The 115,343-nt window shown below is 32.0% G+C and carries 101 protein-coding genes, 1 rRNA gene, 3 pseudogenes and 2 riboswitches (1 of these 107 running past the window's edge); of the genes and pseudogenes, 90 read left to right on the top strand and 15 right to left on the bottom strand.

Annotated features, from left to right (window positions below; all coding sequences use genetic code 11):
• The 4 genes from JOC70_RS15920 to JOC70_RS15905 all read left to right on the top strand — a co-directional run.
• Positions 1-739 carry the 3' portion of an MFS transporter gene (locus tag JOC70_RS15920; protein ID WP_204599888.1) on the top strand. It extends 524 nt beyond the left edge of the window, so the window shows 739 of its 1,263 coding nt (coding positions 525-1,263); the start codon falls outside the window, past its left edge; the stop codon is at positions 737-739.
• Positions 740-1,093: 354 nt separating this feature from the next.
• Positions 1,094-2,518, top strand: coding sequence for an efflux RND transporter periplasmic adaptor subunit (locus tag JOC70_RS15915; protein ID WP_204599887.1), 1,425 nt, complete (start codon positions 1,094-1,096; stop codon positions 2,516-2,518).
• Positions 2,518-3,225, top strand: coding sequence for an ABC transporter ATP-binding protein (locus tag JOC70_RS15910; RefSeq protein WP_204599886.1), 708 nt, complete (start codon positions 2,518-2,520; stop codon positions 3,223-3,225). The genes JOC70_RS15915 and JOC70_RS15910 overlap by 1 nt, the downstream gene beginning before the upstream one ends.
• Positions 3,226-4,431, top strand: a complete 1,206-nt coding sequence (locus JOC70_RS15905) for an ABC transporter permease (protein ID WP_204599885.1) — start codon at positions 3,226-3,228, stop codon at positions 4,429-4,431.
• 87 nt (positions 4,432-4,518) lie between these two features.
• Here JOC70_RS15905 and JOC70_RS15900 read toward each other — a convergent pair whose 3' ends face one another.
• The 3 genes from JOC70_RS15900 to JOC70_RS15890 all read right to left on the bottom strand — a co-directional run bounded on the left by JOC70_RS15900 (position 4,519) and on the right by JOC70_RS15890 (position 6,467).
• Positions 4,519-4,917: an NUDIX domain-containing protein gene (locus JOC70_RS15900; RefSeq protein WP_204599884.1), complete on the bottom strand. Its 399-nt coding sequence runs from the start codon at positions 4,915-4,917 to the stop codon at positions 4,519-4,521.
• A gap of 118 nt (positions 4,918-5,035) precedes the next feature.
• Positions 5,036-5,986 carry a hypothetical protein gene (locus JOC70_RS15895; RefSeq protein ID WP_204599883.1) on the bottom strand — a complete coding sequence of 317 codons (951 nt, stop codon included), beginning with the start codon at positions 5,984-5,986 and terminating at the stop codon, positions 5,036-5,038.
• Positions 5,979-6,467: a sigma-70 family RNA polymerase sigma factor gene (locus JOC70_RS15890; protein WP_204599882.1), complete on the bottom strand. Its 489-nt coding sequence runs from the start codon at positions 6,465-6,467 to the stop codon at positions 5,979-5,981. The genes JOC70_RS15895 and JOC70_RS15890 overlap by 8 nt, the downstream gene beginning before the upstream one ends.
• A gap of 242 nt (positions 6,468-6,709) precedes the next feature.
• Between JOC70_RS15890 and JOC70_RS15885 the strand changes: the two genes are divergently transcribed.
• The 26 genes from JOC70_RS15885 to JOC70_RS15760 all read left to right on the top strand — a co-directional run bounded on the left by JOC70_RS15885 (position 6,710) and on the right by JOC70_RS15760 (position 32,563).
• Entirely contained in the window at positions 6,710-8,896 is a 2,187-nt protein-coding gene (locus JOC70_RS15885) for an EAL domain-containing protein (protein WP_204599881.1), read from the top strand.
• 287 nt (positions 8,897-9,183) lie between these two features.
• Positions 9,184-10,032, top strand: a complete 849-nt coding sequence (locus JOC70_RS15880) for a Rossmann-like and DUF2520 domain-containing protein (protein ID WP_204599880.1) — start codon at positions 9,184-9,186, stop codon at positions 10,030-10,032.
• The gene (gene panB, locus JOC70_RS15875; RefSeq protein WP_204599879.1) at positions 10,029-10,856 is read left to right on the top strand and encodes a 3-methyl-2-oxobutanoate hydroxymethyltransferase; all 828 of its coding nucleotides are present in this window, start codon (positions 10,029-10,031) and stop codon (positions 10,854-10,856) included. The genes JOC70_RS15880 and panB overlap by 4 nt, the downstream gene beginning before the upstream one ends.
• Before the next feature lie 38 nt (positions 10,857-10,894).
• Positions 10,895-11,749 carry a pantoate--beta-alanine ligase gene (gene panC, locus JOC70_RS15870; protein ID WP_204599878.1) on the top strand — a complete coding sequence of 285 codons (855 nt, stop codon included), beginning with the start codon at positions 10,895-10,897 and terminating at the stop codon, positions 11,747-11,749.
• Position 11,750: 1 nt separating this feature from the next.
• Positions 11,751-12,125, top strand: a complete 375-nt coding sequence (gene panD / locus JOC70_RS15865; protein ID WP_204599877.1) for an aspartate 1-decarboxylase — start codon at positions 11,751-11,753, stop codon at positions 12,123-12,125.
• A gap of 337 nt (positions 12,126-12,462) precedes the next feature.
• A complete protein-coding gene (locus JOC70_RS15860; protein WP_204599876.1) occupies positions 12,463-13,464 on the top strand; it encodes a 2-hydroxyacyl-CoA dehydratase family protein in 1,002 nt (333 codons plus the stop codon).
• Entirely contained in the window at positions 13,461-14,222 is a 762-nt protein-coding gene (locus JOC70_RS15855) for an acyl-CoA dehydratase activase (RefSeq protein WP_204599875.1), read from the top strand. The genes JOC70_RS15860 and JOC70_RS15855 overlap by 4 nt, the downstream gene beginning before the upstream one ends.
• A 17-nt stretch (positions 14,223-14,239) precedes the next feature.
• Positions 14,240-14,671 (top strand): 6-carboxytetrahydropterin synthase QueD, encoded by a 432-nt coding sequence (gene queD, locus JOC70_RS15850; protein WP_204599874.1) that lies wholly within the window; start codon positions 14,240-14,242, stop codon positions 14,669-14,671.
• A 1-nt stretch (position 14,672) separates the two neighbouring features.
• Entirely contained in the window at positions 14,673-15,338 is a 666-nt protein-coding gene (gene queE, locus JOC70_RS15845) for a putative 7-carboxy-7-deazaguanine synthase QueE (protein WP_204599873.1), read from the top strand.
• A 4-nt stretch (positions 15,339-15,342) separates the two neighbouring features.
• The gene (folE, locus tag JOC70_RS15840) at positions 15,343-15,933 is read left to right on the top strand and encodes a GTP cyclohydrolase I FolE (protein ID WP_204599872.1); all 591 of its coding nucleotides are present in this window, start codon (positions 15,343-15,345) and stop codon (positions 15,931-15,933) included.
• Positions 15,934-15,955: 22 nt separating this feature from the next.
• Positions 15,956-16,612: a 7-cyano-7-deazaguanine synthase QueC gene (gene queC / locus JOC70_RS15835; RefSeq protein ID WP_204599871.1), complete on the top strand. Its 657-nt coding sequence runs from the start codon at positions 15,956-15,958 to the stop codon at positions 16,610-16,612.
• 205 nt (positions 16,613-16,817) lie between these two features.
• A complete protein-coding gene (locus JOC70_RS15830) occupies positions 16,818-17,363 on the top strand; it encodes a carbonic anhydrase (RefSeq protein WP_204599870.1) in 546 nt (181 codons plus the stop codon).
• Between the two features lie 256 nt (positions 17,364-17,619).
• Positions 17,620-18,315, top strand: a complete 696-nt coding sequence (locus JOC70_RS15825; protein WP_204599869.1) for a response regulator transcription factor — start codon at positions 17,620-17,622, stop codon at positions 18,313-18,315.
• A gap of 3 nt (positions 18,316-18,318) precedes the next feature.
• The gene (locus JOC70_RS15820; protein WP_204599868.1) at positions 18,319-19,560 is read left to right on the top strand and encodes a sensor histidine kinase; all 1,242 of its coding nucleotides are present in this window, start codon (positions 18,319-18,321) and stop codon (positions 19,558-19,560) included.
• Positions 19,561-19,747: 187 nt separating this feature from the next.
• Positions 19,748-20,428, top strand: coding sequence for an ABC transporter ATP-binding protein (locus JOC70_RS15815; protein ID WP_204599867.1), 681 nt, complete (start codon positions 19,748-19,750; stop codon positions 20,426-20,428).
• 16 nt (positions 20,429-20,444) lie between these two features.
• Positions 20,445-22,928 (top strand): ABC transporter permease, encoded by a 2,484-nt coding sequence (locus JOC70_RS15810; RefSeq protein WP_204599866.1) that lies wholly within the window; start codon positions 20,445-20,447, stop codon positions 22,926-22,928.
• A 184-nt stretch (positions 22,929-23,112) separates the two neighbouring features.
• Entirely contained in the window at positions 23,113-23,889 is a 777-nt protein-coding gene (locus JOC70_RS15805; RefSeq protein ID WP_204599865.1) for an FMN-binding protein, read from the top strand.
• 418 nt (positions 23,890-24,307) lie between these two features.
• Complete coding sequence (locus JOC70_RS15800) at positions 24,308-25,495, top strand: YgeY family selenium metabolism-linked hydrolase (protein WP_204599864.1); 1,188 nt, start codon at positions 24,308-24,310, stop codon at positions 25,493-25,495.
• A 324-nt stretch (positions 25,496-25,819) separates the two neighbouring features.
• Positions 25,820-27,070: a Y-family DNA polymerase gene (locus JOC70_RS15795; protein ID WP_204599863.1), complete on the top strand. Its 1,251-nt coding sequence runs from the start codon at positions 25,820-25,822 to the stop codon at positions 27,068-27,070.
• Positions 27,071-27,085: 15 nt separating this feature from the next.
• On the top strand, positions 27,086-27,349 hold the full coding sequence (locus JOC70_RS15790) for a hypothetical protein (RefSeq protein ID WP_204599862.1): 264 nt from the start codon (positions 27,086-27,088) through the stop codon (positions 27,347-27,349).
• A gap of 125 nt (positions 27,350-27,474) precedes the next feature.
• Positions 27,475-28,011, top strand: coding sequence for a toll/interleukin-1 receptor domain-containing protein (locus tag JOC70_RS15785; RefSeq protein ID WP_204599861.1), 537 nt, complete (start codon positions 27,475-27,477; stop codon positions 28,009-28,011).
• Between the two features lie 36 nt (positions 28,012-28,047).
• Entirely contained in the window at positions 28,048-28,839 is a 792-nt protein-coding gene (locus JOC70_RS15780) for an EFR1 family ferrodoxin (RefSeq protein WP_204599860.1), read from the top strand.
• 12 nt (positions 28,840-28,851) lie between these two features.
• Positions 28,852-29,085, top strand: a complete 234-nt coding sequence (locus JOC70_RS15775) for a hypothetical protein (protein ID WP_204599859.1) — start codon at positions 28,852-28,854, stop codon at positions 29,083-29,085.
• Positions 29,086-29,234: 149 nt separating this feature from the next.
• Positions 29,235-29,672, top strand: a complete 438-nt coding sequence (locus JOC70_RS15770; RefSeq protein WP_204599858.1) for a MarR family winged helix-turn-helix transcriptional regulator — start codon at positions 29,235-29,237, stop codon at positions 29,670-29,672.
• Between the two features lie 88 nt (positions 29,673-29,760).
• Positions 29,761-31,152 (top strand): MATE family efflux transporter, encoded by a 1,392-nt coding sequence (locus JOC70_RS15765; RefSeq protein WP_204599857.1) that lies wholly within the window; start codon positions 29,761-29,763, stop codon positions 31,150-31,152.
• Positions 31,153-31,474: 322 nt separating this feature from the next.
• Positions 31,475-32,563, top strand: a complete 1,089-nt coding sequence (locus tag JOC70_RS15760; protein WP_204599856.1) for a tetratricopeptide repeat protein — start codon at positions 31,475-31,477, stop codon at positions 32,561-32,563.
• Between the two features lie 87 nt (positions 32,564-32,650).
• On the opposite strand, the gene JOC70_RS15755 is transcribed toward JOC70_RS15760, so the two are convergent.
• Positions 32,651-34,030: a cache domain-containing protein gene (locus tag JOC70_RS15755; RefSeq protein ID WP_204599855.1), complete on the bottom strand. Its 1,380-nt coding sequence runs from the start codon at positions 34,028-34,030 to the stop codon at positions 32,651-32,653.
• Between the two features lie 210 nt (positions 34,031-34,240).
• Between JOC70_RS15755 and JOC70_RS15750 the strand changes: the two genes are divergently transcribed.
• From JOC70_RS15750 to JOC70_RS15725, 6 genes are all read left to right on the top strand, one after another.
• Positions 34,241-35,968: a sensor histidine kinase gene (locus JOC70_RS15750; protein WP_204599854.1), complete on the top strand. Its 1,728-nt coding sequence runs from the start codon at positions 34,241-34,243 to the stop codon at positions 35,966-35,968.
• The gene (locus JOC70_RS15745) at positions 35,958-37,349 is read left to right on the top strand and encodes a sigma-54-dependent transcriptional regulator (RefSeq protein WP_204599853.1); all 1,392 of its coding nucleotides are present in this window, start codon (positions 35,958-35,960) and stop codon (positions 37,347-37,349) included. The genes JOC70_RS15750 and JOC70_RS15745 overlap by 11 nt, the downstream gene beginning before the upstream one ends.
• Positions 37,350-37,576: 227 nt before the next feature.
• Positions 37,577-38,494, top strand: coding sequence for a glutaminase A (gene glsA / locus JOC70_RS15740; RefSeq protein ID WP_204599852.1), 918 nt, complete (start codon positions 37,577-37,579; stop codon positions 38,492-38,494).
• 83 nt (positions 38,495-38,577) lie between these two features.
• A complete protein-coding gene (locus JOC70_RS15735; protein ID WP_204599851.1) occupies positions 38,578-39,999 on the top strand; it encodes an alanine/glycine:cation symporter family protein in 1,422 nt (473 codons plus the stop codon).
• Between the two features lie 495 nt (positions 40,000-40,494).
• Positions 40,495-41,412, top strand: a complete 918-nt coding sequence (gene glsA / locus JOC70_RS15730; RefSeq protein WP_204599850.1) for a glutaminase A — start codon at positions 40,495-40,497, stop codon at positions 41,410-41,412.
• An 88-nt stretch (positions 41,413-41,500) separates the two neighbouring features.
• The gene (locus tag JOC70_RS15725; protein WP_204599849.1) at positions 41,501-42,970 is read left to right on the top strand and encodes an alanine/glycine:cation symporter family protein; all 1,470 of its coding nucleotides are present in this window, start codon (positions 41,501-41,503) and stop codon (positions 42,968-42,970) included.
• Positions 42,971-43,155: 185 nt separating this feature from the next.
• Here JOC70_RS15725 and JOC70_RS15720 read toward each other — a convergent pair whose 3' ends face one another.
• A complete protein-coding gene (locus JOC70_RS15720; protein WP_204599848.1) occupies positions 43,156-44,265 on the bottom strand; it encodes a DEAD/DEAH box helicase in 1,110 nt (369 codons plus the stop codon).
• 379 nt (positions 44,266-44,644) lie between these two features.
• A riboswitch (cyclic di-GMP riboswitch) is annotated at positions 44,645-44,741 on the top strand.
• A 495-nt stretch (positions 44,742-45,236) separates the two neighbouring features.
• Here JOC70_RS15720 and JOC70_RS15715 point away from each other — a divergent pair.
• Positions 45,237-49,442 (top strand): OmpL47-type beta-barrel domain-containing protein, encoded by a 4,206-nt coding sequence (locus JOC70_RS15715; protein ID WP_243429161.1) that lies wholly within the window; start codon positions 45,237-45,239, stop codon positions 49,440-49,442.
• A 263-nt stretch (positions 49,443-49,705) separates the two neighbouring features.
• Here the strand turns inward: JOC70_RS15715 and JOC70_RS15710 are convergent, their stop codons facing one another.
• The 3 genes and pseudogenes from JOC70_RS15710 to JOC70_RS19630 all read right to left on the bottom strand — a co-directional run.
• Positions 49,706-50,344, bottom strand: coding sequence for a transmembrane-type terpene cyclase (locus tag JOC70_RS15710; protein ID WP_204599847.1), 639 nt, complete (start codon positions 50,342-50,344; stop codon positions 49,706-49,708).
• A 208-nt stretch (positions 50,345-50,552) separates the two neighbouring features.
• Entirely contained in the window at positions 50,553-51,104 is a 552-nt protein-coding gene (locus JOC70_RS15705) for an IclR family transcriptional regulator (RefSeq protein WP_243429160.1), read from the bottom strand.
• A 45-nt stretch (positions 51,105-51,149) separates the two neighbouring features.
• A pseudogene (locus JOC70_RS19630) lies at positions 51,150-51,308 on the bottom strand (helix-turn-helix domain-containing protein); the annotation flags it as partial.
• Here JOC70_RS19630 and JOC70_RS15700 point away from each other — a divergent pair.
• The 4 genes from JOC70_RS15700 to JOC70_RS15685 all read left to right on the top strand — a co-directional run bounded on the left by JOC70_RS15700 (position 51,262) and on the right by JOC70_RS15685 (position 54,274).
• Positions 51,262-51,747 carry an arginase family protein gene (locus tag JOC70_RS15700; RefSeq protein WP_341534917.1) on the top strand — a complete coding sequence of 162 codons (486 nt, stop codon included), beginning with the start codon at positions 51,262-51,264 and terminating at the stop codon, positions 51,745-51,747. The pseudogene JOC70_RS19630 and the gene JOC70_RS15700 sit on opposite strands and share 47 nt — an antisense overlap.
• Positions 51,748-51,833: 86 nt before the next feature.
• Entirely contained in the window at positions 51,834-52,751 is a 918-nt protein-coding gene (glsA, locus tag JOC70_RS15695) for a glutaminase A (protein WP_204599940.1), read from the top strand.
• A gap of 153 nt (positions 52,752-52,904) precedes the next feature.
• A complete protein-coding gene (locus tag JOC70_RS15690) occupies positions 52,905-53,138 on the top strand; it encodes a hypothetical protein (RefSeq protein WP_204599844.1) in 234 nt (77 codons plus the stop codon).
• A gap of 242 nt (positions 53,139-53,380) precedes the next feature.
• Positions 53,381-54,274, top strand: coding sequence for a chemotaxis protein (locus tag JOC70_RS15685; protein ID WP_204599843.1), 894 nt, complete (start codon positions 53,381-53,383; stop codon positions 54,272-54,274).
• A 50-nt stretch (positions 54,275-54,324) separates the two neighbouring features.
• Here JOC70_RS15685 and JOC70_RS15680 read toward each other — a convergent pair whose 3' ends face one another.
• The gene (locus JOC70_RS15680) at positions 54,325-56,265 is read right to left on the bottom strand and encodes a Cache 3/Cache 2 fusion domain-containing protein (RefSeq protein ID WP_204599842.1); all 1,941 of its coding nucleotides are present in this window, start codon (positions 56,263-56,265) and stop codon (positions 54,325-54,327) included.
• Positions 56,266-56,600: 335 nt separating this feature from the next.
• Between JOC70_RS15680 and JOC70_RS15675 the strand changes: the two genes are divergently transcribed.
• The 3 genes from JOC70_RS15675 to JOC70_RS15665 are packed head-to-tail and all read left to right on the top strand — an operon-like array spanning position 56,601 to position 58,701.
• Positions 56,601-57,281 (top strand): pseudouridine synthase, encoded by a 681-nt coding sequence (locus JOC70_RS15675; RefSeq protein ID WP_204599841.1) that lies wholly within the window; start codon positions 56,601-56,603, stop codon positions 57,279-57,281.
• A gap of 3 nt (positions 57,282-57,284) precedes the next feature.
• Positions 57,285-57,956 carry a chloramphenicol acetyltransferase gene (locus JOC70_RS15670; RefSeq protein ID WP_204599840.1) on the top strand — a complete coding sequence of 224 codons (672 nt, stop codon included), beginning with the start codon at positions 57,285-57,287 and terminating at the stop codon, positions 57,954-57,956.
• A gap of 19 nt (positions 57,957-57,975) precedes the next feature.
• Positions 57,976-58,701, top strand: coding sequence for an MBL fold metallo-hydrolase (locus JOC70_RS15665; RefSeq protein WP_204599839.1), 726 nt, complete (start codon positions 57,976-57,978; stop codon positions 58,699-58,701).
• Between the two features lie 53 nt (positions 58,702-58,754).
• Here the strand turns inward: JOC70_RS15665 and JOC70_RS15660 are convergent, their stop codons facing one another.
• On the bottom strand, positions 58,755-59,933 hold the full coding sequence (locus tag JOC70_RS15660) for an iron-containing alcohol dehydrogenase (RefSeq protein ID WP_204599838.1): 1,179 nt from the start codon (positions 59,931-59,933) through the stop codon (positions 58,755-58,757).
• A 145-nt stretch (positions 59,934-60,078) separates the two neighbouring features.
• Between JOC70_RS15660 and JOC70_RS15655 the strand changes: the two genes are divergently transcribed.
• A complete protein-coding gene (locus tag JOC70_RS15655) occupies positions 60,079-60,447 on the top strand; it encodes a winged helix-turn-helix transcriptional regulator (RefSeq protein ID WP_204599837.1) in 369 nt (122 codons plus the stop codon).
• 270 nt (positions 60,448-60,717) lie between these two features.
• Here the strand turns inward: JOC70_RS15655 and JOC70_RS15650 are convergent, their stop codons facing one another.
• The gene (locus JOC70_RS15650) at positions 60,718-61,341 is read right to left on the bottom strand and encodes a flavodoxin family protein (protein ID WP_204599836.1); all 624 of its coding nucleotides are present in this window, start codon (positions 61,339-61,341) and stop codon (positions 60,718-60,720) included.
• A gap of 251 nt (positions 61,342-61,592) precedes the next feature.
• Here JOC70_RS15650 and JOC70_RS15645 point away from each other — a divergent pair, with 251 nt between their 5' ends.
• The 6 genes from JOC70_RS15645 to JOC70_RS15620 all read left to right on the top strand — a co-directional run bounded on the left by JOC70_RS15645 (position 61,593) and on the right by JOC70_RS15620 (position 69,804).
• Positions 61,593-63,260: a GH3 family acyl-acid amido synthetase gene (locus JOC70_RS15645; RefSeq protein WP_204599939.1), complete on the top strand. Its 1,668-nt coding sequence runs from the start codon at positions 61,593-61,595 to the stop codon at positions 63,258-63,260.
• 193 nt (positions 63,261-63,453) lie between these two features.
• A complete protein-coding gene (locus JOC70_RS15640; protein WP_204599835.1) occupies positions 63,454-64,299 on the top strand; it encodes an ABC transporter ATP-binding protein in 846 nt (281 codons plus the stop codon).
• Positions 64,250-65,176: an iron-hydroxamate ABC transporter substrate-binding protein gene (locus JOC70_RS15635; protein ID WP_204599834.1), complete on the top strand. Its 927-nt coding sequence runs from the start codon at positions 64,250-64,252 to the stop codon at positions 65,174-65,176. The genes JOC70_RS15640 and JOC70_RS15635 overlap by 50 nt, the downstream gene beginning before the upstream one ends.
• 74 nt (positions 65,177-65,250) lie before the next feature.
• Positions 65,251-66,258 (top strand): FecCD family ABC transporter permease, encoded by a 1,008-nt coding sequence (locus JOC70_RS15630; RefSeq protein ID WP_204599833.1) that lies wholly within the window; start codon positions 65,251-65,253, stop codon positions 66,256-66,258.
• On the top strand, positions 66,255-67,262 hold the full coding sequence (locus JOC70_RS15625) for a FecCD family ABC transporter permease (protein ID WP_204599832.1): 1,008 nt from the start codon (positions 66,255-66,257) through the stop codon (positions 67,260-67,262). The genes JOC70_RS15630 and JOC70_RS15625 overlap by 4 nt, the downstream gene beginning before the upstream one ends.
• 232 nt (positions 67,263-67,494) lie before the next feature.
• Positions 67,495-69,804: an Ig-like domain-containing protein gene (locus JOC70_RS15620; RefSeq protein WP_204599831.1), complete on the top strand. Its 2,310-nt coding sequence runs from the start codon at positions 67,495-67,497 to the stop codon at positions 69,802-69,804.
• Positions 69,805-70,077: 273 nt separating this feature from the next.
• On the opposite strand, the gene JOC70_RS15615 is transcribed toward JOC70_RS15620, so the two are convergent.
• A complete protein-coding gene (locus JOC70_RS15615; protein WP_035311500.1) occupies positions 70,078-70,179 on the bottom strand; it encodes a putative holin-like toxin in 102 nt (33 codons plus the stop codon).
• Positions 70,180-70,484: 305 nt separating this feature from the next.
• Between JOC70_RS15615 and JOC70_RS15610 the strand changes: the two genes are divergently transcribed.
• From JOC70_RS15610 to JOC70_RS15565, 10 genes are all read left to right on the top strand, one after another.
• Entirely contained in the window at positions 70,485-70,844 is a 360-nt protein-coding gene (locus JOC70_RS15610; protein ID WP_204599830.1) for a hypothetical protein, read from the top strand.
• Positions 70,845-71,116: 272 nt separating this feature from the next.
• Entirely contained in the window at positions 71,117-71,647 is a 531-nt protein-coding gene (locus tag JOC70_RS15605; protein WP_204599829.1) for a CDP-alcohol phosphatidyltransferase family protein, read from the top strand.
• A gap of 27 nt (positions 71,648-71,674) precedes the next feature.
• On the top strand, positions 71,675-72,565 hold the full coding sequence (locus JOC70_RS15600) for a radical SAM protein (RefSeq protein ID WP_204599828.1): 891 nt from the start codon (positions 71,675-71,677) through the stop codon (positions 72,563-72,565).
• Positions 72,566-72,592: 27 nt separating this feature from the next.
• A complete protein-coding gene (locus tag JOC70_RS15595) occupies positions 72,593-73,756 on the top strand; it encodes a PQQ-dependent sugar dehydrogenase (protein ID WP_341534915.1) in 1,164 nt (387 codons plus the stop codon).
• Positions 73,757-74,039: 283 nt separating this feature from the next.
• Positions 74,040-74,249: a hypothetical protein gene (locus tag JOC70_RS15590; RefSeq protein WP_204599826.1), complete on the top strand. Its 210-nt coding sequence runs from the start codon at positions 74,040-74,042 to the stop codon at positions 74,247-74,249.
• Between the two features lie 524 nt (positions 74,250-74,773).
• Entirely contained in the window at positions 74,774-75,304 is a 531-nt protein-coding gene (locus JOC70_RS15585; RefSeq protein WP_204599825.1) for a hypothetical protein, read from the top strand.
• 1 nt (position 75,305) lies between these two features.
• On the top strand, positions 75,306-76,145 hold the full coding sequence (locus JOC70_RS15580) for a hypothetical protein (RefSeq protein WP_204599824.1): 840 nt from the start codon (positions 75,306-75,308) through the stop codon (positions 76,143-76,145).
• 315 nt (positions 76,146-76,460) lie between these two features.
• Entirely contained in the window at positions 76,461-76,916 is a 456-nt protein-coding gene (locus JOC70_RS15575; RefSeq protein WP_204599823.1) for an AraC family transcriptional regulator, read from the top strand.
• Between the two features lie 198 nt (positions 76,917-77,114).
• Entirely contained in the window at positions 77,115-77,657 is a 543-nt protein-coding gene (locus tag JOC70_RS15570) for a phosphoglycerate mutase family protein (protein WP_204599822.1), read from the top strand.
• Positions 77,658-78,315: 658 nt separating this feature from the next.
• Positions 78,316-79,119: an MBL fold metallo-hydrolase gene (locus tag JOC70_RS15565; protein WP_204599821.1), complete on the top strand. Its 804-nt coding sequence runs from the start codon at positions 78,316-78,318 to the stop codon at positions 79,117-79,119.
• Between the two features lie 218 nt (positions 79,120-79,337).
• On the opposite strand, the gene JOC70_RS15560 is transcribed toward JOC70_RS15565, so the two are convergent.
• On the bottom strand, positions 79,338-80,252 hold the full coding sequence (locus tag JOC70_RS15560; RefSeq protein WP_204599820.1) for a branched-chain amino acid transaminase: 915 nt from the start codon (positions 80,250-80,252) through the stop codon (positions 79,338-79,340).
• A gap of 439 nt (positions 80,253-80,691) precedes the next feature.
• Between JOC70_RS15560 and ilvN the strand changes: the two genes are divergently transcribed.
• The 12 genes and pseudogenes from ilvN to JOC70_RS15500 all read left to right on the top strand — a co-directional run.
• Positions 80,692-81,195, top strand: coding sequence for an acetolactate synthase small subunit (gene ilvN, locus JOC70_RS15555; protein WP_207755333.1), 504 nt, complete (start codon positions 80,692-80,694; stop codon positions 81,193-81,195).
• 33 nt (positions 81,196-81,228) lie between these two features.
• The gene (ilvC, locus tag JOC70_RS15550; RefSeq protein WP_204599819.1) at positions 81,229-82,221 is read left to right on the top strand and encodes a ketol-acid reductoisomerase; all 993 of its coding nucleotides are present in this window, start codon (positions 81,229-81,231) and stop codon (positions 82,219-82,221) included.
• Positions 82,222-82,299: 78 nt separating this feature from the next.
• Positions 82,300-83,811 (top strand): 2-isopropylmalate synthase, encoded by a 1,512-nt coding sequence (locus tag JOC70_RS15545; protein WP_204599818.1) that lies wholly within the window; start codon positions 82,300-82,302, stop codon positions 83,809-83,811.
• Positions 83,812-83,820: 9 nt separating this feature from the next.
• Positions 83,821-85,383 (top strand): citramalate synthase, encoded by a 1,563-nt coding sequence (gene cimA / locus JOC70_RS15540; RefSeq protein ID WP_204599817.1) that lies wholly within the window; start codon positions 83,821-83,823, stop codon positions 85,381-85,383.
• 17 nt (positions 85,384-85,400) lie between these two features.
• Positions 85,401-86,669 carry a 3-isopropylmalate dehydratase large subunit gene (leuC, locus tag JOC70_RS15535; protein ID WP_204599816.1) on the top strand — a complete coding sequence of 423 codons (1,269 nt, stop codon included), beginning with the start codon at positions 85,401-85,403 and terminating at the stop codon, positions 86,667-86,669.
• Positions 86,670-87,161, top strand: a complete 492-nt coding sequence (gene leuD, locus JOC70_RS15530) for a 3-isopropylmalate dehydratase small subunit (RefSeq protein WP_204599815.1) — start codon at positions 86,670-86,672, stop codon at positions 87,159-87,161. It begins immediately after the preceding gene.
• 17 nt (positions 87,162-87,178) lie between these two features.
• Entirely contained in the window at positions 87,179-88,252 is a 1,074-nt protein-coding gene (leuB, locus tag JOC70_RS15525) for a 3-isopropylmalate dehydrogenase (protein WP_204599814.1), read from the top strand.
• Positions 88,253-88,264: 12 nt separating this feature from the next.
• Positions 88,265-89,926: a dihydroxy-acid dehydratase gene (gene ilvD / locus JOC70_RS15520; RefSeq protein ID WP_204599813.1), complete on the top strand. Its 1,662-nt coding sequence runs from the start codon at positions 88,265-88,267 to the stop codon at positions 89,924-89,926.
• A 5-nt stretch (positions 89,927-89,931) separates the two neighbouring features.
• A complete protein-coding gene (gene ilvB / locus JOC70_RS15515; RefSeq protein WP_204599812.1) occupies positions 89,932-91,599 on the top strand; it encodes a biosynthetic-type acetolactate synthase large subunit in 1,668 nt (555 codons plus the stop codon).
• A gap of 207 nt (positions 91,600-91,806) precedes the next feature.
• Positions 91,807-93,471 (top strand): sensor histidine kinase, encoded by a 1,665-nt coding sequence (locus JOC70_RS15510; RefSeq protein WP_204599811.1) that lies wholly within the window; start codon positions 91,807-91,809, stop codon positions 93,469-93,471.
• A 124-nt stretch (positions 93,472-93,595) separates the two neighbouring features.
• Complete coding sequence (locus JOC70_RS15505; protein WP_204599810.1) at positions 93,596-93,763, top strand: hypothetical protein; 168 nt, start codon at positions 93,596-93,598, stop codon at positions 93,761-93,763.
• A 49-nt stretch (positions 93,764-93,812) separates the two neighbouring features.
• Positions 93,813-94,378: pseudogene (locus JOC70_RS15500) on the top strand (class I SAM-dependent methyltransferase); the annotation flags it as partial.
• Between the two features lie 629 nt (positions 94,379-95,007).
• On the opposite strand, the gene JOC70_RS15495 reads toward JOC70_RS15500, so the two are convergent.
• Together JOC70_RS15495 and JOC70_RS15490 are read right to left on the bottom strand one after the other, a co-directional pair.
• Entirely contained in the window at positions 95,008-96,807 is a 1,800-nt protein-coding gene (locus JOC70_RS15495) for an oleate hydratase (RefSeq protein WP_204599809.1), read from the bottom strand.
• Between the two features lie 161 nt (positions 96,808-96,968).
• Positions 96,969-97,523 carry a TetR/AcrR family transcriptional regulator gene (locus JOC70_RS15490; protein WP_204599808.1) on the bottom strand — a complete coding sequence of 185 codons (555 nt, stop codon included), beginning with the start codon at positions 97,521-97,523 and terminating at the stop codon, positions 96,969-96,971.
• Between the two features lie 399 nt (positions 97,524-97,922).
• Between JOC70_RS15490 and JOC70_RS19625 the strand changes: the two genes are divergently transcribed.
• From JOC70_RS19625 to JOC70_RS15410, 17 genes and pseudogenes are all read left to right on the top strand, one after another.
• Complete coding sequence (locus JOC70_RS19625) at positions 97,923-98,096, top strand: family 1 glycosylhydrolase (protein WP_204599937.1); 174 nt, start codon at positions 97,923-97,925, stop codon at positions 98,094-98,096.
• Positions 98,095-98,187: pseudogene (locus tag JOC70_RS19250) on the top strand (SAM-dependent methyltransferase); the annotation flags it as partial. The gene JOC70_RS19625 and the pseudogene JOC70_RS19250, both read left to right, overlap by 2 nt.
• A 26-nt stretch (positions 98,188-98,213) precedes the next feature.
• Positions 98,214-99,134 carry a 4Fe-4S binding protein gene (locus JOC70_RS15480; RefSeq protein WP_423880685.1) on the top strand — a complete coding sequence of 307 codons (921 nt, stop codon included), beginning with the start codon at positions 98,214-98,216 and terminating at the stop codon, positions 99,132-99,134.
• Between the two features lie 402 nt (positions 99,135-99,536).
• The gene (locus JOC70_RS15475) at positions 99,537-100,340 is read left to right on the top strand and encodes an enoyl-CoA hydratase-related protein (protein ID WP_204599806.1); all 804 of its coding nucleotides are present in this window, start codon (positions 99,537-99,539) and stop codon (positions 100,338-100,340) included.
• Between the two features lie 80 nt (positions 100,341-100,420).
• Positions 100,421-101,740, top strand: a complete 1,320-nt coding sequence (locus JOC70_RS15470) for a GntP family permease (RefSeq protein WP_204599805.1) — start codon at positions 100,421-100,423, stop codon at positions 101,738-101,740.
• Positions 101,741-101,832: 92 nt separating this feature from the next.
• Positions 101,833-103,392, top strand: a complete 1,560-nt coding sequence (locus JOC70_RS15465; protein WP_204599804.1) for an acyl CoA:acetate/3-ketoacid CoA transferase — start codon at positions 101,833-101,835, stop codon at positions 103,390-103,392.
• Positions 103,393-103,416: 24 nt separating this feature from the next.
• Positions 103,417-104,553, top strand: a complete 1,137-nt coding sequence (gene acrC, locus JOC70_RS15460; RefSeq protein ID WP_035311475.1) for an acryloyl-CoA reductase — start codon at positions 103,417-103,419, stop codon at positions 104,551-104,553.
• 10 nt (positions 104,554-104,563) lie between these two features.
• The gene (locus JOC70_RS15455) at positions 104,564-105,358 is read left to right on the top strand and encodes an electron transfer flavoprotein subunit beta/FixA family protein (protein ID WP_204599803.1); all 795 of its coding nucleotides are present in this window, start codon (positions 104,564-104,566) and stop codon (positions 105,356-105,358) included.
• Between the two features lie 15 nt (positions 105,359-105,373).
• Positions 105,374-106,414, top strand: coding sequence for an electron transfer flavoprotein subunit alpha/FixB family protein (locus tag JOC70_RS15450; RefSeq protein WP_204599802.1), 1,041 nt, complete (start codon positions 105,374-105,376; stop codon positions 106,412-106,414).
• Positions 106,415-106,451: 37 nt separating this feature from the next.
• On the top strand, positions 106,452-106,895 hold the full coding sequence (locus JOC70_RS15445) for a MaoC/PaaZ C-terminal domain-containing protein (protein ID WP_186429075.1): 444 nt from the start codon (positions 106,452-106,454) through the stop codon (positions 106,893-106,895).
• A 244-nt stretch (positions 106,896-107,139) separates the two neighbouring features.
• Positions 107,140-108,453 carry a GntP family permease gene (locus JOC70_RS15440; RefSeq protein ID WP_204599800.1) on the top strand — a complete coding sequence of 438 codons (1,314 nt, stop codon included), beginning with the start codon at positions 107,140-107,142 and terminating at the stop codon, positions 108,451-108,453.
• Positions 108,454-108,718: 265 nt separating this feature from the next.
• The gene (locus JOC70_RS15435) at positions 108,719-110,134 is read left to right on the top strand and encodes a sigma-54 interaction domain-containing protein (RefSeq protein ID WP_204599799.1); all 1,416 of its coding nucleotides are present in this window, start codon (positions 108,719-108,721) and stop codon (positions 110,132-110,134) included.
• A gap of 119 nt (positions 110,135-110,253) precedes the next feature.
• Positions 110,254-110,366, top strand: a riboswitch (SAM riboswitch).
• A 197-nt stretch (positions 110,367-110,563) separates the two neighbouring features.
• Complete coding sequence (locus JOC70_RS15430) at positions 110,564-111,409, top strand: MetQ/NlpA family ABC transporter substrate-binding protein (RefSeq protein WP_204599798.1); 846 nt, start codon at positions 110,564-110,566, stop codon at positions 111,407-111,409.
• 70 nt (positions 111,410-111,479) lie between these two features.
• The gene (locus JOC70_RS15425) at positions 111,480-112,496 is read left to right on the top strand and encodes a methionine ABC transporter ATP-binding protein (protein WP_204599797.1); all 1,017 of its coding nucleotides are present in this window, start codon (positions 111,480-111,482) and stop codon (positions 112,494-112,496) included.
• Entirely contained in the window at positions 112,483-113,145 is a 663-nt protein-coding gene (locus tag JOC70_RS15420) for a methionine ABC transporter permease (RefSeq protein WP_204599796.1), read from the top strand. The genes JOC70_RS15425 and JOC70_RS15420 overlap by 14 nt, the downstream gene beginning before the upstream one ends.
• A 170-nt stretch (positions 113,146-113,315) precedes the next feature.
• Positions 113,316-114,791: an amino acid permease gene (locus tag JOC70_RS15415; RefSeq protein ID WP_204599795.1), complete on the top strand. Its 1,476-nt coding sequence runs from the start codon at positions 113,316-113,318 to the stop codon at positions 114,789-114,791.
• A 483-nt stretch (positions 114,792-115,274) separates the two neighbouring features.
• Positions 115,275-115,343: ribosomal RNA gene (locus JOC70_RS15410) — 16S ribosomal RNA — on the top strand; the annotation flags it as partial.

The raw sequence follows: 115,343 nt of genomic DNA, 5'->3' as shown, positions 1-115,343 counted from the left end.
TGCAATAACAGCTTTAATTTCTCTTGCATTGATTACGTTATTTATTAAAGAAACTATTCATAAAACAGAGGAAGAAATTACTGATGAAAATCGTATTATGGAGAGGCGCGAAGAAGGTTCCATCTTTCAGGTACTTATAAAAAGACCAATATTAATTTACTTTGCTATAATTGTATGTGGATTTAATTTTGTGTATTCTCAATGGTCATACTTAATGCCGCTTCATCTTATATCTATTCATCCAGAAAATAAAGCTGAAATTTTTGGACGGATATCAGGACTCAATGGAATAGTAGTAATATTATTTACTCCTTTAATTACTTTTATGTCTAAAAATGTTAAGAGTATTAGAAGAGTGGTTTATGGGGGATTACTATATGCCTTAGGGTTTGGAATGCTAGGCTTTTATAATGGGTTAGTATACTTCTTCGTAAGTACATTTATATTTACTTTAGGAGAAATATCACTTGCAATTAGCACATCGCCATTTATTGCAAATCATACACCAGCATCCCATAGGGGAAGGATGAGTGCTATTATTCCTATGATATATGGATTAGGTTATACACTAGGACCTGTAGGAATGGGGCAAATATTAAGATTTGCAACAATAAATGGTGCTTGGAAGATAGTTGGAGTTATAAGCATTACTGCATCTTGCTTTATGCTTATGCTTGAATCTTATGAGGAAAGAAATAAAATTCAAATTAGTACTGAAGAATTGGTAAGCGCTAAATAGTACAAAAGAGCATCGGTTGTTAATTTTTATAATTAATAATTTTTCCGAAGGAAAGAAGTTACATTGTAGTTATTAAGAAATAATTAATATATTAAATTTGCTATGAAGCAGCTCAAAATATTGAACTATAGCTTTGTGTATGATATCATAAATGGCATAAAAGCCAATTATTTCAACAATATAACTTAATTGGAGTTTATTTATAGTAAATATGAAATTAAATTACCCTGATAATTTATATAAATACATTTTTTCAAAATGTATTTGCTTAATTATTAGGGCATTTTAATGAAAAATAAAAGAGATCACTAATCTAAGAGTGAAGTGATTTATAAGTATAAAAGGGGGATAATTATGGATAATGAAAATTCACAAAATCAGTCAAGTATAGAAGATGATACACAACTAAATGCAAAGCCAATTGCAGAATCTACTTCAGGTATAGGCTTCGATAATACTAAATCACCTAAATCTAAAAAGTTTAGATTTAGATTTAAAAAATCAATGATAATTGTTTTACTTATAATCATTATTGGAGGAGTTTTTGGAATTAGGTCTTATTCTAAGTCTCAAAAGGCGAAAATTAAAGAAATTAGCACTGCAGCAATTAAAAAAGGCTCATTAACTCAATCGGCAACACTTACAGGCAGTATTGAATCAAGCGGCAGAAACGAAATAGCATTATCTTCTTCTCTAAAAGTTATAGAGATTTTTGTAAAAGAAGGACAAACTGTCAAAAAGGGTGATATCTTGGCTAAGTTAGATGACTCAGATTTTAGAAGTCAGTTAGAAAAGCAAAAACTTAATTTATCTAATGCAGAATATAATTTAAATTACATAGTAGAAAGCAGTTCATCAAATGACAAACTAACTTCTGAAAATGCGTTAAAACAGGCGCAGATATCACTTGAAAATGCGAAAATTAATCTGGACGATATAAATAAAAAATTTGGACAAAGTAAAAATTTATTTGAAGGCGGATTGATATCAGCTAATGAATTTGAAGCAGCAAAAAAAGCAGTTAAGGATAACCAAAATGCTTTAAAAAGTGCTGAAATTGCTTTGACCAATGCGCAAAGTACTTATTCTAGCATGGATTCAACTATAAACAATAAGATTATAAATCAAAAAAATCAAATTGAATTAATTCAGTCAGAGATTCAGAGTCTTAACAAGAAGATTGAGGATTGTAATTTAAGAGCAAACGTAGATGGAATAGTTACAAAAATAGATGCTAAGGTAAATCAATATCCAGAAGCAGGGGAGAAGATTATAATAGATGATATTTCATTATACAAGGCTTCTATGGATGTAAGTCAGTATGATGCCATAAAGATGAAAAAGGGGCAAAAGGCAATAATTAATGTAAATGGAGGATATGAAAAATATACAGGAGCTATCACAGATATTGGACAGCGGGCAGAAAAAAAATTAAACTCAACAGATCAGGATTCAAAGGTTAATGTTAAAGTATCTATAAACAAGCCAGATGCAAATGTAAAAATAGGATATGAAGTAGATACAGAAATTATTTTGAATGAAAAGAAAGATGTACTACAAATAGGTTTTGAAGCAATAAAAGAAGATGCGGGTAAAAAATATGTTTTTGTTATAGACAGTAATAATACAATAGCTAGAAGATATATCACTACAGGATTGGAAACTGATTATAATATTGAGGTTTTAAGCGGATTAAAAGAAGGGGAAAAATACGTATTGAGTCCAGAAAAAACTTTAAAAGAAGGAGACAAAGTTTCTGAGTCTGGGGGAAATAAATAATGGTTATTGAAATTCAAGATCTTGTAAAGATATATGATACGGGAGCTATTACGCTCATGGCTTTGAAGGGTGTTAATTTTCAGGTTAAAGAAAATGAATATGTTGCAATTATGGGGGCATCTGGCTCAGGTAAGTCTACACTTATGAATATTTTGGGCTGTCTAGACAGAGCTTCTTCTGGTAAATATATTTTAGATGGTAAAGATATATCTACTCTAGATGATGATAGTCTTGCTGAAATTAGGAACAAGAAAATTGGATTTGTGTTTCAGTCATTTAACTTACTACCAAAGCTTAGTTCTCTTGAAAATGTTGAGCTGCCTATGATGTATAATAGGATACCTTTATCAGAGAGACGGAAAAGAGCAAAGGTAGCCTTGGCGAAGGTAGGGCTTGAAAGTAGAATGCATCATAAACCAAATGAGTTATCTGGAGGTCAAAGACAAAGAGTTGCAATTGCAAGGGCTCTAGTAAATAATCCATCGATACTTTTGGCAGATGAACCTACAGGAAATTTGGACAGCGCATCTAGTGAAGAAATAATGGGTATTTTTAAAGAATTAAATGATGAAGGTGTAACAATAGTAATGGTAACTCATGAGCCAGATATAGCAGCATATACAAAGAGAAATATTCTTTTTAGAGATGGGAATATAATATCCGATAAACCTGTTTTAAATAGAACATTAAGTAGGGGGCAGGTATAAATGTATGTTCTTGAAAGCTTAAAATCTGCTGTTCAAAGTATAAAGGCAAACAAAATGAGATCTTTTTTAACTATGCTTGGAATAATAATAGGTATATCATCTGTCATCACGATAGTATCAATTGGAGAAGGAGCAAAGCAGTTTATTACAGGTGAATTTGAGGGTATGGGAACCAATGTGATAAATTTGCAGATAAGTTCCTCAACAGACGATGTAGCAAAAAGGGATTATTTTACCTTAGAAGATGTAGATTTGTTAACAGCTAAGGTACCAGAAGTTACTGCAGTTGTTCCTATAGTTAGCGGCTTTAGCTCCATTAAAGTAAACAATAAGTCTAACAGGGCATATGTAAGTGCAATAAATCATAATTATCCAGAGATTGAAGATATAAAGCTTTCTTATGGAAGATTTTTAAATGAGCATGATGTTGATACTAAAAAAAATGTTGCAGTAATAGATGAGAGAACAGCAGTAAAATTATTTAATGATGTAGAAAATGTAGTTGGAAAAAAGGCAAAAATCAATATAGGTGAAAAGTACTTAGATGTATCAATTATAGGTGTTTTAAAGGAGAAAGAAGGGCTAGCTTCTTTTGAGGATAGCAGGCCAGGTCAAATATATATACCTATAACAATACGTGAACAAATAATGAAATCTAGTGATATAAGTTATATGTCTGTTATTGTATCAGATATGTCAAAAGCGGATGAGATAAGTTCTAAAATAATAAGAATTATTGAAAATAAACATAGTAACTCAGGTAAATACACAGCAAACAAGGGATTTGAAGATCTGGATAGCGTTAACAAGATATTAGACATGCTTATACTTGGATTAGGTGCAATTGCAGCTATATCACTATTAGTTGGCGGCATAGGAGTAATGAACATAATGCTTGTATCTGTAACGGAAAGGACAAGAGAAATAGGTATAAGGAAAGCAATTGGTGCTAAGACAAGTGATATAAAACTTCAGTTTTTATCAGAATCAGTTATTTTATGTCTAATAGGAGGAATAGTTGGAACTATGCTAGGTATTTCAGCAGGAAAAGCAGCAAGTAAGCTAATGAAGGTGGATATTCCAGTATCAGTAAAAGTTATACTTATTGCTTTTATTTTCTCATCATCAGTAGGTATTTTTTTTGGACTATATCCTGCTAAAAAAGCAGCAAAGCTTGATCCAATTGATGCCTTGAGATATGAATAAAGGGGTCAGACCCACGGGATAAAATGTAAAATTGTGATTTTTCATCGGTAAAAATGCAAGGAGGGATAAGTCATCTAACTTTCCCTCCTAATCCATTTTTGATGCCAATAATTTAACAGCAGGAAGATCTGCAGGTGCCCAGTTTAAGGAAAGCAAGTTTTCTTTAGGTAACCAAATAAGTTTTGCATGCTCATCTGCAATAGGGTGTCCACCTACAATTTTGCACTTTGCTGTAATTAAATTTACTATACAATTATCATATTCGTGAGTGTTGATATTGAATATATTAATAAATTCAATATCACAACTAAGCTCTTCTCTAATTTCCCGTATTATTGCATCAGCAATTGATTCACCATGCTCAATTTTTCCACCAGGAAATTCCCAAAGATTTGGGAGTGTCATCTTTGTAGAACGAAGAGCACAAAGCACTTGATTCTGTTCATTTTGAATAATTGCCCCAACTACTTTTACTATTTTTTTCACTTTAAACACCTCTTTATATAGTGTAGCATAGATGTCAAGTGCCAGGCACGTGGCAAGTTGCAAATTACTAATTTTATAGCCCCCTAAATTTAGGGGGCGGCATATTGGAAATAGCTGTTTATTTTGTAGGTTGTGAAATGATTAGTTCATTCCATAGTTTCTCAAAAATCTTATCATTAATTTTAAAGTATACAGTCGAATAGCCATAATTTACATATCCACTCTTTAAAATTGTAAAACTTACTTCACAGCCATCCTTTAATTTTAAGATAATTTCTTTATATTCGTCATCATTTCTGTAATCACCTAAGGAAGTTTCTATTTCCTCTTGAGAGTAAGGAGTAGACTTATTTACCTTATCAAGAAAGCGATTTAATAGGCTTATATCATTTATTTGGCTAAAAGCTTCTACACCATTATTCCAATTATTATAACTTCTAAATTTAGCTTCCATAACATTACCTTTAAGATTTAGCCTTCCAAATACATCTGCTCCGGTATTAATTGTTATTCCATTCAAACAGTCATAAAACTCAGGATAAGATGCTCCTTCAGGAGTTTTAATATTAGTCATTATTCTAAAAGCTTTATCATAGCCTTTTACTGCATATACGTCCTGTTCTCCTATATTAGAGGCAAACTCCTTTGAATACTCTGTTTGTTTACTCCATTCATTTATATTAGCTTTTGTTCTGCCTAACTTCTCGCCTAAAAGGTTTTCTGCATTTTTAGAATCAATAGTTGTATGGGACGCAGTATATATTTTACCATTATACACAATAAGGGGAATCATTTTAACATAAACACCATTGTTATTTGGTAATTCCATTTTAGGGATAGTTACTATATTAGCTGGATTTTTAGTTTTATTTGCTATAGTTTTAAAGCTCATGAGTCCTATACAGATTAATAAAATAGCGGCTACTGCTGCAAAGGAATTATTATACAGATTCTTCTTTGTCCTCTTCGTCTCTATAGAAGCAGAATTTAGATTGTTGGTTAGTTTATTTTTAAATTCTTCACTTGCTTTTATATTAGAAAAGGCATCTTTGATTTTGTTTTTATTCATCTTCAAAATCCTCCATCAGTTTAGATTTAAGTAATTTCCTTCCTCTACTAAGTTGTGAACCAACTGTTGATTCTTTTAAATTTAAAATGTTAGCAATCTCGGAAATACTATAATCTTCATAGTAAAATAGGAAAATAACACTTCTATATTTCAAAGGCAAACTTAAAACAGTTGCAATTATTTCATTATCTTCCTGACAAGTAGCAATAAACTCTCCCTCTAATGGAGCTGTCTTTTTAAACCATGAGGACTTTAACTTATCCTTACTTAAATTAATTGCAACCTTAATTAACCAGGCCCTTTCTTGTTCGCTGCTTTGAAATGTTGGCTGCTTCTCAAGAAGCTTAATAAAAGTCTCTTGTGTTATATCTTCAGCATCATTAAAGTTTTTCATGTAAGAGTAGGAAATTCTTAGTATCATATCAGAATATTTTTCAATAATATTTTGAATATAATTTTCGGTACCATAAAATTTATTCATGAGTTTTTACTCCCCTTTCATTACTAATACGATTTATAAAGCCAAAATTTTGCACTAAGCAATATTTTTATTAAGTAAATCTTTATGTTGCATTATGCTATCTTTGGTAATATAATATCATTGGTATGTCTTGGTAAATTTACGAAGGATAAGGAAGCATAAGTTTTCTAAGATTACCAAATTGCATTTTGAGAATTGGACAGGCGGATTATGCCTGTTTTTTTTGTTAATAGAGGTGAATTATGACTAAGCATATAAAAAATCATTTACTAATATCTTCAATTATTGGCTTTATTTTTATTGGAATAATTACAATGTTTATAGTTAAAGAAAATAGTAATATAAAAGCTAAGTATGAATTAAATTTAAGTAATAACAATAAGGATTATATTTACTTTATTAAGCAACAAATTTCCCACGAAAAGTTATCTATACAATCTAAGGGGGATGTAGTAGCAGAACTTCTAGATAATTCTTTAGAGGAAACTCATACAGATCATACTAATATAATATCAAGTATATTTAAAGATAAAAATATATTATCCGACATATCACATAATATATATTTTGTTGATGCTGTATCTGGTAATAAGATTAATTCAAAAGGAATAGTTAAATTAACTGATATGGAATATGATCTAAGAGGAAGAGAGTGGTATAAGCATGCTGAAAAATCACAAATTCCTATTGTAAGTGATGTTTACACTGATATGATAACTAAAAAGCCATGCATAACAATAAGTTATTCAATCTACAAGAATCATAAATTTATTGGCGTCATCAGTGATGATATACTGCTGGAGGATATATATAATTTACTTGTAAAAAAGGTATATAACTATGATATATATTTGGTATTTAATGATTATAATGTAATAATTTCATCATCTGAAGAGTCCGTAGATAATAACATTAACGAAATTAAAGATAAATGGATTGGAATAAATAAAGATATTTCGGGTTATATGAATTATAAGAATATTAATGACAATGAGATATATGGATATTACAATAGCATAGAAAATTTGAAGTGTACAATATTTACTTTTACTAAACCTACTGTAATAAGCAAGGAAAAGAATATATCAAATTTTCGTATTGCATCTATAGGAAGTATTATTTGTTTATTAATTCTTATACTGGGAAATTATTTTATAAATAGGTTTTATAATTTTAGTGATCTAACGGGTTTTAAAACCAAAAATAAATTATATGCTGACATCATAAGAAGCTCTAAATATTATGACAATGTTGGCTTACTAGTAATTAGTATTAAAAAATTAAGCAATATTAAATTTGCATATGGAAGAAATCTATATGAAATGGCTATAAATAAATATGCAAAATTAATAAAAGAACTCTTTGATGATAAGGCAACTTTATATAGTTATAGTGATAAATCCTTTATTTTGCTGTTTAAAGATGAAAATAAAGAGGAACTTTTAGATTTGATTGACAAGAATTTGGCTAAATTAGAGCGCAGAGAATTTAATATAAAAAATAAAAGTATTGAAATAGAATCATTTTTGGCACTTATAAATATAAACAAAATAGAAATGCAAAAGGCTAATGATAGCTTATTCAAGATAGAGAAAATAGTAGATGACCTAAAGTATGGTAAAGATAAGTATATATGCTCTAGTTTAGAAGCGTTAGCAAAAGATATAGAACTAGATAATAATAAATTAATGTTATTAAAAGAAGCAATAAAGGAAGATAGATTAGTACCATTTTTCCAACCAATAATTAACATAAAAACAAAAGAAGTAGAAAAGTATGAAGTGCTTATGAGAATAAAGGAGGGAGAAAATTATTTATCTCCGTATCCTTTTATTATAACTGCAGAAAAAAATGATTTAATAGAAACTGTTGATTTAACAATACTTGAAAAATCATTATGTTATAAAAGTAAGATAGACAAAGAAAATAAATTGGTATTTGCATTTAATTTATCTGTAAAAGAGATAGATAATATTGATTATTTAAATAAAGTAAATTCAATTATAGATAAGTATAATGTTAAACATGAAAATATAATATTTGAAATTACAGAGACAGAGAACATAAAAGACTTTAAGAAATTTACTTCAATAATTAACGAATGTAAAAAGAATAATTATAGATTTTCTATTGACGATTTTGGTACAGGCTTTTCATCTATGGACTATTTTAAAAAGCTAGATGTAAATTATTTAAAAATTGATGGTTCATTTATTAAGGATATAAATAGTAAACGCGAAAATCTATATATTGTTCAGGCAATTGTAAATATGGCAAAAGCATTTAATGTAAAGACTGTTGCAGAATTCGTAGAAGATAAGGAAACGCTGAATACTGTTGAAGAATTAGGTGTGGACTTGTCTCAGGGATATTATACAGGTAGACCCGATATTAATATTGACTTTATCCCAAGGATATCAAATCTATAAAAAAAGCTTCTATAGAGCAAAAATGAGCCGGTCAATGTTTGTAAAATGACATTGACCGGCGTTTTATATTTTTCTTGCCTAGTATTTTTTTCTGTGATAAACTCATTTTAATGGGTAGTATCCTTAAGGAACTGCACTATTTGGTTATATTCAACAAGGTTAATTTTAACTTTATATCAATATCTGCTCATATCACAATGAATGAGACTACTATACAGGAGAAGTATACCTCAGTATAGCTGAGGATTTTTTTGTATCACTTCAAAAAATTAAAGAGGTGATGCTTATTGAATATAGGTTTTATCGGTGCCGGTAAAGTTGGCTTTTCTCTTGGAAAATATTTATCTTGTAATAAAGTAAAAGTTGAGGGGTATTATAGCAGAACCTTTCGGTCTGCATATGAAGCGGCAATTTTTACAAATTCAAAAGCTTATAATAATCTAGAAGAACTTGTAAATAACAGTGATACAATTTTTATTACAACTTCTGATGATAGTATATGTGATATTTGGCAGAATATAAAAAACTTTAATATAAAGGGTAAAATTATTTGCCACACAAGTGGCGCAGAGTCTTCTAAAATATTCTTGGATATAAACAATTCAGGTGCATTCGGATATTCTATCCATCCTATGTTTCCATTTTCAGATAAGTTTAAAACATATATGTATTTAAAAGATGCCTATTTTTCAATAGAAGGAAGTAGTGAATATCTAAACTATTTATGCTCTTTTTTTGAAGAAATGGGTAATAAGGTTGTAAAGATTGATGGCAGCAAAAAGTCACTTTATCATTTAGCTAATGTTGCTGTGTCTAATTTTGTGTTATCACTTATAAGTTTAGGGTGTAATTACTTAGAAGAATGTGGAGTAGATTCTAAAGAATCTATTAGTGCCTTAATGCCGCTCATTAGTAGTAACATAAAAAACATAGGGAAAAAAGGATTTGTTAATTCACTTACAGGTTCTGTTGAAAGAGCTGATCTAGGGACAATAAAAAAACACATAGAGTGTATTCCATCAAAGGATGTGCACTTATATAAAATTCTATCAATGAGGCTCTTAGAATTATCTAAAGTGAAAAATACAGGAAGAAATTATGACCATATAAAAGCTTTTTTGGAGGGAATAGAATGAAGAATACATCAGTTAGTTTTAAGAAGGCTAAAACAGAAGGAGTCAAGCTTACAATGCTTACAGCCTATGATTATTCTACAGCAAAAATGATAGACGAGTGTGAAATTAATGGAATATTAGTGGGAGATTCTTTAGGTATGGTTTGCCTTGGATATAAGGATACTTTAAGTGTTACCATGGAAGATATGATTCATCATATTAAGGCTGTATCCAGAGGAAGTAAGAATGCACTTATAGTAGGAGATATGCCATTTATGTCCTATCAAACTTCAGTTTATGATGCTTTGTTTAATGCTGGAAGACTAATTAAAGAAGGAGGAGCTGAAGCTGTAAAACTAGAAGGTGGAGCTGCAGTATGTAAGCAAATTGAAGCTATAGTTAATGCTCAAATACCAGTTATGGGGCACATTGGTCTTACTCCACAATCTATAAATGTTTTTGGTGGATTTAAAGTACAAGGTAAAGATGAATCAGTTGCTAAGCAGCTTATTGAAGATGCGAAAAAAATTGAAGCTGCTGGAGCTTTTGCTATAGTACTTGAATGTGTACCAGCTAAGCTAGCAGAAATTATAACTAAATCTATATCTATTCCAACTATAGGAATAGGAGCAGGAGCAGGTTGTGATGGACAAATACTTGTATATCAAGATATGCTAGGCATGTTTTCAAATATTAGTCCTAAGTTTGTAAAGAAGTTTGCAGAGGTTGGAGAAAGTATGAAGAATGGTTTTAAGAGATATATAGAAGAAGTTAATAATGGAGCTTTTCCATCACAAGAACATACTTTTTCAATAGATGATAAGATAATAGATAAATTATACTAAGGGTTTCATTTAATCGGAAGGGAAGAAGTGGATTAAATATGATAACTGTATCTACAATAAAAGAACTAAGAGAATATACAAAACAGTGGAGAAGAGAAGGATTAAGTATAGGACTTGTTCCTACTATGGGATATCTACATGAGGGCCATAGAAGTTTAATTGATAAAGCAGTAAAGGAAAATGATAAGGTTGTTGTAAGTATATTTGTAAATCCTACTCAATTTGGACCTAATGAGGATTTAAGTACTTATCCAAGAGATATTGATAGAGATAAAGAACTATGTGAAAAGGCAGGTGCAGCCATAGTATTTAATCCTGAAGCATCAGAGATGTATTTTAATAATGCTAACACTTACGCTGATGTAGAAAAGTTAACAGATGGACTTTGCGGCTTAAAACGGCCAGGTCATTTTAGAGGGGTATGTACTATAGTATCTAAATTATTCAATATAGTTAATCCAGATAGAGCATATTTCGGAGAAAAGGATGCTCAACAGTTAGCGGTAATAAGAAGAATGGTTAGAGATTTAAATTTTGATATAGAGATAATAGGATGTCCTATAATAAGAGAAGAAGATGGACTTGCTAAAAGCTCAAGAAATAAATATCTTTCACTGGAAGAAAGAGCAGCGGCTACAATTCTTAATAAAAGTTTAATGAAAAGTAAAGAATTTTTAGAAAATGGAGAGATCAGTGCAGAAGTCATTAAATCTAAAATAAAAGCAGAAATTGATAGTGAACTTCTTGCAAAGATAGATTATATAGAAATTGTAGATAAATATACACTTGAGCCTGTAAGGGATATAAAAAGTTCTATTCTTATTGCAATAGCTGTATTTATTGGGAACACTAGACTTATAGATAATTTTACTTTTGAATTGGAGGAGAAATAATATGCAATTACACATGTTAAAATCTAAGATACACAGAGTTACTGTAACTCAAGCTGAACTTAATTATGTAGGAAGTATAACTATTGATAGAACTTTAATGGAAGCTGCTAATATTTTAGAATGTGAAAAGGTACAAATAGTAGATATTAATAATGGAAGCAGATTTGAAACTTATGTTATACCAGGAGAGCCAGGAAGTGGAACTATATGTTTAAATGGTGCAGCAGCAAGATGTGTTCAAACTGGTGATAAAGTAATAATAATGGCTTATTGTCAAATGGATGAAGAAGAGGCTAGAGAGTACAGGCCTATTGTAGTAATAGCTAATGAAGATAATACAATAGATAAAATAACAAATTATGAAAGAAATGAATAAAGTATAATACATAGAAATACTAAATAATAATAAAAGTATCCACGAAATTATTAATTAAGTGGATACTTTTATTTTGGCATGTGGAAGTTTATGGGTCATCATAATGCTTTATCCTGATCAGCTATTTTTATAAACTTGACTTAGTAAATATTTTATAGTAAACTGTAGCCACATAAAAAATAATAGAGACAGTTCGTAACCATCCTGTCTATAAACAAAACTAGGACGTAACTACTGAATTAGGTAGTTTTTTGTTTATGGAGGGCGTATGCCCTTTTTTGTTTGGAAAAAATAGAAAATTATAGATATATAGTTCCTAAGGTAAGGAGAAGTTATAATGAAAAAAATAGGTTTAACCACAACAGTACCAGTAGAAGTTATAATTGCTGCAGGATATACACCGGTAGATTTAAATAATATCTTTATAACCTCAGAGAATTATTTGAAATATATAGATATAGCTGAAAGAGATGGATTTCCTAAAAGCTTATGTGCTTGGATAAAGGGAATTTATGGAGTATGTTTAGAAAATAATATTAAAGAAATAGTTGGAGTTATGGGGGGAGATTGTTCTAATACTAAAGCCCTTATTGAAGTGCTTGAGTTAAGAGGAATAAAGGTTTATCCATTTTCCTTTCCCAATAGTCATAATCTTAAGGATGTAGAAAATGAAATAAAAAGATTTATTGATATTTTTAATGTAACTCTAGAAGAAGTTGAAGCAGTTCGAAAAAGATTGAATGAAATTAGACAATTAGGTAAAGAAATTGATGAATTAACTTATAAGGAAAATAAGGCCACTGGTTTTGAAAATCATCTATATCAGGTAAGTTTAAGTGACTTTAATGGAGATATAAACTCATATAAAGATGATCTTGAGAAAACTATCGATAATATTAAAAAAAGAAAACCAATAAATAAAAAATTAAGATTAGGATATATAGGGGTTCCTCCAATGACTGGAGATATATATGACTTTGTTGAAAATTTTAATGCTCATTTTGTTTATAACGAAGTTCAAAGAGAGTTTGCTTTCCCTAGGGGAGATAAGGCTTTAAATGTATTTCATCAGTATTATGACTACACTTATCCTTATGATACTGAATTTAGAATTAAAGAATTAAGAAAACAAATTGAAGATAGGAAATTGGATGGTATAATTCACTACACTCAAGCCTTTTGTCATAGGGCAGTTGAAGATATAGTGTTAAAGAATCAATTAGATATTCCAATCCTGAACATTGAAGGAGATAAGTTAAATTCATTAGATGCAAGAACAAAACTTAGGCTAGAAGCTTTTCTTGATATGCTTCTTGATTTAAAGGAGGCTGAAAGATGAGAATATTAGGAATAGATCTTGGAAGTAGAGAAGTTAAGATTGTGTTAATGGAAAATAATAATATAGTTCAAAAGAAAAAAGTAAGTACAATGAGTTTTTACAGAGATTATTGCAGTTTTGATGGCAAGATAATTGTAGATTTAGAAAAACTTCATATAGGTGAGGTTGATAGGGCAGTATCTACAGGTTACGGAAAAAATAATACTGATTTAAAGCTCTTTACACCAATAAATGAGATAAAGGCTCATACTTATGGGGCTATTTACCAAACCCATTTAAAAGATTTTATACTTTTAGATGTTGGAGGACAGGATGTTAAGGTAGTTAAAATAGAAAAAGGCATTACTACAGATTTAGAGCTTAATGAAAAATGTGCTGCTTCCTGTGGTAGATATCTAGAGAATATGGCAAATGTACTTGAAATATCCCTTGATGAAATGAGTAAATACTCAGAAAATCCTGTGGATTTAAATTCAACTTGCGCGGTATTTTCTGAGTCAGAGCTAATTGGTAAAATAGCTGAAGGCGTAGGAATTGAAAGATTATGTGCAGGGGTTAATTATTCTCTGTATAAAAGATTACAGCATCTTTTAACTAAATTTAGAGGTAAAAAACTAGTTTTAACTGGTGGTGTGGCTAGTAATATTGCAATAAGAAACTATCTTAAGAATGATTATGAAGAAATAGTATCTGTAGAAGAACCTCAATTTAATGGAGCAATTGGTTGCTGCTATTATGGAAGCAAGATTTTAAGATGAACTCAGGAGGAGTAATTATGTATATTTTAAAGGCAGAGCACAGCTTTGATAGTGCTCATTTCCTTGCTAATTATGAAGGCAAGTGTGGAAATATTCACGGACATAGATGGAAAGTTGAAATAGAAGTACAGTCAGAAACATTAGAAACGGGCGGTCAGCTTGATGGAATGGTAATTGACTTTGGAGATTTAAAAAGAGATATTAAAGCTATGGTAGATTATTATGATCATGCATTAATAATTCAAGAAGGAACTATGAGAGAAGAAACATTACATTGTATATGCCAAGACGGATTTAAAGTACTACAGGTAAATTTTAGACCAACAGCAGAAAGTTTTGCAGCATTTTTCTTTAAAACAATGAAGGAAAAGGGATATAGCGTAAAACGAGCTACGGTTTATGAAACTCCTACTAATAGTGCTATATATGAGGAAAGTGAGGCTAGATAAGGTGAATTTTAAGGTAGTTGAAAAATTTGTTAGTATTAATGGAGAAGGACGACGTTGTGGACAATTAGCAGTATTTATAAGATTTGCAGGATGTAATTTAAACTGCAGCTATTGTGATACTACTTGGGCTAATGAAAAAGATGTATTTTATGAGCTAATGTCAGATTATGATATATATGAGTATATTAAATCCACAGGTGTTAAAAATGCAACCTTAACAGGGGGAGAGCCTCTTCTTCAAGAAGGAATAATAGAACTTTTAGAGGTTCTATCTAAAGATAAAGAACTTAACGTCGAAATAGAAACCAATGGAAGTGTGCTTTTAAATAAGTTTGCCGACATAGAAAATTCACCAAGCTTTACCATGGACTATAAGCTCCCATCAAGTAATATGGAAGAAAAAATGTCAGTGGAAAATTTCAACTATTTAAATCAGAAAGATACAGTTAAATTCGTATCTGGCAGCACCAAAGATTTAGAGAAAGCTAAATATATAATAGATAAGTATAATCTCGTGGATAAAGCCAGCGTATATATTAGTCCTGTATTTGGAGAAATTCAAATGGAAGATATAGTAGAATTTATGAAAGATAATAAAATGAATGGAGTTAATTTACAGGTACAGCTTCACAAAATTATATGGGAACCAAGTAAAAAGGGGGTATAATATCATGGCTATTGATGTAAAAGCAATTGAAGAGCATATAAGGGGAATCCTAGCAGCTTTAGGTGATGATCCTAATAGAGAAGGGCTGAAGGACACGCCTAAACGTGTAGCTAAAATGTATGAAGAAGTATTTAAGGGAATGTGCTTTACTAACGATGAAATTGCAGAAATGTTTAATACCACTTTCGAGGATGATTTATCTATAAACGAAAATTCTAGTGATATAGTTTTTATGAAAGATATAGAAATATTTAGCCATTGCGAGCATCATTTAGCATTGATGTATAATATGAAGGTGGCAGTAGCATATGTGCCTAATGGAAAAGTTATTGGATTAAGTAAAATAGCAAGAATAGCGGACATGGTAGGCCGTAGACTTCAGCTTCAAGAGAGAATTGGAAGCGATATAGCAGAAATCATGCAAAAGATAACTGGCTCAGAAGATGTAGCGGTTATTATAGAAGGTGAACATGGCTGTATGAGTACTAGAGGAATAAAAAAGCCGGGAACCAAAACAATATCAACTACTTTAAGAGGTAGATTTAATACAGATACAATTTTAAATAATAAGTTGCTGATGCTTTATACTAAATAAAAACTTAAAGGCGGTGTAATAAATGAATAAGAAAAAAGCCATAGTAGTATTTAGTGGTGGACAAGATAGTACAACGTGCTTATTTTGGGCAAAAGAAAAGTTTGAAGAGGTTATAGCACTATCCTTCGATTATAATCAAAAACACAAACTAGAATTAGAATGTGCAAAGGACATATGTAAAAAATATAATGTAGAACATCACATTTTAGACTTAAATTTATTAAATCAATTAGCACCAAATTCATTAACTAGACAGGATATAACTGTTGATAAAAATGCACCATCCGAGGGAGTGCCTAATTCATTTGTAGATGGAAGAAATATGTTGTTTTTAACCTTTGTTGCAGTATTTGCAAAACAAAGAGGAATAAATACTATTATAACAGGTGTATCTCAAAGTGATTTCAGTGGATACCCAGATTGTAGAGATGTATTTATAAAATCCTTAAATGTTACACTAAATTTAGCTATGGATTATGAATTTGAAATTCTCACTCCTTTAATGTGGATAAATAAAGCAGAAACTTGGAAAATGGCCAGTGATTTAGGAGTTCTTAATATAGTAAAAGAAGAAACCTTGACTTGCTATAATGGAATAAAAGGAAATGGCTGTGGAGAGTGTCCAGCTTGTAAGTTAAGAAAAAATGGATATTTAGAGTTTAAAAGAGAATATTTATAATGAAAATGGGGATGGTGAATAACTAATTGTGATTTTATCAAATAGTTATTAATCGTCCTTAATTTATCCAACGAGGTCTTGAAAGATTTAACAAAAAACACTTGGCTAAATCTATCAAATATACTATAGTAAACTATATACTTGTAAAGGGTAATAAATGCAGTTCGTGACTACTTCTATTTACATAAAATAAGGAGGGCTATTTATGAATAGATTAATAAAGGTATTGGATAAAAAGGATATATTACCACAATATATAAATACTCCAATTGAAAAGTTGTTACAATATCATAACTTAGGATACGATTTTGAAAAATATGCTAAGGCTGACCTTTTAGTAGGAATGTGTATGGATAATCGTAAACAACTTAGAATTCCAAATAATTTTGCATATATCTTACGAACAGGTGGGGGAAATTTGAGATATAGTGAATTTAAGGTATCCTATGCTGTTGCTATTGGAAGTGTTAAGACAATAGCTTTAATAGGTCACAATAATTGTGGAATGGTAAATTTAATATCTAAAAAGGATAATTTTATAAAAGGATTAATTGAGAATGCTGGATGGGATGAAAAACATGCAGAAGAACATTTTACAAGTTTTGCTCCAATGTTTGAAATTGAAAATGAAATAGATTTTTTATTAAGTGAAACAAAAAGGTTAAATGAAAAATATCCAAAGATATCAGTTGTACCGTTATTTTATAATGTAGATGATAATCTCTTGTATTTAATTGAGGAAAGTAAATAAAATTACAGTGTTATCAAGAAAACAAGTGATATAATATAAATTTAAGCTAAAGGCATCTGCAAATTGCAGGTGCTTTTTCGTGTGCGCCCGGCATACGCGTAATCTTGTCAGTGAAAGTCCGATACGCAACTTGCCAAGTGCCACCCACATGGCAAGTTGTTATGTACATGATAAGTATGTTAATAATTACAATATAGATGTATAATCTAATTGAAATAAAGATATGAATCGTAGTTTTAAAGTGATGGAGGAATGTATGAATAGATTACTGTTAGTTGAAGATGATGAGGCATTATCAATGGGAATAGAATTTACGCTTAAAGATGAAGGCTACGAGGTTTTGAGCGCTTCTACTTTAGAAGGAGGAAAAGTACTTTTTGAAAGAGAAAATTTTGATTTAGTAATATTAGATGTAAATTTACCAGATGGAAATGGATATGATTTTTGTAAGTACATTAGAAGTAAAAGGGATACACCTGTAATATTTTTAACTGCTTTAGATGAAGAAGTAAATGTAGTGCTTGGTTTTCAAATGGGTGGGGATGATTATATAACTAAACCCTTTAGAGTAAAAGAACTGCTTCTAAGAATAAAAGCAATTTTGAGAAGAAATTCTAATACAGTGACAACTGGAAATAAATTGGTAAGTGGGGATATTGTTATAGATACATCCATGGCATTGGCTAAAAAGAATGGTAGCGAGGTGGCTCTTACAGCTCAAGAATATAGATTGCTTTTAATATTTATGTCAAATGCAAATGCATTAATGAAAAGAGAAGAAATATTAAGAGGGTTAATGGATGGAGCGGAAGCTTTCTTTGATGAAAATACCCTTTCTGTGTACATAAAAAGAATTAGAGAGAAGATAGAAGAAAACCCTAAAGAGCCAAGGTATATAGTAACTGTAAGAGGGCAAGGGTATAAGTGGAACAAGGAAGTAATTAAGGAGTAGTATATGAAAAGATATTTTAATAATCCAGAAATAAAAAAGAGTTCTATTATATTTCTTTTAATAATGGTTATATTCTTAACCTGCAATTATTTTGTGATAAAGAATTATAATGAAAAATTAAAAAGCGATTATATAAAGGCTTTAGGGACTATTACAGCTAAAATAGTTGAAGCTGATCCTAAGCTTGAAAAAGAAATAATACCACTTTTGACAAGGGAAGTAAGTAAGGAACAGGAGAGAAAAGGCAGAGAAATTTTAAGACAATATGGTTTAAGTGAAAAGTTAGATATAGGTTTATTTCCTTATATAAAGGGCAATTTTAAGAGTATGGAAATAAGTATACTTAGCTCAGGAATTATTCTTACAATGCTGCTTTTTATTCTTAACTATTTTCAGCATGGATATTTTTATCAAAATATGAGAAACTTTAGCTCAGCAGCAAAAAAAATTGTGGAGGGAGATTACAACTTAAAACTTAGTGAAGAAAAGGAAGGAGATTTATCAAAGCTCACAAAATCTTTTAATTCCATGGGGGAGGTTATTAGGGGAAACCTATTTGCCCTTACTAAGGAAAAGAGGTTTTTAGTAGATTTGCTTTCAGATATTTCTCATCAGTTAAAGACTCCTCTCTCCACAATGATTTTGTATAATGATATTCTTTTAAATAAGGATTTAACAAAAGAGCAGCAAACTACTTTCTTGAAGAATAATGAAAATCAGCTTAATCGTATGAGTTGGCTTATTTTAAATTTACTAAAGCTTGCTAAAATAGATGCTAACGCCATAGAACTTGAGATGGAAGATCAAAGCTTAAATGAAACTATAGAAGAAACTATAGAAATACTAGAAAGCAAAGCTGTAGAGGCTAAGGTAGAGGTGGAACTTATGCCAAAGGATACTGTAATCTTAAAGCATGATAGGCTATGGCTACAGGAAGCACTAAGTAATGTAGTTAAAAATGGGATAGAGCATGCCTGCGATGGCGGAAGGGTAACCATCAATATAGAAGATAACCCTATATATACAAGAATAATCATAAAAAACACTGGAGAAGCTATTTCAGAAGAAGATTTACCTCATGTGTTTAAGAGATTTTTCAAGAGCAAAAAATCACAAAAAAGTGATTCTATAGGTATCGGACTATCATTAGCAAAGTCAGTAATTGAAAGGCATGGGGGATATATTGAAGTTACAAGTAAAGAGCAAGAAGGAACAAGTTTTATAATTACATTTTTAAAATATTAAGGTTATCTTACTAAACTGTAAGATAACTTTTTTCTTTGTAAGCAGGCTGTCATGGAGTCTTTGTTTAAATAAGATTATAATAATGTCATTGATAGAAGTTGGCTTAGAAGTCAGCGTTAAGAGACATTTCTAATTTTAATTAATGGAGATTGATTTGTGTATAGAAAATAATATTAGGAGGTACAAAATGGAGATATTAAAGGTTCAAGGTTTAAAAAAGATTTATGGAAAAGAAGGAAATAAAGTAGAAGCATTAAAAGGTGTGGATTTAAGCATAAATAAAGGTGAGTTTGTGGCTATAGTAGGGGCTTCGGGTTCCGGCAAAAGTACTTTACTTCATCTCTTGGGAGGATTGGATAGACCGACTGAAGGAAAGGTTATTATTGACGGGGAGGATATTTATAAATATAAGGAAGAAAAGCTTGCTATATTTAGAAGAAGGAAGATAGGTTTCATTTTTCAATTTTTTAACCTACTGCCAATACTTGATGTAGAAGAAAACATTGCATTACCAGCCTTACTTGATAACGATAAGGTGGATAAGGAGTACTTAGATGAGATAATAAAACTTTTGGGCTTGGAAGATAGGAAAAACCATTTGCCATCAGAACTTTCAGGAGGTCAGCAGCAGAGAGTATCTATAGGAAGGGCGCTTCTTAATAAGCCTTCTATAATACTTGCAGATGAGCCTACTGGAAACCTTGACAGCAGCAATTCTAAGGAAGTTATTGAGCTTTTGAAGTTTTCTGCAAAAAAATATAACCAAACTTTGATTTTGATTACTCATGATGTTAACATAGCTTCTAGTGCAGATAGAGTAATAACAATTATGGATGGAAGAATAGTTTCAGATAAATATTTGAAATAGATTAGAGGTGAAAAATATGATTAAGAGTTATAAGGAGATAACAGGGAAATATCTAAGAGGAAATAAAAAAAGAACAATACTAACTTTAATAGGAATTATATTGTCAGTTGCTTTAGTATCATCCATAGGATTTTTTCTAAAGAGTATGCAGGAAGCACAAATACAAGATATGAAAAATACCTATGGTTCATGGCATATTATGTATTCTAAAGTTGATAATAATCTTATTACTAAAATAAAGAGCAACCCAAATGTTTTAAGAAGTGGTACTTATGCAAAGGGAAAAGAAATAAATATAGGCAATAATCTTAAGGGACAAGAAATATTTGTAACAGATGAGGGGGTAAAACTACTACCTTACACTCTTAAAGAAGGGGGATTCCCGGAAAGGGATACAGAAGTAGTTTTAGAAAAGTGGTTTCTTGGCAAAATAAGAAAAGATGCAAAGCTAGGAGACACTATAAAGATATTAGATAAAGAGTACACTTTGGTTGGAATATTAAGTGATACTTTTAGAAGCCAAAGCTTAGGCATAGGGGAAATAATCACAAATAGTTCTGATGTAAATCAAAATGAGAAAATTTTACTAGCAGAACTACATGTTAATAAAAATCTGGGAACAAACCTTGATGAGCTTAAAAAGTTATCAGATGAGAAATCAGTTGTAAAAAATTCTGACTTATTAGCAATGCAAGGTGAAGGATTTCCTAAGGAATTATTAAGTGTTTTAATTGTGGTAATTGGAATTGTAATAATTGCAACAATTGCTGTTATATATAATGCTTTCCAGATAAGTGTAGTGGAAAGAGTTAAACAATTTGGCCTTCTAAGAGCTGTAGGAACCACTCCAAAACAAATAAGAAAAATTATATTAAGAGAAGCTACATTCCTTGCAGCCATAGGGATTCCTATAGGACTGGTTGGAGGCATAATTGCATTATATGGAATAGATTTAGCGTTTAAAATTATAGGTAAGGGTGAATTGGTTTTTATTAAACCAACCATTACTATAGACGTATTAATTATCAGTACAATTGTTGGATTACTTTCAATTTATGCATCAGCAATGCTTCCAGCAGTATTTGCAGGTAGAATTTCACCGTTAGTTGCAATAAGCAGTAGAAATTCTATAGCAAAAGAAAAAATAAAGAAAAGAAAGAGTTTAATTATAGGCAGACTTTTTGGATTTGAAGGAGCTTTAGCCTCAAAGAATATAAAAAGAAACAGAAAAAGGTATAGAACAACTGTATTTTCAATAATAATTAGTGTAACTTTATTTATAACCTTTAAAGCTTTTATGGATATGTCATTAAATGTTTACAGTGAAATGAACGAGTCAAATAATATACATTTTTCAGTAAGAACTTCTGGAGATGATAATACTAAGAGTATAGAAGATAAAGTTTTAAGTAATGTAGAAAAACTACCTGAAATAGGAACTTTGTATAAGGAATATGGAACACAGCATTTTCAGGCAGTTATAGATAAAACTAAGGAGATAAATCCTATAAAAACTATAGGTGGAATATACAAAGATATAACATATCAAGGTAAAGATAAAACTTTGATAGATGCTTCTTTAGTTGTTTATGACGAAGCTTCTTTAGAAGTTGCAAAGAAGTATTTAAAGGAAGGAAGTATAAGTGTTGATAACTTAAATAATGAAAATGGAGTAATTATAATAGGGAAAAATAGAGTATATAATGGAAAAACCAAGAATAGTTACTACGGACCCGTAACAGATTTAAAAGTAGGAGATGAAATACTTCTCCAAGGGGATGAAAATAGATTTAATCAAGATGGAAATGCTTTAGAGTTTGGAAAAGGAGACGTAAATAAAATTAAAGTTCTAGCTGTTCTCCAAAGCAATCCTTTTGATTTTCTAGGATCTGAAACAGATGTTAAGATAATAACTACAGAAAAGGTTGCTGAAAAATTAATAGGTAGGGATATACAACCTTCAGCATTAAACATAAAACTCAAGGATGCAAAAGCAGAAGATACAGCCCAAAAAGATATTGAATCTATAATAAATGGAGAAGGAAATTTAAAGCTTATAAATATTATAGATCAAAATAGAAAAACAAAGGCTTCTATATTGATGGTTAAAATCTTATTATTTGGATTTGTTGTGGTGGTATCATTAATAGGCAGCGTTAATATTATAAATACATTAACTACAAACTTAATACTAAGAAGAAGAGAATTTGCAGCACTAAAATGTATAGGACTTACTCAAAAAGGACTTAAGAAGATGATAACTCTTGAGGGAATGCTTTATGGAATTGTAGGAAGTTTATATGGTTCAATAATAGGAACTTCACTATCTTATGCTATGTATAGAAGTATGAATGAGGTAAGAGAACAAAGTTATAAACTACCCATAGACTCAGTAATTATTGCAATGGCAGGTGCTATGATAATTGGATATATCTCTGTGCAGGCACCTCTTAGAAGAATGAAAAAGGAAAATTTAATAGATGTGGTGAGAGAAGAATAGTGCCATCCACATGGCAAGTGGCAAGTTAAAAGCATCTGCAATTTGTAGGTGCTTTTTTCATAGAAGTAGGAGAAGTTAATAATAAAAGTCTAAGAAAATAATGTGAGTTGTTTCAGTATAATTAACAATACTCCGTAATATAGTTATATTGAGATAATATAAACAAATTTGGGGGGAGTAACACATGGCGAAAAGAAAGATAATGCCAATGATTTTAGCTTTGACACTATCTATTGGACTTTTAGCAGGATGTAGTTCAAGTCAGCCAACTGCACAGCAGGCTAATCAAACACAGTCAACACAAATGAAAATTTATAGGGGAGTAGGACAAATTCCAACTTTCCGTGTAGGACCTGGAAAGGATAGTAAGGGAACTCAAGTGTATACCTTTACTTATGTAACTGCTAGTGCTATGTTTGATAAGGATGGAAAAATACTTGATGTTTATTTGGATTCCTTAGAAGTAAGTACCCCTAACTATGATGGTGCAAGTATGCCTCATTTTTCTGGATGGCCAGGCACACAAGGATATAATGTAACTGATCATAAAACCATGGAGGTAAGTGAAGTATCTAAGAATACTGATGAAACGATTGCAGCTGAGGTTAATGCTTGGAAAACTAAACGTCAACGTGGAAATGAATATGGCATGGACTATGCTAGAGATTGGTATAAACAAGCTGACTTCTACCAGAAGGTTTTTAAAGGTAAAACTGTATCAGAAATTGAACAATGGTATGAAAAGAATTGTTCTGACGTTAATGGACGTCCATTAAAGGCTGATTCCAAAAATGAAAAAGATAAAGAAAAATATGCTAAGCTTACTGATCAAGAAAAAAAAGATCTTGCTGATATAGTATCTGGAGCAACTATGAGTGTTAAGGATGCACATGGTGATATAATAGGTGCGATTAAAAAAGCTTATGAAAATCGTGCTGAAATAACTATTAAAACTAAGTAATAGCTTATTAACATAAATTTTCACTTGGTTCTCACATAAAAAGAAGGAAGTTAGGGGATGGTTAATGACTAAAATAGTTGTTAACCATCTCTATATTTATTGCATTCTTAATCATTTTAGTACGTTTATATAGTAAATTATTGAATTGTTGCATTATGTTAATATATCTAGAACTAAGTATTATCATTTTAATAATTATTATCACTATGATACTAATAATACGTAAGTTTTATTATGGAATTAGTAATTTTATCAATTTGATAATAGATTAATAGATGAGTAACCCTAGCTGTAGTGAAGTTTATCAAATTTGGAAAATATATTTATGAGTTTATCAATTTGCGAAATGTAAATTAATATTATTGGCATAAACATTGCTTGATATATTTTTAGCAGATTACTAAAGGGGGGATCATTAATGTTGTTAAAGGAAAATGAACAAAGGGTTGTTAATGTATGTCAAGAGCTTGTTAAAGTTAAAAGCTATTCAGGTGAAGAGGAGCAAGTGGTAGAAAGGTTAAAAGACATATTTAATGATTTAGGATTTGATAACTTTCATGTTGATGAATATGGGAATATAGTGGGATGCATAAAGGGAAATAAACCAGGGAAAAAGATATTATTTGATGCTCACATAGATACCGTTGAGGTATCAGATAATTCAAAATGGGCAGTAGATCCTTTTGGCGGCGAAATTATTGATGGAAAGATATATGGAAGAGGAACCTCAGATATGAAGGGTGCTTTATCAGCTATGCTTTGTGGAGTATCAAATTTTGCAAAGAGAGCTAATAAGGAGTTTGAAGGTGAACTCTATGTAGCAGGAGTAGTTCATGAGGAGTGCTTTGAAGGAGTTGCTTCGAGAAAGATAAATGAAAGAGTAAAACCTGATTATGTAGTAATTGGAGAAGCATCAGAATGTAACTTAAAAATAGGACAAAGAGGTAGAGCAGAAATAGTTATTGAAACTTATGGGAAGGCTGCTCATTCAGCAAATCCTCAAAAGGGAATAAACGCAGTATATAAGGCATCAAAATTAATTGATAAGATAAGAAACATGGAAATGAATTACGATGAAGAATTGGGACAGGGAATACTTGAATTAGTCGATATAAAATCATCCCCATATCCAGGCGCTTCTGTGGTTCCAGATTATTGCAGAATAACTTATGATAGAAGACTTTTGGTTAGTGAAACAAAGGAAGAAGTTTTAAAACCAGTATTAGATTTAATTGAAGAAATGAAAAACGAAGATCCAGAATTTAATGCTAGAGCTTTTTATGCAAGAGGAGAAGAAAAATGCTATACAGGTGAGGAGATTTCTGATGAAAGATTTTTCCCAGCATGGAAGTATTCAAGAGAAGATGATTTTGTTAAGAAGTGTTATAGTTCTCTAGAGGAGATAGGCTTGAATCCAATAATAACATACTACTCTTTCTGTACAAATGGAAGTCATTATGCAGGAGAAGCTGGAATCAAAACAATAGGTTTTGGACCATCTCGTGAAAATTTAGCTCATACAATTGATGAATACATAGAAATTAATGAGCTTATAAAAGCTGCAAAAGGATATGAAGGTATTTGCAAGGCTTTATTAAAATATTAAATACCTATATTAGTGCAGCTTAGATTGTTATGTTCTTTAGATGTGATATTAGCCCTAAAAAGTTGATAACTTTATGAAAGCTAATATTATAAAATGAGTATGAATGTATTACTCATAAAAACCAGAAATTCCGATACTTTAGAAAATAAAGTATCGGAATTTTTTTGTTTTTATGATAATACCCTAATTATAGCTTTAACTTATCGTTTTTACTTAAGTCATAATTTTTTTAAAAACCTCTTATAAAAAGTATAAAAATGGTATATAATATATACGAACGTATGTTCTAAGAAGAACTAAAATTTATTAAGAGGTTGAGAATTTATGAGTACATTAATTTTTCATATTGACGTAAATAGTGCATACCTTTCTTGGGAGGCGACCTATAGGCTTCAGCAAGGAGAGGAGTTGGACCTTAGAACAATCCCATCGGTGGTAGGTGGGGATGAGTCGAGTAGACATGGAATTGTTCTGACAAAGTCAATTCCTGCGAAGGAGTATAATATTCAAACTGGTGAAACTTTGTATAGTGCTAGAATAAAGTGCCCTGAATTAGTAGTGGTACCACCAAGATATTGGTTGTATATTCAATGTAGTTCAGCTATGCATGAAATATTACAAGAGTATACATCTAACATACAAAGATTTTCTGTAGATGAAAGTTTTTTAGATTTTTCTGATATGGAGAATTTATATCCAGATTATATGAAGCTTGCTGAAACCATAAAGGAAAGAATAAAGAATGAATTAGGATTTACAGTAAATATAGGAATATCGAATAGCAAGCTACTTGCAAAAGTTGCTTCAGATTTAAAGAAACCAGATAAAATTCAAACTTTATTTCCACAGGAGATAAAGAAGAAAATGTGGTCTCTTCCAGTTGAAGATTTATTTATGGTAGGTAGAGCTACAACTCCTAAATTACACAAATTAAATATCAATACAATAGGAGATTTAGCCAATTATGATGTAAATATACTGAAAAGTATTTTTAAAAGTCATGGTGAATTAATATGGAATTATGCTAATGGCATAGATAATTCAAAGGTAAGAAAGGGTAACTATATTGATATGAAAGGTATAGGGAATTCTACAACAATTCCCTTTGATGTAGAAGATAAAGAAACAGCCCATAAGGTACTTTTATCTTTATGTGAAACAGTAAGCATGAGGCTTAGAAATTCAGGTAACTGTTGTAAGGTAGTTTCAGTATCAATAAGAGGCAGTGATTTAATATCTTATTCACGTCAAAATAAGTTAATTACAGCTACAGATTCCACTAGAAAAATATATGAAGTTGCATGCTTGTTATTTGATAATGCATGGAAAGGAAATAAGATAAGACATCTAGGGGTGCATATAACAGATTTTTGTAATAACGATTTTTATCAATATAGTATACTTGATTCTTTCAATTATGATAAGGATAGGGAGCTAAATAAGACAGTTGATGAAATTAGATTCAAGTATGGAAATAAAGCTATTATGAGATCATGCTTTCTACATTCAGGGTTAAGATCAATGTGCGGAGGTATAGGAGAAGAAGACTATCCGTTAATTAGTTCTATGCTATAGTGAGAGGTGAGAATTATGAGAATCATAGCTAAACCAATTGAAGTAGTTTCCTACACCAACGATAAGGGTGATGTAAGGCCTTTAAGATTTAGGATGCAGATGGAGGACGAAACTATAAAGGTAATAAAAGTTGATAAGGTTATTGTAAAAGAAACTGAGAAGCTTGCTGGCAATATCATGCTTGTATTTAAATGCCAAAGCTTAATTAATGATGTGCTAAAACTATTTGAAATCAAATATGATTTAAAAACCTGCAGATGGATGCTGTATAAAATTTAGTGCCACCCACGTGACAAGTGGCAAACTAGGTATAGGATTATACTGGCGCATAAAGATTTAAATAAGTTAAAAGACTTAAGATTACAGAATATAATTTATTATTAGGTACAGGGAGATGAGGTTACATGAATAACAATATTTTTCTATCCTATTGTTGGAAGGATGAGGACGTTGTAAATGAAATAGATAATTATTTTAAAAGTAGACAGGTTATATTTCAAAGGGACAAAAGAGATATTGAAAGTTGGGAAAGTATAAAAGTTTTTATGAAGAGAATAAGGAAAAGCAGCCATGCAATATTAGTAATTAGTGACAATTATTTAAAATCTGTAAACTGTATGTATGAAGTACTAGAGGTAATGAAAGATGAAAATTATATAGAGAGAATACTTACTGTAGTTTTAAATGATGCTCTTATATATGATGCATTAAGTAAAGCTAAATATATAAAGTATTGGAAAGAGAAATACAGTGAATTATATGATACAATAAAAGAAATTGATGATAATCAAAGTACTATAAAATTATTAGAAGAACTTAAGAAAACTAAAGAGATAATGAACAATATTGGTGAATTTATGACAATAGTATCCGACATGAACAATCCTTCCATAAATGACGTGTGCGAAGAAATAAGAATTAAGCTAAAAAATAATAGCTGAGGATAATCAAATTACTATAAGGAGAGAGGTTTTATTATGATATTTTATTTTTCAGGTACTGGCAACTCTTTAGAGGCAGCTAAAAGTATTGGAAATTATAACGATGAGAGATTAATCTCTATATCAAAAGAAATGAACAGCGAGAATAGAAGTTTTGAGTATACGTTAAAAGATAACGAAGTTATAGGCTTTGTATTTCCAGTGTATGCATGGGCGCCGCCTAAGATGGTGTTACAGTTTATTGAAAAATTAAAGATTAATAATTATAATGATAATTATATTTTTTCTGTAGCAACTTGTGGAGAAAATATAGGAGACACCATGAAAGTTCTTGATAATTGTTTAAATAAAAAGGGCATGAAATTAAGCAGCGGATTTTCAATTGTAATGCCTAATAATTATATTATTATGGGTAATATTGATTCAAAAGAGGTTGAAAATAAGAAACTGCAGTTTGCACAGGAAATCTTGAAAAATATTAATATAATTATTAAAGAAAGAAGAGTAGATATATTTCAAGTTGAAAAGGGATTCTTGCCAGGAATACTAACATCAGTCATAAATCCGTTATTCAATAAATATGCCATGAATACAAAAAAGTTCAATGTAAATAATAAGTGTACTGGGTGCAGAATATGTGAAAAAGTATGCAATTCTAAGATCATTAGGGTTAAAGAAAAACCAGAATGGGGAAATGCGTGTACACAATGTCTAGCATGTATTCATTTTTGTCCAGTAAAAGCTATTGAATATGGTAAGAATACGCAAAATAAGGGAAGATATAAAAACCCAAATATAAGTATAAGTGAGATGCAAATAACAATTTAAGGAGAAAGAACTATGAGAGTAGTATTTGAATTTAAAGACTCAAGCGGGAAAGTTCTTGCAGAAAATAATGTAGAGAAGCAACTAACTAATGAGGAAATTCTTGTGATATTAAATAGTAAGGAAGTAGCTTATCCAGTACATGATGGATTTTTATTTACAGTTAAGCATTGTATAATTGAAAACTCTATATATGATATGTTTTCAGAACCTTATAAACTAAGAATAAGTCTTAGAGAAAGGCTATAGAACAAAATGTTCTATAGCCTTTAGTACATATTGAATATAGCTATAGATGATTAGGATATAGTGCAACTTTATTTTTCATTAAATTACTTGCAGTAAAGCTTAATATTTGCTATGCTTATATAAGAAACATTTAGGAGGCTAACTAATTTATGAGGGAAAAACCTGAGGATTGGATTGGATATTGGATTAATAAGATTGATAGAGCTATGAAAAATGTTCATGATAAAAGGTTTCAGGAGTATGATTTAACCACGTCCCAAAAGTCAATTTTGTATCAGCTTTGGAATAAGGATGGACTTACTCAAAAAGAAATTCAAGAAAATCTATGTTTGAAAGCAGCTTCTGTATCTGGACTTGTAGAAATGTTACTAAAAAAAGGGTTTATATATAGGAAACAGGATGATGAAGATGCAAGATTCAAAAGACTTTATCTAACGGAAAAGGGAAGACAGATGAAGGAGATATCTATAACAATTTTAAAAGAAATTGAAGATGAAGTATCTCAAGGCTTTTCTGATGATGAAAGAAGAATTTTTATATCATGGATGAGAAAGTTATATAATAATCTTAATGCTATAGAAAAATAAGTATATAGCATGTTTTAATGCGTTTAATTATATTAATACGCTTAGGAAGCTAAATATAATAGTTAAAATAAAGGAGGCAGTATAAAATATGGATGAATCGAAAGAATTGGAAACGCAAAGTGTAGGGAAACTTCTTCTTAAATTTTCTATTCCAGCTGTTATAGGCATGCTTGTTAATGCTTTATATAGTATTGTGGACAGAATATTTGTTGGTAGAGGAGTTGGATCACTTGCGCTTTCAGGAGTGGCGGTTACATTTCCTATTACTAACATAATTATGGCAGTAGGAATGCTTGTTGGGACAGGTGCCGCAGCGGTAGTTTCTATAAAATTAGGACAAAAGAAGAAAGATGAGGCGGAAAAGATTTTAGGTACTTCTTATGTTCTTACAATCATAATGTCGATAATTGTAACTATTTTAGGACTTATATTTTTACAACCTCTTTTAAAGGTATTAGGTGCAAGTGCAGAAACAATGCCTTATGCAAAGCAATTTGGGGGAATAGTGCTCTTAGGTACTGTACTTCAAAATGTTGGATTTGGATTAAATCCTATAATTCGTTCACAAGGTGATCCTAAAACAGCTATGATTACTATGCTTATAGGTGCTGTACTTAATTTGATTATAAATCCTATATTGATATTTGGTTTTAAGTTAGGTGTAGTAGGATCAGCACTGGCAACTATCACCTCACAGGCTGTTTGCTCCATATGGATATATAAATATTTCACAGGTAGCAAAAGTGCGTTAAAGCTAAAGAAAGAGAATATGAAGTTGGAAAAGTCTGTTATTAAAGAAATAATAGCAATAGGAATGTCTCCTTTTGCGATGCAGATTGCAGCTAGTTTAGTTACTATTACTATAAATACAAATTTAGCAAAGTATGGTGGAGATCTTGCCATAGGAGCTTATTCCCTTATAATGAGCATCGCTATTTTAATATTAATGCCAGTACTTGGTGTGAATCAAGGAGCACAGCCTATAATTGGATATAATTATGGTGCTAAAAATATGGGCAGAGTTAAAAAAGCATTGTTATATGCAGTCATTGTAAACACATGTATATCAACAGTTGGATTTATTTTAGTTCAATTATTCCCAACTGAAATTATTAAAATTTTTAATAAAACAGATCTTAAGCTTATAGCTCTAGGAGCAAATGGACTTTCTATTTATCTTATGGCATTTGCCTTTGTGGGACCACAAGCAACTTGCACTAATTATTTCCAAGCTGTTGGAAAAGCAAAATATTCAATGTTTTTAAGTTTATTAAGACAAATTACATTGCTTATACCTCTTATACTCATACTTCCACACTTTTATGGATTGAATGGGGTATGGAGATCAGGACCAATTGCGGATTTTGTTTCATCAGTGATAACATTCATTTGTATAGGATATGAAATGAGAATTTTAAATGGACTTGGAAATGATGCAGCAGTTAACTCTTGTGAAGAAAGAGCTAAATTGTCAGTTTAATGAAATGTTATTTAGGCATAAATAATTAGATGAAATACCATATTAATTTTTTTAAACATGAAATCCTAAAGCATCTGCAATTTGCAGGTGCTTTTTTAAGTGATAAAATAATAATGGTTTTTCCATATATTGAATGTATAGTTATATTCATAAGTACTTGGTTAAAAAATTATTTGTTGGAATCTATTGAAAGAAAATGTCTAAATATGTATAATTATCATGTACAATTTAGAATTAATTTAAATATATATAAATTTAGTATTGTATTGGTGAAATGTTAATCAAAACAATACTGCGTTTAAAATAAAGGTGGGATGGGCTTATGAATTTTGACTACGAAATACAAAAAATAAATCCTATTAGCATTAGCTCTGAAGAATTTAATTCGCATGAAATTCCTAGCAGTGTTCGCAAATCTATAGCTTTATATAACAAATCTATTATAAATTTAAGACTAAAGCATGTAAACTTAGCTATAACAGACTTAAAAAAATCTTTATCACTTAATTCGGATTTTTGTGAAGCAATAAAACTTTTAGGTTTATGTTATGTCTATATAAAGGACTTTAATAAGGCCGAAAATACTTTTAAAAAATTAGCTAGATACAGCATATATGCTAAACTTGCAAATGAGTATTTACAGGAGTTGAAGGCTGAGAGGACTGTTTTAAAAGCACTTGACACTATAAAAGATGCTAGCTCAAATTCGGATAATACAAAGAAAATAAAAAATACTACTAACTTTACAAAAAAGTGCAGTATATCATTTTTAGTAGCAATTACAATAATCACTATTTCAGGATTAGCTTATTGGAATCGTTCTAACATTCAAGGGATGTTTAGTAAGCCTAAAAATACTGAGACTAATAAAAACGAGGAGATTGAACAAAAGCAAGCAATAAATGAACAGTATAATAAGATAGAAGAAGAAAATAAAAAACTCCAAAAAGATTTGGAAACTGCAAAACTAGAACTTGATAATTATAAAAGTAAAAACAATATTATTTCAATGCTGAGTGATGCTGAAAAGTATTATGCAGAAGGAAATTATGAAAAAGTATTAGATAATTTGACATCACTAAGATCTTTAAAACTTGATGACACAGAAAAATTAAGATTTAATAAGATATGGAATAATATGAAAACAAATAATATATGGACTATATACAATGAGGCGAATAAATTATACAAGCAAGGAAAGTATCAAGAGGCATTACCAAAACTAATAATGGTTGAAAAAATTGATCCGGAGTTAGATATCATGCCATGGGTACTTTATCAAATAGGAAACTGTTATAAACAAGCTAGTGATAATAAAAACGCTCTTGTATTCTTTGAAAAAGTTAGGAAGGATTACCCTAATACGGAATATGCGGGCTATTCTGAAGGCATGATTAATGAAATGAAATAAATTTAAAATTCATTACGGTGAACTGTAAATAGGTAAGTATGAGTAAGGCAGCCATATAAGTCATAGATTATATGGCTGTTAGTTTACTTAAGAGTTAATAATAGAACTAATAAGTTCATCTAATTGTACAAGTTCAGTTTTTAGTTCAATGGCAATAGAAGTTTTACATAGAGAATTTATGTAATCTTGGATCTCGAAAAAGTAATTATTTATGTTTGTAATTTGGATTTCATGAGATTTTATGGAAGAATTGAGCTTGCATTTATAGCTATTTAGCCTTGTTATTAAAGTTTTTAACTCTTTAGAATTTGAGTAACTAAAATCGTTGGCATTTTTTATTAGCTTATTTATTCTTTCTTTTTCAGTCTCGATTTCAAATAATATATTAATATGTGAAGTTGCTTTCTCAAATAGAAGTTCATCACTTTCAATCTGAAATAAATCTAATTTTATTGATTTAGGAAGTGTTTGCTCTTCGGTAGATTTAATAGAAACACTTAGTGATTGTATAGTACTCCCCATTTGTTTTGTAATGTATAATATACTAATAATGCTTATAAATATTATGGCAACAACTCCTATAAATATATTAGTTATTATAGTCTTTGTTTCTTTTGTTAATTGATTTTGTTCTATTACACCTACCACTTTCCATCCAGTAACTGTATTTGTCGTATATGAAATATAATAGTTTCCTGATATATTATCAGAATTTAAGCTTCCTGATTTTTGGCTATATAGACTATTGATAAGCTTGTTATTAAAAATAGCTTTAGATTTGATATTTTCAATATTATCAACTATAAAAAAATTTTCATTATCAGTTCTTGAGATAATAAAAATATCTCCTTGATTAAATTCTTTAAAGTAGTTTATTTTTTTAGATAAATCATCAAGATAAATGTCTATAGCCATAACGCCTTTAAACTTATTTTCCTTATCGGTAACAGTTTTAGAAACAGTAATTATATTTTTTTTTGTTGTACTATCAATATAGGGCTTAGTCCAAGTGATTTTACTCGCTGAATTTATTGTGTTTATATACCAAGGCCTTTCTGTTGGTTCCCAATAATTATTCGAGAGTTCTTCTGAAGTGTCTGGCCATGACACAAGTTTCTTAGTGCCAAAGATTTTTTTTTCTGGTGTAAAATAAGCAAACGCAGTTGAGGAATAAGCCTGTTGAAAGGTTTTTAGAAGCTCAAGAGTAGAATCATAATATTTATCAGGATTATCTGATACAGATTGAATCATTTCATTTTTAGATAACATTTCAACAGCACTTTCCAAGGTAGATAAAAATTCAGTTATTGAAAGATTATACTGCTCCACAGAAATATTAAAAGATTTAGTATACTTATTTTGAGACATTATACGATTAGCGTTTATATAAATGTTTGTAAATATAAGAATGATAGCTATAATAAATAAAATAATTTTTATTTTTAGACCATTTAATATTTTAAACACAAGGCACCTCCTAAGTATGGTTACATAATTATTCTAGCATATACATAAGTGTGAGTGTTAAAATTTTTTATTCAAAACCAGAAAATAATAAGTTATAATAAAAGAAATTGTTGATAAGTATCGTAAAATAGTAGTTAAAAGAGTAACTAATTTTATATTAAAATTTAAATTTGTAAACTTATATTTTTAAGGAAGAGTAAGGTGTAGAATATGAAGCTTAAATTTAAAAGAAGAATAGTATTACCAATATTATTTTTGATGATAATGCCTACACTAATACTGAGTGTCTCTTTTTTTAGTAGAATGCAAAAGATTTACTATGAGAATGTTGTTCAGAATACAGAAGGCTTTTTAAACTTAATTTCAGAAAGAACTTATAAAATGGAAGATGGTTTTTATTCTAAACAGATGCTATCTAGTGAACTTTCTTCATTGAAAAAGTTGAGAGTTATAGCCTATGATGGGGATGATATATTTTATAGCAGTTTAGCTGGTATTAACTTGGATACTGATAAAATAAAACTTGGATACACAGAGAATAAAAGATATGAAATTAAGAAGAGAACATATGAAAATTTAAATGCTTCTGTATATGTAGTAATTGATAAGTATGAAATCTTCTTTAATGTTTTAAATGCATATAAGCCATATTTAATATTAATAGTTATTTCAATATTTATTTCACTGCAAGCAATTCTTTTTTTGATAGATAGTTTTTCAAAGCCTATATCCATACTTTTAGAAGGATATAACGATGTAATAACAGGAAAACCTAAAAATAATACAGATATTAAGATGGAAGATGAATTAGGACTTTTGGGTGAAGCATTTAATGAAATGAAGCAACAGATAGCTATTGGAAGTAATAAATTTTTACAAATGAAAAGGTTCAATGAAGATATATTACGTAGTATTTCAACAGGAATAATAACTGCAGATATGTGTGGGAAAATAAAGAATTATAACGATGCTGCATCAGATATTATTGAAAAACTAATGTGCCTTAATGAAAAAAAGCCTAAGATAATTAAAACACTTATGATGCAGATAAACGCAACTATAGAAAGAATGGATTACATAAATAGAATAGAGTGTTTTAATGAATATGATACGAAGGAGTCAGTTTACCTGGATATAACCACGTCTTTAATGAAAAATTCTTCTGGAGAATGTATTGGTGTTATATGCAGTTTTAATGATATTACAAACAGGAAAAAAATTGAGGAAAGTGTAGAAAGGATAGACAGGCTTACTTCGTTAGGAGAGCTAACAGCGGCTTTAGCACATGAAATAAGGAATCCTCTTTCAGGAATTAAAATGAGTGCACAAATATTAAATAAAAGGCTTATTAGTAATCTTAAAGCATCTGAACAAAATTTATTTGAAGCTATAATTAAAGAAACAGACAGGCTTGACTTATTAATTACAGATCTTTTAAACTTTTCAAAGCCTAGAATACCAAAGTTTCAAATTATAGATGTATCTGAGATTTTGGATAGAGCACTTCTTTTCTCAGATAAGAAAATAAGAGAAAAGGAAGCACGGGTTAGCGTAAATTATGATACAAAGGGGGCACAAGTATATTTTGATAAGGGACAGCTTTTGCAAATTTTTCTAAACATCATATCTAATGCATTAGATGCTATTGATGTAAAGGGTGATTTAAAGATAAGTGTAGAAAACCCAATAGAAAGAGATGACAAGTGTATACTTGTATCATTTGAGGATAATGGGCTTGGAATAAGTAAGGAGAATATAAATAAAATTTATGATCCATTTTTTACAACTAAAGAAAGTGGAACTGGTTTAGGACTTTCTGTAGTACATAAATTAGCTACAGCAAACAATGGAAATATTGAAATAGAAAGTATAGAATTAGTTGGAACTATTGTAAAGGTATATTTGCCAAAGTATAGAGGAGAGATTAATGGATACTAAAATTCTAGTAATTGATGACGAAGAAATAATGAGATTAACCCTTGGAGAGGGACTATGTGATTTTGGATATAATGTAGAAACAGCAGCAGACGGGTTGGAGGGAATAAAAAAATTAAAGGAATTTAGGCCTGATGTTATATTACTTGATATGAGGTTAGGATCAGAAAATGGTCTAGATGTTGCAAGAAAAATAAAGCAAATAGATGAATACGTAGAAATAGTTATTATGACAGCATATGGAGACATCAAAACTGCCGTTGAGGCAATAAGAATAGGGGCAATAGATTATATAAAGAAACCTCTAGACATCGAAGAAATTGAAGTCACTATATCAAAGGCAATTGCTAGTCAGAGTATGAAGAAAAAGTTAAAGCTTTATGAAGAAAGAGAACTAAAATCAGGAGATACATTTATAAGCAAAGATCCTATAATGGAAGATACCATTAAAAAAATGAATGTATTATCTCAAAATGATTCTGTGACGGTGTTGATAAGAGGAGAAACTGGAACAGGCAAAGAGGTTATTGCTAACTTTATACATAAGAACAGTAATAGAAAAGATTCATTAATGCTTAGTGTTAATTGTGCTGCAATACCTAGGCAGCTTCTTGAGAGTGAACTTTTTGGCTTTGAAAAAAATGCATTTAGTGGTGCTAATTCCAGAAAGAGGGGACTTTTGGAGCTAGCTCATGGTGGAACTGTATTCCTTGATGAATTAGGGGAGATGCCGCTTGACATACAGTCTAAATTGCTTAGATTTCTTGAAACAAGAAAGTTTAATAGAATAGGTGGACTTGAGGAAATAGAAGTCGATATAAGGGTAATTGCAGCTACTAATAAAAACCTTGAAGAAGCAATAGCTAAAAAGGAATTTAGAGAAGATCTATATTACAGATTGAATGTGGTACCTATTTTTATTCCGGCATTGAGAGAGAGAAAGCTTGATATTGTAGAACTCTCTAAATATTTCTTGCATATGTTCAATACTAAATTTAAGAAGAATTTTAAAGGCTTCACAAATGAAGCTATTGATAAAATGACATCTTATCAATGGCCAGGAAATATAAGAGAACTTAAAAATATTATAGAGAGGATTGTAATTTTAAATAATGCAAGTTTTATAGATGTAGAAAATCTCCCTGGTGAGATACAAGAACAAGTAACTGATAAAAAAAATATAGAATTTGCAGAAGAAGATGAAGAAATACTTCAATGTGGGTTTTCATTAGAGGAAAAGGTTGCAGACTTAGAAAAGTATTATATAACAAAAGCTTTAGACAAATCAAAGGGAAATTTTAGTGCTGCTTCAAAACTCCTAGGAATATCAAGACATGCACTTAATAGAAGGATGGAAAAATACTTTAATGATATAATAGAATAAAAATAAATTGCTAAAAGGTTTAGCTTTATATTAAAAAAATGCTCGATATTAAACATGATGTTTGATATCGAGCATTTTTATGTGCATTTTCGAGCGTGTTCAACATAAATATGCAGAAAAATTATCGGGGTTTTAATTTTACCTATGCTTTTTGTTTGGCATGAATCTTGCTTGGTATATTTAGTGTTGAGATTAATGTCCATAAATTAAGCAGGAGGTAATTACTAGTGAAATCGATTTTGAAAAGAGTAATTGAAGACAGCAGGGATATTACAAAACTTGGACAAGTGGCAGCGTATATTCCTGAACTTGCAAAGGGGGACAGAGATGCCCTTGGAGTATGTGTTTTCGACGTGAATTGTAATTCTATTTTAGAAGGTGACTATAAGACAAAGTTTACTATTCAAAGTGTATCAAAGGTAGTAATTCTTATATGTGCTCTTATAGATAATGGAAAGGATGAAGTTTTCTCTAAGGTAGGTAGTGAACCGTCTTCAGACCCATTTAATTCATTACTGAAGTTGGAAATAAATGACGACCACAAACCTTTAAATCCATTTATAAATGCAGGAGCAATAGTTTGCACATCTCTTGTATCAGGAGATAACGGCATAGAAAAGTTTAGCAGAATCCACAATATGATGAAAAAATTGGCCAATAATGATGAAATTGATGTAAACTATTCAGTTTATAATTCAGAAAAATTAACTGGAAATACAAATAGAGCAATAGCTTACTATCTTAAGGGCGCTAACATAATTGAAAAGGATGTAGAGGATATATTAGATGCATACTTCAAATGCTGTTCAATAGAGGTGCTTGTTGAAGATGTAGCAAAGATAGCTTCTGTAGTTGCAAATAATGGTGTAGCACCATGGTCAAATGAAAGATTAATTCCAGAGGAAATTAACAAAATAGTGAAAGCTATTATGACAACTTGTGGATTATATGATAGATCTGGAACGTTTTCTGTTAATATTGGTGTTCCTGCTAAAAGTGGAGTAGGTGGATGTATCATGGCTGTTGCTCCAAACCGTATGGGAATAGCAGTTGTAGGACCAGCACTTGATAAGCATGGAAACAGCATTGGTGGAGTGAAGGTCATAGAAGGTCTTTCTAAAGAACTAAATCTAAGTATTTTCTAATTTTTATAAAAGTATTTAGCTATATGTCAAAAAAATAAAATTATTAAATTTAAAAATTAAATTGTTAAGGAGAGAGTATAATAATGTTAAAACTTTTAAATTCTTTTATATCAGCAAGTAATACTATACTTTGGTCTTATGTGCTTATAGTTTTACTTATAGCAGTGGGGATTTATTTCACTGTTTATCTTAAGGGAGCGCAATTCAAATTTTTCGGTCAAACATTTAAGCTTCTAGGTGGTGGGAAACCTAAGGATGGTAAAGGAGTTTCTTCATTCCAGGCATTTTGTATAAGTGTTGCTTCTAGCGTTGGTACTGGAAATCTTGCAGGGGTTGCCATTGCAGTTTCAGTTGGAGGTCCAGGGGCCGTTTTCTGGATGTGGCTTATAACTCTTTTAGGAGCAGGTTCAAGTTTTGTTGAAAACACATTAGCACAGGTATATAAAGTAAAGGACAAAAATGGCTATAGAGGTGGTCCTGCATATTATATGGAGAAGGCTCTTGGCAAGAGAAAGTTAGGAATTATATTCTCAGTACTTATAACTATATCCTTTGGACTTGTATTTAATTCAGTTCAGGCAAATACTATAACTTTTGCGTTTGAAGAAGCTTTTGGTCTTAGCAGGCTTTATGGAGCTATAATTATTATAGCACTTACTTCTACGGTTATATTTGGTGGAGTTAAGAGAATAGCACAGGTAGCAGAAGTTATAGTGCCAGTTATGGCTGTAGCTTATGTATTAGTTGCATTATTTGTAGTTTTTAAAAATATAAGTCAGCTTCCACACGTATTTACAATGATTTTTGAAGGTGCTTTTGGATTAAAGCAATTTACAGGCGGTGGAATTGGTGCAGCTATTATGATGGGAATTAAAAGGGGATTATTTGCAAATGAAGCAGGTATGGGAAGTGCACCAAATGCAGCAGCTGCAGCAGAGGTAACTCATCCAGTTAACCAAGCAATTATGCAAGTATTTGGAGTTTTTCTTAATACGATAGTAATATGCAGTGCAACGGCATTTATTATATTAGTTTCTGGTGCAAATCAACAAGAAGGATTAACAGGAATTCAATTAACACAAACAGCTTTAAGTTCAGAGGTAGGTGCTTGGGGAAACATATTTATAGCAGCATGTACTTTTATGTTTGCATTTAGTTCCATAATTGGAAACTATTATTATGGTGAATCAAATATAGAATTTATGAATGGAAGTAAAACAGTACTTAGTATATTTAGATTTGCCGTAATTGGTATGGTATTTATAGGTTCTATGGCTTCATTAGATATGGTATGGAATTTAGCAGATTTATTTATGGGATTAATGGCACTTCTTAATATTGTAGTTATATTTAAATTAAGCAAGATAGTTTTAAAGGTAATTCAAGATTATGCAGCACAAAAGAGAGAAGGTAAGGATCCAGTATTTTATGTAGAAAATGTTGATGGGTTAGTAAATGTTGAATGTTGGAGTAAAGATAGAGAAAAGATTCAGCATTCTGCATAGAGAATATTGATGGGTTAGTCAAAGATAGAGATTAGATTTAAATTTTATTAATAGTTTCTATAACGAAAGGGGTTGTCTTACAATGAATAGATATACATTGAGAGACAATCCCTTATTAGTTATAGTTATAATAATATTTTATTATAGAGAGAATTGTAATTTTAAATAATGTAAGTTTTATAGATGCAGAAAATCTTCCTCTAGTGAAATGCAAGAACAAGTAACTTATAAAATAAATATAGAATTTGAGGAAGAAGATGAAGAAATAATTCAATGCGGTTTTTATAAATTAGTGAAAGATTTAGTTTTATATAAAAAATGCTCGATATCGCGCAAGTTGTTCGATATCGAGCATTTTAAATGTGCGATTTCTAACATTTCCAGCATCAATATACAGAAAAGTAGCTATTTTTTAAAATTTGATTGTATTTATTGATTGGCATGCATTTTGCTATATATATTAGTGTTCAGAAATTGCGAAGGAGGTAATTATTAGTGAAAACGATTTTAAAAAATGTAATCGAAAACAATAGGGATATTACAAAATTTGGACAAGTAGCAACGTATATTCCTGAACTTGCAAAGGGAAATAGAGATGCTCTCGGAGCATGCATTTTCGATACAAGCTGTAATTCAATTTTAGAAGGTGACTACGAAACAAAGTTTACTATTCAAAGTGTGTCAAAAGTAGTAACCCTTATATGCGCCCTTATAGATAATGGGAAGGAAGCGGTTTTTTCTAAGGTAGGCAATGAGCCTTCAGCAGATCCATTTAATTCATTGCTAAAGTTAGAAATACAGGAAAATCACAAGCCTTTAAATCCATTTATAAATGCAGGGGCAATAGTTTGTACGTCTCTTGTGTCAGGGGATAACGGCATAGAAAAGTTTAGTAGAATCCACAATATGATAAAGAAATTATCCAATAATGACGACATTGATGTAAACTATTCAGTTTATAACTCAGAAAAATTAACTGGAAATACGAACAGAGCGATAGCTTATTATCTTAAAGGAGCTAACATAATTGAAAAGGATGTAGAGGATATATTAGATACATATTTCAAATCCTGTTCAATAGAGGTGCTTGTTGAAGATATAGCCAAAGTGGCTTCTGTAATTGCAAATAATGGTGTAGCACCATGGTCGAACGAAAGGTTGATTCCAGAGGAGGTTAATAGAATAGTAAAGGCTATTATGACAACCTGTGGATTATATGATACATCTGGAACATTTTCTGTTAATGTTGGTGTTCCTGCTAAAAGCGGAGTAGGTGGATGTATCATGGCAGTTGTTCCAAATCGTATGGGAATAGCAGTTGTAGGACCAGCACTTGATAAGCATGGAAACAGCATTGGTGGAGTGAAGGTAATGGAAGGTCTTTCTAGAGAACTAAATCTAAGCATTTTCTAATTTTTACAATAGAATATTTAGTTTGATATGTCAATAATGATAAATCTTTTAAATTTAAAAATAAAATTATTAAGAGGAGAGTGTACAAATGGTAAATCTTTTAAATTCTTTTGTGTCAGCAAGTAATACTATACTTTGGTCCTATGTACTCATAATTTTACTTATAGCGGTAGGACTTTATTTTACTATTTATCTTAAGGGTCCTCAGTTCAAATTTTTCTTTCAGACATTTAATCTTTTAGGTGGTAAAAAGCCTAAGGATGGTAAAGGAGTTTCTTCATTCCAAGCGTTTTGTATAAGTGTTGCTTCTCATGTTGGTACCGGAAATCTTGCAGGGGTTGCCATTGCAGTTTCAGTTGGAGGGCCAGGGGCACTTTTCTGGATGTGGGTTATAGCTCTTTTGGGAGCAGGATCAAGTTTTGTTGAAAACACATTAGCACAGGTATATAAGGTAAAGGATAAAAATGGATATAGAGGTGGTCCTGCATATTATATGGAAAAAGCTCTTGGAAATAGAAAGCTAGGAATTATATTTTCAATACTTATAACTATATCCTTTGGACTTGTATTTAATTCAGTTCAAGCAAATACGATAACATTTGCATTTGAAGGTGCTTTTGGTATTAAAAGACTTTATGGAGCTATAGTTCTTATAGTGCTTACTGCTATGGTTATATTTGGTGGAGTTAAGAGAATAGCTCAAGTTGCAGAAGTTATAGTTCCAGTTATGGCTTTAGGATATGTATTAGTTGCATTGTTTGTAATTTTAAAGAATATAGGTGAAATACCACATATATTTGCAATGATTTTTGAAGGAGCTTTTGGTATAAAGCAATTTACAGGTGGTGGAATTGGTGCTGCTGTTATGATGGGAATTAAAAGAGGATTATTCTCAAATGAAGCAGGTATGGGAAGTGCACCAAACGCAGCGGCTACAGCAGAAGTAACTCATCCAGTTAAACAAGCTATTATGCAAGTATTTGGAGTTTTCCTTGATACTATAGTAATATGTAGTGCAACAGCATTTATTATATTAGTTTCTGGTACAAATCAGCAGGAAGGGTTAACAGGAATACAGTTAACACAAACAGCATTAACTTCTCAAGTAGGTAATTGGGGTAATATATTTATAGCAGTATGTATTTTCATGTTTGCATTTAGTTCTATACTTGGAAACTATTATTATGGTGAATCAAATATTGAGTTTATGAAAGGCAGTAAAACAGTGCTCAATGTATTTAGATTTGCTGTACTAGCTATGGTGTTTGTAGGTTCCATGTCATCATTAGATTTTGTATGGAATTTAGCAGATTTATTTATGGGATTAATGGCACTTCTTAATATTGTTGTTATATTTAAATTAAGTAAGATAGTTTCAAAAGTAGCTCAAGATTATATAGCGCAAAAAAGGGAAGGCAAAGATCCAGTGTTCTATGCAGAAAATATTGATGGATTAGTAAACGTTGAGTGCTGGAATAAAGAAAATAATAATGTTGAAAATCAAGAAGGAAAGGGTAAAAGTTCAATATCTCACGCAGAAGCATCTATTGATATATAGTAAAAGCTGATTCGGTTAATGAATATAAAATGCGGTTAAAAAAGTGAATTAAAATATTTTTAAACTCCCTATGATTTGAAAAATTATAGGGAGTTTTATTACATGTAACTAGAGAAAAGTATACAATCTTCATATCAATAAGAGCATATACACGTAATGTTAAAAGAATAGATATGCTTAAAACATTATATATCTAATTCTCTTCTTGGTATATCAAACTTTATGGATTTTTCTATTTCCTCCAGAGCTCTTTTATCTTTGGGATCTATAAATAGGCAAGTATAACCCTCTTCACCGGCTCTTCCTGTTCTGCCCATACGATGTATATAAGACTCTGCATTTTCTGGGATATCATAATTATATATATGGCTAACCCCGCTTATATCTAATCCTCTAGCTGCCACATCTGTAGCTATTAAATACTGAACATCTGCATTTCTAAAGGATTTTATTATTCTTTCACGTTTTGATTGAAGTATATCGCTATGCAACTTTGTACAGTTGTATCCACGTCTATGTAATGCCATTTCAAGATCATCTACTCTTCTCTTAGTTCTGCAAAATATTATAGCCATAAATGGATTATCTTCATCTAAAACTTTACATAAAGAATCTTGTTTTTTTCTATCTGTAGTTTCTACCACTTCTTGTTTAATATTAATAAGTGTAACCTCTTCTTTTTTAACTGCAACCATTAAAGGGTCATTCATATATCTATAGGCTAGTTTTTTAACTTCAGAATTCATAGTTGCTGAGAAACATAAAGTCTGACGTTTTTTATTTGTTTCTTTTATAATAGCTTCAACATCATTTTTAAATCCCATAAGCAGCATTTGATCTGCTTCATCTAATACTAATGTTTTTAGTTTGCTAAGATCTACTGTTTTTCTTTGGAGATGGTCTAACAACCTTCCAGGAGTTGCAATTATTAAATGAATATTTTTATTGAGCTTCTTTAATTGAGAGCCAATGTCTTTACCACCATAGGCTGCTAAAATATTTATGTCTTTAGCAGCTTTAAACTTCATAGCTTCTTCAGTTATTTGAATAGCAAGTTCTCTTGTAGGAGATATAATTAATGCCTGAATTGCATTTACATCAGGTGATATATTTTCAAAAATAGGAATTAAAAAGGCAAAGGTTTTTCCTGTACCAGTTTGTGCTTCTGCTATAACGTCTCTTCCTTCTTTAATAAATTTAATACTTTCTTTTTGAATTGCTGTTGGCTCAGTAATACCTGTATGATTTAATACATTTATTATATCTTGACTAATTCCTAATTCTTTAAAATTCATTATTCTTCAAACCTTTCATTACTTAATTTATATTTATTCTTCATTAAATCAATTAATAATATCACATAAATATTAATAGTAATAGGGGATAGTTAACTGATTTGGCTTTTACAAACCTGTTTTACAAGTTTTATACTCATATCCGTATCATAAATTTTTATCTCGTTTCCAAGGTTGATACTGTTCGTATTATTTTCACACGGGGTTAAACAAATGTATTCATATAAACGGAATAAATAAGAAGTTTTTCATAAAGATATGTAAATATAAAATTATCTATATAATAGTTTATAGCTATTTATTTATGTAGAAGAATACATAATTATATAGTCTATATATAAACTATTTGATTTACGTATCGATAAAAGAATTATTAAACAAGTGAAAAAGGCAAACCATGGGAAACCATGAGACGCAAAGCCAAGGGCCTGACCCACAATAATGAAAATTTATGTGGATGGTAGCCGGTTGCCACGGGGAATCATAGTTTTATCTATGGTCCTTGTTTTAGGTCCCTTTTTCGCAAAGAAAGGTAGGGTCACATTATGAAAAGGCATTTTCGTGTCAAATTCTCAGTTCTATTATTGCTGTTGTTTGGATTCCAAGTCATGTTTCCTTCAGTAAACGCATTGGCATCAACAATAAACAGCAATATATTGCCTCCAAGCAATCTGGCATTTCAACTTACAACACCAGATGATGTAAAGCTCACTTGGAGTTCTGTATACGGCGCTAGCGGATATAACGTGTATAGAATTACGGATGGGCAACTGAAATTCCTTGGAAAGGCAGCATCTACTACTTATACTTTTAGTAATCTTGAAGAAGGTTCATACACCTATGTGGTATCAACACTAAGTGCAGAGGGTGAATCAGGGCCTTGTGCTCCAATTTCTGTTGATATCGTTTATCCTGATATGTCGTCACCAGCAACATTGACTAATACGATTAAAAACGGTAATGATATTGTATTGAATTGGTCTGCAGCCACATATGCACAAACATATAATATCTATGAAATTACGGCGGATGGCCAAAAGGCATTGGTAGATTCAGTAACAGGACGTACGTATACTATTACTAATACACCTGCTGGAACTCATACCTACGCAGTTTCTGCTGTTAATTCTTTGTATGGTGAATCACTAATCTCATCTACTGTAAAAGTTGATGTGGTTTTTCCAACAATGATAGCTCCAAGCAATCTTACGTATAAGATTCAAAATGGCAATGATGTGGTATTAACTTGGGGAGCGGTTACTTACGCTAATAGTTACAATATTTACGAGTTAATTAATGGTGAACAAGTAATGAAAACTACGGTTTCTTCTTCTAGTACAACTTTATCTAATGTACAGGCCGGTAATCATACATATGTTGTTCGCTCAGTGAGTACTCGATTTGGTGAATCAATAGAAGGAAGTCAAATTTCTGTGGCTTTAAATTCACAAACAATGTTACCACCAGCAAACTTGACGTATACTCTAACTAATGGCACTGATATTACTTTAAAATGGACAGCTGCCACTTATGCAACTGCATATAATGTTTATGAAGTTATTAACGGACAAAAAGTATTAAGAAGTACGATAACCGGAACAACTGTTACCTATGCTAATATGTCAAATGGTAGTTATCATTATGAAGTTCATTCTTATAGTGATCGTTTTGGCGAATCTCCAGAAGGAAGCCAAGTTTCTGCTGCTTTAGGTGATGTGACAATGGCTCCACCGGCTAATCTAGCTTATAAGATTAATAATGGTAATGATATAGTTTTGTCTTGGGGAGCTGTACCAAATGCCATAAGTTATAAAATCTACCAAATTACTAACGGACAAAGAGTTTTAAAAAGTACGGTAACTGGAACAACTGTCACATATGCTAATATGCCTGCTGCCGATTACAGCTATGAAGTTCATTCTTATTCAACTAGCTTTGGGGAGTCAGCTGAAGGAAGCCAGCTTTTATTCAAATTGGTCTTTCCAAGTATGCAGCCACCAGCAAATGTAGTACAAACAATTAAGAATGCAACAGATTTTACTTTGAGCTGGGAAGCAGCTTCCTATGCAACAAGCTATAAAGTTTATCAAATCGTTAACGGACAAAAGGTTTTAAAAAGTACAGTGACTGGAACAACTATTACTTATACTAAAATGACACCGGGAGACTACACCTTTGAAGTTCATTCCTATTCTACTAGGTTTGGAGAGTCTGTAGAGGGAAGTACTTTAACAATGACTTTAAATGGACAAACAATGGAAGCACCAACGAATCTAACCTACAGCATTGCAAATGGTAATGATGTTACATTGAAGTGGACAGCAGCGCCCTATGCAACAAGCTATAAAATTTATCAAGTAATTAATGGTGAAAATATACTGCAAAAAACGGTAACTACTACATCTGCATCCTTTACTAATATGCCAACTGGTGATTATAAATATATTGTTACTTCGGTGTCTACGCTTTTAGGGGAATCTCCAAGTGGAGCAGAAGTCACTTTATCATTAATCAATCCAACAATGGCAGCTCCAAATAACTTAACATACAAAATTCAAAATGGTAACAGTGTAGTATTAAGTTGGGAAGCAGTCACCTATGCTAATAGTTATAAAGTTTATGAACTAGTTGATGGACAAGAAGTGTTGAAAAGTACAGTTACTTCTTTAACTGCAACAATACTAAATGTAGCTGCTGGTAGCCACACTTATGTTGTTCATTCAATAAGCACTCGTTTTGGTGAATCGCAGGAAGGAAGTCAAATCTCTTTGACTTTAGATCAACATGTTATGGAAGCACCGATAAATCTTACCTATAGTATTACAAATGGAAATAATATAACTTTAAAATGGACAGCACCAACTTATGCAACTAGTTACAAAATCTATCAAGTGATTGATGGAGAAAATGTATTACAAAAGACAGTAACTAGTACATATGTAACTTTTACTAATATACCATCTGGAGATTATCGTTATGTAGTTACCTCCGTATCTAATATTTTTGGAGAATCTCCAAGTGGAGCAGAAGTTACTTTATCTTTAGTTGTTCCAACTATGGAAAACCCTAGTAATGCTGCGTATAGTATTCAAAATGGCAATGATGTAGTGCTTACTTGGGGAGCAGTTACCTATGCTACTAGTTATAAAGTTTATGAGTTAGTTGATGGACAAGAAGTGTTGAAAACTACCGTTTCCTCAACATCCGCAAGGTTATCAAATGTAGCAGCTGGTGATCATACTTATGTTGTTCACTCAGTAAGCACTATTTTTGGAGAATCACAACCAGGAAGTCAAATTCCACTGACTTTAGAGCAGCAGATGATGACTCCGCCAACAGACTTAACTTATAGTATTACAAGTGGAAATAATATAACCCTTAAATGGAATGCTGTAACCTATGCAACATCCTATAATGTATATCAGATTAATAACGGAGAAAAGAATTTAGTAAAAACAGTGACTAGTACGTCTGTGGCATTTACAAATATGCCTGCTGGAGACTATACTTATGAGGTTTATTCTTATAGCGCTCGATTTGGTGAATCTTCTACTGGAAGTATCACAAACTTTGAGTTAATTTGGCCAGTGGTACAGCCACCTGTTCTTACAGATACTATTTATAATGTTAATAATATTACTCTATCTTGGCAGACATCTAATTGGGCCAACGAATATCGTGTTTATGAAGTAACTGGCGACACTCGACAATTGCTTTATAAAGGAACAGCCTTAAGTTATAAAATTTTTAATCTGTCAGAAGGTACTCATAACTATGAAGTAACTGCGTATAATACACGTTTTGGAGAATCTGCTCCGTCTAATAGAATAACTGAGGTAATTATCTATCCGGATATGCAGTCTCCGACAGCAACTTTAAAGCTTCTCGGCCCAACAAGTGCTTCAATTTCTTGGAATTTTATAACCTATGCTAATGGTTATAATGTTTACGAGATTATCGATGGTAAACCAGTACTATTGACAGAAAACTTAAATAATCTTTCTTACCAAGTTGATAATCTGTCTTATGAAGATCATCAATACTACGTTACTTCATTTAGTAACTCCTTTGGTGAATCGCAACCATCCAATATTGTTATAGCAAAACTAATTGTTGATACTGAAGCACCAGTAACAACTGCTAATGCACCAATTAATTGGATGAATCAGAGTCCTTTAGTTGTTAATTTATCTGCAACAGATAACGAGACAGGTGTTGCAAATACTTATTACTCTATAAATGATAGTGATTTTATAGAAGGGACTTCTTTTTCAGTAGATAAAGAAGGCGTGAACAAAATCTCCTTCTATTCTGTTGATAAAGTAGGAAACAAGGAAGTAGTGAAAATAATCTATGTTAAGATAGATAAAACAGCTCCAGTTACTACCACTAATATACTAGAGAATTGGTCTAAGGAAGATGTAACAGTGAATTTATTTGCAGCAGATAATCAAAGTGGTATTGCTAAAACATTCTATTCTATCGATGGTTCTAATTGGTTAGAAGGTACATCTTTCACAGTAAAAGGTGAAGGTATTCATAAAATTAGTTTCTACTCAACTGATGCTGCTGGCAACATTGAAGAATCAAATACAGTAGAAGTGAAGATAGATAAAACAGCTCCAGTTATCACAATGGATTTGGATAAAGAATATAAACTTGGTACTACACTTCAGTTAGCATACATGGCAAAAGATAATCTTTCAGGTATTGTTGATGAAAAGATGGTAGTTTTTAGCCCAAATGAACCAACTGGAAAGGTTGTAGAAAATAATGCCAGCATACAACTTGATAAGCCAGGCATTTACAACGTTACTGTTACTGTAACTGATGCTGCTGGCTTTACCACTACCATTGAAAAACAGTTTGTAGTTTATATACCAGCTAATATCGAAGTAACACCTAAAGTTATTAAAGGTAATAAGGGCATATTTACTGTTCGTGCTGACATGCCGGTTGAATACGGAGCACAAGGTTTTGATCTTAATACGGCAACACTTAACGGTGTAAAGGCACTTACAAGCAACAACGGATATTATAATCAAGCAAAGCTTGGTCAGTTTAAGTTTGAACGTTCAGATTTTTCTTGGACTCCGTCTGACATGATAGTTGAGTTCCGCTGTTATATTAATGATTATTTAGTAGTTGGACAAACTATAGTAAAAATACAAAAATAATACTTCAGTAGTTATGGCTAACCGCAAATGAACTCTACTCTAAAGAGTAGACAATAAAAAGAAAATCACTATCTAAGAAGGAGCTATCTCAAATTTTACTTTGAGACAGCTCCTATTCAACAATCTAGAGGCCCTCAGGCCTCTTTTTTATTCAAAGAATTTAATAAAATAATTGTGTAAATATATATCATAGCTTAAATACAAATGGAGTACATAAGAACACTAATAAATATGAAGAAGAAATAGTTGCAATTATAAATAAATCAAGCTTTAAATGTTTTTGATCTGCTAAAAGATGTTTTTTTAGCATTATTCAAAAGTGATATATATATAATATCAAATACTGAACAGAATATTCCAAGAACTAGGACTAATTTGTTTTCATAAATTAAACCAAATAAAATAGTAGGTGCTAAAGTACCAATCCATTTATTAATAGCAATAGTTAGATTTTGACCTTCTGTATTCATTCTACGAACAATCATATTAATAAATAATATAGACATTATAAGGTTTTGAAAAAATGCTGAGTACCATCCGCCTAAATCTCCAAATTCCACAATAAAATAGTATTGAATAACAAAAGACATTAAAAATATAAGTCCATTCCAAAGCATAAAGTATTTTTCACCTAGGCGTTTTGGAAAATACTTTTTCCCATATCTTAAGTAAGTATAAACAATTAAAGCATCTAAAAGGAACCAAATTAAGATAATCCAGCTTTGAACACTTGTAGGATTATCTTTTATACTAATATAAGAATAAATTGTTTCCCAGGCAATATTAAGGGCCAATGCAATAAATGGCATTCCATAGGTTTTATCCTTAAAACCTAAACGAATTAATTCAATATAAACTATTGTCCAACAGATTCCCCCTAATAATGTTAAAAATAACACCATAAAATTTCCTCCTATAAATTTGATGTTAAATTGTACGTTTGTAGGATTAGAATATAATAATATACAATATTCCTATTTATAATAGTGTATGCACGTGATAGAGGACGATTAACAACTTCTGCATAAAGAGCATGAATAGTTGTTAACCGTCCTCTAATTTTTTAATTATAGTGGAGAAATTGGCTTAATATTAATTTCTTCACTATAGTTAAAACATTTCCTTGGTAATACGTTTACTTGCACATTTAAAATCAGTAACTATAGCATCATGAATTCTCACTATATAAGATGATATGCCACAAGCGCTAATTGCACCAAATAATGTTCCGCTCTTATTATATATAGGAACTGAAATAGCGGAAACACCTTCACCTAGCTCCTGATTTTCATAAGAGTAGCCCAGTCTTTTAATTTCTTCAAGGCTTTTTAAAAGAGCTTCTTGTGTTGTAATTGTAAAAGGCGAGGATGGTGTCAGCTCAATACTCTTAAGATAGGCTTTTAGTGCGTCTTCAGTCATGTTTGCAAGTGTCAGCTTACCAGATGCAGTACAATACATTGGATCGTTATCTGAAACATGACTAATATTATATATGGAGTTAGATGGCAGCATTTGATGCAGAAGCATAAGTTTTTCTTGAACCATGATGAATAGGTTAGAGGTTACTTTATGTTTATTACTAAGTTGAATCATATAAGGTTTAGCAGTTACAGTAAGTAATGTCTTATTAGTACTATGAGAATATCTAGATTTGCTTAGCAAAGCTTGGCCTAGTAAATATCGACCCTCGTTATTTTGAAAGATGTATCCATTGTCATACAGAGTGTGGAGAATTCCATGTACGGTGCTTTTATTTAAATCTAAAATTTGACTTATTTGAGTCAGCGTCAATTCGGTATGATCGTCGTCAAAGCAGTTAATTATATCAATTGCTCGTTGCAGCCCTTTCCATAGATTGTATGACATGGAAGCATTTGATCCTAAAAACCTTGTTAGTGTGGGCATTCGAGGACCACGTAATAATTTTAATGCTATAAAAGAAGCTAAAAAATATGGCGCATCAGTTATCACTAGCTTTGATGTGAAAAAGAATGGTGTTGATGCTTCCGTTAAGAAAGCTATTGAAATTGCATCAAAAGGAACCAGCGCAATCTATGTCAGCGTATGTAGTGATGCTCTTGATATTGCATTTAATCCTGGAGGTCCAGCAGATTTGTGTGGCTTAACCAGCTTTGAACTTGCAGAAATGCTCTATCAGTGTGGACTTGGCGGAGCTAAGGGCTTTGACTTTATGGAAGTTTATCCACCAGATGACCTTCATAATGTATCAAGTCATGGAGCATGTTGGATGGCTATTTACATGATGGCAGGAATGGCGAAGCGTATGCTAAGCGAAAAAATGTAAGGTAAATTAACTGACTTTTCCCGTCTTTCTCTAATAGAGGGAGGTGGGATTTTCTACAAATAATGATACTTTTGGAGGGACAAAATATGAAAAAGGTTCTTCAGGAAGCTTATACTTATGCAAAGCAATGGATGGGACAAGGTAAGGTTGCAGATTATATTCCGGAGTTAGCTAAAGCTGATCCCAATCATTTGTCTATATGTATTACCGATTTAGGTGGTTATACTCATTGCATTGGAGATAGCAAAATTCATTTTACTATTCAAAGTATTGCTAAGATTATTATACTTGCTACTGCCTTAAAATCCGTAGGTTTTGAGGAGGTATTTAGTCGGGTTGGTATGGAACCCACCGGAGATTCATTTAACTCCATTGTACGGCTGGAAACAATGCATAGTTATAAGCCATTTAATCCAATGATCAATGCTGGAGCTATTTCTGTTACATCTTGTATTCCTGGTAAAAGTCCAGGAGAAAGGTTTGAAAAAATATTGTATAATGCAAGATTACTACTGGGAAACCAAGAATTAACCTATGATGAACATGTTTTTTATTCAGAAAGCAAAACTGGTGGCCGTAACCGAGCTCTTGCTTATATGATGAATGATGGTAAAGTACTTTTGGGGAATGTTGAAGAACATCTGGAGGTTTATTTCAAAGCTTGTTCTCTTAGGGTAACATGTGAGGAAATCAGTTACTTTGGTGCAATTCTAGCTAACAACGGCATATCACCGAGAACAGGCAAAATGATTATTGAACCCTTTCAGGTTAAAGTAATTCGCTCACTTATGACTACTTGCGGTATGTATGATGCCTCGGGAGAGTTTGCTATTTGTGTAGGTATTCCTAGCAAAAGCGGAGTGGGCGGAGGAATTATGGGAGCAGTCCCCAATCGTATGGGTATAGGTGTCTATTCTCCTGCCCTTGATGCAAAGGGAAATAGTTACTGTGGCATAAAAGCCATGGAATTCTTATCTCATGCTCTAGAATTGAGTATCTTCTAGAACAACTCAGGTTGGCTTAAACACCTTCCAGTAATGGACGGTGTTTTTTAATGCTTAAAATATAAAACATGTTGAATAGATAACTAAATACTTGTTATTTTATTATTAATACATATAATTATACTTGAGAAAAACAAATAATGGAGGTAAATTATGACTAGTGATGAAATATATAAAAGAATAATTGTTATGGATAGTGTTAAATCTGCAAATGCATTTATGAAGGATAATAATATAAGTAAATCCGACATTGGAAAGTTATGTAAGAAGTATGATATATTTGTAGACCCTAAAGCAACAAAAGAAGAGCTGATAAATAGATTCATAAGTTTAACTTTAGGTGAGAAATTAAAAAAGAAATCTGCTAATAAATATAAAACAAAATAAGAAATAAGTGCCACCCACATGGCAAGTGGCAAATGAAGATAGATAATTTATATGAACCACCTTCCAGTAATGGATGGTGGTTTTTAATTTAGGATTGCTGTAAAGATAAACCTTGGTTAGTCGATAACATAAATAGAAAAACATAGAAAAAAATCGCAATTTGAAATATAATATATATTAAGATAAATTTAATTGCCTGTATATTTATGAGAAATATATTATTTATAAAAGGAGATTTGATTATGGGAAGTGGCATATTACTCGAAAGCGGCACTGGTGAAGTAGAGATTCTAGAATTTATAGTGAATAATAAACACTATGGAATTAATGTAATAAAGGTTAAAGAAGTACTAGAAATGGAAGAGTTAACTGAAATTCCTCAATCTCATCCAGCAGTAGCGGGACTAATTCTGTGCAGAAATGAAATAATAACTTTAGTAAATTTAAAATATGTTTTAGATGGACAAAACGTAGTAAATAAGAAAAATAAAGTAATACTATGTGAATTTAATAAAACTAAAGTTGCATTTAATATTGATAGCATAGTTGGTATACATAGAATAGGGTGGAATAATATAAGTAAACCTGAAGATATTGCGAGTAACCCTTTAATTATAGGAAACATAATATTAAACAATAAAATAATTTTCTTATTAGACTTTGAAAAAATTGTTACAGATATAAACCCTGAATCAGGAATAAGTGAGGATAAAATTATAGATGTTGAATATAGGGATAGATCAGATATTAAACTTATGTTGGTAGATGATTCTCCTCTAATAAGAAGACTCTTAAAAGAGACTTTAACTAAAGCCGGCTTTACTAATTTGAAGTCTTTTGATGAAGGAGAACAAGCTTTAGATTACTTGAAGAAATTAGTAAGAGAAAAGGGAGAAGATTTTATAAAAGAGGTCCAGCTTGTTATAACAGATATAGAAATGCCTAAAATGGATGGACATACCCTTACACGAAGAATCAAGGAAGATAATATATTAAGGGAACTTCCAGTGATAATATTTTCTTCTCTAATTACAAATGAGTTAGCCCATAAAGGAAAATCTGTAGGAGCAGATGCCCAATTAAGTAAGCCAGAGGTAGGAACTTTAGTTGAATTAATAGATAAGTTTATAAAATAGTATTTATTATAAGAAATAAACCGCCAGAAATGGCGGCTTTTTTTAACATATTAGTTATATATATCAGAAAATTCAATTTGTATTTTTTCTACATTTATCTGGTGAGGTAATTTATTTAGTGGTTCGGATATATCTTCTTCTAAGATTGTTTTAACAGGAAGCTCTATAATAAATTCTGTTCCTTCCCCATATTTGCTGTTCACAGAAATTGTTCCATCATGCATCTCCACCAATGATTTTACCATTGATAGCCCTATGCCGCTTCCCTCGTGGGTTCTACTTAATAAAGGACCTACTTGTTTAAATCTTTCAAAAATCTGTTTCAGGTTATCTTGAGAGATTCCTATTCCATTATCTTTTACAGAAATAAGTATAAATTCTTCTTTGTCATAAATATTAACTTCTATTGTATCACCAGGTTTTGTGAATTTAGTTGCATTAGAAATAAGATTAAGCATAATTCGCTCCATTTTTTCTAGATCAAAATTCATAATCTTTTCCTCTATATCTGTATCAAATATAAGGTTTCTAGATTTACTTTCCACATATTCGGCAGTTGATAAAGTTATATTTTCAATTACCTCTACAATATTAGCATTTTGCAAATTTGACTCCATGAATCCAGAATCTATCTTTGTAATATCAATTATGTTGTTTACTAATCTAAGCAGCCTATAACAATTTTGTTTAATAATAGTTATGTGTTGCTTCATCTTTGTATTAGCAAATCCTTCGGGATTATTGTTCATATAAAGAGAAGAAAGTTGGACTGCTGAAAAGATTATATTTAAAGGTGTTCTTAATTCATGGGACATATTCGCAATGAATTCAGTTTTTAATTTATCGTAGTGATCTTTTTCTTCTAATAATCTTTTATTTTCCTTTATCATGTGATTGAAGCTATTTGATAGTATTCCAATTTCATCTTTGCTTTTTATATCACAACGTACTGTTAAATCCCCACTACTGGCAATCTCCATACAGTGTTTTAACTTGTTTATAGGTTTAAGCAAAGTATTAGCTAAGAATAAAGCTAAAATTGAAGCTGTTAGTAAAATTAGTATCACCGTAATTAATGTCATATTCAAAATTGATTTAGATGAGGATTTTAAATCATCATAATTAGCAGTAGTAACAATGTACCAATCCCAAGGTTGAAAGTATTTATATGCAGCTAATTTTGAGATGTCATTAAATTTATATTCAATTACTCCATTGTTGCTTTTAAACATTTTTTTGGAAAAATCATAATTGCCAATATTTTGTCCTTTTATATTTGGATGAACAAGAACATCTCCTTTTGAATTCATTATATAAACATAACCAGTTTGACCTATCTTAATGTCACTCAGCGTCTTTTCTAAATACTCATTTAAAGTTTTATATCCTAAGGCAATTGCACCTATAACTTTTTGGTTTTTATCTAGTAGGGGCTTATACCCTGTTATAAGCCAATTTCCTTCAACTAAATTGCTATCATAATAGGATTCAGCATTTACTATTTTTCTATAAACAGGGGAGCTGCTACTTATGAAAGTTCCTATAGCGCTTTTATTATCTTTAGTAGTAACATTTGTAGAAACCCTTATCAGTTTATCGTCTTTTAATAAAAATATGGAGGTAATTGCCCCAGTTGATTGTTTTATATCATCAGTCAAAGCTGAAGGCAGCGGTAATTTATTATCGCCAATATACATTGAAGGTAAAATAAAGTTTCCTACTTGAATTTGTTTCTTATCATCTATTATTATTTCACCTGAATTAAGTATTAGCTTTTCTACATAATATAGCTCACAATGTACTTTTTCTAAGAGTAAATTATTTCTGACACTAACAGTGGTATTAATTAGTTCTGATACACGTTCACTTTTTTCTGTTATTTCATTAAAAACTGCGGTTCGTGATTTGGTAGCGATTAAAAAACCTAAAATACATACTGAAAACACAATTAACAATAAATAACTTGTCATCAATTTAGATTTGATATTCATATATTTTCGGCAACCTCCTTATATTAATATTAAAGTGTATAGATGTCCTTGAAATCTATGAAGTATTCAAAATAATTACGACCTTTAATTGTAGTCTATAATTCTACATTTTTTTATAAATTCCTCTTTTATTTCCAATTAAAAGTTTGATTAAAATTACATTTGTATTATAAGTTGGAATAGAGGTTAATTGTAATATTAAAGATTAGTACATATTAACTTTGAAACTTGTTGTATAATATTTATAAGAGTAAGGTTGTGATTGAGTACAAAAGTCATAAAGATTATACATGAACTAATTTATACAGACATAAGAGAAAGGATAAAGATTTTGAATGAGAATAAATAAACTTCTTAGTAATTTGGGTTATTGTTCAAGAAGGGATACTAATAGACTTATTGAGCAAAATAGAATAACAGTAAATGGTGAACTTTGTAGTCCAGGACAGTGGGTGAAAGAAGAAGATGTTATTCTCATTGATAATAAGCCTATTCCATTAAAGGACAAGATTTATATTGCATTAAATAAACCAGTTGGAATTACCTGCACTGCATCAAAGGAAGTGGAAAGTAATATAATTGATTTTATGAATTATCCAGAATATATTTTTCCAGTTGGCAGATTAGACAAAGCATCTCAAGGACTAATATTAATGACCAACGATGGAGATTTGGCAAATAGAATCTTGGAATCAGAAAATGAGCACGAAAAAGAATATATTGTAACTGTTGATAAGCCATTTGATGATTATTTTACAAAGGGAATGTCTGAAGGAGTAGAAATTCAGGGAGTTAAGACAAGAGCTTGTAAAGTAAATAGAATAGGGGAAGATACTTTTCGTATTATTCTAACCCAAGGGTTAAATAAGCAAATTCGAAGAATGAGCAAAGTCTTCGGGTACACAGTGGTGCGTTTAGAACGTATTCGAATTATGAATATAAGAATTGATGATATAGATATCGGTAAATGGCGTAATCTTACAGAGAAAGAAGTATCAGAATTAAGGAGGAATTAGTTTATGTTTCAGGTGGTTGATGTTGAAAAGTGGGAAAGAAAGGAGCATTTTAAATACTATACTGAACAAATTAAATGTGGTTATAGTATTACTGCTAATCTTGATGTCACTTTGTTTAAAGATATATTAGAAAAGAATAATTTTAAATTTTATCCTTCATTTATCTATTGTGTTACTTATAACGTAAATTTAATGCCAGAGTTTCGCATGAGGTTGGGGGAAAATAATCAATTAATAATATATGATATTGTTCATCCTAATTATACAATTTTTCATAATGATGATCATACGTTCTCAGATATATGGTCAGAATATACCAGTGATTTTTATAAGTTTTATAATAATTATAAGGATGATATGGAAAGGTATTCGAATGGTAAAGGCATAAAAGCCAAGCCAAACCAACCTGAAAATTTTTATTGTATATCTTGTGTCCCATGGCTGAGTTTCACCGGATATTCAACCTATAGTAGCGGCTGTACACCAGCATTAATGCCAATCATAACATATGGAAAGTATCATGAAGAAAATGGAAAGTGGATAATGCCGTTTACTGTAACAATATCACATGCAGCGGCTGATGGATATCATGTAAGTAAGCTCATAAATAGCATTCAAATGACAATAGACAAATTTGATACAATATTATCACAGGAATATAAAAACCAGGAATAATTTTAAAGGAGTAAAAAATATGAAACTAAAGAAAATATCCGATAGAATTTATTATTTACCTAACGAAGAAGAAAATGACAGACCAGTTCTTGGGTATATTAAAGGAGATAAATATTCATTAGCTATAGATGCAGGTAATTCATCTAAGCATGTAGAAAAATTTTATTCTGAATTAAATAATTTAGATTTGAAGTTGCCAGATTATACAGTGATTACTCACTGGCACTGGGATCATACATTTGGAATGCATTCAGTAGAAGGCAAGACAATTGCAGGGAAGACTACAAATGATAAATTGAAAGAAGTTGCAACATGGCAGTGGTCTGATGAGGACATGAAAAACAGACTTGAAGCAGGGGAAGACATTGAAATGTGTGATAGGTGTATCAAAGTAGAGTATTCAAACAGGCAAGAAATAAAAGTAATCCCTGCGGATATAGAATTTAACGGAAGTTTAAAAATTGATTTAGGCGGAATTCATTGTGAATTAATCCAAGTTGAAGCACCTCATTCAGAAGACTCCGTTTTAATTTGCGTACCAGAAGAAAAAACGTTGTTTGTAGGTGATGCAAATTGCGAAGATTTTTATAATAACAATGGTAATTATGATAAAGATAAGCTGGAGTCTTTTATTGCACTAATGAGAAAAATCCATTTTGATACTTATGTTTGGGGGCATGATGAACCGCAAACTAAGGATGAAGCAATTACATATTTAGTAGATCAACTAGAAATGCTTAAATAGATTTAAAAATTAGGGTAAGAATATTCTTACCCTAATAAATATTTAATATGGATTTATTTATAGGCATTATACATTATTTCCATGGTTTCGTCTAAAGATAGAGAATAACGATCCATTGCAAAAAGTCCTGCCATAGCGCTGCGAGCATTTTCAGCAAGCTTAGGGATGTCCTCTTTTTTTATTCCATAGTCAGACATTTTTATATTTCTAACACCACAAACTTCCTGAAGCTTAACTAGGGCATTTACAAAGGAGATAGCACGGTCTTCCTCTGGAAGTAAGTCTGCATCAACTCCCATAGCCTTTGCCATAGCAGTAAATCTTTCAGGAACTTTAGAAGCAAAGAATGTATAGTATGATTCAGAAAGCATTATAAGTCCTGCGCCATGTGGAAGCTTAGGATAGTGTGCGCTAAGAGCATGCTCCATAGAGTGCTCTGAAGTACAGCGGGATGTAGATTCTACAAAACCTGAAAGAGTATTAGCTAAAGCTACGTATGTACGAGCTTCTAAGTTATTTCCATCTTTTACGCAAATAGGCAGATATTTAGATATTAATTCAATGCTTTTAAGGGCATATGCATCACTTATTGGTGTTGCTACATTAGCGATGTATCCTTCTGTTGAATGGAAAAGAGCATCAAATCCTTGATAAGCAGTTAGTTTTTCGGGTACAGTTAACATTAGTTCTGGATCCACTACTGATAATACTGGAAAAGTATATTCATTGCCAAATCCAATTTTTTCATTTGTGTCTTCATTAGTTATAACAGTCCAAGGGTCTACTTCAGTACCAGTACCTGCGGTTGTAGTAATAGCTACTATAGGGAGAGGACGATTTTGAACTGGTAAGCCTTTTCCAGTACCATCAACTACATAATCCCAGTAATCACCAGGATTATTAGCCATAACAGCAATACTTTTTGAAGAATCAATACTGCTGCCCCCACCTAATCCAATTACAAAATCACAGCCTTCTGCTTTTGCAAGCAGTGCGCCTTCCATAATATGAGATTTGATAGGATTTGGAAGTATTTTATCAAATAGAACATAGTCTATTTCATTGCCCTTAAGTATATTTATAAGTCTATCTAGGTATCCATTTTCTTTTACTGACTTACCTGAAGAAATTACAATTAAAGCCTTTTTACCAGGTAAAACTTCCAGAGAAAGCTCGTTCAACTTTCCAGCGCCAAATAAAAGCTTTGTTGGAATATGATAATTAAAATTCATGAGTATACCACCCTCCATAATTAGTATGTTTATTGATATCATCACTTATAGTATAATATTCCTATGATTTTTAACAAGAATGCACTTTTATGATAGATAGTAACATTGATGATACCGATAACTATAGGAGGTGGAGGAGTTTAATATGGAAAAAGATATAAAGTCTAAGAAAGCTATATGTGAAATAGAGGTAGCCATTAGCGTAATAGGTGGCAAGTGGAAGCCATTAATACTTTGGCATCTTGGAGAGTATGAAACAGTTAGATTTAGTAAGCTTCAACATCTTATACCAGATATAACACATAGAATTTTGACAAAACAACTAAGGGAGCTTGAGGATTGTAAGCTTATACAAAGAACTGTATATCCAGATGTACCTGTAAGGGTTGAATATAAAATAACAAGACGAGGTAAGGATGTTCTTCCTATTCTTGATATGATGTGTGACTGGGCAAGTAAAAATGACTATTTTGGATATGATATTAAATATAATTTATGCGAAGAAAGTAATTAAATTGCTTAAATATATAAATGAACTAGAACCTGTAAGTGTCAGCGACTTAGCTCGTATTATCAGGCTAGATAGAACTACTCTTGTGAGAAATTTCAAACCTTTGGAAGAAAAGGAGCTTGCATTAAAAGATGTCCTGTTAATATGAAAAATAAGGTATAAAGAGTAGTAGCCTACGTTATTCTTGTTACAAGGAACTGTAACATGGATAACGTAGACTTTTTAAACTACAAACTATTAAGCTATATGCTAAGTAATAGCTTTCCCTTAGTATTAACGTATAAAATTAGTAACAGCTCGTTGTTCTTTTTCTGGAAGCGTAACTCCAGATTCTTTACCCGCATTTATACACTTTAAAAGCCAAGCCATATTTTTGCCTAGTGTTCTCATTGTCTGCATTCCCTCAAGATCTTGCTTTACTTCCTCAGGAGTATTTCCGTGAACCATATTCCAATACTGAGAGGATACAATAGGCATATTTGAAATAGTAAAGTATTTATTTAACTGTTCGAAAGCTGCTGTTGAACCACCGCGTCTACAACTTACAATTGCAGCACCAGGTTTATATTGAAAGCCATTTCCAGCGTAGAAAAATCTATCTAGAAAGGATGTTATTTGACCAGATGCACTTGCATAGTGTACAGGAGAGCCAAAAATAAAACCGTCAGCTTCCTTTGCTTTTTCTAAAGCAATATTCACAGTATCATCGCTAAATACACACATATCATTATTAGTAGAACACCCGCCACAGGCCATACAACCGCGAATAGGTTTTGTTCCTACATGAAAAATTTCTGTTTCAATACCTTCCTTTTCTAAAGCTGTTACTACTTCAGTTAATGCAGTATAAGTACAGCCTCGAGCTTTTGGACTTCCATTGATAAGTAATACTTTCATTCTCTTACCTCGCTTTAATTATATATTTTCTAGGCATATTATTATTCTAAAATACGAGTATCAATATTACAAGCATGCTATTTTCTACTTAAATACTAAATTCCCTTAGGATAAGTAAATAGATTACTTGTGCACTGATGTTAATGAGTTTATATGCTATATATTTTTACAACTAATTATTATCAAAATTCCAGCTTTATTCATATATTAATTACAGAGAAATATTCAGGGAGTGTGCGATTACGAGTATAATAAGCAAAGTGCTTTATAAAATTGCCATAGAGGGTGGAGCAATAGTTAAAAGGAAGTTTGATAGAGAAACTCAGAATTGCAGAGTAGTAAACTCACAGGTATTATTTAAAATATTGAGGGGAAATTCTAAAAGTGAAATTGGAACTAAGCTTAACTTTGGGGATATTAAGTCTATAGAAGATTTTAAGAAACAAGTTCCATTATCAGAGTATAGCGATCATGAAAATTATATAGAAAGAATGGCAAATGGAGAAAAGAATATTTTGACAAGTGAAGATGTGGAATACTTTGGACATACATCTGGAACAACAGGAAAACAAAAATTAATTCCTTCTACTAAAAAAAGTAGAAAGATTGCTTCAAAGTATATGGCCCTTCTTACCAATAAATTTAGTTACGATAATTTTAAAGAAAACTGGAATTATGGAAAGGGACTAATGATAGCTGATATAGTTATGACAACTTATACTAAAGGAGGAATGCCAATATGTGCGGCTACTTCTGGAGGAATGAATGGTATAAGGCATATTCTCCCATACTTATATACTTCCCCAATAGAAGTTATGAAAATAAAAGATAAGGAAGCTGCTCTTTATCTTCATCTATTATTTGGATTAGCAGAAGCTAGACTTTTATATATAAGTGGAGTTTTTGTTTCAAATATATTAGATTTATTTAGAGTTTTAGAGAGTAAAAATCAAGATTTAGTAAGAGATATAAGAAGAGGACGTATAAATAACAATTTAAATATTGATGGAAGTACTAGAAAGAATTTAAATAAACTTCTTACTCCTAATGCTAGCAGAGCTGACAAATTAGAATATGAATTTAAAAAAGGATTTAAGGGGATAGCCAGAAGAATATGGCCTAGTTTGTTATATATTGCTACAGTAACTGGAGCAAACTTTTCTATATATGATGATAAAATAAATTATTATACCGATTCATTGCCTATTTATTCTCCAGCCTATGCTGCTACTGAAGCTATGATTGGAATTAATCCTTATGTAAATAAGATAAGATATGTAATTATTCCTGATACTGCTTTTTATGAATTTATCCCTATTGAAGAAGGAACTGAAGGAAGTCAATATACTTTTTGCTTAGACGAACTAAAAGTAGGAAAAAAGTATGAAATAGTTATCACTAATTATGCAGGACTTTATAGATATAGAATTGGTGATGTTATTAAGGTGGTTGGATTTTATAATAATTGTCCAGAAGTTGAATTTTTATATAGGAAGAATCAAGTACTTAATATGGTGTCTGAGAAGACTAATGAAGAGCATCTGACTAATGCCATAAGAAACACAGTAAAACAGTTAAATTTAAACTTAGTAGATTATACAACAATACCTGATAATTCAATTACACCTGGAAGATACATTTTTTATTTTGAGTTAAAAAATAATATATATAATTATAAAGCTGAATTATTAGAAGAAACATTAGACAGGGAAATTAGAAATTCAAATTTGGCCTATGATAGAGCTAGAAATAACAAGAAGTTAGGCAGGGTAAAAGTAATACTTTTAGCACCAAATACTTTCAATTTAATAAAGGAATCATTATTAAATAAAGGGATATCAAAAAATCAAATTAAGATTCCAAGGGTTATAATTAATAATAAAAATATATTAAGCATTATAAATAAAAATAAAATGTGAAAATGAATCATTTAAATCATAATTGTTACAGGAAACTGTCAGAGATGGCAGTTTCTTTTTGAGTTTATATAGAATGAAATATTTAGCTAGTAATAAATTAATAAAATCTATTGACATTTATAGTAAATACAATTATACTAACTTTAGTAAATGATAAAGATTATCATTATCAATAAAAAGATGGAGGAAAGTTATGGTTCGCCTATATACAGATAATATAAATATTGGATACGGTGAGCGTTTAATTGTGAAAGATCTCAGTGTAGAAATTCCGGATAAAAAAATTACTACTATCATTGGGGCAAATGGATGTGGGAAGTCTACACTACTAAAAGCAATTACTCGTATCATTTCTCATAAATCTGGTTCAGTTATTTTAGATGGGAAAAATATTTTAAGGGAAGATACGAAAGCTTTAGCTAAAAAAATTGCTATTCTTCCACAAACACCAGAAGGAACAACAGGGCTTACAGTTGGCGAATTGGTATCCTATGGCCGCTTTCCTTATCAAAAAGGTTTTGGGCAATTAACTAAGAGAGATCATGAAGTAATTGATTGGGCACTAGAGGTTACTGGAACAAAAGATTTTAAGTTTCGCAGCATAGATGCATTATCAGGAGGACAAAGTCAGCGTGTGTGGATTGCAATGGCTTTAGCCCAAGAAACTGAAATTATATTTCTTGATGAACCTACAACTTATTTAGATATGGCTCATCAATTAGAGGTATTAGAACTTCTACAAAAATTAAATGTAGAACAAGAACGTACAATTGTTATGGTTCTTCATGATCTAAATCATGCGGCGCGCTTTGCAGACTATATTATTGCTTTAAGAGATGGAAAAATCGTAAAAGCTGGAAACTCAGAAGAAATTATTAATAAGAAAGTGCTTAAAGAAGTGTTTCAGATTGATGCTGAAATTGGCAGAGATCCTAGAACAAACAAACCAATATGTACTACTTACAATTTATTAAAAGGAGAATATAAAAATGAAAAAGATACTAATTCCATTTATACTAGTGTTTGTGCTAATTATTAGTGCTTGTAGTAATCAATCAGCAAAGAAGGACAACTCTTCAAATGCAGAACAGAATAAATCAAAAACAATTACATATCAATCTGAAAATGGACCAATTGAAGTTCCAGCTGAACCAGAACGTATTGTTGTTTTAAATGCATTTGTATCTGGTAGTGTTATGGCCTTGGATGGAAATATTGTTGGTGTAGATACATGGTCTAAAGCTAATCCTAGATACGAACAGTATGTTAAAGATGCTGTAGAAGTATCTGATGAAAACTTAGAAAAAATTATTGAGTTAAAACCGGATCTTATTATTGCTGCATCAACCAATAAAAACATTGATAAATTAGGTAAAATTGCTCCAACAGTTACATACACATATGGAAAAGTAGATTATTTAGGACAGATTTTAGAAGTTGGTAAGTTAATTAATAAAGAAAAAGAAGCACAGGAGTGGATTAATGATTTTAAAACTCGTTCACAAAAAGCTGGGGAAGAAATTAAAGCAAAGCTTGGTGAAAATGTAACTGTTTCTGTTATAGAAAGTTATGAAAAACAGCTTTATGTATTTGGTGATAATTGGGCTAGGGGCACAGAAATACTTTATCAGGAAATGAAATTAAAGATGCCAGATAAAGTAAAGGAAATGGCACTAAAAGAAGGTTACTATGCATTATCAGCAGAGGTTCTTCCTGAATATGCGGGAGATTATATAATATTTAGTAAATATCAAAACGCAGATAACTCCTTTGAGGAAACAAATACATACAAAAATATTCCTGCGGTAAAAAATAACCATGTGATTGAGATAAATGGAAATGGAGCTTCATTTAATGATCCTATTACACTGGAATACCAATTAGATTTATTTAAGAAAAGCTTACTTGACAAATAACACTAGGGGAGGAATTCTTATTCAAAGAGTTCCTCTTCCTTCATTTAATAAATAAGAAAGGTACGGAATTGAAGATGAGAGAAAACAAACGTTTCATTCCATTTGGACTTAAATTGCTATTAGGAATAGTTGCTCTTACTTTAATGTTTGCTATTGCTATGGTTTTTGGAGCAGCAGATATCTCAATTAAAGATGTATGGCTTGCACTCACTTCCAATGAAGCAGGCAGCAAAATTTCTATTGTACGTGAAATTAGATTACCTAGGGAAATTGCAGCAATTTTTGTGGGAGCAGCTTTGGCTGTTGCAGGTGCAGTTATGCAGGGTATGACTAAGAATCCGCTAGCTGATCCAGGACTTCTTGGACTAACAGCAGGTGCAAACGCAGCACTTGCTATTACAATAGCCTTTTTTTCCTCAGCTAATTACTTTATAATTATAGCCGTTTGTTTTATTGGAGCAGCTGCTGGAGTTATTCTTGTGTTTGGAATTAGTTCTGCAAAAAAAGGTGGATTTTCCTCTTTTAGAATTGTACTAGCAGGTACTGCAGTTTCGGCTTTTTTATATGCAGTATCAGAAGGTATTGGGATTTACTTTAAAGTATCAAAAGAAGTATCTATGTGGACTGCAGGTGGAATAGTTGGAACTTCATGGAGTCAGCTTAAGATAGTTATTCCTTTTATTTTGATAGGGCTTTTAACTGCCATGTATCTTTCAAAGCAACTTACAATCATTAGTTTAAGTGAAGAAGTTGCAATTGGACTTGGACAAAATATAAGAAGAATAAAAATAATACTTTTTATAGTGATTACTTTACTTGCAGGTGCTTCTGTTGCACTTGTTGGAAATATGGCATTTGTGGGACTGATGATTCCGCATATGGTTCGTGCTATTGTTGGAACGGATTATAAATTTATTATACCAATGTCCATGGTTTTAGGAGCTACTTTAATGCTGCTTGCAGATACACTTGCTCGTACAATTAATGCTCCATATGAAACGCCTATAGCAGCTATAATGTCAGTGGTAGGAATACCATTTTTCTTATTTATTGTACGCAGAGGAGGGAAGATGTTCTCATGATTGAACAAGCTTTAATAAGGAAACAACGATTAGCATTTTGTTTATTATTAGTATTAATTGCAGTTACTATTGTTGTTGGAATGGGCATAGGAGAATCTTCCTTGTCCTATAATAGGCTTATTCCTACTATCTTGGGTAAAGGTGATTTTAAAGATGAGTTTGTCTTATTCTCAATTCGCCTGCCTAGAATTATAATTACGCTACTTTCCGGTATGGCGCTTGCATTATCTGGTGCTATTTTACAGGGAATTACTCGAAATGATTTAGCTGATCCCGGTATTATAGGAATAAATAATGGAGCAGGTGTTGCAATTGCTATTTTCTTTCTATTTTTTCCAGTGAATACGGGAGCATTTACTTATTTATTACCTGTAGTTGCTTTTTCAGGGGCTCTTATTACAGCTGGTATTATTTATTTATTTTCATATAACAAGTATGAAGGTGTGCAAACTATAAAGCTAGTTCTTGTTGGAGTTGGATTTTCAATGGCCCTTTCAGGACTTATGATTGTACTTATTTCATCGGCAGATCGCATAAAAGTAGAATTTATAGCGAAATGGTTATCGGGAAATATTTGGGGTACTGATTGGCCATTTGTTTGGGCAGTTATTCCGTGGTTAGTTATTTTAATCCCCTTTGTATTATATAAAGCAAATCATTTAAATTTACTTCAAATTAGTGAGTCTGTAGCTATAGGAGTAGGCGTATCAGTTGAAAAAGAGCGTATTAAGCTTTTAACAGCAGCTGTAGCACTAGCAGCCTCAGCAGTTTCTGTAACAGGAGCAATTTCATTTGTTGGATTAATGGCTCCACACATTGCAAAGGCTTTGGTGGGACCAAGAAATCAATTATTTATTCCAATTGCTATTTTAATAGGGGGATGGCTCCTATTATTTGCAGATATAATTGGGCACAATGTAATTCAACCTAATGGAATTCCAGCGGGTATTACGGTTGCGTTAATTGGTGCACCATATTTTATATATTTATTATTAAAAAAATAAAAATACATGTATTAGGGTGATTGAATATTTAAAAAGCTATACTTTTAAATATTTAATCGCCCTTAAAATTTTAAATAAATATAATGTAAACTTATTTTATAACGACATTTAACCATAAGAAGAATTTTATGACTAGAAGTTATTAAATGTTATGGGAAAACAAAGGAGGATAATAGAGTAAAATGTAGAATTATAATATAATATAATGAAATAACAATAAAGGAGATTAAAGATGAGAATTAAAAAAACTGAAAAGGTAATTTTAACTTTAATAATAGCATCTATGATAATTTTTAACCTTCCTTTTACATTTAATCCACATAAAAGTAGGTTTTTAAATGTTAATAGAGTACTAGCAAGTTCAGGAATAACAATAACATCAATAGATGATATAAATGAAACGGTTTATATAAATGACAAGTATACATTACCAAGAACAGTAAAGGCAACAATGAGTGATGGAAGCACTAAGGATGTAAAAGTAAGCTGGAAATCAACACGGGTAACTACCAATAGAGCAGATACATATAATTATGATGGAACAGTTTCTGGATATAGCAGTAAAGTTAGATTAACATTAACAGTGGTTCCTATAGAATCAATAGCTGATATAAGTGAAACAATATACATAAATGACAGTTATATATTGCCTAAAACAGTAGCGGCAACAATGGGTGATGGAAGTACCAAGGAAGTAAAAGTAACTTGGAATAAATCAACAGCAGTTACAAAAGAGTGTGGAGTACATGTTTACAGTGGAACGGTTTCAGGCTATAGTAATAAGGCTAAATTAACATTGATAGTGATACCTATAGTTTCAATAGCTGATATAAGCGAAAAAATATACATAAATGACAGCTATACAATGCCAAAGACAGTAATAGCAACAATGGGTGATGGGAGCACAAAGGAAGTAAAGGTAACTTGGAGTTCATCAAAGGCAACTGTAAATAAGGTAGGTACAACTACTTATAATGGAGCGGTTGCAGGATATAGTACTAAAGTCAAGTTAACATTAACAGTAATAGGAGTAACCTCGATAGAAAATATAAATAAAACAATAAATATAAATGATAGTTTTATATTACCAACTACGTTAATAGCAACGATGGGTGATGAGAGTACGAGGGATGTAAAGGTAAGTTGGAGTCCGTCAAAACCAGTTATAAATAAAGTAGGCACATATACTTATAATGGAACAGTGGTTGGATACAGCAGTAAGGTTAAATTAACGTTAATAGTAAGTCCAATATCCTCGATAGAAGACATAAATGACAAAGTATATATAAATGACAGCTATACGCTTCCAACCACATTAAATGCCACAATGAGTGATGGAAGTATTAGATCTGTAAGTGTAAAATGGAATACATCAAGACCAAATACAAGTAAAGCGGGCGAATTTACTTTTAGTGGAACGGTTGATGGATATAATAGTAAAGTTAAAGCTACATTAAGAGTAATTGGAATAGATTCAATAGATGAGATAAATGAAAGGATAAATCTACATGACAACTATACATTCCCAACTACAGTATTAGCAATGATGGGTGATGGAACTACAAGAGACTTAAAAGTAACCTGGAATCCATCAAAAGCAGTTACCAATAAAGCAGGAGCATCTACTTATAATGGAACAGTTATGGGATATTCCAGCAAGGTTAAATTAACATTAATAGTAAACCCAATCATATCTGTAAGTGCAGTAGTAAGTGCAACAATAAACGTAAATGATGTTTATGCATTACCAAAGACAGTAATGGCTACTATGAGTGATGGAAGCACAAAGCCTGTAGAGGTAAAGTGGAACCCATCAAAAGTAAGTACGAATAGAGAAGGAACATTTACTTATACAGGAACAATAGACGGTTATAATGGTAAAATAAATTTCACATTAAATATAAATCCTGTTACACCACTAAGTGACACCGTGAATTTAGGTGATAATTATACACTTCCAGAAAAAGTTACAGCGAAAATGAGTGATGGAAGTACAATACGTAATGTTGGGGTAATATGGGATAAATCAGAGGTAGACACAAGTAAACTAGGAACATTCACATATACTGGAACATTAAATGGATATATTAATAAAGTTAAATTGACATTAACAGTTAAAGAAGAAAATCCGATTAAATCAGTAGATTTTAACATAATTACTAAGCCTACTTATTCTAAAGTATATAATTATGCATCAGCATTACAGGCGACTGAGTCAGTAGGTAAGGATCCAATTATTAAGGGGGTTACACTTACTAGCTCAGCATCTAAACCAATTAGACTAGATATAAATAACGTAGCAGAAGCTAAATATAATGTTTTATATATTGATAAAAACTCAAACGGAAAGTATGATAAAGGAACTGATTCCATTATTGGACAGTTTACAATCACAGCAACAGGGAAATTTGCAAATACTTATAATGGCTTAGCAGATGGTATCAAAGTAGTAGCAGGGGATAATGGAGTTGTATCATTTAGAGTTTATAATGTAGATGGCAGCAAAATTAAATCTTCTACTACAGTTACGGTGAAATTTTAAAGTGCCACCCACGTGACAAGTGGCAAATAATTGCTAATTGCAACTAGTTTATAATTTTGCTTAAGTAATAAGGAACTATAGTGGAATTTAAAAGTCTTATATAAAATAGGTTTAATTTTCTAAAATATTTGATATAATATAAGTATAAATGAGCAAAATAAAATAGGGTGCTGGTAACACCCTATAACATACAATTCTAGTTGCTTAGGCAACTGATATCACTATTAATTGTTTAATTAAAATAGTAGCTAACCAATTGCGAGATGGGGGCTACTATTTTTTTGAGATTTTTTCTATAAGTAACACTATTAACGTCAATAGTGAAATCAAGAATAATCCACCTTCAAATAATAACATTAAAACGTCATTACTCATTTTATCACCTCCCTTCAACAGGGATGGGTGATATCAAGTAGCCCACATTCAACTATATTGAATTGTATTAGAAAATTATACCATATATTTTGTGGGAATTCCATAATGTGAAATATGAGATAGTTTGTCAAGCAGTTATCAAATCAATGAAAGAAATATGTGAGATGCTTTTTAAAAGGATTTGGAAGGTTATTATAGAATATATTTATAAAGTTACAATTGTATAATATGTGTAGAAGTAAACTATTTTTGCTTATCGCTAAAACAATTAATGATACAATAAAGATGGGAGTGTTTATGTAAAAATGAGTAAAATAAAGGATATTATTATTGGTTTTGCAGTAAGCATCCTCGTACTAATATTATGGGCATATAAGATGATAGTTACAAGCGGGATACCTGTTGAGATGTCTTTTAACGATAGTGTATCAATATCATGCCTACTATTTTTAGCTTTGATAGTATATAGTTTTTATGTAAGAAAGACAAAGTATATACTAATGAATATTATATCATTGTTAATACCGCTGTTTTTATGGGGTGCGTCTATGCAACAGGCATTAACATATAATTATTACAAATATGATACTCTCGTTAGTATTATAGGTTTTTTTACAATTTTAATTTCATTTTTACAGTTTGTTTACTGGAAAGTAAAAAAATAAAATTCACGACATAATCGTAAAATATGTGTAGAAATACCGTTGATTAATTGATTGCTGATAAGGAGGAGTTAAGGATTATATTCATTATGCTTTAGATCTACTAAGTATTTTATTTATATATAGTCATTACAAAATTTTATATGGTGGGAGCAAACTATATAGGTGAAAAATTAGATCTTGAAAAATTTTTCCTGTACTTATGGAAAAAAATAAATTAGTTATCTATTGTAATTAACTGTAGAATAAAGATTGTTAATATTTGAGGTGGTGAGATGAGAATAGTACCAAATTGTATATCGGTTAGCAGGATGATTTTTTCTTTGAGTATGATTTTTGTTAAGCCATTAAGCCTAGCTTTTTACGCAATATATATTATTTGTGGACTTAGTGACATTATGGATGGATTTATTGCCAGAAAGACAGGGACATCAAGCAAACTTGGAGAAAAGCTTGATACCATGGCAGACATGATAATGGCAGGAGTTTTATTAGTTATGTTTTATCCAATTATTAATCTCAAGATTGAAATCATCATTTGGATTATTTTAATTGGTATTATTAGATTAGTATCAATGATTATAGTCTTCAAGAAATATAAAACTTTTGCAATGCTTCACTCTTATAGCAATAAAATCACTGGTATAGTTTTATACATATTTCCAATAGTGATTCCTCATATTCATACAACTGTGATAATGTATATAAGTTGTGTTGTGGCAAGCATATCAGCAATTGAGGAGTTGATTATTCAGCTGACATCAAGTGAACTGCAAGTAAATATAAAAAGTATACTCTCAAAATGAAGATTTGTTACCCACGGGGGTGAAAAAGTGGCAAATTATAAGGAAATTACATGTACTGTAGCCTGCAATAAATTGAATCGTAAAATTCCCTTTGCTTGGGATTTGAACATATATCGTGGATGTGAGCATGGCTGTAAATATTGCTATGCAATGTATTCTCATCAATATTTAAATTCAGAACAGTATTTTGATGATATATATGTTAAAACAAATATTATTGAACAGTTAGAGCAGCAGCTTAAAAGTCCTTCTTGGAAGAGGGAGGTTGTAAATATCGGCGGTGTTACTGACAGCTACCAGCTGATAGAGGCTCAGTATAAGCTTATGCCTGAAATATTAAAGCTGATGATTAAATATAAAACGCCTTGTATTATATCAACAAAGTCTGATTTAATTTTGCGAGACTATGATTTAATTGAGAAGCTCGCGAGAATTACCTATGTAAATGTAGCAGCTACCATTACTTGTATGGATGAAAGTATCCGTAAGCTTATTGAGCCAAATGGAGTGGATTCGATAAAAAGATTTGCAATGCTAAAGGAGTTTAGAAAAACAAATGCTTCTACAGGGCTTCATTTTATGCCGATTATTCCGTACATCACCGATGGATACGATAATATTAATTCTCTGTATGAGCATGGAGCAGATTGTGGAGCAGATTATGTTTTGCCTGGAGTGCTCTATTTAAGAGGTAATACCAGACAGGTATTCTTTGATTTTATAAAAGAAGAATTTCCAAATTTATATGAGCCTTTAAAAATTTTATACAAGACAGGCGGTGCGGCAAAGGAATATAAAAATAAGTTATATACTACTGTTAATGAGTTAAAGGATAAATACAAGCTTTCAAGCAGTTATACGAAACCTATGAAAGAGAAACTAAATCAATCCAGAGGTGAGCAGTTATCTTTTCTTTAAACCTCTCATAAGAATTTATTTATTAAAATGGTACGGTTAACTTCGCAAACGAATAAAATGGTAATTAGATTAAGTTTGGAGGATAACAGTATGAAAAATACAATTTATAATGCTTTGTCCAATATTATGTTTCGTGCTCGCAATATAACCAATGTCAAATCGAAGATTAACGCATCAAGACAATTTCCTTACGAAATTGAAGTTATCGCTGATAACTTATATGTACCCTGGGCTATAGATATAAGCAATGAAGGCAAACTATATTTTACTGAGCGGTCTGGAGCAATTAGAATTATTGAAAATGGTAAACTTCTTTTGCAGCCGCTTATCACTCTTAGAGCACCCTTTATAAGTGAGGGAGAAGGAGGCTTGATGGGTATTGCACTAGATCCAAATTATTCACAAAACCGTTATATGTATGTTATGCATTCATATGCAGAGGGTAACCCAATCTATAACCGTGTTGTTAGATTAGTTGAAAGCAATAACAGGGCATCCATCGATAGGGTTCTTCTGGATAAAATCCCCGGGGGACGAATTCACAATGGAGGAAGACTAAAGATAGGTCCAGATAAGAAATTGTATATAACAACGGGAGATTCAGGGAATCCCGCATTAGCACAAGACTCTAGAAGTACAGCGGGAAAAATACTGCGAATAGAATTAGATGGCAGCATTCCTAAGGATAATCCAATTCTTAATTCACCTGTTTATAGCTTAGGTCATCGAAATCCACAAGGTTTAGCGTGGAATTCAAGAAATGTCTTGTATGCATCAGAGCATGGACAGACAGCACATGATGAGATAAACATAATAAAATCGGGAGCCAATTATGGCTGGCCTCTCGTTCAAGGAGATGAAACTTCCACTCAAGTTGTAACACAAAAGCCATTGATACAAAGCGGAGAAGTTACATGGGCACCCTCTGGTATTACCTTCGTAGATCAAGGACCATGGCAAGGAAAATTACTGGTTGCTTGTTTACGCGGGCAGCAACTACTTGCTATCTCTTTGAATAGAAATGGAACAGTAGTCAGCAATGTAGAATCATTGTTCATGAATGAGCATGGACGTTTGCGTGAGGTTATTCAGGGGAAAGATGGATCAATTTATTTGACAACAAGTAATAGGGATGGCAGAGGCAATCCTCGTATAGACGATGATAAAATTATCCGGCTCACTTTGAAATAAGGCAATATTTATAGATCTTAAGACATATCATCTATTTTATTTGTGACAATATAAACAGCCATTAAGAAAAAGTAGTAAAGGAACTAGCAAACTAGGACTCTTCTTCTCAGTGGCTGTTTTAAAATGCGCCATAAATATAACAATACAGAGTGGATTTTATCTACATGAGAAATACGGTAGATGGATTCTAAAAAAGGATTTGTAAGGTTAGAATAGAATATATTGATAAAGACTAAATTGTATATTATTGGGAAAGAATTAAATTTTAATTGGGGGATTATTTATGTTTTTTACAGAGATTATATGCTTTACACTTATCATTTTATTTTTAATTTTAGCGGTTAAGCCTTTGAAAGTAGCAAATATTATTAGAACTACATTTCACATGCAGGAGTTACATGTTGATGACTCGAGGATTTTTCTCTTAAGAGCTTCTGGTATAGCAGGAATAATAGTTTTTTCGGTATTTCTAATACTAAAAATCTGTTCTTAGGAATGTTATTTAAATTTCCTTTGGTTGGGATTTAAACTTATATTGTGGATGTAAGCATGGAGCAAATTATGGAGTGAACTATGTTTTGCTCGGAGTGCTTTATTTAAGAGGGAAAACCAGAGAGGTGTTTTTGATTTTATAAAGCAAAAATTCCCCAATCTATATGAGCCTTTACAAGCTTTCAAGTAGTTATATGAAATACATGAAAGAAACATTGATATCTAAGAATAATTAGATATTGATGTTTTTTTGAGTTTATCAATATTGTTTTAATTACTATCGAATTAGTAAGTGAGGTATATTTTTCTATATTAAGGGTTAATATGGTATAATTTGAAATAGAATGGTTTAAGTAGAGTAATATCTTAATAAAATGATATTTAAAATATGTATGCTAAATGTAGTTCTGTCAAGCAAAACTGGGGTTGATAAAAAGTAGGGGAGATTATGTCTATAATGGGAAGTTGAAAAAATTAATCCATATATCATAAAATTACTCATTTTTTAAAAGGTAGGTGTTTAGATTGATTGAGTTTCTCTATAGGGCATTATTAACATTTAACGCTACATCACCTATTTTAGTAACTTTTTTCATAAGAGAAAGATATTATATTCGATGTTTGGATAAATTTCCGATATGGGTTTCTTATGTAGTTTTTATAACTATACCTGTAATTCTTACGTGGATTAGTTTACTTCTTAAAACCTATTTAAGTAAGGACAGTATTGAATGTGAAATAAATGACGTTGAACAAGCAAACAATGCTTTTTTACCAAGCTATTTAGGTTATTTTTTTGTAGCATTAAGTGTTTCAACAGTTGAAACAATGATATTCATTTATGCTATGTTATTTGTTTTTACATTTGTGTCGCAAACATTGTACTTTAATCCATTATTTTTATGCTTTGGATACCATTTCTATTATGTTGTTTCAGGAGAAAATGTAAAACAGTTTATAATTAGTAAAAGAAAAATAAGAAGCACAAAGCACTTAAATTTCGCAAGTTTGAGAAGAATTAATGATTTCACTTATATAGACATAGAGGAGGAGTAAAATGAACCATGTAATAGCAAAAATAAGAATTAAAGACAATAAGTTAAAATATAGAAAGATACTTTCGGATAAAACATTATATACTCTACCACAGGATTTGTCTCCACATATTCCATATTCTCCAAATCATAACCTAGATGAAGATGCATGGTTTGGAATTGATAACTTTTCACAACAAACCTTTTGTTTGGATATCTTGAAAGAAAATTTTATTTCCACGGCTTATGACATGTTAAAATCTGATGAAGTCAATAAGCTAGATTTTTTATGTTCAGTTCAAGATGGGAATTACTATTATTTTCAAAAAATATCTAAGACTCAACTTCTTAGTCGAAAAAAAATTTATTTAGGAGATAAGTTTAAGTACTCAGAAGATAGTAAAGATATAGTTATAAATGAAGTTGCAGATTCTGTTTATATAAAAGATATAGATATACTTTATTTTAAAAAACTATCTTCAATAACTGGAATATTTAAAGGAATAGATGACTTATATAGAGAAGCAACAGAAGAAGAAACAAAGAAATTTTTAGAAAGAGAATTTATTCAATTAAGTGATGAGTTTAATGCAGCACAAGTAAAGCAAGCAAATAGGAAAAGAATTGCAATGGCAATTGATATTTTAAAGGGCTTTGATGATAAACAAAAAGAAATTGTTTTTGATACAATTAAGGATTATTGCCCTGATTTAGTTACAGAAAATGATAAGTTCAAAATAGCTTCTGAAAATGATTTGAAATTATTACTATATGGTATTGATCAACGTTTTTATACAACTCCAGATGGCAAGGAAAAGAGAATAGCAAATTCGGTTATTAAACTTGTTGCAATAACCTCATAATCTATAAAAATGGGGATTTAAAAAGATACTTATTGTTAGTATTTTCGATAATCAATTAAATAAAAACTAAAAATTATAATATCAACTTTCAATTGTCTGTATAATGCCCATTAGGCTAATAACAGGAGGTTAAAGTATATAAATATTTTATTTATGAAGCGTTGTCAATGTAAATAGCTGCTAAGCAAAGGCTATTCATATAATATGTAGACAAATAGTAATTTGGTAATTTTAAAAAATAAGTTGAAATACATTTTAAAGCATTATATGCTGAATTCAGGCATCGATGTACTCTATTAAAAAGGAAGGTAAGTTATGGATATTAATATTGAAATGATACCATCATATAAAATTGCTTATATACGAAAAACAGGTCCTTACGGTTCAGAGAATGTGCAAATAATGGAACAATTAAAAAGTTGGGCCATAGAAAAAAACTTATTTAATGAAAGTTCAATCATATTAGGAATAGTCCAAGATAACCCTCAATTCATAGAATCTAAAGATTGTCGTTATGATACATGTTTAGTTGTTTCTGATGAATTTAAGGTTGATAATAAGTATATTAATTTTGGAAAAATTATCGGTGGAAAGTATTGGGTATTTAAAATAAATCATACGGTAGATGCTATGCAAAAAGCATGGATGCAGATATTTTCGGAGTTATCAAAAAGAAATTATGAATTTGATGATAGAAGACCTATTATTGAACGCTATGCAATGCAGATGATAAATAAGCATTATTGTGAAATTTGTGTACCAATATTATAAAAGAATATTAGGATAAATTCCAATTTTAATGTTGAGTATTATAAATTGGAATCACAGCATTGATAATGAAGATTGGTTTTGAGGAATTAGAAAAAGAAGAAATAGAAACAGAAATGGTTCGGTTTTAAGGGACTTAAAGGTTAACAATTATAAGTTATCATGTATGTGTAAAAATATTTTAGTGATGGGAGTTTATAATTGAAGATAGTTATTATAAGACATGCAAAAGTAAACATGGAATGGGAAAAAAGATATGATTCTAAACTATACGATTTGGCATGTAAAAAATATGATACAAGTGATATTGTTCCGATTTCAGAAATTATATTTAATGAAAATAGTATAGATGTGATATATATAAGCGAATTGTCAAGAAGTTATGAAACAGCTTATCAGTTATTTGGCAAGACAGATTTTTGTAAGACATCATTGATAAATGAAGTGCCATTGAAGTCTTTTAAAGATACAAAGAAAAAAAATCCATTATGGATTTGGAATTTTATTGGAAGGCTTCAATGGTTATTTAATAATAGAAGACAGCCGGAGACGAGAAGACAGACTTTAATTAGAGCAAAAAAAGCTATTGAGTTAGTAGAAAACAATAACAAGGATTGTTTCATAATTACTCATGGTTTTTATATGAGAACACTAATAAAAGAACTTCGCTCCAAAGGGTATAAAATTGAAAAACAGACAAGAATGGGAATAGCAAATTTAGATAAAATTATTGCAATAAAATAACTCTACAAATTCCAATTTGTCTGATTGACCCAAACTAGCATAATATGTATTTTAGTATTTTTTATTATTGTTGTAGTAAATATGTTCGGCGAGTTTTTACCTCTACCAGGAACCACTGGAGAATCTTTAGTAGTAAAAATTTATGGTTTTATACAGATAATTAGTGCTATTAGTACACCTATTATAGGTTTAATTTTGCTTAAATTAGTATGTGAAGCATTATATAAATTAGTTAGGGCATGTGAAATTATATTGAAAGGTATGATAATAAATAAGGCTTACAGTCATACACGTTTTTCTTAAATTGTAAGTAAAGATTGTTTGTAAATAACGCATGGAGGAGATATATAGGAGACGCTATTATAAAAGCGTGTAATCCATTAAGAATTAATTATTCTATCTTCATGAATTTAGACCACTATTTGCATCCACATATTGAAGCTCGTTATGATTGGGAATCTGATGAGAATAAGTGCAGACCATCTTGTTTTTATCCAAAGGAACAAAGATATGATAGTCAATATGAATATTCAGATAAAAAATATGGTGATTTAAAAAGAAATATAACCAAAAATTTATTGGAATTAATGAAAAACGCTGGTTACTAAAAATTATAAGTATAATATACAGAAAAACTAATAGATGAAGGGGGTAAAATGTGAAACTAAAAGTTTTAGTAGATAACAATACATATATTGACCAATATTATTGTGGTGAACCTGTTGTTTCGTATTATATTGAAGATGAAGATATTAGACTATTACTGGATGTAGGATATTCTGATTTGTTTATGAAAAACTCAGATGCCTTAGGTGTAGATTTAGGAAGTGTAAGTACTATCGTTATTTCACATGGACATGATGACCACACAAGAGGATTAAAATACTACTTTGAACAAAATAATAATATCATTTCTATTATTGCTCACCCAGATGCATTTAAAGAAAAATCAGCAGGTGATTTAAAAATCTGCTCGCCTATATTAGAAGAAGAACTAAAAGAAAAATGTAATCTAATTCTTTCAAAAAAACCTATTAAGGTCAGTAAAAACATAACTTTTTTAGGAGAAATACCACAAATAAATCATTTCGAAGAAAGAAAACCTATTGGTAAACAAATTATTGGAGAAACTTTAGTCGACGACTATGTAAGAGATGATACTGCACTTGTTTATAAGAGTGAAAAGGGTATTTATATTATTACAGGATGTTCTCATAGTGGAATATGTAACATAATAGAATATGCAAAAGAAGTGTATAAAGATAATAGAGTATTAGGAGTTATAGGAGGATTTCATTTATTTGAAGTAACTAAGCAGGTTAATAAAACTATTGAGTATCTAAAACAGAACAACATAAAAGAATTATATCCTTGTCATTGTACTTCATTTACCGTTAAAGCAGAGATACATAAAGCTTTACCTGTGAAAGAAGTTGGCGTGGGGTTGGAAATAAACTGGTAAAAATATTCAAAATAAAAATATATAGCAGCTAAGTAATGCGACATTTTTGAATTTCGCGCTTAGCTGCTACTTTATAAGTAGGGTACAGCGCATAGTATAGAGAATGGTAGGGGGAGCTACCTTTTACTCTGTGCTCTGCAATCTGTACCCAGGAACTTACTTGAAAACTAATTTCAACTTGCCACTTGTCACGTGGGTGGCACTTTTATGCTTTTATGCTAGTAAACAGAAGTACAAGAGTCTTTGTATTTTTCAATCTTGCCTACGGTTAAATTTGAAAATGCTTCTTTAATTCTTTTGCATATTTCGCCAGGTTCGCCGTTACCAACAATTCTATCATCTGCCTCAATAATTGGGGTAACTTCCATAGCGGTACCACTGAAAAACAATTCATCAGCAGCATAAAGCTCTGTTCTTGATATGCTTCTTTCAACTACCTCTATACCTAGATCTTCTCTTGCAATTTGCATAACAAGTTCTCTAGTTATACCCTCTAATATGTTATCTGAAGGAGGAGGTGTAATTAGTTTGCCTTTTCTAACCATAAATATATTTTCTCCTGGCCCTTCGCAAACATGACCAGTTGCAGTTAAAAATATAGCTTCGTCATATCCTCTGCTAGTAACCTCCAATGAAGCCAATGCAGAATTTAAGTAAGATGCAGTGGCCTTAACTCTTGGAGGAAGCATATTATCGTTTAGTCTTGTCCAAGATGTTACAGCAACTCTAAGACGATCCTTTCCAGTGTAACTTCCTAGCGGTTGACAGTATATAACTATACGATCATCGTTATCCTTAAGAGTAGGTCCTATATGCTCAGATCCCTTAAAAGCGATAGGCCTTATGTAGGTCGTAGATTTAAAATTGTTTTTCTTTAAAAGTTCAATTGTAATATCACAAAGTTCTTCTACACTATAAGGTAATTTGATATTTAAAACCTTGCAGGATTGAAGAAATCTAGTATAGTGTTCTTTTAATTTAAATGCATAAAGTTGATTGCTATCTTCATGCCAATAAGCTCGTATTCCTTCAAAACAAGCAAGTCCATAGTTAAAAGCCTTAGACCTAACGCTTATATTTACGTTATTTTCCTTTACAAAGTCCCCTTGATAAAATGCTAAACATTCATTCATAGAAAAGCCCCCTTACAAAATATAAATTTATTTTCATATATTCGACATGTTTGCAGAATAGCAAATTTTTCATGAATTTTGATATTTTAATTATAGATTCTAAAGGTATTTTCACCATATGTCAACAGAAAATTGAATGGAAAACAAAAATAATTTAAAATTTCTTGTGATTTTCAGAATATAGAAATAAATAATTCTAAATTAATTATAAATGAATATTTATTAATCAGAAGATATTTAATAAGAGCCTAGGTGCTGAAGTGCCTTAAAGGCAACGTTTACAGAGGTTTAATAAGCTAAAAAATGAAGGAATAAATTCAAATGACGGAGGTATCATGCAATTTTTAATTATTTAAGAAAATTGATTGACCTTGCAAAAAATATATGATAATATTACTGACAAGATTTGGTTTAAGTAGCTTGTTTTCTCTGAAAGGAGATGATTGAGATAAAATCTTATGTTTTGTCAGTTACAGTTGATAACAATCCAGGAGCTCTTATGAGGGTGTGTCAACTTTTTAGCAGAAGAGGCTATAACTTAGAAAGTGTTACAGCAGGAGTTACTGAAAGAGAAGGCATATCTCGGTTAACGCTAATTGCTAAAGTTGAAAAGGATGATATATTAAATCAGATAGTAAAACAAATTAAAAAACTAGAAGATGTTTACAAGGTATCAGTTCTGGATGAAAACAGCTCTATATGTAGGCAAATGATGTTTATAAAGGTTAAAGCACAAGGAGAAAGTAAGCAGGAAATACTGAATATAGTTAATATTTTTAGAGGTTCCATAACAGACATTACACCTGAAAGTTTAACAATAGAAATTACAGGGGATGAAAATAAGCTGGAGGGGCTAAAAAATGTATTAATGCCTTTTGGTATTTTGGAAATAGTAAGCAGTGGTTTTATTGCTTTAGAAAGAGGCATAGAATCTCTTAAATAATAAATATTTAAAAATCACAAGGGGGCTATTATTATGGCAAAAGTATATTATCAACAAGATTGTAATTTAGAGGTTTTAGAAGGAAAAAAGATTGCAGTAATTGGTTATGGAAGCCAAGGACATGCACATGCACTTAACCTAAAAGAAAGCGGACAAGACGTTATAGTGGGGCTCTATAACGGAAGTAAGTCTTGGAACAAGGCTGAAGAAGCTGGACTTAAGGTTATGGTTACTGCAGATGCTGTTAAGGCTGCAGATGTAATAATGATACTTGTAAATGATGAAAAACAAGCTAAGCTTTACAAAGAAGATATAGAACCTAATTTAACACCAGGTAAGGCATTAGTATTTGCGCATGGATTCTCAATTCATTTTGGTCAAATACTACCTCCAAAGGATGTAGATGTATTTTTAGTTGCGCCAAAGGGACCAGGACACACTGTTAGAAGTCAATATTTAGAAGGAAAAGGAGTACCGTCTCTTATAGCAATACATCAAAATGCTACAGGAAATGCAAAAGAAATAGCATTAGCCTATGCAGCAGGTATAGGTGGAGCAAGAGCTGGGGTTATTGAAACTTCATTCAAAGAAGAAACCGAAACAGATCTTTTTGGTGAACAGGCTGTATTGTGTGGTGGATTAACTGCATTAATAAAGGCAGGATTTGAAACTTTAGTTGAAGCAGGTTATCAACCAGAAATGGCTTATTTCGAGTGTTGTCATGAAATGAAACTTATTGTTGATTTAATTAACCAAGGTGGATTAAATTTCATGAGATATTCCATAAGTGATACTGCAGAATATGGTGACTACATAGCAGGACCAAGGGTAGTAACAGAAGAGGCTAAAAAAGCAATGAAGGGCATTTTAACAGATATTCAAAATGGTACATTTGCGAAAAACTGGCTGCTTGAAAATCAAGTAGGAAGACCATTCTTCAATGCTACGAAGAACAAAGAAGCAGAACATGAAATTGAAAAGGTTGGATCTGAACTGAGAAATATGATGAGTTGGACAAAACAATAAAATCATAGTAAGTAAATTGGTGCCACTATGCCGCTTGAGTAAGTGGCACTAATTTAGGCTTAGAGGGGAGGAGACAATTTGGATAGACGAATAAAAATATTTGATACTACATTAAGAGATGGAGAGCAAACTCCTGGAGTAAATCTTAATGTAAAAGAAAAGGTAATGATTGCAAGACAATTGGAAGCCTTGAATGTGGATATCATTGAAGCAGGCTTCCCATTTTCATCTAAAGGGGACTTTGAGGCAGTAAAAGCCATTGCAAAGGAAATTAAAAAATCAACTGTGGCAGCGTTATGTAGGGCTACTAAGGGTGATATAGATTGCGCATGGGAAGCTGTAAAGGAAGCGGCAAAGCCTAGAATTCATACATTTATTGCCACATCCGATATTCATATGAAGCATAAGCTTCAAATGACAAAGGAAGAAGTTTTAAAAAGAGCTGTGGAAATGGTCTCCTATGCTAAAAGCTTGTGTGAAGATATAGAATTTTCAGCTGAGGATGCTTATAGAAGCGATCCAGAGTTTTTATGTGAAATTTTTGAAAAAGTTATTAAGGCTGGGGCAACAGTGATCAATATACCGGATACAGTGGGATATGCATTGCCTTCAGATTACTATAAATTTATTGAATATATAATGAAAAATACTAAGGGTATAGAAGCTGTAGACGTAAGTGTCCATTGTCATGATGACTTAGGCCTAGCAGTGGCAAATAGTTTATCAGGAGTTATGGCAGGAGCAACACAAGTAGAATGTGCTATTAATGGTTTAGGAGAAAGAGCTGGAAATGCAGCCTTAGAAGAAATAGCTATGGCTATAGACGTTAAAAAAAATTCTTTAGGTGCATTTACTAATATAAATACTAAGCAAATTTATAGAACGAGCAAGCTTGTAAGTTCCTTAACAGGAGTTAACGTACAGCTTAATAAGTCCATTGTTGGAGGTAATGCTTTTGCTCATGAATCAGGTATACATCAAGATGGAGTTCTTAAAGAAAAGAGTACCTATGAAATTATTACTCCAGAATCAGTTGGAATAAATAATAATTCAGGTATTGTACTTGGTAAACATTCAGGAAAGCATGCCTTTGATAATTACTTAAAGGATATGAATATTGATCTTGATAAGGAAGAATTAGAACATGCCTTTGAAAAATTTAAAGAGTTAACAGATAAGAAAAAAACCATAACTTCTAAGGATATAGAAGCAATTGTACATGCTAAAAAATACTTCAATGAAACCTATAAGCTTAAATCCTTCCAAATAAACACTGGAAACAATATAGTTTGTACAGCAGCAGTAGAAATATTAAAAGGTGAAGAATTATTTACTGAGGTTGCAGTGGGAGATGGCTCTGTAGATGCAGCGTTTAAGGCTGTAGAAAGAACTATAGGTATGAATATAAACCTTAAGGACTATTCTATAGCATCTGTAACTGATGGAAAGGATGCATTAGGAGAGGTAACAGTAAAAATAGAAGATGAAAAAGGACATATTTTTGTAGGTAAGGATATTTCGGAAGATGTTATGGAGGCAAGTATTCGTTCGTATATAAATGCAATAAATAAGATGATTGATGAGAGTTAGGTGATAGGTATGAATAAAAGGGTACACATTTATGATAGTACATTAAGGGATGGGGCTCAGGCAGAAGGAATTTCATTTAGCGTTACTGATAAACTCAAAATTGTAGAAAAGTTAGATAATCTAGGAGTGAGCTACATTGAAGCAGGAAACCCATCATCAAATCCTAAGGATTTAGAATTCTTTAAGGAAGTAAAAAAACTAAATTTAAAAACCTCTAAAATATGTGCCTTTGGAAGTACCAGAAGACCTAATATAAAGGTAGAAGAAGACAAAGAATTAAGTAGTCTTGTAAAATCCGATGCTGAGGTTTTAGCTGTATTTGGAAAGGCTTGGAGTTTTCATGTGGAAGAAATAATCAAGACTACCTTAGATGAAAATTTGTCAATGATAAAGGATACCATAGAGTATTTAAAGGCTTTAAATAAAGAAGTTGTATTTGATGCAGAGCATTTCTTTGATGGCTATAAAAATGATGCTGAATACGCTCTAAATGTTATAAATGCAGCTAAAGAAGCGGGAGCAGACTGGATTGTACTTTGTGACACAAATGGTGGCACACTGCCTATGGAAGTTGAAAAAATATTAAATTATGTTGTAAAAGACTTAAAGTTTAATAACTTAGGCATACACTGTCACAATGATTTAGGCACTGCTGTAGCTAATTCTTTAATAGCTGTCCAGTGTGGAGTAGCTCAGGTTCAGGGCACTTTTACGGGTGTTGGTGAAAGATGCGGTAATGCAAATTTAAGTACAATTATAGCAAACCTAAATTTAAAGATGAAATATGAAGCAATAGAGGATGAAAATTTAGAAAAGCTTATATCTACGTATAGATATATTAGCGAGGTAAGCAATGTTACTCCAAATAAATTGGAGCCCTATGTTGGAAGTTGTGCCTTTGCTCATAAGGGCGGTATGCACATAGATGCTGTTTATAAAAATCCCACATCCTTTGAACACATATCACCGGATTTGGTTGGTAACGAAAGAAAAATTCTCATGTCTGAGGTTTCTGGCAGAAGTACTATAATGTCTTTTATAAATTCTTTAAATCCAAATATAACAAAAGATTCAGAAGAAACCAAGGGAATACTGAAAAAGTTGAAGGATTTAGAATACGAAGGATATCAATTTGAAGGGGCTGAAGGTAGTTTTGAACTCTTAGTTAGAAAAGAATTAGGACTATTTAAGCCATCCTTTCAACTTGTTGAATATAAAGTAATGATGGGAGAATCAGATACAGGAGTTTCCAATGCTTTAGCAACCATGAAGATAATGGTAAATGGAGTAATGGAAATCACAGCTGCAGAGGGAAATGGTCCAGTAAATGCACTAGATAAAGCACTTAGAAAAGCGCTAACAGTCTTTTACAAATCTATATCAAATATGTATTTAACTGATTATAAAGTTAGAGTCATAGATGGAGATAAGGCTACAGATGCAAAAGTAAGGGTAATAATTACATCTACAGATGGAAGCTCAATATGGAGCACAGTTGGAGTTTCAAACGACATAATAGAAGCTAGTTTTAAAGCACTAACAGATTCTGTTGAATATAAATTAATTCAGTAAAAGGGAGATGACATATTATGAAAAAACCTATGACCATGACACAAAAAATACTTGCAGCTCATGCAGGTTTAGATTATGTACAACCAGGACAGTTAATAACAGCAAATTTAGATTTAGTTTTAGGAAATGACGTAACAACACCAGTTGCTGTTAAAGCTTTTAACAGTATGAATGTTGATAAAGTTTTTGATAAAGATAAGATAGCAATAGTGCCTGACCACTTTACGCCTAATAAGGACATAAAATCAGCAGAGCACTGTAAGTTTATTAGAGAATTTGCCTGTACAAAAGAGATAACAAATTATTTTGAAATAGGGGAAATGGGGATAGAACATGCGCTAATACCAGAAAAAGGATTAGTAATTCCAGGTGATGTGGTAATTGGAGCAGATTCTCATACTTGTACCTATGGAGCGCTGGGAGCTTTTTCAACAGGGGTAGGAAGTACTGACATGGCTGTAGGAATGGCAACGGGTAAAGCTTGGTTTAAGGTTCCAGAGGCTATAAAATTTGTTTTAAAAGGTAAGCTTTCTAAATGGGTATCTGGTAAAGATGTAATACTTCATATCATAGGTATGATTGGAGTAGATGGTGCACTTTACAAATCAATGGAATTTACAGGAGAAGGGGTATCAGAGCTTTCAATGGACGGCAGATTTACCATAGCTAATATGGCTATAGAAGCTGGTGCTAAAAATGGAATATTCCCTGTAGATGAAAAGACTTTAGAATACATAAATGGACGTACAGATAGAAAGCCAACTATATTTGAAGCTGATGAAGATGCAGAGTATAGCGAAGTTTATGAAATAGATTTAGGTTCTATAAAACCTACAGTAGCTTTCCCTCATCTGCCTGAAAACACTAAAACTATAGATGAAGTTGGAGAAGTGAAAGTCGATCAAGTAGTAATTGGTTCTTGTACTAATGGAAGAATGGAAGATTTAAGAGTTGCAGCTTCCATATTAAAAGGCAAGAAAGTTAAAAAAGGAATTAGACTTATAGTATTCCCAGGAACGCAAAATATATATTTGCAGTGCTTAGAAGAAGGATTAGCTAAGATATTTGTAGAGGCAGGTGGAGTATTTAGTACGCCAACTTGTGGCCCTTGTCTTGGAGGGCATATGGGGATTTTAGCAGCAGGAGAAAGAGCTATAGCTACTACAAATAGAAACTTTGTTGGAAGAATGGGACATCCAGAAAGTGAAGTGTATTTAGCAAGCCCAGCAGTAGCTGCAGCATCTGCCATAGCAGGAAAAATCGTATCACCAGAGGAGGGAATATAGATGCAAGCATTAGGTAAAGTTTTAAAATACGGAGATAATATAGATACTGACGTTATAATACCCGCTAGATATTTAAATACATCTGTTCCAGAGGAATTAGCAAAATATTGTATGGAAGATTTGGATAAAGACTTTTTGAAAAAGTTAAACAAAGGAGACATTGTAGTTGCAGGTAAAAATTTTGGATGCGGATCTTCAAGAGAACATGCTCCAATATGTATAAAAGCAGCTGGGGTTTCCTGTGTAATAGCAAAAAGTTTCGCAAGAATATTTTATAGAAACTCAGTAAATATAGGTTTCCCGATACTTGAATGTGAAGAAGCAGTAAATGCTGCAGAAAATGGTCATGAGTTAGAAGTGGATTTTGAAAAAGGAATAATAAAAAATATTACATTAGATAAGGAATATCAGGCACAGGCCTTTCCTGAGTTTATGTTAAATATAATGAAAAATGATGGATTAGCAAACTGCGTAAATAAAGGATTATTTTAATTTAGGGAGGGACAAACATGAAAGAATTTAAAATAGCAGTTATACCAGGAGATGGTATAGGCGTTGAAATAACAAAAGAGGCTTTAAAGGTTTTAGATAAAATATCAGAAAAGTACAATACGAAATTTAATTATGTGGATTTGAAAGCAGGAGGATGTGCCATAGATGCTTATGGAGAAGCTCTTCCAAAGGAAACTTTGCTAAAAGCCAAAGAATGTGATGCATTATTTTTAGGAGCAGTTGGGGGACCGCAGTGGGATCATCTTCCAGGAGATCAAAGACCTGAAAAAGCTCTTTTAGGATTAAGATCAGGGCTAGGACTTTATGCAAATTTGAGACCAGCAAAGGTTTTTGAAGAACTAAAATCAGCATCTCCTCTTAAAAATGCACTAGTAGAAAAGGGTATTGATCTTTTAGTCGTAAGAGAATTAATAGGTGGAATTTACTTTGGCAAGAGAGATACAGTAGTTGAAGATGGAGTGGAAACAGCTTATGATACAGAAAGCTATAATGTAGATGAAATAAAAAGAATTGCTCATGTAGCTTTTAAATCAGCTATGAAAAGAAGAAAGAAAGTTACTTCTATAGATAAGGCAAATATTTTAGATGCTTCAAGACTTTGGAGAAAAGTTGTAATAGAGGTTTCAAAAGAATATCCAGAAGTTGAATTAGAGCATATGTATGTAGATAATGCAGCTATGCAGCTTGTGCGTAATCCTTCACAGTTTGATGTAATGCTTACAAATAACATCTTTGGAGATATATTATCCGACGAAGCTTCCATGCTTACAGGTTCCATAGGAATGCTTGCATCATCAAGTGTTGGGGAAGGCAGCTACGGAATGTATGAACCTATTCATGGTTCTGCACCAGATATAGCAGGACAAAATATAGCAAACCCATTAGCGCAAATACTTTCAGCAGCTATGATGCTTGATTATTCATTTAATATGACAGAAGCGGCAAAGGATATACAAAATGCAGTTAAAAATGTTTTAGCAAAAGGTTATAGAACTTCAGATATATGGACAGAAGGTATGACAAAGGTTGGAACAAAGGAAATGGGAGAACTTGTTTTATCAGAAATCTAAGGAGGGATTTGCATGAAATCAGATGCTTGTAGAAAAGGCTTAGAAAAGGCACCTCATCGTTCTCTTTTTAAAGCGCTGGGGTTTATAGATGAAGAGATGGATAGACCACTTATAGGTATTGCAAATTCCTATAGTGAAATAGTGCCAGGGCATATGAATTTAGATAAGATTGCTCAAGCTGTTAAAGATGGAATAAGACTTGCAGGGGGAGTACCTGTGGAATTTAGCACTATAGCTGTATGTGATGGAATAGCTATGAATCATAAGGGAATGAGCTATTCCCTTCCTTCTAGACAAATAATTGCTGATAGTGTTGAAATTGTCGCAAATGCTCATTCTTTTGATGGATTAGTTTTACTTCCTAACTGTGATAAGGTGGTTCCAGGAATGATTATGGCAGCAGCAAGAGTTAACATACCTTCAATACTTGTAAGCGGTGGACCTATGCTTGCTGGAAAGACCAATGGAAGGACAACTGATCTAAGTGCCATGTTTGAAGCAGTAGGATCAGTTAAAGCTGGAAAAATGACTGAAGAAGAATTACTGGAAATGGAGGATACTGCATGCCCTGGCTGCGGTTCCTGCTCTGGAATGTTTACAGCAAATTCTATGAATTGCTTATCAGAGGTTTTAGGAATGGCACTTCCATACAATGGAACCATACCAGCAGTTTTTGCAGAAAGATTAAGACTTGCAAAGAAGACTGGAATGAAAATTGTTGAACTTGTTAAAAAAGGCATTAAGCCATCCGAAATTTTAACAAAGGATGCATTTATGAATGCAGTAACTGTAGATATGGCATTAGGATGCTCTACTAATTCACTGCTTCACCTGCCAGCAATAGCAAAAGAAGTATCAGTAGAAATAAATTTTGATAAAGTTAATGAAATAAGTAATAAAACTCCAAACCTATGCAGACTTAGTCCAGCGGGGCATCATCATATAGAGGATTTGCATATGGCAGGAGGAGTGCCAGCGGTAATCAATTTACTAGCTAGTAAAGATCTTATCAATAAGGATTGTTTAACTGTAACCACAGGGAGCATTTATGAAAATGTAAAAAATGCAAAAGTTAAAAATAGTGAAGTTATAAGAGATATTGATAGCCCATACAGCAACACTGGGGGACTTGTGGTACTTAAGGGGAGCTTGGCGCCAGATGGAGCTGTTGTAAAAAAATCTGCTATGGCACCTGAAATGATGAAGCATATAGGAAAAGCTAGAGTATTCGACAGTGAAGAAGAAGTAGCAGAAGCGATAATGGGTGAAAAGATAAACCACGGGGATGTAGTAGTAATAAGATACGAAGGTCCTAAGGGCGGTCCTGGAATGAGAGAGATGTTATCTCCTACAGCTCTTTTAGCAGGCATGGGATATGATAAAACTGTAGCCCTTATAACAGATGGAAGATTCTCAGGAGCAACAAGAGGAGCAGCTATAGGACATGTTTCACCTGAAGCTGCAGAAGGCGGGCCAATAGCGTTGGTTAAAGAAGGAGATCTTATTGAAATAGATATAGAAAATAAGAAATTAAATCTATTAGTAGATGAGAAAGAGTTACAAAAGAGAAAACCTCAAGGGAAGATGAAGTCTGTAGAAGGATACTTGAAAATCTATAGAAAATTAGTATCCTCAGCCTGCAAAGGAGCGGTTTTTGAAGATGTAAAGGAGTGATTAATTTGGAGTATACAGGTGCCAGGATTATACTTGAATGCTTAAAAGAACAAGGAGTCGATACTATTTTTGGCTATCCAGGAGGAGCGGTGCTGAATATATATGATGAGTTATATTCTTTTGAGGGTATAACCCATATACGTACAGCCCATGAGCAGGGATCTGCGCATGCTGCAGATGGCTATGCAAGAGCTACGGGAAAGGTAGGGGTATGTATTGCTACGTCAGGTCCTGGAGCTACAAATCTTGTAACAGGAATTGCTAATGCGTATATGGACTCTGTTCCTATGGTGGCAATAACAGGGCAGGTTCCTACAAGCTTAATTGGAAAAGACTCCTTTCAGGAAGTTGATATACTAGATATTACAATGCCTATAACTAAACACAATTTTATTGTTAAAAATGTAGAGGACTTAGCACCTGTAATGAGAAAGGCCTTTTCCATTGCAAAACATGGAAGACCAGGACCGGTTTTAGTAGATATACCTAAAGATATAACTGCAGCAATGTGTGAATATACGCCTTTAGAACTAGTAGATCATGTCAATAATAAATCCATTAATGAAGATGAAGTAGAAAATGCAGTAGAAATAATAAATAAAAGTAAGAAGCCCGTTATTATAGTAGGAGGAGGATGTAATATTTCGGATGCTCAAGAAGAGCTTCAAGAATTTCAAAATAAGTTAAAATGTCCTGTTTGCTCTACAATGATGGGACTTGGATCCTTCGATGGAACACATCCTATGTTTACTGGAATGGTTGGAATGCATGGAACTTTGGCATCTAATAAATGTATTTGTGAAAGTGATCTTATAATAGCTGTTGGAGCTAGATTTAGTGATAGAGTTATAAGTAATGCAAACACCTTTGCAAAAGATACAAAAGTAATTCATTTAGACATAGATGAAGCTGAAGTGGGTAAAAACATCGAAGCTAATTCGTGGATTATAGGGAATATCTCAGATATACTTACAAAATTAAATAATAGGCTAGAGGAAAGAAAAGAAACTGAATGGACAAAATTTGCTTTAAATTTAATAAACAAGGATGAAAGAAAAACTTTAAAGATAAATCCTAAGGATTCAGTAAATCCTGTTTATCTTATAAGAAAACTATATGAGCTTACAAAGGGAGAGGCTATTATAACCACAGAAGTTGGACAAAATCAAATATGGGCAACTCAAGGGTATATATATAAGAAACCAAAAACCTTTATAACATCTGGCGGCCTTGGAACTATGGGATATGGCTTTGGTGCTGCTATAGGAGCCAGCATGGGTAAAAAGACAGCTGTGTTTGATATAGCAGGGGATGGAAGTTTTAAAATGAACTGTAATGAACTGGCTACAGTGGTGGAATATAATATACCGGTTAAAATAATAGTACTTAATAATGGCGTTTTAGGAATGGTAAGACAATGGCAAAACCTTTTTTATAAAAAGAGGTTTTCAGAAACCACGTCTGAAAAAAGGGTAAACTTTGCTAAAATAAGTGAAGCTTACGGTGCGCTAGGAATTAGCATAAATACAAATGAAGAAGTAGAAAATGCACTAAGGAGGGCCATAGAATATGATGGACCAGTTGTAGTAGATTGTCTTGTAGACAAGGATGCTATGGCTGTACCTATAGTACCTCCAGGAGCTGATATAGAAGAAATGATGATATTGGACTGAAAAAAATGTAACCTCTTTAGAAGGAGGCTCCTTAAGGAGCCTTTTTTTTATACGAAAATTAACTATGGCTTATTTTGTAAATTTAGAGCTAAAATATTCGAAATTTTCTTTCATATTGAAGGAGTTTTTTCTAGATGCATAGAAATAATAATTAACATAATTCATTTTGAATATTATTCTAACTAGAGGGTGGGAGGGGTAGTTAAGATGTATGAAAATGAAAATGTAAACCTTTTAAAGAAGCGTATTGAGGAATTAGAAAAGAGATTAGAAGAAACAGAGACTAAATTACGCAAGAGCGAATACTTATTTAAAAGTGTCATTGGCCTATCGCCGATTTGCACTTTTATTCATAGGGGAGAGGAGTTATATTACGCAAATAAAGCTGGAGCTAAACTAGCAGGTACGGATAATCCTAAAGAGCTCATAGGAAAGTCTATAAACTCCATAATAAACAATCATCCTGATTACAATGATATAGTAAATGAGAGAATAGAAACATTACTTAGTAATGAGACTAGCGTACCTTACATGGAACAAAAACTTATAAAAAATGATGGAACTATAATGTATGCTGAAATTGCAGGGGTCTCTTTTATGTGTGATGATGTCATGAATTTATTAACTGTAATTCGAGATGTAACAAAAAGAGTAGAATTAGAACATGCTTTTAGAGAAAGGGAGGAACTTTTTAGAGGTGTTTTTGAAAATGCAGCTGTGGGTATGGCTTTAGTAGATCTAAAAGGTAAAGCCATAAAGGTTAATAACTCAATATGTGAAATTATGGGTTATTCTGAAGATGAGCTGCTTGGGAAAACCGTTCATGATGTAACTCATCCAGAAGATATAAATATAGAGATAGATAATGCTCATAAGCTATTAGAAAATAAGATACACTGCTATCATATGGAAAAACGATATTTTCATAAGGATGGCCGCATTATATGGAGTATTTTAAGTGTTTCATTAATAAGAAATAAACAGGGAGAACCTTTGTATTTTATATGTCAAATTCAGGATATAACTAATATAAAGCAGGCAAAAGAAGCGTTAGAATACGATAAGTTGAAAACAGAGTTTTTTGCGAATATATCTCATGAGTTAAGAACTCCTATAAATATAATTTATAGTTCAATACAACTCTTAAATATGTATATAGAAAACAACCAATTGTTGAATAACGTAAGTAAAGTTAAAGGATATTTAGATATAATGAAGCAAAATTGCGGTAGGACTATACGATTAGTAAACAATCTCATTGATACCACTAAAATGGACACAAATTTTTATAATTTAAATTTACAAAACCATGATGTAGTAAAAATTATCGAGGATATTACATTGTCTACTGCGGAGTATATAGAGGATAAAGGAATAGATATAACCTTTGATACAGATATAGAAGAAAAGATAGTTGCATGTGACGCAGATAAGATTGAAAGAATCATTCTCAATTTGCTTTCTAATGCTGTTAAGTTTACAGAAAAAAGTGGGAAAATTAATGTATCACTGCAGGCTAAGAAAAAACACATTAAGATTTCTGTAAAGGATAATGGTATAGGTATCCGGAATGATAAAATTGATTTGATTTTTGAACGATTTGGCCAAGTAGATAGATCACTTGTAAGAAATCATGAGGGAAGCGGAATAGGACTATGTCTAGTTAAGTCTTTTGTAGAAATGCATGGAGGAGAAATAGCAGTTAAAAGTAAATATGGACACGGAAGTGAATTTATTGTTAAGTTACCTACAAAAGTTATTGAGGAAGAAAAACTACAGGAACAATGTGAAGAATTAAGTAAAAAAACAAAGGGTAACTTTAATAACCATATTGAAAGAGTAAATATTGAGTTTTCGGATATATATTTATAGAAAATCCATTTCTCGAGGTCGCCATGAGGTTTCCTTTTCACAAACTTATCACAATTAACACAAGTTTTAATCATATTATTTTATTAATATAATCTTATACAAAATGTGTAGGAGGTTATTAATAATGAAAAACAAATGGAAATGGGTAATAGCAATTTTCTTTTTAATATTTACTCCAATAGCTGGAGTTATGCATCAAATTAAAGGTGGAGGCCCTAGCGGCTCACCTCCACCAATGAAACCCTCGTCTAATTTTAGGTTAGACGAGGGTTTTTCCCGTTGTAAAGATTAGAATAATTATTCTTGTATTTATAATATATAATAGATGGTGGGATAAATATATGACAATAGAATTAGAAAAATACTACAATAAATTTTGTGAAGATAAAAGGTTAACAAGAAGACATGGACAAGTTGAATATATTACTTCCATGAAGTATATTCATGAGTATTTGGGAAATGATTTAAATAAAAAAATCTTAGATATTGGTGCTGGGACTGGGAGATATTCTGTACAATTAGCAAATGAAGGATATGATGGTACTGCTATTGAACTTGTGAAGCATAATTTAGGTGTATTAAAGTCAAAAAAAGTAGAGTAAAAGCATTTCAAGGAACAGCATTAAAGCTATCAAGGTCTTCAGAAAATACTTTTGACATGACTTTAGTGTTTGGACCGATGTATCATCTATATGCTTTTGAGGACAAAGTAAAAGCGTTACAGGAGGCAAAAAGAGTAACGAAGCCTGGCGGTATTATTTTAGTAGCGTATTGTATGAATGAATATAGTGTACTAACTTATGGCTTTAAGGAAAATAATATTTATGCATTTATTGAAAATGGAAAACTTACTGATGATTTTCATGTTATATCTGAGCCAGAAGATTTATACGATAATGAAAGAATATAAAGAATATATGGAAAAGCTATAGATGAGTATAAAAGAATGTGCATATGTGACAAAGTCTTCATTAAGTAAAGTATGGTAACGGAAATGTCTCTTTTCCACAAGGAGGATTCAATGTTTAATTCAAACTATAAAACAACAGACTCATATTTATATAACAATATGTGATGATGTGTTTTCTACAGCATATGCACCAGGCGTTATATAATAGCAAGGATTAGCAGGTGAGTAATCGAGAAGAAAGTATTAAAAAAGTATTAAATTAGTAACGTATAGATTAAGATTTTATAATAAAAGAGTTTCAATATTAAGAACAAAATAAATAAGAAGAGCTTTCTTGATATGATTACTAAGAAATGATAAAGATGAATATTAAGGGAGCAAATTTTAAACACCTGAACAAGCTCAGCAGAAATTTAAAAAATAAATTGAATTAAATACAACATAAGAGATCTTATTCCTCAATTGGGTATCTTTCTTCCACCCAATTGAGGATGTGAATTCATAAAATGTATTAACTTTACGTGAAGTTTTTTAAGTTAATTATTCTAATACATTTGTATTTTACTTTGTCTATTTAACAGGAAACAGTTTATATATGGGGACATAATTTCTATTGAGATTTAAGTTTATTTACTCTGAGGAGCTTCAGGGCTGAGAACTGAGTCCTTCAATGGTACGGTTTGGTCACGGCCAAGGTACATGTGATTATAAGGTGGTATGCTATTGACCTTGTGCACTATTTTTTTCTTCAACTCATCTATTTCAAGTGGATTGATATTTGGTAAATCTTCTTCCTTAACATCGCCCTTTATTCCGGCAAACTTCTTCATGCGCTCGCTGATGTAGCGAACATCGTAACGGGATGGATATACCTCTATAATATCCTTGTCTAAATTAAGAAGGTTATAAACACCTTCAAGTCCGGTGCGGACAGATGTTTCAACTGTGAATACAACATCATCAGGCACTTCTACATACTGACCGATAAATGCCAAATTGGTGCATCCGTCAGGTACATTCTTTGGACGGTCACTTACCTTACGTGGCATAAATTGGCTAGTGATATATGGCATCATAGCGGTGGACATATAAGTATGAGCTAGAAGTTCGTCTTTCATGTCTAGCAATCCTAGATGATAGAGGAGTTCTGTAAGTATTTCTTCACCGGTACATTCACACATTGGCTTTTTAATATAATTACCAATGTTCTCGCCATACAAGCCATAACCCCAGCCGAGATCCTCATCGTCAGCCTGATTAGGATAGAAAGGTTTGTGATGTATCTCAAAGGATATATCCCAATTTGAATCCTTGAATGTCATCAAGCCGCCAGTACCTGCTTTGCTACCAGACATCTTTTCGATTTTTTCAAAGAATTGAGGGTAGCCCTTAACGGTTGGGAAGAAAGATACCCACTTGGTTTTGTCAATGTTGCTGATAAACTTTTCAGGGTGTCCAAATTTAGCGTCTTTCTTTGCAAGGTTCTGCCAAAGAGTGAAAAGACCTATGTTAGATGTATCGCGATTTGTTGCGGCAACGGTCTTGTTGTCACCAAAGGCGCTGTTTTCGCTCATAGAACCGTTAGTTACAAACACCAAATCATCCTTGTCAACATAGATGGATTTTTCAGCACCATCCTGGCACATGTAGATAGCTTGTACTGTATTACAAGAAGCATCTAGCCCTAAGTCATAAACTGAGCAGTCATAAACAACCTTTACGCCCTTATCACGAAGCCAGTTTTCAATTGGACGAATGATGGCATCGCGCTCGTTGTATTTTGTATGGATGATGCCCTCCAAATATTCATGGCGGTTGACAAATGAGAATCTCTGCCAGTAGCGTCTAGCCTCAATTATGCTGTGGTAGCGTTTAAAAGCCAAGCAACTGTGGAAACAAATCCAAAAACTACTTTCAAAGAAAGACTCGCCGAAGAAATCCTCAATGGTGAGATCTTCTAGCTCAGACTCTGGTGTAGCAATAACCTTTGTTATAGTTGCAAGATCCTTAGGATCTAGTTTGTAATCGTGTACACGGCTGTATATTTCGCCTTGATTAACCATGACACGGGCTTCAGAATGAATTGCATCATCCTTATTAAAATCTACGATATCGTCTAGTACTGTACGTCCTGGATTTTCAAGAGAGGGCACTTTGCTACATAGGTACCAAAGACACTCCATATATGGCTCTAGTTCGCGCTCACCACGACAAAGATAGCCATGTTCGTTTCTGGTTCCGTCCATTGAACCACCGACGTCCGAATGTTTTTCAAAAATTGTGATATTTTCTCCAGGCATATAAGCGTCATCAACCAAAAATGCTGCAGCAGCAAGTCCAGCAATACCTCCACCCACTATATATGCTTTTTTCTTCTCAATGCCCGCTGGTTTAGGGGCATGGTACATGGTTCTGTAAATATTCATAATAACGACCCCTTTCGTATAATTACTTTCGTTGCTTTACAATGCTTCTTGTAAGACAACGATTATAACTAAAGTATAAGTCGCTAGGATTATTAAGACAATTTACATATTAGGGACAGTGTAAATCTTTTTTACACTGTCCCTAATATGTAAAAATCTGATTATTTTGCATATTTTTTTAGTGCCTTTTCAAAATCGCCTTTTATCAATACAGCGGTTTCATCTACTATATCCTCGGGTTTTTCCTTCATCCCATCCCGTACCCATTCAAAAATGAGGGCAATGAAAGCGAGACTATAAAAATGTGCAATAAAATCTTTGTGTTTCTGCTCAACAGTCATTTCAGCTGCCTGACGTTCCACTACTGCAAGGATCTGATCAAAAATTACAGTGTACATATATCTTTCTAAGGAATCACCGTTAGTAGAGCGACAGGTGTTTTGAACAAGCACCTTATTGTTGCGTATGGAAATCAGGAGCTGATAAAAACCCTGCTGCCATGTATCGTAATCTTTATTTTCTGCAAGTGCCTTTTCGGTCTCACGTAGATAAATCCATTCAACAAGCTCGTATATGTCATAAAAATGGTTATAGAAAGTCTGACGTGTCACCCCACAATCCTTAACAAGATCCTTTACAGTTATTTTTTCCAGGGTCTTTTTTTTAAGCATAGCTATTAAGGAATCAGCAAGTAAGGCTTTTGTCTCATTATGCAAAGAAATTACCTCCCTAAAATTTCGATCAACAGATAGTATTATACTACAAACCAGTTGGTACTTCTATTCATTTTAGTCCCATAATGTTACAGTATCACGTCAAAAATATACTATATTTTATCATATGTTTTAAAATGAAAAGCTCGGCAAATACCGAGCTTATTTTATTTGTATAAGTGGGTATAGTCTTAAATTTGTAAACTTTTTTAGAATTAACAACAATAGATTACCCTGCATTTTGATAAAAAGAAAGGAGTAGCTTATTAATGGTTAAAATTTTATTATTCTGCAACGCAGGAATGTCAACTAGTATGTTAGTTTGAAAAATGCAAAAGGCCGCTAAAGAGAAGGAAATAGATGCACAGATAGAAGCTTTCCCGAAGCACAAATGGAGAAAAAATTAGAAGGTGCAAATGTAGTAATGAAACAATAGTTTTCTGTGGTTTAGGATACTTAAATGGTGCACATCCAGTTGGAGCTGACATTGGTCCTAAAAATTATTTTAATGCAACTCATAATGTATTTGTTGCTCATGCTAGAGCAGTAGGAGCTTATAAAAAGCTAAGACAATGAGGATTTATACGATTATGTAAGAATTGAAGATATTAATAAGTTAAATGAGGAAGTGAAACTTCAAAGGATAAAAATAATTGCAGCTTATGGATAAGCTGATTATATGCAACACTACTAATTACTATAGTTATAGGAAGAGCGTTTTGTGGATATATATGTCCTTTGGGTACAATTCAAACTCTTCTAAATAAATTGGCCCAAAAACTTAAAATAAAACAAATTAAGCCTCATGGGAAAGTTGATAAGATATTAAGATATGTTAAGTATATACTGCTATTTTTGATATTATTTATAACTTATAAAGCTCACGAATTAATTTTAAGACCTTATGATCCTTGGGCAGTATTTATGCATCTAGGTAGTGGATCAGAAATATTTGAAGAATTTCTAATAGGTTTTATTATACTTATAGCTATATTTCTATCTTCAATGTTCATTGAAAGAGCTTGGTGCAGGTATTTATGTCCTTTAGGAGCTACTTTAGCGTTACTTGCGCCTTTAAGTATTTTTAAAGTTAGAAGAAGTGATTCTAAGTGTGTTGATTGTAGAGCTTGTACTAGAAATTGTTCTATGGGACTTAATGTACATTCACAAGAGATAGCATCTAAAACTGAATGTATTTCCTGTGGAGAATGTATATCAAGGTGCCCTGTAGATAATACTTTAGAAATGAAAAAAGGTAGTATAGTTTTATCTTTAAATAAAATGGCAGCAATGCCTTTAGTGATATTAGTTATAGTTGTTGGCTCGAACATAGCTTTAGGAACTTTTAAGACTTCTTCCTCAAATGTTGAAGTGTTAAATGAAAATGGTGTCTTAAATGATGATAATATTAAAGGTTATATGACAATAAAAGATGTAGCAACTGAATTTAGCATAGATACTAATATAATTTTAGAAAAGGCTAGCTTACCAAAGGATACTGATATAAATAAACCTTTAAAGGAACTAAAAAATGACTTGCTAGATAAAGGAATTGAATTTGAAACTGAAGATTTAAAAGAAGTAGTCAAAGAATTGATAAAGCAAAGTTATTAAAAATAAAGCAAGGATTGTATTTTTAATAACGGCAGGATTGTTGAAAAGCGTATACGAATTTATAAAACGTAGAAAAAATTCGACAAGTATTAATAAAAGAGTAACAAAGATTGAAATTAAAGAGTTTTAACAATGCAAAATTACATTTAAAACTATAAATTTTTTTAGTTGTAGAAAAATTCCTACAATAATTAAAAGTTTTTATATCCTATATAAGTTATTAAATTAACTTATATAGGATATTTTTGTTTAAAATTTATCTATGTTAGTAACTGTTCATGCTTAGTATAGAAGGCTGTTTATTAAAATAAATTAAAAATTTTTTTTATAAAAGATAATGTTACTTTTTTTGGCAGAGATATTGCTTTATATATAAATGCAAAGATAAAGGAGGGTGTTTTTATGAAAGGAATGGTATTAAAGGATTTAAGTCTTGAAAATGTTAAGGTCAATATTGAAGAAAATGTAGCAATTGTTACTATGAACCGTCCAAAGGCTCTAAATGCATTAAATAATCAGACTTTAGAAGAGCTAGATGCCATTATAGAAAGTATAAGTGTAGATAAGAGTATTTTAGGCGTTATTATAACAGGAGAAGGAAAGGGTTTTGTTGCAGGAGCAGATATTGCCCAGATGAGGCCCTATAAGGCAGAGGAGGGAAGAAATTATGCTGAGTATGCTCAAAGCGTATTTAATAAAATTGAAGTTCTTGGAAAGCCTGTAATTGCAGCAGTTAATGGCTATGCTCTTGGTGGTGGATGTGAGCTGTCAATGAGCTGTGATTTGAGAATTGCTTCTGAAAAGGCTGTTTTTGGACAACCGGAGGTAAACCTAGGCGTTATTCCTTGCTTTGGCGGAACACAAAGATTACCTAGACTCATAGGCAGCGGACGAGCAAAAGAACTCATTTACACAGGAAGAATGATAAAGGCTGAGGAAGCACTCCTCATGGGTCTTGTAAATAAGGTAGTTCCAGCAGAAGAACTTTTAACTGAGGCAAAAAATATGATGAAAGGCATTATTTTAAAGGCTCCTATGGCAATTAAATATGCTAAGATAGCCATTAATAAAGGAGCTGATTTAGATTTAGCGAATGCACTTGAGCTTGAAAAGGATTTAGCAGCACTTACATTTGCTTCTGAGGATAAGGATGAAGGTATGGCAGCATTTCTTGAAAAAAGGCCTGCTAAATTTGAAAATAAATAAAAGTAAAATGAAGTTACTCTTTTAACAGCTATATTAGTTTAATAAATTAAATAATAAGAAATGGAAGGAGGAGTTAATATATGTCAGGCGGAGAAATTATAAGTTTAATTGGTATTATAGGGGCACTTGCACTATTAATGTACTTGGTAATGAAGGGTGTTAACATTTTTATCATAGCTATAAGCTGCTCAGCTATTGTTGCTTTGACAGGGGGTATTAATCTATATAGTGCTTTAAAAGAAAATTATATGACAGGATTTGTTGGATTCTTTAAAGCAAACTTCTTGATTTTTTTAACTGGTACATTAATGGGAAAAATGTATGAGGTTACAAATGGAGCCAAGGCAATAGCAAAGATGATTGTTAAAACTTTTGGCCCTAAAATGGCTTTAATTTCAATTCCTTTAGCTTGCGGTATTATATCTTACGGTGGGGTTAGCGTTTTTGTTGCCAGTTTTGCAGTATTTCCTATCGCCCTTGAAGTTTTCAAAGAAGCAGATTTACCTAGAAGGTTTATTCCAGGAGCATTGACCTTTGGATGTTCTACATTTGCTATGGTTGCACCTGGTGCTCCTCAGATTCAAAATGCTGTTCCTGCTCAAGCGCTAGGAACGGATTTAATGGCAGGAGCTGTAAATGGCTTCATTTCATCTTTTGTTATTCTAATAGTTGGAGCATTTATGCTATATAGAATGGTAGGTAAAGCAAAAGCTAATGGTGAACATTTTGCAGCAAAGTCTGTTGATAATTTTCATGATAATTCAAAACTTCCAAGTGGAATTGCAGCTCTAATTCCATTGATTATCACAATAATATTAATTAACGTTAAAGTTAATGGAAAAGTATTACTTCCACTTGAAGCGGGCGTATTTGCTGGTACCGTAATAGTATTTATTATTTTAAATAAGTATCAAGATAATAAAACAGTTTTAAATAATATAGGAGAAGGCTGTAAAACTTCCGTATTTGCTATTAGCAATACCTGCGCCGTTGTTGGTTTTGGCGCAGTAGTTAAGGCAGCTAAAGCATTTCCAGCCATTGTTGATGCAATGGTTAATATTCCTGGACCAGAATTTGTAGGCATTGCTGTAGGTACAACAGTCATAGCGGGTATATGTGGTTCTGCATCAGGAGGACTAGGAATTGCAGCTCCTCTAATAGGGCCTGTTTATCTGGCAAAAGGTGTTGCAGCAGCAGCAATCCATAGAACAATGTCAATATCATCTGCAGCACTTGATTCTCTTCCACATAACGGATATGTAGTAACTGTTACAAATGGTTTATGTAATGAAACACATCACGATGCCTATGGCCCAGTATTTTGGCTTACAGTAGTTGCTCCGGCAATTGGGTCTGTGGTAGCAGTTATTTTATTCTCAATGTTCCCATTCCTTCCATAATAAAGTAAGTATAAAAGGATGTATTGACATAATTTAACTTGTGTTCATACATCCGAATTAATTGATAATTTAATTTAAAGGGGGTTTTTTATATGAGTAAGATAATTACAGCAAAACAAGCAGCAGAAATGGTTAAGGATGGAATGACAATTGGTATTGGAGGTTTTGTAAGTTTTGGACTTGCAGAAGATTTATTGATAGCACTGCAAAATAGATATATCGAAACAAAGTCTCCTAAGAATCTGTTCCTTTTTCACTGCGCAGCTGTTGGTGACGGTGGAGAAAGAGGTGCTAATCATCTTGGGGAAGAAGGGTTGGTTAAAAAACTTGTATGTGCTCATATTGGCTTAGAGCCAAGATTAAATAAATTAACTGTTGCAAATAAATTAGCAGCTTTCATGATTCCACAGGGAGTTACAACCCATATGCTTAGAGCGATTGCTGGAGGAAAGCCTGGTACTTTAACTCATGTTGGATTAAAAACCTTTGCTGATCCTAGACTTGAGGGCTGCAAAGTAAATAAGGCAGCTATTGATTCTGGAGAAGAGGTTGTTTCTTTAGTAAATATAGAAGGAGAAGACTATCTTTTCTATAAATCTTTCCCTATAGATATTTGCTTTATTAAAGGTACATTAGCTGATGAAAGTGGAAATGTTTCCTTAAGCAGAGAGGCTTTGATTTCTGATCAATTAGAAATGGCAGCAGCAACTCATAATTCAGGAGGTATTGTTATAGTTCAAGTTGAACAAATTGTTCAAAAAGGGAGTATAAAAGCACATGATGTTAAGATTCATGGATTTATGGTTGATTATATTGTAGAAGGCACCAGAGAAAATAGCCTTCAGACATATGCATATAAACACTATAGACCAGAATTATCAGGTGAAACAAAAGTGCCATTAGCATCTATTGAACCTATGAGATTAGATGAAAGAAAAGTTTGTGGAAGAAGAGGTGCATTAGAGCTAAAACCTAATTGTCTAATTAATTTAGGTATAGGGGTTCCAGAAGCAGTTGCTGCAGTTGCAGGGGAAGAGGGGTTTTCAGATAAGATTACACTTTCTATTGAGTCAGGTGCTCTTGGTGGTGTGCCTACAGGTGGTATTGCCATTGGAGGTTCCGTTAATCCTGAAGCTATATATAAGCAGCCTGATATATTTGATATTTACGATGGTGGTGGAATTGACATGTCCTTCCTTGGTGCAGCTGAAATTGATGCTTTAGGCAATGTTAATGTTTCTAAATTTGCAGGAAGAGTTGTAGGACCTGGTGGATTTATAAATATATCACAAAATGCTAAAAAAGTTTGTTTTACAGGGACCTTTAAAGCAGGAAAAATGGAAGTCGAAATTAAAGATGGAAAACTAAATATTATAAAGGATGGCAAGGGAATAAAGTTCAAAAAAGAAATAGAACAAATCACTTTTTCAGGTGAATATGCAAGTCAGAATGGACAGCAGGTTTATTATATAACAGAAAGAGCGGTGTTCAAACTTACGAAAAATGGAATTATGCTTATTGAAATTGCTCCAGGAGTTGATTTGGAGAAGGATATTCTGGCAAATATGGAGTTTAAGCCATTGATATCAGAAGATTTAAAGTTAATGGATGAAAGAATATTTAAAGATGAGAAGATGGGACTTTCGCTTTAAAGTTTAGTTATAGGGGGAGATAGTATGGATTTTAAGTTAACAGAGGCACAACTTATGTTACGAAAGGTTGCCAGAGAGTTTGCTGAAAAAGAAGTTCAGCCTATTGCAGCTGAAATTGATAAGACGGGAAGATTTCCACGAGAGACCTTTGACAAAATGGCAAGAATAGGGTTCACAGGAATTGGCACACCTTTAGAATATGGAGGATCGGGTGGAAATGATATTGATAAAGTTATAGTAGTTTCAGAAATAGCTAAAAAGTGCGGAGCTACAGCAGCTATTCTTTCAATACACACAGTTTTTTCTTCCATTATTCAAAAGTTTGGTACTGAAGAGCAGAAACAAAAATATTTGCCACAGGTAACAAGTGGAGGATGTCTTGGAGCCTTTGCTTTAACAGAACCTAATGCAGGTTCAGATGCAGGTGCTGCTAAAACAACAGCTATATTAGATGGGGATGAATATATTCTTAATGGAACCAAATGCTTTATTTCCGGTGGAGGACAGGCGCAATATTTAGCTGTTGTTGTGCTAACACAGCCAGAAAAAGGCCTGAAAGGCTTGTCTACAATTGTTGTAGAAAAAGGTACTCCAGGTTTTACCATAGGTAAGATTGAAGACAAAATGGGCATTCATGGCTCAGAAACTGTAGAACTTATATTTGATAATTGTCGTGTTCCAAAAGAAAATCTTGTGGGAGTAGAAGGCAAGGGATTTATGATGGCAATGAATGCTCTCGATGGTGCTAGAATTGGTATTGGTGCTCAGGCCCTTGGCATAGCTGAAGGTGCTTTAGAAGAAAGTGTTAAGTATATGAAGGAAAGAATCCAATTTGGTAAGCCTCTTACAGCTCTTCAGGGCCTTAGCTGGTATATAGCAGAAATGGCAACTAAGATTGAAGCAGCTAGATGGCTAGTTTATTATGCTGCTCACTTAAAAACAATTGGAGAGAAGCACACTAAGGAAGCAGCGATGGCTAAATTAAATGCATCGGATACTGCTAGAGTCGTTACAAATCTTGCATTACAAATTCACGGCGGTTATGGCTATATGAGGGATTATCCACTAGAAAGAATGTATCGTGACGCAAAAATCACTGAGATATATGAAGGTACCTCTGAAATTCATAAATTAGTAATTTCAAGAGAAGTACTAGGCTAGGAGGAGAAAAATGAATATCATTGTATGTTTAAAACAAGTTCCAGATACAAATGAAGTTAGAATTAATCAGGAAACAGGAACGCTTATAAGAGATGGCGTTCCAAGTATTATAAATCCTGATGATAAGAATGCCCTTGAAGCAGCTCTTCAAATTAAAGATGAAAAGGGCGGAAAAGTTACTGTGATAAGTATGGGACCTCCTCAAGCAAAGGATGCACTAAGAGAAGCCCTTGCTATGGGTGCAGATGAAGCAATTCTTATAAGTGATAGAGCTTTTGGTGGATCTGATACATGGGCTACGGCTACTATTATTGCAGCAGCAATTGAAAAGGTTGGAAATTACGATATTGTACTTTGTGGAAGACAAGCAATTGATGGTGATACAGCACAGGTTGGACCAGAAATTGCTGAATTTTTAGGTGTTCCACAAATAACATATGCCAAGGAAATTAAGTTAGATAAGGAAAAGGTAACAGTAACAAGATTTACAGAAACAGGAGATTATAGAATAGAAGCAAAATTACCAGTACTTCTAACAGCCATTAAAGAATTGAATACTCCAAGATATCCAAGTGTAAAAGGTATATTTAAGTATTATGCACCTGAATCTGATGAAATCACTGTTTGGAGCTTTAATGATTTAGAAGTTGACCCTACACAAATTGGTCTTAAGGGTTCTCCAACCAATGTGTTTAAATCCTTTGTACCAACAAAGTCTAAAACAGCAGAAATTATTGATGGAATAAGCGGAAAAGAAAAAGCAGCCGCTCTAGTAAATAAGCTTGCTGATCTGAAGCTCATATAGGAGGTAGGTGCAAATATGGAAAGGGCAAAAGTAAATCAAGATATTAATTTAAATGATTATAATGACGTTTGGGTAATTGGCGAGCAGAGAGAAGGCAAGATTCATCCTGTAACCATTGAATTAATTGGTGAAGCAAAAAAGCTTGCAAGTGAAATTAATAAAAAGGTAGCGGTTGTTGCTGCAGGATATGAAATTGACGAAGAAGTGAAAAAGCTTCTTAATTATGGAGTAGACAGAGTCTTATATATCTGCAGTCCATTATTAAAGACCTTCTCAACCGATGGATACGCGCTTTCAATTTCAAATCTTATTTTAGAGAGAAAACCTGAAATTGTCCTAGTCGGAGCTACATCAATAGGAAGAGATATAGGACCTAGAATTGCAGCTAAAATTGGCACAGGACTTGTTGCTGATTGTACAAAGCTTGACATTGATCCTGAGGATGGCAAAATTCTTCAGACAAGACCTGCCTTTGGTGGTAACTTAATGGCGACTATCATCTGTCCTAAAAACAGGCCTCAAATGGCTACAGTAAGACCTGGGGTAATGAAAAAGGCAGCACATGTGGATAATCCTACTGGAGTTATTGAAAAAGTAATTCCTGAAATCACTGAGGAAGATATTACAGCTAGGGTTATTGAAATTGTAAAAAGCGGCAGAAGAAGAGTGGACCTTACAGAGGCCAAAATCATTGTATCTGGGGGACGTGGTGTAAAAGGGCCCGAAGGTTTTGAACTCATTAAAGCCCTTGCTGACAAGTTAGGCGGGGAAGTCGGATCATCTAGAGCTTGTGTTGATGCAGGATGGATAGATAGTATGCATCAAGTAGGACAGACAGGCACAACAGTAAGACCAGAAATTTATTTTGCTTGCGGTATATCTGGTGCTATTCAACATTTAGCAGGTATGAGCGAATCAAAATATATTGTAGCAATTAATAGTGATAAATCGGCTCCTATTTTCAAGGTTTGTGATTTTGGAATTGTAGGAGATTTAAAAGAAGTAATACCAGCTATGATTGAGGAAATAGAGAAAAATAAGGAATTTGAGATTTAAATTCATATTGAAAGGTAGGGAGAGTAAATTGAGCAGTATGATAGATGAAAATAGCTTAAATATGAGTGGTTACAGCATAAATGAAATTTATATTGGTATGAAAAAAAGTGTAACAAAAACTATTTCAGAGTCAGATGTGTATACCTATGCAGGCTTAATAGGCGACATTAACCCAGTACATGTAAATGCTGAATATGCTAAAACAACAAGATTTGGCGAAAGAATCGTTCATGGAATGCTTACTGCATCATTCTTTTCTACAATTGTTGGCATGCTTATTCCTGGTGCAGATGCCATTTATTTAGGCCAAACATGTAAATTCTTATTACCAGTTAAGTTTGGTGATACAATCACAGCTACAGGTGAAGTTATTTCTATGCGTCCTGAGAAGAAAATTGCTGTAATGAGAACCACTGTTGTTAATCAAAGAGGGGAATTGGTTATTGATGGTGAAGCTACTGTTATGGCTACCAAGGAATAAAATTTAAATATATTGTTTACTAATGAATAAAATAATGCCATTTTATCAATGAGGAATAAATAATGGGACCTAATTTGTACGGGAATGTATTTATACTCAATGATGAAAATGGCATTATTTTTTATATAAGCTAGATATATTTCAATGCAATAGCGAAAACAAAAATCATACTAAAAGAAAGCTAGTTGTGGAAAAGCAATGATTCCTATCTAATTTAGAAAAATTGAGAAAGGAAGTGTAAATAATGTCATTTGATGTTTTCATACTTGTATTAGCCATTATATTATTCACAGTTTTAGCTTACAAGAGAATTAGTGCAGTTATACTGGGGCCTTTAGTTTCTATTATCGTAATTTTACTTGCAAGACTTCCTGTTTTTCAAACTTTAACGGGAGCATATATGACTTCGGCTGCTAATTATTTCAAAAGTTACTTTTTTATTTTCCTTGTAGGTGCTATTTTCGGCTCTGTTTATGAAGAAACAAAGGCTGCAAAATCTATTGCATCTGCACTTCTTAAAATTTCTAAAGGTAAATTTACTGCAGCTATTATAATGTGCATAACAGGTATACTCACCTTTGGCGGTATCAGTGGCTTCGTTGTTTATTTTGTTATGTATCCAATTGCTTTACAGTTATTTAGAAAGAATGATCTTTCTAGAAAAATTCTTCCGGCAGCAATATCTGCAGGTTGTTGGACATGGTCTATGAATAGCCCTGGGTCACCCTCTATTCAAAATGTTATTCCTATGAGAAGTCTAGGAACAAGTGCAACTGCTGCATTTATTCCAGGTATGGCAGGATTAGTGGTTCAATTTGTTCTTATTTTCCTTTGGCTAGAGTATAGAAGTAGAAGTTTAAAAAAGAAGGGGTATTTATTTCATGATGACAGACTAACGCCGCTTCCAGCACATTTATTAGAAGATAATGATTCTAAAGATGAAAAAGTTCCTCATCCTCTTATTGCATGTATTCCAGTAGCTTTAATACTTGTTTGTTTCAATATTTTGCATTGGCAAGTTGAATTTGCTGTAGCAATGGGTATTCTCTCTTCAATCATTTTAATGTACAAATTTATTCCAAGTGGCATAAGTGGGCTGATTAAAATTTTTAACACTGGAGGTTCCAATTCATGTAGTGCTATTTTAAATACCGCCCTCGTAGTTGGATTTGGTGGAGTTGTTAAAATAACAAGTGGATTTTCAACAGTAATAGGTGGTCTGCAGAATTTAAATATATCTCCATTATGGTTTGTTGCAATTACTACTGCTATTTGTGCAGGGGTTTGCGGCAGTGCATCTGGTGGTCTGGGTATTGCATATGATGCTTTAAAGGATACATTTATTTCAATGGGAATAAATCTTGAGTATGTTCATCGTATTTCTGCAATTGCAGCAGGTACATTAGACAGTTTGCCACATCAAGGAGGACAGATTACACTACTTGTTCTCACTAACTTAAGTCATAAAGATGCTTATTTTGATGTGTTTATTACACAACTTTTAATTCCAACTATAACTTTATTTGTAGTAATTCCAATGTGTGCACTGGGGTTATAGGTATATAAAATTGTATTAAAGTCCTATGCTACAATAAGCTGATTGTAAAGAATCCTATGGTATCATAGGGTTCTTTCACAATGTTTTAAAATTTATAATATATAACTCTAGTCATATTTTTTAAATTATGAACTTATGATTCATTTCTTTTTATCAGACGTAAATTTTTTTGCAAACAAAACGTATTTTGTTACTTTAACCTAATCTTATGGTATAATATTACATAAAATAATTTACATTTTAAGGAAAAGGGGCTTGGGGTAAGATGATTAGTGATATGAATTTAGAGCATTATAAGTTAATTTTTAATGAGATTTTGGATATGACTGAGGATGGCTTCGTAGTAACTAAAGTTGATGGCACTATATTCGATATAAATAATTCATATTGCGATTTTTTAGGAACCACAAAAGAAAAAGCTATCGGGCGTCATATCGGCGAATTTATAAAAAACACTAAAATGCCGGAAATTGCTAGCTCTGGTATTAAGGAAGTGGATGTAATTCACCCTTTAGTTGATGGACAGCATTATAATGGAGATAAGTTTTTATTTGTAACTAGAGCTCCGGTAAAGAAAAATGGTAAAGTAATAGCTGCAGTTGCTCAAGTTAAATTTAGAGTTCAAACACTTAACTTATCTCAAAAATTATATAAGCAGGATCAGGAATTAAAATATTATAAGGATGAACTCCAAAGACTAGGAGAAAGTAAATTTGATTTTAATTGTATACTTGGGGAAAGTGAATCTTTTTTAGAAGTAAAGGAGTTAGCTAGAAAGGCATCCAGAAGCAATCTAGCAGTTTTAATAAACGGGGAAACCGGAACAGGAAAAGAGGTTTTTGCAAATGGAATACATTATGCCTCTGATAGAAAAAATAGCCCTCTTATAAGAATAAACTGTGCTGCAATTCCTGATGAGCTTTTAGAATCAGAGTTATTTGGCTATGAAGAGGGTTCTTTTACTGGAGCTAAAAAAGGAGGGAAAAAGGGTAAATTTCAACTTGCCCATAAGGGAACAATATTTTTAGATGAGATAGGGGATATGCCTCTACATATGCAGGCAAAACTTCTTAGGGTGCTTCAGGAGAATGAAATTGAACGAATTGGAGGCTATGAACCCATACCAATAGATGTAAGAGTTATTGCTGCAACTCATCAAGATTTAAGAAAATTAATTAAGGAAAAGAAGTTTAGAGAAGATCTATTTTATAGATTAAATGTTATAAATATAAAAATACCACCTCTAAGACAAAGAAAAGAAGATATACTGATATTTATAAATCACTTCTTAGGTCAACTCAATAAAAAGTACAAAACCGACATTACTATATCTCAAAGGGCAATAGAATTATTATTAAATCACAAGTGGCAAGGAAACATAAGAGAATTAAAGAACGTTATTGAAAGTGCATATGTTCTAACTGAAAAAGATATATTAGGAGTTAAACACTTACCATCCAATTTACTAACTTTTTCTCCAAATACAGCTCCCGAGGTTAAAGGTGGTACTTTAGATTTCATATTAAATGAATTTGAAAAAGATATAATTTTAGAGTCATTAATGGAAAATAATTATAAAATTTCTAAGACAGCTAAGGACCTAGGCATACACAGAACCACATTATATAAGAAGTTAGAGAGGCTTAATATAAAACTTTCTAAATCTGTTGAAACGGAGTAATTAGTGCCACCAATATGGCAAGTGAGAAATAAATGATAACCGCATTAAAATAAACAAAAAATATTTCTTGACATAGATGAAACAATCATATAGAATAAATGCAATTGAATATTGATGAAATCTTATCAAGAGTGGTTGAGGGACTGGCCCTATGAAACCCAGCAACAACTAGTTTAATTTATTAAACTAGAAATGTGCTAATTCCTGCAGAATTTTTTCTGAAAGATAAGAAGTGATGAAATCCTATTATATAATAATGGGCTTTAGCGTTGGGCAATACCACTTCTTACTTTAAGTTTGAAGTGGTTTTTTTATTTGCGCAAATAAAATTAACTAGGGGACTTTTCAACGTAATATACTTTATGTACATAAAATTAATCAACATTAATATCAATTAATATTAAAACAAAGATAGAAGGGGAGCTTAAGATGAATAAAATATTAAGAAATATACTTACATGTGGAGTTATTTTAGCACTTGGAGTTTCTTTTAGTGCTTGTTCTAAAAATAGTGGTGAAACAAAAGCAACTACAAGTGAAACAAAAACTATTAAGGCGGGCTTTTGTGCAGGACCATATGCAGATATGTTTAAAGAGGCAATTGAGCCATCTTTAATAAAAAAAGGTTATAAGGTTGAAAGTGTTGAATTTAGCGATTATGTTTTACCCAACAAAGCCTTAGCAGATAAGGAAATTGACCTTAACTTATTTCAACACTCAACATACCTAGAAAATTTTAAAAAACAAAACAATCTTGATATTATATATTTAAAAGAAGTGCCTACAGCTGGAATGGGAATATTCTCAAATAAATATAAGTCATTTAGTGAATTGCCAAAGGGTGCAACTGTTGCAATACCAAATGACGCAACAAATCTTTCAAGGTCAATAAGAGTATTACAACAAGCAGGTTTTGTTAAAATTGATCCTGCCGTTGACCCAAAGACAGCAACACAAAACACTCTTTCCGAAAATCCTAAAAATCTGAAATTTGTAGAAGTTGAAGCGCCTCAATTACCAAGAACCTTAGACAGCGCTGATGTAGCTGTTATTAACGGAAACTATGCTATTGGTGCAGGACTTAATTTGGCAGATGCAATATATAATGAAAAAATTGACAAAGGTTATTTTAATGTCATTGCAGTAAGAACAGAAGATAAAGATTCTCAGCTTGCAAAGGACATTATAGAAATAGTTGAATCTGATGCATTTAAAAAGGTTATTGAAGACTCAAGCAAACAGTATTCATCATTCATTAAACCAGAAAACTATTAAAAGTTTTACTGAGCATATATCTTAAAACTTTGAGGTATATGCTCTCTGTATGAAAGGGGGCAAAAAATAGATGATAGAATTTAAAAATGTTAACGTTAGTTTTAAACAAAAGAAAGATTTTTTTACAGCAGTAAAAGATGTATCTTTCACCATTGGTACTGGGGAGATCTTTGGAATTGTTGGTTCTAGTGGAGCAGGTAAAAGCACACTGCTTCGTGCTATAAATTTGCTTCAAGTTCCAACTAGCGGAGAAGTGATTATTGATGGAAAGAATGTTGAACATTATAAAGGGGAAGAACTACGAAAACTTCGTAGAAATATTGGTATGATATTTCAACATTTTAACTTAGCAGATAATAAAACTGTATATCAAAATATTGCATTTGTTTTAAAGGCTGCTGGAAAAAATAAAGATGAAATAGATAAGCGGGTAAAAGAACTATTAGGGTTTGTAAATTTAACTGATAAGCATGATGCATATCCATCAAGCTTATCAGGGGGTCAAAAACAAAGAGTTGCTATAGCTAGGGCTCTTGCAAATGATACGAAAATATTGCTTTGTGATGAACCTACATCAGCCCTCGATATTGAAACCACAAATTCAATATTGAAATTACTGAAAGAAATAAATAAAAAAATGGGAATTACTATTGTTATTATTACACATGAACTTGATGTAGTTAAAAGTACTTGTAATAAAGTTGTTGTAATGAACCAAGGAACCGTTGTGGAAAGTGGAAATGTATATGATGTTTTCACAAATCCTCAAAATAGGTTTACACAAAGCCTTATTAGACAAACAACTAAATTTGATCTGCCTAAAAGGGTTATTCAAGATTCAAAAGGACCTATTATTAGAATTACTTATCATGGGAATGATGCCAATAATCCTGTTTTATCCGATGCTTCAGCTAAATTTGGATTTAGATTTAATATTTTATTAGGTAAAATAGAGTATATTAACGAAATTCCATTAGGAATCTTATATATTCAACTTATTGGAGAAGGTGAAGCTATTAATCGTGGTATAGAATATCTTCGTAAAAACACTGCTAAATTGGAGGTGCTTGAAAATGTCAGCGTTTAATTTAACGGAAGCTCTAACAAAATCCTTTAATGAAACTGCCCTAATGGTGCTTTATTCTCTTGGATTTGCTACTGTTTTTGGTGGTTTATTAGGTCTTTTGCTGTTTTTGACATCTAACTCATTATTCATAAAAAATAAGATAGTTAATGAGATTGCAGGGGTTATAATAAATATAACTCGTTCAATACCATTTTTGATATTGCTCGTACTCTTAATACCTGTTTCAAAAAAGATAGTTGGAACTGGGATTGGATATACGGCTGTAATTGTTCCATTGTCCATTGCTGCAATAGCTTTTTATGGCAGATTAGCAGAGGTATCATTTTCAGAAGTTAATCATGGCGTTTTAGAGGCGGCAGTTGCATCTGGAGCAAGACCTATAGATATTATAATACATATTTTAATTCCTGAGGCACTTCCTCAACTTATTAAAAATTTAACAGTTACAGCAGTGTCACTAATTGGATATTCTGCAATGGCAGGTACTGTTGGCGGTGGTGGTATTGGTGATTTAGCTATACGATATGGATATCAACGCTACCAAACAGATGTTATGTTTATATGCGTAATAACTTTAATTATTATTGTTCAATTGTTGCAGATATTTGGAGATTTCATAGCTAAAAGGACGAATAAAAAATTAAGATAAGTTTAATAGGGGACAGTTAGCAACTACTAATGCGAAGTGCAAAATAGTTGTTAGCTGTCCCCTAAACTGTTTAAGAGATAGATATACCTTAAATAGAATGTATTTTTAAATTTGGGGAATGCTATTTTTAAGATTATTTCATTCCACATGTTTGGTACGGAGGAGAAACTATGGAGAAAACACATAAAGGACTGTCTGCATGGCAGCTTACAATGATGGCACTGGGTACTGTAATAGGAGGGTCATTTTTTCTTGGTTCATCGGTAGCTATACATGCTGCAGGGCCTGCAATTTTAATATGTTATGTATTAGGTGGAGCATTGGTATATTTTATACTTTTTGCTTTGTCCGAGATGACTGTAGCAAATCCTGATTCAGGTTCCTTTCGAACCTTTGCAGCACAAATATTTGGCCCAGGAGTGGGATTTGTAGTTGGATGGGTATATTGGACTGGAATGATTTTAGCTATGTCAAGTGAAGCTACTGCTGTATCGATTTTAGTTCGCGGGTGGTATCCTAACATATCTATATCATTACTTGGGAGTTTAATAATAATTGGTGTTACTATGTTAAATTTATTAGGAGCTGATAAGCTAAGTAAGCTCGAGAGCAGTCTTGCAGCAGTAAAGCTATTTGCCATAGTTTCTTTTATAATTATAGCACTCTTATTGATTACAGGAGCAATGCCAAATACTTCGTCACTTGGTGCTGGGGAATTAACAAGAGAACCTTTTATGGCAGGAGGCATAAAAAGCATAGCAGGAAGTATGCTTATAGTGATATTTTCATATGCGGGCTTTGAGATAATTGGGTTAGCTGCGTCAGAGACAGATAAACCTAGAGAAACGGTACCTAAAGCAATTAAGTATACAGTTATATGCCTTGTAGGATTTTATATACTTTCCATTGCTGCGTTGCTTCCGCTAATTCCAACAGCTGGGCTTAGTGAAGATATAAGTCCAATGGTAGCAGCTCTTAATAGATGGGAAATTGGCTGGGCAGGTACTATTATTAATGTAGTACTTATTACAGCTATACTTTCTACTATGCTTGCAGCTATGTTTGGGCTAGGAAGAATGATGAGATCGCTTGCAGACGAAGGGCATGCACCTAAGTGGTTAAAAGATGAAAGTAATGTTCCTCGTCGTGGGATATTATTTTCTGGCCTTGCAATGCTTTTAGGTCTAGGTTTTGGTATGCTGCTTCCTAGAGTGTATTTATTTTTGATAAGTTCTGGTGGATTTGCGCTGCTTTTTACATATGCCGCAATTTTAGCTACCCATATACGTTTTCGTAAGATTAATGGATGCCCTCCAGAAGGAAAATGTCAGATGCCAGGCTATCCATATACCTCTTGGATTGCTTTAATAAGTATGATTATCATTATTTTAAGTATGCCATTTATTCCTGGGCAGGGGTCAGGACTTATTGCAGGATTTATATTAATAGCTTTATACTCATTTATTTATATTGGAATAAAATTTGTTAATAGTCCTGAAAGAAATAATGCTATTAATAGAAGTGTAAGTAATAGAAGATATAAAAAGAGACTATTAACAGAGTTTTCTAAAGAACTAACTGGAGAAAATGAAAAGAAAGATAAAGATAAAGATAAAGATAAAGATAAAGATAAAGATAGTAGATAGAGGAATGCGCAGGAGAATTGGATGATAGTCAATGTAAACTTTATCTAGTGTATCAGTACATGAGATTCTCAGTATATGGTCGGATAATGCTAAATAATACGTTTATTTTTGTTTAATAGCACTTAATAAAAGTAGAGCGGGAATAATCTCATGGTAAGATAGTCTTCGTCGCTGAGATGAGCGGCAAACAAGAAACAGCAAAGCAAGCTAAAATAAAGCATTTTAATAAGTTTTAATTTATTACTTGACTAAGTTTTAGATTGTGTGTTAATATAACAAAGCTGTTTCAAACAGCAAAAATATTTAAACTTTCAATAGTATTTGGGAACAAATTACTAGTTGACAAGCTTAAATGAAAATGATAAGATATAAAAGTTGCCTTAACAGGGCAGGGTCTTTGAAAATTGAACAGAGAATAGAAACCAGTCAATTACTTAACAGTTAAATGTTAAGAAACGCGATGAGCGAAACAGATTAAACTTTTAAATTGAGAGTTTGATCCTGGCTCAGGACGAACGCTGGCGGCGTGCCTAACACATGCAAGTCGAGCGA

It is taken from the genome of Clostridium pascui (assembly GCF_016908015.1).
Taxonomy (GTDB): Bacteria; Bacillota; Clostridia; order Clostridiales; family Clostridiaceae; genus Clostridium_AK; species Clostridium_AK pascui.
This window is presented reverse-complemented; position numbering and strand designations above follow the sequence as displayed.

What these genes read in the sequence shown, in the direction of transcription:
- JOC70_RS15915 (WP_204599887.1), top strand. Translation starts at nt 1,094, where the DNA reads ATGGATAATGAAAATTCACAAAATCAGTCAAGTATAGAAGATGATACA.
- JOC70_RS15910 (WP_204599886.1), top strand. Translation starts at nt 2,518, where the DNA reads ATGGTTATTGAAATTCAAGATCTTGTAAAGATATATGATACGGGAGCT.
- JOC70_RS15905 (WP_204599885.1), top strand. Translation starts at nt 3,226, where the DNA reads ATGTATGTTCTTGAAAGCTTAAAATCTGCTGTTCAAAGTATAAAGGCA.
- JOC70_RS15895 (WP_204599883.1), bottom strand. Translation starts at nt 5,986, where the DNA reads ATGAATAAAAACAAAATCAAAGATGCCTTTTCTAATATAAAAGCAAGT.
- JOC70_RS15890 (WP_204599882.1), bottom strand. Translation starts at nt 6,467, where the DNA reads ATGAATAAATTTTATGGTACCGAAAATTATATTCAAAATATTATTGAA.
- JOC70_RS15885 (WP_204599881.1), top strand. Translation starts at nt 6,710, where the DNA reads ATGACTAAGCATATAAAAAATCATTTACTAATATCTTCAATTATTGGC.
- panB (WP_204599879.1), top strand. Translation starts at nt 10,029, where the DNA reads ATGAAGAATACATCAGTTAGTTTTAAGAAGGCTAAAACAGAAGGAGTC.
- panC (WP_204599878.1), top strand. Translation starts at nt 10,895, where the DNA reads ATGATAACTGTATCTACAATAAAAGAACTAAGAGAATATACAAAACAG.
- panD (WP_204599877.1), top strand. Translation starts at nt 11,751, where the DNA reads ATGCAATTACACATGTTAAAATCTAAGATACACAGAGTTACTGTAACT.
- JOC70_RS15860 (WP_204599876.1), top strand. Translation starts at nt 12,463, where the DNA reads ATGAAAAAAATAGGTTTAACCACAACAGTACCAGTAGAAGTTATAATT.
- JOC70_RS15855 (WP_204599875.1), top strand. Translation starts at nt 13,461, where the DNA reads ATGAGAATATTAGGAATAGATCTTGGAAGTAGAGAAGTTAAGATTGTG.
- queD (WP_204599874.1), top strand. Translation starts at nt 14,240, where the DNA reads ATGTATATTTTAAAGGCAGAGCACAGCTTTGATAGTGCTCATTTCCTT.
- folE (WP_204599872.1), top strand. Translation starts at nt 15,343, where the DNA reads ATGGCTATTGATGTAAAAGCAATTGAAGAGCATATAAGGGGAATCCTA.
- queC (WP_204599871.1), top strand. Translation starts at nt 15,956, where the DNA reads ATGAATAAGAAAAAAGCCATAGTAGTATTTAGTGGTGGACAAGATAGT.
- JOC70_RS15830 (WP_204599870.1), top strand. Translation starts at nt 16,818, where the DNA reads ATGAATAGATTAATAAAGGTATTGGATAAAAAGGATATATTACCACAA.
- JOC70_RS15825 (WP_204599869.1), top strand. Translation starts at nt 17,620, where the DNA reads ATGAATAGATTACTGTTAGTTGAAGATGATGAGGCATTATCAATGGGA.
- JOC70_RS15820 (WP_204599868.1), top strand. Translation starts at nt 18,319, where the DNA reads ATGAAAAGATATTTTAATAATCCAGAAATAAAAAAGAGTTCTATTATA.
- JOC70_RS15815 (WP_204599867.1), top strand. Translation starts at nt 19,748, where the DNA reads ATGGAGATATTAAAGGTTCAAGGTTTAAAAAAGATTTATGGAAAAGAA.
- JOC70_RS15810 (WP_204599866.1), top strand. Translation starts at nt 20,445, where the DNA reads ATGATTAAGAGTTATAAGGAGATAACAGGGAAATATCTAAGAGGAAAT.
- JOC70_RS15805 (WP_204599865.1), top strand. Translation starts at nt 23,113, where the DNA reads ATGGCGAAAAGAAAGATAATGCCAATGATTTTAGCTTTGACACTATCT.
- JOC70_RS15800 (WP_204599864.1), top strand. Translation starts at nt 24,308, where the DNA reads ATGTTGTTAAAGGAAAATGAACAAAGGGTTGTTAATGTATGTCAAGAG.
- JOC70_RS15795 (WP_204599863.1), top strand. Translation starts at nt 25,820, where the DNA reads ATGAGTACATTAATTTTTCATATTGACGTAAATAGTGCATACCTTTCT.
- JOC70_RS15790 (WP_204599862.1), top strand. Translation starts at nt 27,086, where the DNA reads ATGAGAATCATAGCTAAACCAATTGAAGTAGTTTCCTACACCAACGAT.
- JOC70_RS15785 (WP_204599861.1), top strand. Translation starts at nt 27,475, where the DNA reads ATGAATAACAATATTTTTCTATCCTATTGTTGGAAGGATGAGGACGTT.
- JOC70_RS15780 (WP_204599860.1), top strand. Translation starts at nt 28,048, where the DNA reads ATGATATTTTATTTTTCAGGTACTGGCAACTCTTTAGAGGCAGCTAAA.
- JOC70_RS15775 (WP_204599859.1), top strand. Translation starts at nt 28,852, where the DNA reads ATGAGAGTAGTATTTGAATTTAAAGACTCAAGCGGGAAAGTTCTTGCA.
- JOC70_RS15770 (WP_204599858.1), top strand. Translation starts at nt 29,235, where the DNA reads ATGAGGGAAAAACCTGAGGATTGGATTGGATATTGGATTAATAAGATT.
- JOC70_RS15765 (WP_204599857.1), top strand. Translation starts at nt 29,761, where the DNA reads ATGGATGAATCGAAAGAATTGGAAACGCAAAGTGTAGGGAAACTTCTT.
- JOC70_RS15760 (WP_204599856.1), top strand. Translation starts at nt 31,475, where the DNA reads ATGAATTTTGACTACGAAATACAAAAAATAAATCCTATTAGCATTAGC.
- JOC70_RS15750 (WP_204599854.1), top strand. Translation starts at nt 34,241, where the DNA reads ATGAAGCTTAAATTTAAAAGAAGAATAGTATTACCAATATTATTTTTG.
- JOC70_RS15745 (WP_204599853.1), top strand. Translation starts at nt 35,958, where the DNA reads ATGGATACTAAAATTCTAGTAATTGATGACGAAGAAATAATGAGATTA.
- JOC70_RS15735 (WP_204599851.1), top strand. Translation starts at nt 38,578, where the DNA reads ATGTTAAAACTTTTAAATTCTTTTATATCAGCAAGTAATACTATACTT.
- JOC70_RS15725 (WP_204599849.1), top strand. Translation starts at nt 41,501, where the DNA reads ATGGTAAATCTTTTAAATTCTTTTGTGTCAGCAAGTAATACTATACTT.
- JOC70_RS15720 (WP_204599848.1), bottom strand. Translation starts at nt 44,265, where the DNA reads ATGAATTTTAAAGAATTAGGAATTAGTCAAGATATAATAAATGTATTA.
- JOC70_RS15710 (WP_204599847.1), bottom strand. Translation starts at nt 50,344, where the DNA reads ATGGTGTTATTTTTAACATTATTAGGGGGAATCTGTTGGACAATAGTT.
- glsA (WP_204599940.1), top strand. Translation starts at nt 51,834, where the DNA reads ATGAAAAAGGTTCTTCAGGAAGCTTATACTTATGCAAAGCAATGGATG.
- JOC70_RS15690 (WP_204599844.1), top strand. Translation starts at nt 52,905, where the DNA reads ATGACTAGTGATGAAATATATAAAAGAATAATTGTTATGGATAGTGTT.
- JOC70_RS15685 (WP_204599843.1), top strand. Translation starts at nt 53,381, where the DNA reads ATGGGAAGTGGCATATTACTCGAAAGCGGCACTGGTGAAGTAGAGATT.
- JOC70_RS15680 (WP_204599842.1), bottom strand. Translation starts at nt 56,265, where the DNA reads ATGAATATCAAATCTAAATTGATGACAAGTTATTTATTGTTAATTGTG.
- JOC70_RS15675 (WP_204599841.1), top strand. Translation starts at nt 56,601, where the DNA reads ATGAGAATAAATAAACTTCTTAGTAATTTGGGTTATTGTTCAAGAAGG.
- JOC70_RS15670 (WP_204599840.1), top strand. Translation starts at nt 57,285, where the DNA reads ATGTTTCAGGTGGTTGATGTTGAAAAGTGGGAAAGAAAGGAGCATTTT.
- JOC70_RS15665 (WP_204599839.1), top strand. Translation starts at nt 57,976, where the DNA reads ATGAAACTAAAGAAAATATCCGATAGAATTTATTATTTACCTAACGAA.
- JOC70_RS15660 (WP_204599838.1), bottom strand. Translation starts at nt 59,933, where the DNA reads ATGAATTTTAATTATCATATTCCAACAAAGCTTTTATTTGGCGCTGGA.
- JOC70_RS15655 (WP_204599837.1), top strand. Translation starts at nt 60,079, where the DNA reads ATGGAAAAAGATATAAAGTCTAAGAAAGCTATATGTGAAATAGAGGTA.
- JOC70_RS15650 (WP_204599836.1), bottom strand. Translation starts at nt 61,341, where the DNA reads ATGAAAGTATTACTTATCAATGGAAGTCCAAAAGCTCGAGGCTGTACT.
- JOC70_RS15640 (WP_204599835.1), top strand. Translation starts at nt 63,454, where the DNA reads ATGGTTCGCCTATATACAGATAATATAAATATTGGATACGGTGAGCGT.
- JOC70_RS15635 (WP_204599834.1), top strand. Translation starts at nt 64,250, where the DNA reads ATGAAAAAGATACTAATTCCATTTATACTAGTGTTTGTGCTAATTATT.
- JOC70_RS15630 (WP_204599833.1), top strand. Translation starts at nt 65,251, where the DNA reads ATGAGAGAAAACAAACGTTTCATTCCATTTGGACTTAAATTGCTATTA.
- JOC70_RS15625 (WP_204599832.1), top strand. Translation starts at nt 66,255, where the DNA reads ATGATTGAACAAGCTTTAATAAGGAAACAACGATTAGCATTTTGTTTA.
- JOC70_RS15620 (WP_204599831.1), top strand. Translation starts at nt 67,495, where the DNA reads ATGAGAATTAAAAAAACTGAAAAGGTAATTTTAACTTTAATAATAGCA.
- JOC70_RS15615 (WP_035311500.1), bottom strand. Translation starts at nt 70,179, where the DNA reads ATGAGTAATGACGTTTTAATGTTATTATTTGAAGGTGGATTATTCTTG.
- JOC70_RS15610 (WP_204599830.1), top strand. Translation starts at nt 70,485, where the DNA reads ATGAGTAAAATAAAGGATATTATTATTGGTTTTGCAGTAAGCATCCTC.
- JOC70_RS15605 (WP_204599829.1), top strand. Translation starts at nt 71,117, where the DNA reads ATGAGAATAGTACCAAATTGTATATCGGTTAGCAGGATGATTTTTTCT.
- JOC70_RS15595 (WP_341534915.1), top strand. Translation starts at nt 72,593, where the DNA reads ATGGTACGGTTAACTTCGCAAACGAATAAAATGGTAATTAGATTAAGT.
- JOC70_RS15590 (WP_204599826.1), top strand. Translation starts at nt 74,040, where the DNA reads ATGTTTTTTACAGAGATTATATGCTTTACACTTATCATTTTATTTTTA.
- JOC70_RS15580 (WP_204599824.1), top strand. Translation starts at nt 75,306, where the DNA reads ATGAACCATGTAATAGCAAAAATAAGAATTAAAGACAATAAGTTAAAA.
- JOC70_RS15575 (WP_204599823.1), top strand. Translation starts at nt 76,461, where the DNA reads ATGGATATTAATATTGAAATGATACCATCATATAAAATTGCTTATATA.
- JOC70_RS15560 (WP_204599820.1), bottom strand. Translation starts at nt 80,252, where the DNA reads ATGAATGAATGTTTAGCATTTTATCAAGGGGACTTTGTAAAGGAAAAT.
- ilvN (WP_207755333.1), top strand. Translation starts at nt 80,692, where the DNA reads ATGATTGAGATAAAATCTTATGTTTTGTCAGTTACAGTTGATAACAAT.
- ilvC (WP_204599819.1), top strand. Translation starts at nt 81,229, where the DNA reads ATGGCAAAAGTATATTATCAACAAGATTGTAATTTAGAGGTTTTAGAA.
- cimA (WP_204599817.1), top strand. Translation starts at nt 83,821, where the DNA reads ATGAATAAAAGGGTACACATTTATGATAGTACATTAAGGGATGGGGCT.
- leuC (WP_204599816.1), top strand. Translation starts at nt 85,401, where the DNA reads ATGAAAAAACCTATGACCATGACACAAAAAATACTTGCAGCTCATGCA.
- leuD (WP_204599815.1), top strand. Translation starts at nt 86,670, where the DNA reads ATGCAAGCATTAGGTAAAGTTTTAAAATACGGAGATAATATAGATACT.
- leuB (WP_204599814.1), top strand. Translation starts at nt 87,179, where the DNA reads ATGAAAGAATTTAAAATAGCAGTTATACCAGGAGATGGTATAGGCGTT.
- ilvD (WP_204599813.1), top strand. Translation starts at nt 88,265, where the DNA reads ATGAAATCAGATGCTTGTAGAAAAGGCTTAGAAAAGGCACCTCATCGT.
- JOC70_RS15510 (WP_204599811.1), top strand. Translation starts at nt 91,807, where the DNA reads ATGTATGAAAATGAAAATGTAAACCTTTTAAAGAAGCGTATTGAGGAA.
- JOC70_RS15505 (WP_204599810.1), top strand. Translation starts at nt 93,596, where the DNA reads ATGAAAAACAAATGGAAATGGGTAATAGCAATTTTCTTTTTAATATTT.
- JOC70_RS15495 (WP_204599809.1), bottom strand. Translation starts at nt 96,807, where the DNA reads ATGAATATTTACAGAACCATGTACCATGCCCCTAAACCAGCGGGCATT.
- JOC70_RS15475 (WP_204599806.1), top strand. Translation starts at nt 99,537, where the DNA reads ATGAAAGGAATGGTATTAAAGGATTTAAGTCTTGAAAATGTTAAGGTC.
- JOC70_RS15470 (WP_204599805.1), top strand. Translation starts at nt 100,421, where the DNA reads ATGTCAGGCGGAGAAATTATAAGTTTAATTGGTATTATAGGGGCACTT.
- JOC70_RS15465 (WP_204599804.1), top strand. Translation starts at nt 101,833, where the DNA reads ATGAGTAAGATAATTACAGCAAAACAAGCAGCAGAAATGGTTAAGGAT.
- acrC (WP_035311475.1), top strand. Translation starts at nt 103,417, where the DNA reads ATGGATTTTAAGTTAACAGAGGCACAACTTATGTTACGAAAGGTTGCC.
- JOC70_RS15455 (WP_204599803.1), top strand. Translation starts at nt 104,564, where the DNA reads ATGAATATCATTGTATGTTTAAAACAAGTTCCAGATACAAATGAAGTT.
- JOC70_RS15450 (WP_204599802.1), top strand. Translation starts at nt 105,374, where the DNA reads ATGGAAAGGGCAAAAGTAAATCAAGATATTAATTTAAATGATTATAAT.
- JOC70_RS15445 (WP_186429075.1), top strand. Translation starts at nt 106,452, where the DNA reads ATGATAGATGAAAATAGCTTAAATATGAGTGGTTACAGCATAAATGAA.
- JOC70_RS15440 (WP_204599800.1), top strand. Translation starts at nt 107,140, where the DNA reads ATGTCATTTGATGTTTTCATACTTGTATTAGCCATTATATTATTCACA.
- JOC70_RS15435 (WP_204599799.1), top strand. Translation starts at nt 108,719, where the DNA reads ATGATTAGTGATATGAATTTAGAGCATTATAAGTTAATTTTTAATGAG.
- JOC70_RS15430 (WP_204599798.1), top strand. Translation starts at nt 110,564, where the DNA reads ATGAATAAAATATTAAGAAATATACTTACATGTGGAGTTATTTTAGCA.
- JOC70_RS15425 (WP_204599797.1), top strand. Translation starts at nt 111,480, where the DNA reads ATGATAGAATTTAAAAATGTTAACGTTAGTTTTAAACAAAAGAAAGAT.
- JOC70_RS15420 (WP_204599796.1), top strand. Translation starts at nt 112,483, where the DNA reads ATGTCAGCGTTTAATTTAACGGAAGCTCTAACAAAATCCTTTAATGAA.
- JOC70_RS15415 (WP_204599795.1), top strand. Translation starts at nt 113,316, where the DNA reads ATGGAGAAAACACATAAAGGACTGTCTGCATGGCAGCTTACAATGATG.